General features: G+C 58.2%; 95 protein-coding genes, 1 other RNA gene, 7 pseudogenes and 1 other annotated feature (1 of these 104 only partly in view). Of the genes and pseudogenes, 27 read left to right on the plus strand and 76 right to left on the minus strand.

Annotated elements, in window-relative coordinates; all coding sequences use genetic code 11:
• From tssF to CDA56_RS31215, 5 genes and pseudogenes are all read right to left on the minus strand, one after another.
• Nucleotides 1–640, minus strand: the 5' end (the start) of a protein-coding gene (gene tssF / locus CDA56_RS07695) for a type VI secretion system baseplate subunit TssF (protein WP_102803598.1). It extends 1121 nt beyond the left edge of the window; the window shows 640 of its 1761 coding nt (coding positions 1–640); the start codon lies at nucleotides 638–640; its stop codon lies off the left edge, out of view.
• Nucleotides 641–881: 241 nt separating this feature from the next.
• Nucleotides 882–4250: an ImcF-related family protein gene (locus CDA56_RS07700; protein WP_227633033.1), complete on the minus strand. Its 3369-nt coding sequence runs from the start codon at nucleotides 4248–4250 to the stop codon at nucleotides 882–884.
• Nucleotides 4251–4256: 6 nt separating this feature from the next.
• A complete protein-coding gene (locus tag CDA56_RS07705) occupies nucleotides 4257–5690 on the minus strand; it encodes a hypothetical protein (RefSeq protein ID WP_102803599.1) in 1434 nt (477 codons plus the stop codon).
• The gene (locus tag CDA56_RS07710) at nucleotides 5690–5950 is read right to left on the minus strand and encodes a PAAR domain-containing protein (protein WP_014229081.1); all 261 of its coding nucleotides are present in this window, start codon (nucleotides 5948–5950) and stop codon (nucleotides 5690–5692) included. Before CDA56_RS07710 ends, CDA56_RS07705 begins: the two co-directional genes overlap by 1 nt.
• Nucleotide 5951: 1 nt before the next feature.
• Nucleotides 5952–7223: pseudogene (locus CDA56_RS31215) on the minus strand (T6SS effector phospholipase Tle3 domain-containing protein); the annotation flags it as partial.
• Between the two features lie 59 nt (nucleotides 7224–7282).
• On the opposite strand from CDA56_RS31215, the gene CDA56_RS07730 reads away from it, so the two are divergent.
• Nucleotides 7283–8263, plus strand: coding sequence for an IS5-like element ISKpn26 family transposase (locus tag CDA56_RS07730; protein WP_000019441.1), 981 nt, complete (start codon nucleotides 7283–7285; stop codon nucleotides 8261–8263).
• Nucleotides 8264–8301: 38 nt separating this feature from the next.
• Here CDA56_RS07730 and CDA56_RS07735 read toward each other — a convergent pair whose 3' ends face one another.
• From CDA56_RS07735 to tssB, 8 genes and pseudogenes are all read right to left on the minus strand, one after another.
• Nucleotides 8302–10668 (minus strand): type VI secretion system Vgr family protein, encoded by a 2367-nt coding sequence (locus CDA56_RS07735; RefSeq protein WP_227633079.1) that lies wholly within the window; start codon nucleotides 10666–10668, stop codon nucleotides 8302–8304.
• On the minus strand, nucleotides 10665–13307 hold the full coding sequence (tssH, locus tag CDA56_RS07740; RefSeq protein WP_102803601.1) for a type VI secretion system ATPase TssH: 2643 nt from the start codon (nucleotides 13305–13307) through the stop codon (nucleotides 10665–10667). Before tssH ends, CDA56_RS07735 begins: the two co-directional genes overlap by 4 nt.
• A 246-nt stretch (nucleotides 13308–13553) precedes the next feature.
• Complete coding sequence (hcp, locus tag CDA56_RS07745; protein ID WP_014229074.1) at nucleotides 13554–14045, minus strand: type VI secretion system effector Hcp; 492 nt, start codon at nucleotides 14043–14045, stop codon at nucleotides 13554–13556.
• A gap of 144 nt (nucleotides 14046–14189) precedes the next feature.
• Nucleotides 14190–15878: an OmpA family protein gene (locus CDA56_RS07750; protein ID WP_102803602.1), complete on the minus strand. Its 1689-nt coding sequence runs from the start codon at nucleotides 15876–15878 to the stop codon at nucleotides 14190–14192.
• On the minus strand, nucleotides 15875–16540 hold the full coding sequence (gene tssL / locus CDA56_RS07755; protein WP_014229072.1) for a type VI secretion system protein TssL, short form: 666 nt from the start codon (nucleotides 16538–16540) through the stop codon (nucleotides 15875–15877). Before tssL ends, CDA56_RS07750 begins: the two co-directional genes overlap by 4 nt.
• Nucleotides 16537–17879: pseudogene (gene tssK, locus CDA56_RS07760) on the minus strand (type VI secretion system baseplate subunit TssK). The gene tssL and the pseudogene tssK overlap by 4 nt, the downstream one beginning before the upstream one ends.
• A 13-nt stretch (nucleotides 17880–17892) precedes the next feature.
• Nucleotides 17893–19427, minus strand: a pseudogene (gene tssC / locus CDA56_RS07765) (type VI secretion system contractile sheath large subunit).
• Between the two features lie 40 nt (nucleotides 19428–19467).
• Nucleotides 19468–19959, minus strand: a complete 492-nt coding sequence (gene tssB, locus CDA56_RS07770; RefSeq protein WP_014229069.1) for a type VI secretion system contractile sheath small subunit — start codon at nucleotides 19957–19959, stop codon at nucleotides 19468–19470.
• Between the two features lie 860 nt (nucleotides 19960–20819).
• Between tssB and CDA56_RS07775 the strand changes: the two genes are divergently transcribed.
• Entirely contained in the window at nucleotides 20820–21902 is a 1083-nt protein-coding gene (locus CDA56_RS07775) for a malate/lactate/ureidoglycolate dehydrogenase (protein WP_042945327.1), read from the plus strand.
• Between the two features lie 236 nt (nucleotides 21903–22138).
• Complete coding sequence (gene fdhF, locus CDA56_RS07780; protein ID WP_047723678.1) at nucleotides 22139–24289, plus strand: formate dehydrogenase subunit alpha; 2151 nt, start codon at nucleotides 22139–22141, stop codon at nucleotides 24287–24289.
• 270 nt (nucleotides 24290–24559) lie between these two features.
• On the opposite strand, the gene CDA56_RS07785 is transcribed toward fdhF, so the two are convergent.
• On the minus strand, nucleotides 24560–25711 hold the full coding sequence (locus CDA56_RS07785) for a M20 aminoacylase family protein (protein ID WP_025108182.1): 1152 nt from the start codon (nucleotides 25709–25711) through the stop codon (nucleotides 24560–24562).
• A 282-nt stretch (nucleotides 25712–25993) separates the two neighbouring features.
• On the opposite strand from CDA56_RS07785, the gene CDA56_RS07790 reads away from it, so the two are divergent.
• Complete coding sequence (locus CDA56_RS07790; protein ID WP_064375820.1) at nucleotides 25994–27199, plus strand: MFS transporter; 1206 nt, start codon at nucleotides 25994–25996, stop codon at nucleotides 27197–27199.
• 100 nt (nucleotides 27200–27299) lie between these two features.
• Here CDA56_RS07790 and CDA56_RS07795 read toward each other — a convergent pair whose 3' ends face one another.
• From CDA56_RS07795 to CDA56_RS07830, 8 genes and pseudogenes are all read right to left on the minus strand, one after another.
• Entirely contained in the window at nucleotides 27300–28022 is a 723-nt protein-coding gene (locus tag CDA56_RS07795; RefSeq protein WP_046878622.1) for an amino acid ABC transporter ATP-binding protein, read from the minus strand.
• Nucleotides 28006–28773: an amino acid ABC transporter permease gene (locus CDA56_RS07800; RefSeq protein WP_004102832.1), complete on the minus strand. Its 768-nt coding sequence runs from the start codon at nucleotides 28771–28773 to the stop codon at nucleotides 28006–28008. The genes CDA56_RS07795 and CDA56_RS07800 overlap by 17 nt, the downstream gene beginning before the upstream one ends.
• Before the next feature lie 65 nt (nucleotides 28774–28838).
• Nucleotides 28839–29606: a basic amino acid ABC transporter substrate-binding protein gene (locus CDA56_RS07805; protein WP_004851663.1), complete on the minus strand. Its 768-nt coding sequence runs from the start codon at nucleotides 29604–29606 to the stop codon at nucleotides 28839–28841.
• Nucleotides 29607–29701: 95 nt separating this feature from the next.
• Nucleotides 29702–30601, minus strand: a complete 900-nt coding sequence (locus tag CDA56_RS07810; RefSeq protein WP_102804043.1) for a MurR/RpiR family transcriptional regulator — start codon at nucleotides 30599–30601, stop codon at nucleotides 29702–29704.
• Nucleotides 30598–31571: pseudogene (locus tag CDA56_RS07815) on the minus strand (iron-siderophore ABC transporter substrate-binding protein); the annotation flags it as partial. The pseudogene CDA56_RS07815 and the gene CDA56_RS07810, both read right to left, overlap by 4 nt.
• Nucleotides 31562–32614: a FecCD family ABC transporter permease gene (locus tag CDA56_RS07820; RefSeq protein ID WP_057174156.1), complete on the minus strand. Its 1053-nt coding sequence runs from the start codon at nucleotides 32612–32614 to the stop codon at nucleotides 31562–31564. The gene CDA56_RS07820 and the pseudogene CDA56_RS07815, both read right to left, overlap by 10 nt.
• Nucleotides 32611–33636, minus strand: a complete 1026-nt coding sequence (locus tag CDA56_RS07825; protein WP_102804044.1) for a FecCD family ABC transporter permease — start codon at nucleotides 33634–33636, stop codon at nucleotides 32611–32613. The genes CDA56_RS07820 and CDA56_RS07825 overlap by 4 nt, the downstream gene beginning before the upstream one ends.
• Nucleotides 33633–34454 (minus strand): ABC transporter ATP-binding protein, encoded by an 822-nt coding sequence (locus tag CDA56_RS07830; RefSeq protein ID WP_014229681.1) that lies wholly within the window; start codon nucleotides 34452–34454, stop codon nucleotides 33633–33635. The genes CDA56_RS07825 and CDA56_RS07830 overlap by 4 nt, the downstream gene beginning before the upstream one ends.
• A gap of 506 nt (nucleotides 34455–34960) precedes the next feature.
• Here CDA56_RS07830 and CDA56_RS07835 point away from each other — a divergent pair.
• Nucleotides 34961–37033: a TonB-dependent siderophore receptor gene (locus tag CDA56_RS07835; protein ID WP_102804048.1), complete on the plus strand. Its 2073-nt coding sequence runs from the start codon at nucleotides 34961–34963 to the stop codon at nucleotides 37031–37033.
• Nucleotides 37034–37177: 144 nt separating this feature from the next.
• On the opposite strand, the gene CDA56_RS07840 is transcribed toward CDA56_RS07835, so the two are convergent.
• From CDA56_RS07840 to CDA56_RS07870, 7 genes and pseudogenes are all read right to left on the minus strand, one after another.
• Nucleotides 37178–37966 (minus strand): ABC transporter ATP-binding protein, encoded by a 789-nt coding sequence (locus CDA56_RS07840; RefSeq protein WP_014838728.1) that lies wholly within the window; start codon nucleotides 37964–37966, stop codon nucleotides 37178–37180.
• Nucleotides 37960–38955, minus strand: a complete 996-nt coding sequence (locus CDA56_RS07845) for an ABC transporter permease (protein ID WP_014229684.1) — start codon at nucleotides 38953–38955, stop codon at nucleotides 37960–37962. The genes CDA56_RS07840 and CDA56_RS07845 overlap by 7 nt, the downstream gene beginning before the upstream one ends.
• A complete protein-coding gene (locus tag CDA56_RS07850; RefSeq protein ID WP_086544272.1) occupies nucleotides 38936–39964 on the minus strand; it encodes an ABC transporter substrate-binding protein in 1029 nt (342 codons plus the stop codon). Before CDA56_RS07850 ends, CDA56_RS07845 begins: the two co-directional genes overlap by 20 nt.
• The gene (locus CDA56_RS07855) at nucleotides 39961–40935 is read right to left on the minus strand and encodes an ABC transporter substrate-binding protein (RefSeq protein WP_103815474.1); all 975 of its coding nucleotides are present in this window, start codon (nucleotides 40933–40935) and stop codon (nucleotides 39961–39963) included. Before CDA56_RS07855 ends, CDA56_RS07850 begins: the two co-directional genes overlap by 4 nt.
• Before the next feature lie 11 nt (nucleotides 40936–40946).
• Nucleotides 40947–42035 carry an acyl-CoA dehydrogenase family protein gene (locus tag CDA56_RS07860; protein ID WP_102804046.1) on the minus strand — a complete coding sequence of 363 codons (1089 nt, stop codon included), beginning with the start codon at nucleotides 42033–42035 and terminating at the stop codon, nucleotides 40947–40949.
• Nucleotides 42036–42069: 34 nt separating this feature from the next.
• Nucleotides 42070–43174, minus strand: a pseudogene (locus tag CDA56_RS07865) (LLM class flavin-dependent oxidoreductase).
• Nucleotides 43175–43319: 145 nt separating this feature from the next.
• Nucleotides 43320–44213 (minus strand): LysR family transcriptional regulator, encoded by an 894-nt coding sequence (locus tag CDA56_RS07870; RefSeq protein ID WP_064392712.1) that lies wholly within the window; start codon nucleotides 44211–44213, stop codon nucleotides 43320–43322.
• A 313-nt stretch (nucleotides 44214–44526) separates the two neighbouring features.
• Here CDA56_RS07870 and CDA56_RS07880 point away from each other — a divergent pair, with 313 nt between their 5' ends.
• Both CDA56_RS07880 and CDA56_RS07885 read left to right on the plus strand, forming a co-directional pair.
• The gene (locus CDA56_RS07880; RefSeq protein WP_102804047.1) at nucleotides 44527–45123 is read left to right on the plus strand and encodes a cysteine dioxygenase family protein; all 597 of its coding nucleotides are present in this window, start codon (nucleotides 44527–44529) and stop codon (nucleotides 45121–45123) included.
• A gap of 1 nt (nucleotide 45124) precedes the next feature.
• A complete protein-coding gene (locus tag CDA56_RS07885) occupies nucleotides 45125–46705 on the plus strand; it encodes a rhodanese homology domain-containing protein (RefSeq protein ID WP_064378106.1) in 1581 nt (526 codons plus the stop codon).
• Between the two features lie 1083 nt (nucleotides 46706–47788).
• Here the strand turns inward: CDA56_RS07885 and CDA56_RS07890 are convergent.
• The 10 genes from CDA56_RS07890 to CDA56_RS07935 form a co-directional block, all read right to left on the minus strand.
• Nucleotides 47789–48769 carry an IS110 family RNA-guided transposase gene (locus tag CDA56_RS07890; RefSeq protein ID WP_032747738.1) on the minus strand — a complete coding sequence of 327 codons (981 nt, stop codon included), beginning with the start codon at nucleotides 48767–48769 and terminating at the stop codon, nucleotides 47789–47791.
• A gap of 331 nt (nucleotides 48770–49100) precedes the next feature.
• Nucleotides 49101–50504, minus strand: a complete 1404-nt coding sequence (locus tag CDA56_RS07895; protein WP_102803437.1) for a DUF1996 domain-containing protein — start codon at nucleotides 50502–50504, stop codon at nucleotides 49101–49103.
• An 80-nt stretch (nucleotides 50505–50584) separates the two neighbouring features.
• A complete protein-coding gene (locus CDA56_RS07900; RefSeq protein WP_102803438.1) occupies nucleotides 50585–51322 on the minus strand; it encodes a purine nucleoside phosphorylase YfiH/LACC1 family protein in 738 nt (245 codons plus the stop codon).
• A gap of 120 nt (nucleotides 51323–51442) precedes the next feature.
• Nucleotides 51443–52639, minus strand: a complete 1197-nt coding sequence (gene mhpT, locus CDA56_RS07905; protein WP_104011303.1) for a 3-(3-hydroxy-phenyl)propionate transporter MhpT — start codon at nucleotides 52637–52639, stop codon at nucleotides 51443–51445.
• Between the two features lie 74 nt (nucleotides 52640–52713).
• Nucleotides 52714–53730: a 4-hydroxy-2-oxovalerate aldolase gene (mhpE, locus tag CDA56_RS07910; protein WP_004851699.1), complete on the minus strand. Its 1017-nt coding sequence runs from the start codon at nucleotides 53728–53730 to the stop codon at nucleotides 52714–52716.
• Nucleotides 53727–54677: an acetaldehyde dehydrogenase gene (gene mhpF, locus CDA56_RS07915; RefSeq protein WP_102803440.1), complete on the minus strand. Its 951-nt coding sequence runs from the start codon at nucleotides 54675–54677 to the stop codon at nucleotides 53727–53729. The genes mhpE and mhpF overlap by 4 nt, the downstream gene beginning before the upstream one ends.
• The gene (gene mhpD, locus CDA56_RS07920; RefSeq protein ID WP_004851704.1) at nucleotides 54670–55476 is read right to left on the minus strand and encodes a 2-keto-4-pentenoate hydratase; all 807 of its coding nucleotides are present in this window, start codon (nucleotides 55474–55476) and stop codon (nucleotides 54670–54672) included. Before mhpD ends, mhpF begins: the two co-directional genes overlap by 8 nt.
• Before the next feature lie 9 nt (nucleotides 55477–55485).
• Complete coding sequence (mhpC, locus tag CDA56_RS07925; RefSeq protein WP_102803441.1) at nucleotides 55486–56352, minus strand: 2-hydroxy-6-oxonona-2,4-dienedioate hydrolase; 867 nt, start codon at nucleotides 56350–56352, stop codon at nucleotides 55486–55488.
• Between the two features lie 17 nt (nucleotides 56353–56369).
• Entirely contained in the window at nucleotides 56370–57314 is a 945-nt protein-coding gene (gene mhpB / locus CDA56_RS07930) for a 2,3-dihydroxyphenylpropionate/2,3-dihydroxicinnamic acid 1,2-dioxygenase (RefSeq protein WP_102803442.1), read from the minus strand.
• Between the two features lies 1 nt (nucleotide 57315).
• Entirely contained in the window at nucleotides 57316–58980 is a 1665-nt protein-coding gene (locus CDA56_RS07935; protein WP_102803443.1) for a bifunctional 3-(3-hydroxy-phenyl)propionate/3-hydroxycinnamic acid hydroxylase, read from the minus strand.
• A 190-nt stretch (nucleotides 58981–59170) separates the two neighbouring features.
• Here CDA56_RS07935 and CDA56_RS07940 point away from each other — a divergent pair, with 190 nt between their 5' ends.
• The 4 genes from CDA56_RS07940 (at nucleotide 59171) to CDA56_RS07955 (ending at nucleotide 62879) form a co-directional block, all read left to right on the plus strand.
• The gene (locus tag CDA56_RS07940; RefSeq protein ID WP_102803444.1) at nucleotides 59171–59977 is read left to right on the plus strand and encodes a DNA-binding transcriptional regulator; all 807 of its coding nucleotides are present in this window, start codon (nucleotides 59171–59173) and stop codon (nucleotides 59975–59977) included.
• Nucleotides 59978–60074: 97 nt separating this feature from the next.
• Nucleotides 60075–61133 carry an ABC transporter substrate-binding protein gene (locus CDA56_RS07945; RefSeq protein WP_032720596.1) on the plus strand — a complete coding sequence of 353 codons (1059 nt, stop codon included), beginning with the start codon at nucleotides 60075–60077 and terminating at the stop codon, nucleotides 61131–61133.
• Complete coding sequence (locus CDA56_RS07950; protein WP_014229702.1) at nucleotides 61126–62130, plus strand: FecCD family ABC transporter permease; 1005 nt, start codon at nucleotides 61126–61128, stop codon at nucleotides 62128–62130. The genes CDA56_RS07945 and CDA56_RS07950 overlap by 8 nt, the downstream gene beginning before the upstream one ends.
• Nucleotides 62130–62879, plus strand: coding sequence for an ABC transporter ATP-binding protein (locus CDA56_RS07955; RefSeq protein ID WP_025108205.1), 750 nt, complete (start codon nucleotides 62130–62132; stop codon nucleotides 62877–62879). The genes CDA56_RS07950 and CDA56_RS07955 overlap by 1 nt, the downstream gene beginning before the upstream one ends.
• On the opposite strand, the gene CDA56_RS07960 is transcribed toward CDA56_RS07955, so the two are convergent.
• The 4 genes from CDA56_RS07960 to CDA56_RS07975 all read right to left on the minus strand — a co-directional run bounded on the left by CDA56_RS07960 (nucleotide 62863) and on the right by CDA56_RS07975 (nucleotide 67783).
• On the minus strand, nucleotides 62863–63603 hold the full coding sequence (locus CDA56_RS07960; protein WP_102803445.1) for a substrate-binding domain-containing protein: 741 nt from the start codon (nucleotides 63601–63603) through the stop codon (nucleotides 62863–62865). The two genes, CDA56_RS07955 and CDA56_RS07960, sit on opposite strands and share 17 nt — an antisense overlap.
• Before the next feature lie 59 nt (nucleotides 63604–63662).
• On the minus strand, nucleotides 63663–64499 hold the full coding sequence (locus CDA56_RS07965; protein ID WP_077254493.1) for a shikimate dehydrogenase family protein: 837 nt from the start codon (nucleotides 64497–64499) through the stop codon (nucleotides 63663–63665).
• Nucleotides 64500–64530: 31 nt separating this feature from the next.
• Nucleotides 64531–65850 (minus strand): MFS transporter, encoded by a 1320-nt coding sequence (locus tag CDA56_RS07970; protein WP_004851724.1) that lies wholly within the window; start codon nucleotides 65848–65850, stop codon nucleotides 64531–64533.
• Nucleotides 65851–65929: 79 nt separating this feature from the next.
• Nucleotides 65930–67783: a bifunctional sugar phosphate isomerase/epimerase/4-hydroxyphenylpyruvate dioxygenase family protein gene (locus CDA56_RS07975; protein WP_038424636.1), complete on the minus strand. Its 1854-nt coding sequence runs from the start codon at nucleotides 67781–67783 to the stop codon at nucleotides 65930–65932.
• Nucleotides 67784–67909: 126 nt separating this feature from the next.
• Between CDA56_RS07975 and CDA56_RS07980 the strand changes: the two genes are divergently transcribed.
• Complete coding sequence (locus CDA56_RS07980; protein WP_014229708.1) at nucleotides 67910–68548, plus strand: TetR/AcrR family transcriptional regulator; 639 nt, start codon at nucleotides 67910–67912, stop codon at nucleotides 68546–68548.
• 23 nt (nucleotides 68549–68571) lie between these two features.
• On the opposite strand, the gene fumD is transcribed toward CDA56_RS07980, so the two are convergent.
• Nucleotides 68572–68784 carry a fumarate hydratase FumD gene (gene fumD, locus CDA56_RS07985; protein WP_004851729.1) on the minus strand — a complete coding sequence of 71 codons (213 nt, stop codon included), beginning with the start codon at nucleotides 68782–68784 and terminating at the stop codon, nucleotides 68572–68574.
• A 312-nt stretch (nucleotides 68785–69096) separates the two neighbouring features.
• On the opposite strand from fumD, the gene ynhH reads away from it, so the two are divergent.
• The 3 genes from ynhH to lpp all read left to right on the plus strand — a co-directional run bounded on the left by ynhH (nucleotide 69097) and on the right by lpp (nucleotide 71255).
• Nucleotides 69097–69297 (plus strand): protein YnhH, encoded by a 201-nt coding sequence (gene ynhH, locus CDA56_RS31660; protein ID WP_418772212.1) that lies wholly within the window; start codon nucleotides 69097–69099, stop codon nucleotides 69295–69297.
• Nucleotides 69294–70706, plus strand: a complete 1413-nt coding sequence (gene pykF / locus CDA56_RS07990; protein ID WP_004119183.1) for a pyruvate kinase PykF — start codon at nucleotides 69294–69296, stop codon at nucleotides 70704–70706. Before ynhH ends, pykF begins: the two co-directional genes overlap by 4 nt.
• Before the next feature lie 312 nt (nucleotides 70707–71018).
• Nucleotides 71019–71255 (plus strand): murein lipoprotein Lpp, encoded by a 237-nt coding sequence (gene lpp, locus CDA56_RS07995; protein ID WP_003029373.1) that lies wholly within the window; start codon nucleotides 71019–71021, stop codon nucleotides 71253–71255.
• Between the two features lie 64 nt (nucleotides 71256–71319).
• Here lpp and ldtE read toward each other — a convergent pair.
• The 12 genes and pseudogenes from ldtE to CDA56_RS08055 form a co-directional block, all read right to left on the minus strand.
• Nucleotides 71320–72305 (minus strand): annotated as a pseudogene (gene ldtE / locus CDA56_RS08000) (L,D-transpeptidase LdtE).
• Between the two features lie 101 nt (nucleotides 72306–72406).
• The gene (gene sufE, locus CDA56_RS08005; RefSeq protein ID WP_049082322.1) at nucleotides 72407–72823 is read right to left on the minus strand and encodes a cysteine desulfuration protein SufE; all 417 of its coding nucleotides are present in this window, start codon (nucleotides 72821–72823) and stop codon (nucleotides 72407–72409) included.
• An 11-nt stretch (nucleotides 72824–72834) separates the two neighbouring features.
• Entirely contained in the window at nucleotides 72835–74055 is a 1221-nt protein-coding gene (sufS, locus tag CDA56_RS08010; protein ID WP_102803446.1) for a cysteine desulfurase SufS, read from the minus strand.
• On the minus strand, nucleotides 74052–75326 hold the full coding sequence (sufD, locus tag CDA56_RS08015; protein WP_064378112.1) for a Fe-S cluster assembly protein SufD: 1275 nt from the start codon (nucleotides 75324–75326) through the stop codon (nucleotides 74052–74054). The genes sufS and sufD overlap by 4 nt, the downstream gene beginning before the upstream one ends.
• Nucleotides 75301–76047 (minus strand): Fe-S cluster assembly ATPase SufC, encoded by a 747-nt coding sequence (gene sufC / locus CDA56_RS08020; protein ID WP_064375355.1) that lies wholly within the window; start codon nucleotides 76045–76047, stop codon nucleotides 75301–75303. The genes sufD and sufC overlap by 26 nt, the downstream gene beginning before the upstream one ends.
• Nucleotides 76048–76063: 16 nt before the next feature.
• Nucleotides 76064–77551: a Fe-S cluster assembly protein SufB gene (gene sufB / locus CDA56_RS08025; protein WP_014229711.1), complete on the minus strand. Its 1488-nt coding sequence runs from the start codon at nucleotides 77549–77551 to the stop codon at nucleotides 76064–76066.
• A gap of 2 nt (nucleotides 77552–77553) precedes the next feature.
• Nucleotides 77554–77931 (minus strand): Fe-S cluster assembly scaffold SufA, encoded by a 378-nt coding sequence (gene sufA, locus CDA56_RS08030; RefSeq protein ID WP_004119171.1) that lies wholly within the window; start codon nucleotides 77929–77931, stop codon nucleotides 77554–77556.
• A 444-nt stretch (nucleotides 77932–78375) separates the two neighbouring features.
• Nucleotides 78376–78888: a fimbrial protein gene (locus CDA56_RS08035; RefSeq protein WP_025108212.1), complete on the minus strand. Its 513-nt coding sequence runs from the start codon at nucleotides 78886–78888 to the stop codon at nucleotides 78376–78378.
• Nucleotides 78889–78899: 11 nt separating this feature from the next.
• Nucleotides 78900–79847, minus strand: a complete 948-nt coding sequence (locus tag CDA56_RS08040) for a fimbrial protein (protein WP_025108213.1) — start codon at nucleotides 79845–79847, stop codon at nucleotides 78900–78902.
• Between the two features lie 2 nt (nucleotides 79848–79849).
• Nucleotides 79850–82387 (minus strand): fimbria/pilus outer membrane usher protein, encoded by a 2538-nt coding sequence (locus CDA56_RS08045; RefSeq protein WP_104011304.1) that lies wholly within the window; start codon nucleotides 82385–82387, stop codon nucleotides 79850–79852.
• A gap of 43 nt (nucleotides 82388–82430) precedes the next feature.
• Nucleotides 82431–83108, minus strand: a complete 678-nt coding sequence (locus tag CDA56_RS08050; protein WP_025108215.1) for a fimbrial biogenesis chaperone — start codon at nucleotides 83106–83108, stop codon at nucleotides 82431–82433.
• Nucleotides 83109–83165: 57 nt separating this feature from the next.
• A complete protein-coding gene (locus CDA56_RS08055) occupies nucleotides 83166–83696 on the minus strand; it encodes a fimbrial protein (RefSeq protein ID WP_025108216.1) in 531 nt (176 codons plus the stop codon).
• A gap of 433 nt (nucleotides 83697–84129) precedes the next feature.
• On the opposite strand from CDA56_RS08055, the gene CDA56_RS08060 reads away from it, so the two are divergent.
• Nucleotides 84130–84789, plus strand: coding sequence for a winged helix-turn-helix transcriptional regulator (locus CDA56_RS08060; protein ID WP_025108217.1), 660 nt, complete (start codon nucleotides 84130–84132; stop codon nucleotides 84787–84789).
• Nucleotides 84790–84867: 78 nt separating this feature from the next.
• Nucleotides 84868–85497, plus strand: coding sequence for a helix-turn-helix domain-containing protein (locus tag CDA56_RS08065; RefSeq protein WP_025108218.1), 630 nt, complete (start codon nucleotides 84868–84870; stop codon nucleotides 85495–85497).
• Nucleotides 85498–86033: 536 nt separating this feature from the next.
• Here CDA56_RS08065 and CDA56_RS08070 read toward each other — a convergent pair.
• The 3 genes and pseudogenes from CDA56_RS08070 to ydiJ all read right to left on the minus strand — a co-directional run bounded on the left by CDA56_RS08070 (nucleotide 86034) and on the right by ydiJ (nucleotide 90033).
• On the minus strand, nucleotides 86034–86282 hold the full coding sequence (locus CDA56_RS08070) for a GlsB/YeaQ/YmgE family stress response membrane protein (RefSeq protein WP_004851762.1): 249 nt from the start codon (nucleotides 86280–86282) through the stop codon (nucleotides 86034–86036).
• A gap of 288 nt (nucleotides 86283–86570) precedes the next feature.
• Nucleotides 86571–86981, minus strand: coding sequence for a 1,4-dihydroxy-2-naphthoyl-CoA hydrolase (gene menI, locus CDA56_RS08075; RefSeq protein ID WP_038424640.1), 411 nt, complete (start codon nucleotides 86979–86981; stop codon nucleotides 86571–86573).
• A pseudogene (ydiJ, locus tag CDA56_RS08080) lies at nucleotides 86978–90033 on the minus strand (D-2-hydroxyglutarate dehydrogenase YdiJ). The gene menI and the pseudogene ydiJ overlap by 4 nt, the downstream one beginning before the upstream one ends.
• Before the next feature lie 210 nt (nucleotides 90034–90243).
• On the opposite strand from ydiJ, the gene ydiK reads away from it, so the two are divergent.
• Both ydiK and rprA read left to right on the plus strand, forming a co-directional pair.
• The gene (gene ydiK, locus CDA56_RS08085; RefSeq protein WP_032749896.1) at nucleotides 90244–91365 is read left to right on the plus strand and encodes an AI-2E family transporter YdiK; all 1122 of its coding nucleotides are present in this window, start codon (nucleotides 90244–90246) and stop codon (nucleotides 91363–91365) included.
• A gap of 212 nt (nucleotides 91366–91577) precedes the next feature.
• An RNA gene (gene rprA / locus CDA56_RS08090) (antisense sRNA RprA) lies at nucleotides 91578–91685 on the plus strand.
• A gap of 83 nt (nucleotides 91686–91768) precedes the next feature.
• On the opposite strand, the gene ppsA is transcribed toward rprA, so the two are convergent.
• Entirely contained in the window at nucleotides 91769–94147 is a 2379-nt protein-coding gene (gene ppsA / locus CDA56_RS08095) for a phosphoenolpyruvate synthase (RefSeq protein WP_014229722.1), read from the minus strand.
• Between the two features lie 342 nt (nucleotides 94148–94489).
• Between ppsA and ppsR the strand changes: the two genes are divergently transcribed.
• The 3 genes from ppsR (at nucleotide 94490) to hemP (ending at nucleotide 96868) form a co-directional block, all read left to right on the plus strand.
• Complete coding sequence (ppsR, locus tag CDA56_RS08100) at nucleotides 94490–95323, plus strand: posphoenolpyruvate synthetase regulatory kinase/phosphorylase PpsR (RefSeq protein WP_004851771.1); 834 nt, start codon at nucleotides 94490–94492, stop codon at nucleotides 95321–95323.
• A gap of 153 nt (nucleotides 95324–95476) precedes the next feature.
• The gene (aroH, locus tag CDA56_RS08105) at nucleotides 95477–96523 is read left to right on the plus strand and encodes a 3-deoxy-7-phosphoheptulonate synthase AroH (protein ID WP_025108222.1); all 1047 of its coding nucleotides are present in this window, start codon (nucleotides 95477–95479) and stop codon (nucleotides 96521–96523) included.
• A gap of 165 nt (nucleotides 96524–96688) precedes the next feature.
• Complete coding sequence (hemP, locus tag CDA56_RS08110; protein ID WP_160741222.1) at nucleotides 96689–96868, plus strand: hemin uptake protein HemP; 180 nt, start codon at nucleotides 96689–96691, stop codon at nucleotides 96866–96868.
• A 34-nt stretch (nucleotides 96869–96902) separates the two neighbouring features.
• On the opposite strand, the gene selO is transcribed toward hemP, so the two are convergent.
• The 4 genes from selO to CDA56_RS08130 all read right to left on the minus strand — a co-directional run bounded on the left by selO (nucleotide 96903) and on the right by CDA56_RS08130 (nucleotide 100353).
• Nucleotides 96903–98345, minus strand: a complete 1443-nt coding sequence (selO, locus tag CDA56_RS08115; protein ID WP_103814094.1) for a protein adenylyltransferase SelO — start codon at nucleotides 98343–98345, stop codon at nucleotides 96903–96905.
• 161 nt (nucleotides 98346–98506) lie between these two features.
• Complete coding sequence (locus CDA56_RS08120; protein WP_004134084.1) at nucleotides 98507–98971, minus strand: NlpC/P60 family protein; 465 nt, start codon at nucleotides 98969–98971, stop codon at nucleotides 98507–98509.
• Nucleotides 98972–99052: 81 nt separating this feature from the next.
• Nucleotides 99053–99802, minus strand: coding sequence for a vitamin B12 ABC transporter ATP-binding protein BtuD (btuD, locus tag CDA56_RS08125; RefSeq protein WP_014229727.1), 750 nt, complete (start codon nucleotides 99800–99802; stop codon nucleotides 99053–99055).
• Nucleotides 99802–100353 carry a glutathione peroxidase gene (locus CDA56_RS08130; protein ID WP_025108225.1) on the minus strand — a complete coding sequence of 184 codons (552 nt, stop codon included), beginning with the start codon at nucleotides 100351–100353 and terminating at the stop codon, nucleotides 99802–99804. Before CDA56_RS08130 ends, btuD begins: the two co-directional genes overlap by 1 nt.
• 224 nt (nucleotides 100354–100577) lie before the next feature.
• On the opposite strand from CDA56_RS08130, the gene CDA56_RS08135 reads away from it, so the two are divergent.
• Nucleotides 100578–101378 (plus strand): MetQ/NlpA family ABC transporter substrate-binding protein, encoded by an 801-nt coding sequence (locus CDA56_RS08135; protein WP_014229729.1) that lies wholly within the window; start codon nucleotides 100578–100580, stop codon nucleotides 101376–101378.
• Between the two features lie 26 nt (nucleotides 101379–101404).
• Here the strand turns inward: CDA56_RS08135 and btuC are convergent, their stop codons facing one another.
• The 11 genes from btuC to CDA56_RS08190 form a co-directional block, all read right to left on the minus strand.
• Nucleotides 101405–102391, minus strand: a complete 987-nt coding sequence (gene btuC, locus CDA56_RS08140) for a vitamin B12 ABC transporter permease BtuC (RefSeq protein ID WP_009653750.1) — start codon at nucleotides 102389–102391, stop codon at nucleotides 101405–101407.
• A 100-nt stretch (nucleotides 102392–102491) separates the two neighbouring features.
• Nucleotides 102492–102791: an integration host factor subunit alpha gene (ihfA, locus tag CDA56_RS08145; RefSeq protein ID WP_004851790.1), complete on the minus strand. Its 300-nt coding sequence runs from the start codon at nucleotides 102789–102791 to the stop codon at nucleotides 102492–102494.
• A gap of 4 nt (nucleotides 102792–102795) precedes the next feature.
• Entirely contained in the window at nucleotides 102796–105183 is a 2388-nt protein-coding gene (gene pheT / locus CDA56_RS08150) for a phenylalanine--tRNA ligase subunit beta (protein WP_048262487.1), read from the minus strand.
• Nucleotides 105184–105198: 15 nt separating this feature from the next.
• Nucleotides 105199–106182, minus strand: coding sequence for a phenylalanine--tRNA ligase subunit alpha (pheS, locus tag CDA56_RS08155; RefSeq protein ID WP_004851795.1), 984 nt, complete (start codon nucleotides 106180–106182; stop codon nucleotides 105199–105201).
• 153 nt (nucleotides 106183–106335) lie between these two features.
• Nucleotides 106336–106461 (minus strand) — a sequence feature (Phe leader region).
• Complete coding sequence (gene pheM / locus CDA56_RS30865) at nucleotides 106412–106456, minus strand: pheST operon leader peptide PheM (RefSeq protein ID WP_001386830.1); 45 nt, start codon at nucleotides 106454–106456, stop codon at nucleotides 106412–106414. Its footprint overlaps the feature before it by 45 nt.
• A 118-nt stretch (nucleotides 106462–106579) precedes the next feature.
• Entirely contained in the window at nucleotides 106580–106936 is a 357-nt protein-coding gene (gene rplT / locus CDA56_RS08160; RefSeq protein WP_004102963.1) for a 50S ribosomal protein L20, read from the minus strand.
• Between the two features lie 50 nt (nucleotides 106937–106986).
• A complete protein-coding gene (gene rpmI, locus CDA56_RS08165) occupies nucleotides 106987–107184 on the minus strand; it encodes a 50S ribosomal protein L35 (protein WP_001124225.1) in 198 nt (65 codons plus the stop codon).
• A 96-nt stretch (nucleotides 107185–107280) separates the two neighbouring features.
• On the minus strand, nucleotides 107281–107823 hold the full coding sequence (gene infC, locus CDA56_RS08170) for a translation initiation factor IF-3 (protein ID WP_052746887.1): 543 nt from the start codon (nucleotides 107821–107823) through the stop codon (nucleotides 107281–107283).
• 3 nt (nucleotides 107824–107826) lie between these two features.
• On the minus strand, nucleotides 107827–109755 hold the full coding sequence (thrS, locus tag CDA56_RS08175; protein ID WP_004102966.1) for a threonine--tRNA ligase: 1929 nt from the start codon (nucleotides 109753–109755) through the stop codon (nucleotides 107827–107829).
• A gap of 448 nt (nucleotides 109756–110203) precedes the next feature.
• Nucleotides 110204–110437: a hypothetical protein gene (locus CDA56_RS08185; RefSeq protein WP_004851800.1), complete on the minus strand. Its 234-nt coding sequence runs from the start codon at nucleotides 110435–110437 to the stop codon at nucleotides 110204–110206.
• A gap of 270 nt (nucleotides 110438–110707) precedes the next feature.
• Entirely contained in the window at nucleotides 110708–111466 is a 759-nt protein-coding gene (locus tag CDA56_RS08190; RefSeq protein ID WP_004851801.1) for a DUF481 domain-containing protein, read from the minus strand.
• Between the two features lie 289 nt (nucleotides 111467–111755).
• Here CDA56_RS08190 and pfkB point away from each other — a divergent pair, with 289 nt between their 5' ends.
• The 3 genes from pfkB (at nucleotide 111756) to CDA56_RS08205 (ending at nucleotide 114043) form a co-directional block, all read left to right on the plus strand.
• A complete protein-coding gene (pfkB, locus tag CDA56_RS08195) occupies nucleotides 111756–112685 on the plus strand; it encodes a 6-phosphofructokinase II (protein WP_014229733.1) in 930 nt (309 codons plus the stop codon).
• A 94-nt stretch (nucleotides 112686–112779) separates the two neighbouring features.
• The gene (gene ghoS, locus CDA56_RS08200; RefSeq protein WP_009653733.1) at nucleotides 112780–113064 is read left to right on the plus strand and encodes a type V toxin-antitoxin system endoribonuclease antitoxin GhoS; all 285 of its coding nucleotides are present in this window, start codon (nucleotides 112780–112782) and stop codon (nucleotides 113062–113064) included.
• 106 nt (nucleotides 113065–113170) lie between these two features.
• The gene (locus tag CDA56_RS08205; RefSeq protein WP_004851808.1) at nucleotides 113171–114043 is read left to right on the plus strand and encodes a fructosamine kinase family protein; all 873 of its coding nucleotides are present in this window, start codon (nucleotides 113171–113173) and stop codon (nucleotides 114041–114043) included.
• 19 nt (nucleotides 114044–114062) lie between these two features.
• On the opposite strand, the gene tonB is transcribed toward CDA56_RS08205, so the two are convergent.
• Entirely contained in the window at nucleotides 114063–114800 is a 738-nt protein-coding gene (tonB, locus tag CDA56_RS08210; RefSeq protein ID WP_102803453.1) for a TonB system transport protein TonB, read from the minus strand.
• Between the two features lie 211 nt (nucleotides 114801–115011).
• Between tonB and CDA56_RS08215 the strand changes: the two genes are divergently transcribed.
• Complete coding sequence (locus tag CDA56_RS08215) at nucleotides 115012–115308, plus strand: YciI family protein (protein ID WP_004103089.1); 297 nt, start codon at nucleotides 115012–115014, stop codon at nucleotides 115306–115308.
• Nucleotides 115309–115343 lie beyond the last annotated feature (35 nt).

Genomic DNA, 115343 nt, shown 5'->3' on the forward strand with positions numbered 1-115343 from the left:
GCGGTCTGCGGTCAGCATCGCCGGGAAAGCGGATACCCGTTTTCGCCACCCGGAGCGTCAGCGCCTCATGCAAGGCGCAGGCCAGCGGCGCATCGCCATTCAGGTACAGCGGGATGCGGCTTAAGTCGATGCGGCTCCAGTCTGCCAGCGGGCTGCACTCAAAGCGCAGGCGGAGAAGCGAGCGCCCATCCGGTTCCGTCGAGATCCCCGCCCGGGCGAGCGACAGGGGCTGCAGGGTCAGCGGCTGCGTCGTGGTGTAATGGCAGCGGGTGCGCTTTTCACCAATGGGCTGAGAAAGAATTCCAAAGCCTTTTTCAACGCGGACAGGTTCTTTCAGCTCACGCCAGTCCGCGGTGAACTCAACAATGGAGAGCGACGGAATGGTACGCAGGTAGTGTGGCCAGATCATGCTCACCAGCCCGCCGGTCAGCTCCGGCAGATCGTCGTCGAGCTTTTCGCGCAGGCGGCCCATCAGAAAGGCGAAGCCTTCAAACAGGCGCTCGACATAGGGGTCGCGCGCGCCCGATTTGTCGAGATTTAAGGCCGCCGCCCGGTCAGGATGGGCGCGGGCGAATTCTTCGCCCGCTTCACGCAGGTAACGCATTTCGGCGTCAAAATAACGCAGGGTTAAGTCGTCCATAGAAATATGCTTTTAGCCTTAGAGCTACAGGAGGTGCGTTTAAAAAATGGGGAGAAGATCGCGATAGGTGTTTTCTGCAACCTCAGATCGCATCAGTGTCATTGAACATTGAACATTGAACATTGAACATTGAACATTGAAGCAATAAGTTGCGCGCCCTTACCTCATCACGCATCTTCTTGAAATCATCGTTGCCGGGGGGATCTCCGGCGGTTGGCGAGCAGAATATCAACAGAGGCCATTATTCACTCCCTTCCACAACGTCAGATTCATATTCATCCGTGCGGCCTGGCGCCGGGACACCGACGCTGAATATCTGCGACGGCAGACTGAAGTTTCGCAGCTTCAGCAGCGCCAGCGGTCCGTCGCCCAGTTCCGTACGCAGCAGCCACTGAAGCTGTCGCCTGTCCGGCGCGGTGACGCTCAGCCGGTACAGCCCGTCCCCCGCTTTCTGCCGCTGCATCTGTTCCAGCATCCGGATAACGCCCCACGGACCACTGTGGTTTGTATACAGACGGGTTCCCGCCGCCGTCGACGTCCAGGTCAGCATCGCCCCCGGTTTATAGATTACCCCCGGCCAGCGGAAGCTCTGCCAGTCGGCAACCTGGTTAAAATAGTGGAGTTTCTGCCCGTCAAGCGTCAGCTGTGTTTCCACCACTTCCGGCATCGCCACCCCCTGCAGTTCAAAGCTGATACCCTGGCTGCCGTCGGTAAACAGGATGTCGGACAGCTGGCTGAGCTGGTTCACCGCGTTCAGGAAGGCCGGGCTGAACGTCAGCCCCTGGCTGCGGGTTCTGTCCGCCACCCAGGTGCTGCCCTCCCGGTGCAGAACGCCGCCCAGCTGCGCGCTGAGGAAACGGTCAATACGCCCGGTATCGCGGCGGATGAACGCCGCCAGCATCGGCAGCGAGGCGTCGCTCTTCGCGGCAGCAAAGGGATAACGCCCCTTAAACGCTGAATTCCAGTTCGCGACAACTGAGCGCTGCCACGCTTCGTTCAGGCTGGCCGCCGACGGCTGAAGCACCGTCTCCCAGGCCTGGGTCAGCGGCTGAACAAACATCGTCTGCCCGAAACCGCTCCACTCTTCACCGAGGCTTGCCGCCACCAGACTGCCGTACTCCTGCGTGTCGGTCAGGTCAACGCTCTTGCCCTGGAAAACCGTCTGCGCCAGCTGCTGCATCATCGCCTGCGGATCGGCGGCGTTTGCCACCTGCTGGAGCCTGAGGCGCACGCGGGTCAGGCGCGTCAGGTAAGTCTGTAAACTGAGCGAACTGTCCGCCGCCATCACGCTCTGCGCGCTGTTTTTACCCATAAGCTGCAGCAGCGGCCCGAAGGTGCTGTCCAGCGGCCCCGCCGGTCCGGCGGCCTGCTGGTCAATCACCGGCCGGTCATCACCGCCCAGCAGGTTTTTCGCCGATTTCACCAGCGATGCGGAAATGGCCTCTTTCTGCTGCCCGGTCTGCCCCTGGTAAGCCAGGGTGTTCATCAGGGCAATCAGCGGCGACTGGCGCACGTCCCCGGCCAGCGTTAACTGGTCGGTGACGTCGGCAATATTGTGCGCCGGGTTCAGCCGGATACTGTTGAGGAAGTTCAGCCAGGCACCGGCAAAATCGGTGAAGTAGCGCGCCGTCAGGCGCTGCTTCAGCGCCTCCGGGGAGACGTCGCCGGACAGCGTTTTACGGCTATCGCTCAGCACCCAGTCGATTTCATCGCGCCGCGACGCCACGGCGTTATCAATGGCTTCCTGAACCCCGCCCTCCCACGCCTGGCGGGTGAACATCCCCGGCACCGACTCCGGCGTGCTGAACAGGCGACCGGCGTCGGTCTGCGGCGTCATGTCCTCCAGCGTCATGTCCGCGTAGCTGCGGCGCACCCGGGTGAGCATGTTTTCATACAGCGTACTTTCCGCGTTGCGCCGGCCAATCTGCTCCAGCAGCACCTGACGTACCCGGGTGACCAGCTGCCTGTCCGGCGTGATTTTCCAGGCAGGCTGCGACGGCAGGCTCTGCATGTAAAAGGCGTGAAGGTCCGGGGCGATACTCTGCCACAGCGCCGGGGAGAGTCCCGGCCGGGATGGCGCGGTGGTTGTCATCACCTGCGCGTACAGGGCAGCGTCGGCTTTGTCCGGGCGCGCCATCATCAGGTATGCTTTCAGCTGGTCGTAGCCCGCCTTAGCTGACGTGGCGCGCTGCGGGCTGCGCGGCGGCAGGTTCGCCAGGACGGTCAGTTTCTGCGTCAGCGCCTGCATGGCCGCATCGCGTATCAGACGGTTACTGGCCTGGCCGTACCAGGGCATCAGGGCGGCTGAAAGCGGCGCATTGTGGTCCAGCCCGAAGCGCTGGTACCAGGGAGCGCCATTCGCCTGTTGCGTCTGCAGGCGCCCGATATCGTTACGCAGGGCCTGCAGCGCCATCAGCTGCGGGTCGTTAACCGCGGGATGATTCACCAGCTGCTGCGCCCGCGCCGCCGCGCTGACGATATGGTGGCGGTTAACGGCAAAGGAGACCACGCTGCCCGCCCCCCACAGGGCAATCAGCGTCAGCAGGGTGACGCCCGGCGTTCGCTGCCACGGCATCCCTGCCCGCACGCCCCGCGCCTGAACGCAGTCCGCCGTCACGCCCTGCCAGACCGCCGGAGCGGACCAGCGGTGTTCATGGCCCGCGGCACTATCCTCAGGGGCCAGCGACGGGCTGAACATCAGGCCGCGCAGCGGAACACGCTTCAGGTGCTCCGTCAGCCACGGCGTCAGCAGCGTTTTCCAGTGGGCTATTCCCTGTTTCTCCAGCTGCCGGCCGAAACGTAACAGGAAATCGTGCGACGGCCCGGCGCACAGCTGCTGTATTCCCCTTTCGCGCAGGGATGGCAGGATAGCGCGGAGCTGGCGCTCCACCCCCGCCGGCGTGGCGCGGGCCGGGAAAAGCGCCCCTACCGTCTGGGTGACGCGCGCATCCTGCGACCAGTCGCTGTCAGTCACCTGCCACAGGTACACCGGCGGCTGCCAGCGCAGCGCCTCCCCGACCTGCTCCAGGGTGCGAAGATGGTTGTCCAGCGTACCGGCGGTGGTCTGTCTCTCATCCAGCGCCAGCACGATGCCGTCCAGCGGACGGCTGCGGCGCAGCTTACGCAGGGAGGTCAGGCGCCCGGTGTCCGGCGCCGATGACAGACTGCCGCCATAAATCAGCACCGTGCGGCGGCCTTCGAGCCACTGTTTTTCGGCAAGGCCGGGGGCGATGGCGGCGATATGTTCGGGTTCGCCACAGACCAGCAGCAGGCGGACCTGACTGCGCCAGAAAAGGTTGTAGCGACGGCGGAGGTGCTTTTTTAGCGAAGAAAGGGAGATATCTCGTTCCTGTGTACCAGCCCCCTCGCCTGCCGGGCGACTGCACTGCGGAGTCACCGGGGTGTCGTTTTTTTGGAAAGGGATAAGAAAAAAAATCAGCACGCTCAACAGACTGGTCAGAAAAACCGCACCCAACAGAGAAATCCAGAATACGCGTTCACCCGTCCATTCAAAAAAAAGATGAGTTGTCTGGGCCAGAATAAACAACAGCGCCAACAAAACAACCAGGACACAGAGACCCGCTCCCAGGCTGTATAAAAACCTTTTCATATTGGATTATTCCTTGCGGGCAAGTCCGGCAGCCTGAATAAAGTGGGGGCGTTGCAGAGCAGTGAGGGCGCGGCGCAGCAGGAAAACAGCACCGGGTAGAGTGACTGCCAGCGACAGTAACATACTGAGCACGCCGTACCAGGAGAACAGCCAGTCCGGAAAAAAACGGGCAACGCCCCCAAAAGCCGCCACGTTGAGCAATACGGCAAGGCAGAGTGAACCCGCCGGATAAGGCAACGGGAGTATGTTCACATCTTCATCACAGATAACCGGCAGATTATTGCCGACGACCATTGCGCCGGCCCGTTTGTCATCCGCCTGTAGCAGCCAGTGGCTTCCCGGACCGTAATTGACCATCTCTGCTGCTGCAGCTACCATCAGCCATCCCGCCAGATGCCCGTAGTCTGCGCTGATTTTCGCAAAATCGATAATGCCACCGGCTGCGATATCAGTATGCAGGTGCAGAGGTAAATCATTAACCACCCGCCCCAGCGCCTGTGCGGACGACGTAGATAACCCGCTGTGCCAGACCAGATGTTTTACACCAGAAGGCTGCTGCGCCATATCGCGCAATTCAGCCAGCTCGCGGGGCAATGCACCAGTATTCAGCGGCATGGCGCGAAATACTCGCACTGCATCGCGCTGTTCTGACGATTTAAGCATCGCTTCAGGCAACAGCAACAACGCACAGGCAAATTCCGCTAAGGCTTCCTCCGGCTGGCGGTAATGCAGTGCCAGTACAAGCAATGGATAACGAGCAGTAGACAGGAATTTATTCCAATTATTAAAAACTGACGAATTGGATAAGGCATGAATATCTGGCATCCATGGCAATTTTTCATCTTCCCAGAGAAGGGAAAAATACTGAATTTCCTGTTTTTTATCAGGAGCAGATGTCTGTATTATCACCGTTAACGGACCTGAAGGATAGGCCTGAGAAAGTATTGTTTTAATCTGGTTTATTAATAAACGACAAAGTTGTTCAAAGCGTGAAATACCAGGAATAAAAGCTTCTTCGGGAAGCAATGTTAATAAAGATGTTTCGTCGCTGCTTTCAGACGCAACACCCGCTAGTCGAGAAAGCAATTGTGGGTCTGCGGTTAATACCACATGCCTGGTCACGCATAAATGCAGGTGTGCTTGACGCTGCCAGGCCAGGTGCATATTTCGTCGCCAGTTATTCCAGTTACGGACGCGGAAAGTCTGTATTTCCCACCATAACAAATAAAAGGTTACGGTAATTGTAACACCCACCAAAGTATATCCGGTCAGTGGTAGCCAGTAGCCGCTTGCGAGCGTTGGTAAACTACCGGAGGGTGAATGCAGTACCACCCGAACTAACGCGATAAATACACCGGCGAAAGTAATTGATAGGCATACCCAGGGCGACCAGGGTTGCGTATCTGGCCTCGCGGGAACCTCCGGTAATGACCAGCCCATCAACCTATCTCCACATCCGGCAAACTAGCGAAGATCACGGAACCACAGGCGCTCTTACAACCATGCGCCACAATTCCCCTACCGTTTTCCTCATAACTCATATCGCATTCCACTATCGGATTAGAACCGTGTTCCGGACAGGACACCGAATCATTCAGCAGTGCAACATTTTTACCTTCAATTTCAAAAGTAGATGATACAGAGACTACTTTACCTCCATGCGAGGTAGCATCGCCAAGAACAACTATTTTCTTTCCCATATCAATATCCGTATTCTTTGGTCTTCACACGAATCATTTCTTCCAATGCTGTTTCTTTGCTGATTATTTCTGGTTCAGTAACATTGTTTGGAATTCCGGTTTTTAAATATGTATCCAGTCCCTGAGTCCAGTCTGCTCGACGGCGTAGATCAGTGATAAAAGCCCTATCCCAACCCGATTCACAGTAACCAATGGGTAAATCATAAGCAACGACTCGTGCCATAAAATTTAAATTACTGGGTAAGGTACTGTGATCTGTAGGTTGTGCGACATATGAACGTATCCTGCGATCTTTTTCGTCAAACGTCTCCTTACGGGTTACTGGGGTTACGCTACCGTAAGTACCATATTCCGATTGTTTTTTGACACCAATAACGATATCCTGATCGGGATACAAATTAATGAAATTATCGTAAGTATCGTCATTCTTATAACCAGTTTTAGGATCACGCTCCCCCCAACCGTTTTTTTCCTGTGGGCCATGCTCAGCACCAACTCTTGTTTTATCGAAATCACTTAGTTCATTTTCCTTAATTGGCTCAGGGACTTCCTCGGCATTAATAAATACAGTTTGCCAGTGAGGTGGATCTGGGTACACAAAACCACTGCTCTGGTATTCATCTCCTTCATCATCCCAAAAGGGTTTACCATCTGGCAATCGACCAAATGGAGTTTTTGACTCGGGAGCTATACCACAAGGTGTATTTCTGGCAAGCATTCGCTGGAATAAATACCCCTTATGCTGGGTGATAAGTGGATGAGGATTGCCTTTTTCATCATTTGGGAAACCTTGCCACCCTATCGAACGCAGAGGGAGGGAACCCATAACTCTGTCATGTGGATTGAAATAAACATAAGTCCTCCCGTGATTATCTCTTTCCTGGATATTTCTCGTTTCATTTTTGTCAGAAGCTACAAGAGTTATATCTGGCTTCCAGTTTTTATTATCCTGTGATTGACCTACACACAACCCCTCATAGCCTAACGAAGATAAATGTGTTGATTGAAGTGCAACTTTATCAATTATTGCTGACAGAGTACTTTCTCGACCAGATGGAGAAATACATTCTTCAGGAGGCATTGAAAAGGCATTCAATTGACTATTATGAAGGGCATAAGGTGAATTCATTATAAATAGAGCATCAGGTGCTTTATTTGCGAGTGCAGTAGCAGCCATTGAAACCATAGTTCCTTGACTATGTGAAATTATGGTAACTGTATCCTTAGGATATTTCTCTCGAATAAGATCCAATAAATCAGCTAAGGAAGGTGCGAACAAGTTCCTGATATGAGATCATCATATTCATCCGGAGCGCATCCCAGAGGGACATCATGAGCCATCAACTCACCTTCGCCGATAGTGAATTCAGCACTAAGCGCCGTCAGACCCGAAAAGAGATTTTCCTCTCCCGCATGGAGCAGATTCTGCCATGGCAGAATATGACCGCTGTCATCGAGCCGTTTTATCCCAAGGCGGGCAATGGCCGACGGCCCTATCCGCTGGAGACCATGCTGCGTATTCACTGCATGCAGCATTGGTACAACCTGAGCGACGGTGCCATGGAAGATGCCCTGTACGAAATCGCCTCCATGCGCCTGTTTGCCCGATTATCCCTGGATAGCGCCCTGCCGGATCGCACCACCATCATGAATTTCCGCCACCTGCTCGAGCAGCATCAACTGGCCCGTCAATTGTTCAAGACCATCAATCGCTGGCTGGCCGAAGCAGGCGTCATGATGACCCAAGGCACTTTGGTGGATGCCACCATCATTGAGGCACCCAGCTCTACCAAGAACAAAGAGCAGCAACGCGATCCGGAGATGCATCAGACCAAGAAAGGCAATCAGTGGCACTTTGGCATGAAGGCCCACATTGGTGTCGATGCCAAGAGTGGCCTGACCCACAGCCTAGTCACCACCGCGGCCAACGAGCATGACCTCAATCAGCTGGGTAATCTGCTTCATGGAGAGGAGCAATTTGTCTCAGCCGATGCCGGCTACCAAGGAGCGCCACAGCGCGAGGAGCTGGCCGAGGTGGATGTGGACTGGCTGATCGCCGAGCGTCCCGGCAAGGTAAAAACCTTGAAGCAGCATCCGCGCAAGAACAAAACGGCCATCAACATCGAATACATGAAAGCCAGCATCCGTGCCAAGGTGGAGCACCCGTTTCGCATCATCAAGCGGCAGTTCGGCTTCGTGAAAGCCAGATACAAGGGGCTGCTGAAAAACGATAACCAACTGGCGATGTTATTCACCCTGGCCAACCTGTTTCGGGTGGACCAAATGATACGTCAGTGGGAGAGATCTCAGTAAAAACCGGAAATAACGCCAGAAATGGTGGAAAAAATAGCCTAAATAGGCTGATTCGATGTGTTTGCGGGAAAAAAATCGGCCCAGATCCGCGAAATTTTAATCAGCGAGTCAGCTTGGGAAGAAATGACCTGCTTATTCGCACCTTCCTTAATACCGGTGTTTTTTATCAGCAACTTTCCAGGACCGCCAATTTCAACATTCCCACCTTTGATTTTGATATATCCGCCCCCGCATATCAGCGTCAGTTCATCCTGTGCTGTTATTACCAGCTTCTTGCCACTCGAAATATGCGTGTCCTGCGTTGACCAAGTGGTGATATGTCCGCCCTGCGCCTGAATATCAATATCTCCCCGCGACGCAAACCACTTCGCCCCATTCTGACTCCAGAGACTGAGTTGTTTACCCGCCGCCAGTGTGAAGTCCTTCTGCGCCCCCATATCCAGCTGCTGACCTGCAATCAGCGTCAGATTCTCCTGCGCCGACAGCAGCATATCGTCACCGCTTGCCAGCGCCACACCCTGCGGGGCCGTTCCCAGCAGTACTTCCTTCTGAAGCTGGTCTATCTTCTGTTGCAGCAACGTCTGCTGACGTCCAACATCCGCAGCCAGCGCCTGTGCCTGCTGTGCGCTGGCAGCCAGTGACTGCATTTCCACTAGTGCCGCTGAAAGCCGCGACAGCGCCGGTTCCATCGCCAGTTGCTGCCCCTGCGCCTTCGATTGTGCATCAGCAGTAATGAATATTCCCTTTCCGGCCCGTATCGCTCCGTAGCTGTCCGTCCGCAGCTCAAACCCCTCGCCACGTGGCTGTTTTTCGCTGTCCACCAGATGCCCCAGGTTCAGCTGACTCTTGCCGCCGTACTCCGTGCTGACCTTGATGTGCTCTTTGCCACGCGCGTCGTCGAGGCGGATTTTGTTGTTCGCCGGGGTCCGCAGGACGTTGCGCTTATAGTTCCGGATGGTGACAGGGTCCGGGTGCGTTGAGTCGTGCAGGACACCGGCAATATACGGACGGTCCGGGTCTCCCTGCTCAAAAGCGATGGCCACTTCCGTCCCCGCCAGCAGCGGCAGGTGCAGGCCGTATGTGTCCCCGGCATAGGGGCGCGCCTGACGTACCCACAGACTCTCTTCCCCCGGCTGCCAGTGGTCGCGGTCAAACAGCAGGTTGACCTTATAACGGCCGTCGCGGTCGATATGGCCGTAGATATCGTTGGTTTTCGTGCTGGTCACCCGCGCCGGCAGCGTGCCGGCCATGACCGGCCTGTCGCCCGGTTGCGGACGGAAGCCGTAATTTTCCGAGAACGGGATGGCCGTAAACGCCACCTCATAGCTGCGGTCGCGACGGGCGCGGCTGTGGATGCCGGTAATCACCACGCCCTGGCGGAAAACCTCCGTCACCTCAGCGCCTCCGGTGACCTTCAGCTCCCGGCCCGGCGCCAGCGCCGCGCTGCTGGTCCTGCCGCTCAGCCGGGTCTGGTCGTTCAGGTAGCGCTCGTGGCGCAGACGGGCATAAAACGCCCCGCTCTCCGGCTCCGGGTTGCGCTGGCCGTCACTGCCCGGCGCCAGGTAGTTATCCGCCCAGTGATACGCCTCGCCGTAGGTGGTGACGTCGCCGGACGTCACGTCCGCGCTCTGGCTCATCTCCTCCGGCGCGTTGCGGTAGTTGTAGTCCCGGGTGAACACCGACTGCTGCACCACGTTATGCTGGCTTTTCAGCGCCCACACCGACTCGGTACCGCCGTCGTGCTGGCCGGAGGGCGGCACCGACGGCAGAACCAGCCCCTGCTCGTAGTGCCGCTGGTCATCGTAAAACTCCACCACGTCAATATTCAGCCGGGTGTCGGCGGTGAAGCGGAACCAGATACCGACCTCTCCCAGCAGGCGGGTGATAAAGCGCAGGTCGTCCTCGCCGTACTGCATCACCTGCTCGCGACGCGGATACGCCTGTGCCAGGGTGAAGACAAAGTCCTCCCCGCGCATGGCGTGGCGGGTACGCAGGATATGCTCCACGATATCCGGCACCGACATATCCTGGTAAATCCGGTTCTGGTGGCTCCGGGAGAGCAGCGCCAGACGAGGCTGCAGGGTCAGGGAATAGTGCGTTTCGTCGCGGGATGCGGAAAGGCGCTCAAACGCCGTCACCACGCCCTGAATCGTGCGCACCGGCTGCTGAATGTTAATCCCGAAACCCTGGTCCGCCGGCGCCTGCAGGGTGAAGGTCGCGTCCTGCATCAGCATCTGCTGCGGCGTGATGGTTTTGTCGGCGCTGGTGAACTCAATCACGTATCTGAACGGTTCGCTCAGGGCCTCCTCACCTTCAAAGCTCAGCACGTCCAGAAGGGCGCTGCAGCCGCGCACCGTTAACAGATGGTGGCTGTGGCTGAACAGCAGGGATTTTATCTCGCTCATACGCCCGCCCCTGCGCCAAACTCCATCACAATCCCCCCCTCTTCATCACGACCCAGCATCAGGTGCTGCGCCTTCTGCCCCGCCGCCTGATGGCTTAATAGCTGCAGGCTCAGCGCCGGCAGTATCTGCTGGTTGAGCAGGCTGTCCACGTTGCGCGCCCCGGTATCCGGCAGCAGGCAGGCATCCGTCAGAGCGTCGTACAGGCTGTCGCTGATGGTAGTGGTCATGCCGTAGTGGCGACTGAGGCGTTTGCTCACCTGGCTGAGCTTCATTCCGACAATCGTGCGCATCGCGTCCCGCGTGAGCGGGCGGTAGATCACCGTCTGGAAGCGCGCCAGCAGCGCGGGCTGGAAGTGGTCGCGCAGCAGCGGACGCAGCAGTTCATGCAGGTCGGATTCCGTGCCCTCCGGCCGTTCGTCCAGCATCTGCATGATGTGGTCGCTGCCGAGGTTGGAAGTCATCAGAATAACCGTGTTGCGAAAGTCGATCTCCCGCCCCTCGCCGTCGCGCATAAAACCCCGGTCAAATACCTGGTAGAACAGGTTCATCACGTCCCGGTGGGCCTTCTCCACTTCGTCCAGCAGCACCACGCTGTACGGACGCTTTCTGACCGCTTCGGTGAGGATACCGCCCTGGCCGTAGCCGACGTACCCCGGCGGGGAGCCCTTGAGCTGGCTGACGGTGTGCGGCTCCTGGTATTCGGAGAGGTTGATAGTGATTAAGGATTTCTCACCGCCGAACAGCGCGTCAGCAAGGGCAAGCGCGGTTTCAGTCTTGCCGGTGCCGCTCGGCCCGGTCAGCAGGAACACGCCCTGCGGGCCGTTCTCCGACGTCAGCCCGGTTTTGCTGGCACGGAGACGCTGCGCGATGGCGTTCAGCGCCGCGTCCTGGCCCACCACGCGTCTACCGAGCTGCTGTTCCAGGCTCAGCAGCTCCGTCTGCTCATCCTTCATCAGAGACGAGAGCGGCACGCCTGTCCAGTCGGCGATGACCGTGGCAACGGTGCGCGCGTCCACGTCCAGCCCCAGCAGCGGGTTCCCCTGCTGCACGGCACTAAGCTGGTTTTGCAGGTCCGCGATTTCCGCGTGGCGGGAGAGATCGGCGCGGCAGGCGAGCAGGTTTTCCGTGAGCTTCAGCTCCTGGCCATACTGCGTTTCCAGCTCGTCGAGCTGCAGGATAATACGGACTTCGTCCTGTTCGATGGCCGCCAGGCGTTCGCCGTGGGTGTGGTTGCCCGCCGCGATATCTTCCAGCAGCGCCTGCTTTTCCATCGCCAGGCCGGTGAGCTGCGCCTTCAGTCGAGTCAGCGGCGCCGGCACCGTATCCAGGCTCATGCGGATGCGGGCGGAGGCGGTGTCGAGTAAATCCACCGCCTTGTCCGGCAGCTGGCGTCCGGTCAGATAGCGTCTGGAGAGGGTGACGGCGGCGCGCACCGCCTCATCGGTGATGTGCACCCCGTGATGCTCCGCGTAGCGGGACTTCAGGCCCCTGAGCATCAGGCAGGCGGTGTCGTCGTCCGGCTCATCGACTTTGATCATCTGGAAGCGCCGCTCCAGCGCCGCATCGCGCTCAAAATACTGTTTGTACTCGCTCCAGGTTGTGGCGGCGATAGTTCTGAGTTCGCCCCGGGCAAGGGCCGGTTTCAGCAGGTTAGCCGCATCGGCGCCGCCCGCCTGGTTACCCGCGCCGATAAGGGTGTGGGCCTCATCAATAAACAGAAGCACAGGCAGCGGCGACTGCTGCACCGCGTCGATAATGTTTTTCAGCCGCTGCTCGAATTCTCCCTTCACCCCCGCTCCGGCCTGCAGCAGGCCGAGGTCAAGGGTGCGCACGCTTACCGGTTTCAGCGCGTCCGGGACGTTGCCCTCGGCGATTCTGATCGCCAGACCTTCCACCAGCGCGGTCTTGCCGACGCCCGGCTCGCCCACCAGTATCGGGTTGTTCTTGCGGCGTCGGGAAAGAATGTCCACCATCTGGCGGATTTCATTATCACGGCCGAACACCGGGTCGATTTTGCCGTCCCGGGCGCGGGCGGTCACGTCGAGGGTGAACTTATCCAGCGCATTCTGCAGAGCCGGATTCAGATCCCCTTCTTTTACGCCCGCATTAACCGGACGGCCGACAAACGCCACCTCGTCGCCCTGCGCCAGCTCTGCTTCCTGCTGCACCTCCGGGCGCTCTTCGGACTGCGCGTCCAGCAGCGGACGCAGGCGCGCCAGCTGGCTCTGCACCAGGGTCAGCAGCGGCCACAGGCCGTCGCAGCGCACCAGACTCTGTTTATCCACCAGCGCCATCAGCAGGTGGATACTACGGATATGCTCCTCCCCGGCCAGCGAAGCGCTCAGCCATGCCTCCTGCATCAGAGTCTGAATAGCGTCTGAAAGCTGCGGGCGGCCGCGCACCGAACGGGGGAGCTTATCCATAAAGGTCAGCAAATCCTGCCATATCGCGTCCATATCCCATTCGTAGCGCCGCGCCAGTACCGTCAGGTCGCCCTCGCCCTGCTCCAGCAGTTTCAGCAGCCAGTGCTCGGGCAGGATTTCCGCGTGCGCCCGGGTCTGGCACAGGGTGGCAGCGCCTTCCATCGCACGGGCGCAGTAAGGGTTAAGTCGGCGTAACAAAATGGCGGGATTTTCCATGAGCTTTTCTCTTTATCAGTTCCGGACACGCTACCGCCCGTCGCTGTTCCCTGTTATTCAGGAACCCAAAGCGCATCAGGTCAGGCAGGCAGATTGTTTTTTTGCTGAGCGCCCGTCAGTTCAGGCGCTCAGCAAAAACGGGCAGCGGAAACTGCCCATCAGGGGATGACTCTAAATAGTTCGCGCTGTAGCAAGACGGCAAGCGAACGCAGCCAACGGCGCTACAGCGTGAAATATGGCGAGTCATCAGGCGGTGGCGCGTTCGTTCCAGCTGTCGGAATGAATGATGTTGCCGTCCTTGTAGGTCCAGGTGATTTTTTCGTAACGCAGCTCAATCTGCTCGAGGTGGTTATGCTTCTCGTAGGACGGGTCCTTGACGTCGTGCATCAGCGGGTTGACCTTCACCACCTTCACGTTCTCAAGCTTCGTGTTGAAGTACTCCACTTCCTGACCGGCGTCGTTGATTTTGTACCAGCGGAATTCAGCCGACTTCAGCGTCTGGCCGGTGGTCACCGCCTTGTACAGGTACGGGCTGGAGGCGTCGATTTCCTTGGTGAACAGGAACGGCGTGTGGATTCGCGTGCCGGTCAGCTTCCCGGTGTTGTTATCGGTCGGGATGTACAGGTTATGCTCCTGCGCCACCACCTCGATGCTGCCCTCGCGGTCCTTCACGTCCACGGAACCTTTGATGTCCGCGCCGCCGTCGTCCTTCAGCCACAGATAGACTGGTATTGCCATATTACTTCTCCATTTATACACGTCGTCCTTCAGGCTGCCTCTTTGTTGGCTGCCTTCATTTGCCCCGGTCACATAGTGAACTATGCTTCCGGGGACCCATTCAGTTGCCGCTGCGAGGCAGCCCGAATGACTGTGTGTATCATTTTAAAAAGCGCCATCATCCTGCGATGGCGCGGGGGTCATGCCCGGTGGCTGGCAGGCATTCGCCTGCGGCACCAGACTGATTTCGACACGGCGGTTCAGCGCCCGGCCTTCGGCCGTGTCGTTGGGGGCAACGGGTCGGCTCTCGCCGTAGCCCTGCACCGCAAAACAGCTCTCCGGCACGTCGCCGGTGTCGCGCATCCAGTCGCGCACCGATTCGGCACGCTTAAGCGAAAGTATCTGGTTGGATTTATCGTCGCCGGTGCTGTCGGTATGGCCCGCCACCACAATCAGCCAGCCGGGCTTCGCTTTAATGCCGACCAGCGAGTTCACCAGCAGCTTTGTCGAGCCGGGCTTCAGCGCCCACCTGCCGGTGTCGAACAGCGACATGCTGTCGAGGCGGATGATTTTCGGCGCGGTTTTCTCGGCAGGCTTCAGTGGCGGAGGCGCCGGGACATAGGAACGAATGGCGTCCAGCACCGGCATGCGCAAATGCTCCCCGTGATACAGGCCGAGCCCCATTTCCAGCGGTTCACCGTGGCGCGCCCACCGATCCAGCTGCAGCGCATCCCCGCGCAGGATCTGCACGGCGCGGGCTTTCGGGGCGTAGTCATCCATCGCAATCTGCGCGTAATGCTGAATATCGAACCCCACCCGCTGCAGCAGCTGGCGGTTGTTCCACGCGCTGGCGCACAGTGCGATGATGGCGGCAAGGGTGAACAGGCAGAATGCCCGCCGTAAAGTTCTGCTGAGCGGCGCCACGCCGGCGCCCAGTGGCAACAGCGGCAGAATAAAATTCGGCAGCGTGACATCCGCTGATGAGGGATTGGGCTGCCAGCCGGGCAGCGAATTCAGGGCGGTATGTTGAGACAACCAGCGCTGCCACAGGCTATCAGCCAGAACCGGCGCCCCCGAAGGCGTCATGTGATATACCACCATCGCCGGGTCCGCCGGAGGCATATCGTCCGACGCCGCCGTCAGCGCGGCCATCATTGTTTGTTCAGTCAGGCGAACCAGCGTATTCATCCTCACCTGCGCAGCCAGGCGGTCCGTCCCGTCCTTTTGCGCCAGCCATGTCCCGGTGCTGCACGGCACATCGTCCGCCAGCCATACCTGCATGGCCTCCCCGGCCTGCGCTGTCTGCCACAGCGGTTGTGGAACAGACGCCCCCGCCACCTTACTGTTCAACAGTAAAGGCACCGCCCGGCGGCAATCGCTCCGCACCTGGCTCAGCTGCCAGCGCAGCTCATAAAGCCCGGCCGCCAGCGCCGCCTCATCACGATGCAGCTGCGGACAGACGCTGACCATCACCGCCAGCTGCGATACGAGGTCCGGGCGTTTCCACAGAAGAATACGTACCGTCTGCTGCAGTTCAGCCGTCGGGACGTTTAACCAGCAGCCCCGTGCCGTGCGGTAAACTGGCCCGCTCTCCGGCCACCCAGCAATATCGCCGCAGACCAGCACCACCGGCAGGCGATACGGCGCGTCCGGTATCTCATCCAGCCAGGCGTTATCTACCAGCGGATCTTCCCGCCTGCGCCCGGCGAAAATCAGCCCGGCGATAACGGCGGCCAGTATCAGCGCAGCGGCCAGAATCCGCCCGCCGGAGGCCAGCGGCAGAAACAGCAGGCAGAGCAGCAGCGCCAGGATCCCGCCCCAGAGCCATAACAGGCGCAAATAGCGCACGTTCATTTCCCGGCCCCCGGCAGCAGGGTTGCAATCAGGGAATCAAGCCAGTGGTTCAGACCCCACCACAGCGCGGCGATCGCTACCAGCGACAGCCCGATGCAAACCGGCCAGCGACGTAACCCGTCCGCCAGGCCGCTGCGCCCGGAGATACCCGCCAGTACGGGACGGCTCTGGTCCGTTTCAAACGGCGGCACGCGCTCGGTCAGTACCCGAACAAGCTGGTCACGAGCCGGTTCATTCAGGGCATAACACCCTTTAAAGCCGAGCATCAGCACCCGGTGGAAACAGGTCAGCACCGCCATATCCGGCGCGGGCTCGCGCAGAACCTGACGCATCCGTTCATACAACGCGTCTCCGGCGTCCAGAGCACCAAAGTATTTCGCCTGCAGCGGACGGTCATACCAGACGATGCAGGCATCATCCTCGCCTTCGCGTCCTTTGGCGGTCTCATCCAGCAGCGCACACCAGGCGTAAAGAATATGCCGACGGCTCGCCTCGCTGACGTCCGCAGCCTCAAGCTTCGCCATCACCTGTTCAATATGATCTACACAATGTCGCCACAGGCGGTCGCCCTCCCCGTCGGCCAGTCTTGCGCCGAACCGCAGTTCCGTCACCGTCAGCCACGCGTCCGCCATCAGGGCGTCGATATTTATGTCCTGTTTCATGAGCGCAGCACCGCAAACAGTTCAAGTTCCGGATCGCCCAGCAGACCGGGGACGTAAAAGACACAACTGCCTTCCAGCAGCATCGCCCGCGCCGCCGGATGGGCCATATCAAGGGTGAAATACTGGTTTTCCAGGCGCAGCGGGATAGCCGCAGGGACGTGGCTCATCGCGCGCAAAGGAATGCCGGGCTGCGAACCGTTGACCACCCTGTCGACTTCATCCGGGCTACCCGCTTTGCACTGAAGCGGAAACTGCTCCAGCAGTTGCGCTACCGGCAGCGGCGAGCGTACCGAGAGATAAAAATCCGCCTCTTCACGCAGTCTCGGATCGTGGAGACGGGCGTGCCAGCGCTTGCGCCGTTCATCGCGGACCATGTCAATCGCCACAACCCGGGATGGCAGGCTGGCTTCCAGCAGCACACCCAGCAGGTCAAACAACGGCGGGAAGACCGCCGTTAGCTGCTCATGACGATAGGCCGGAATATCGGCGGTGGTGTGATCAAGAGAAAACGTCAGCAGGCTGCCTGCAAGACCGGCCAGCGCCTGATAAAGCCGCTCCGGGTGCACCTGCGGATAGCGCACAAAATAGCTGAGCACCGGCTCCGCGCTGTTGAGCGCATTCAGCAGCCAGAACAGCGACACGTCCGCCACCGCGAAGTCGGCCATTCGTTCGTTGCTCTCCCGACGCATAGACATCAGGCGCTGCAGGCGCGCGCGTAGCTGACCCGTCAGATATTCGGTCTGCTCCGTTAGCCAGCGGCTGGCCTGCACGTTCAGCAGCGGCGGGATAAACGACGCGTCCTGCGACCAGTCTCCCTGGCTGTCGCGCTTAAGACGGGCCACGGCGACGGTCTGGTAATTGCCGTTGTCGTTATCCTCTGTACGCAGCGTCAGTTCCGGCTGCATTACCGCAATCTGGCGGCTGTCATCCCCATAGCGGTTACGCACCTCCCGCCAGGCCAGACGCCAGCGCACAGGACGCTCCGCTTTCTGCTCCGGTTGCAGGCAGTTGCCGCCGTTTTCATACTCATGGGGCAACGCCAAAACCACCGTCAGTTCGTGGCTTTCTGTTTCCGGTAAGGTCATCACGGGCGGCAACGCATCGGCGTTATCGCTATCAGTGAGCGTTCCGTCGGCGAAACGCACACACAGGTGGTCGGCCTTCAGTTTCCCCTGCTTCAGCAGCGCGGCGTCAAAAGCCGTCCGCGCAACCCCCCAGGGATGTATTGCTCCCAGTCGGGCGACACACTCGTGTGCCAGGCCGCTTGCGCGGCCTCCTGCTGAAAATGTTGAGGGGAAACCATCTGGCCCCGCCCCCACAGCGGTCGTACTGTTTTCATCCCTGCCCCCGCCTTACGCTTTCGCTTTCGGCATCTGGCTGACCAGCGACAGGTTCACGTCCATCCCTTCCACCTGGAAATGCGGCACCGCGTACAGCTTCACGCGGAAGAAGCCCGGATTGTCCTCGATATCTTCCACCACCACCTTCGCGTCGCGCAGCGGGTGTGAGGCCTGCAGCTCGTCGCCCGGGTCGGTCATTTCCGTCACCAGACCGCGCACCCAGGTGTTGAGCTCCAGCTCCAGCAGGCGGCGATCCTTGGTGGTACCGATGTTTTCACGCTGAACGAGCTTCAGGTAGTGCGCAATACGCGACAGCAGGAAGATATACGGCAGGCGCGCGTTGATGCGGCTGTTGGCGGTGGCGTCGGCGGTGTCGTACAGCGCCGGCTTCTGGGCCGAGTTGGCCGAGAAGAAGCAGGCGTAGTCGCGGTTTTTGTAGTACGACAGCGGGATAAAGCCGAGGCTGGCGAACTCAAACTCGCGGGTTTCCGGGATCATCACCTCCGACGGGATCTTCACCTGGTTGCCGGTGCCCAGATCGTAGAGGTGGATCGGCAGATCTTTCACCGCTCCGCCCGCCTGCGGGCCACGGATCTGCACGCACCAGCCGTTATTAATAAAGCTTTTCACCATGTTGGACGCGAAGGAGAACGAGGCGCTGGTCCACAGGTATTTCTCGTGGTCCGGGCCTTTCACCTGCTCGACGTAGTTGAAGCTGCGCACCGGCACGGTGTCCGGTCCATACGGCAGGCGGCCCAGCACGCGCGGCATCACCAGGCCGATATAGCGCGCGTCGTCGGTGTCGCGGAAGGATTTCCATTTGATGTACTCGGCGCGGTCGAAGTAGTTGCCGATATCCTTGATGGCGGCAACCTCTTCCATGGACTCTTTCAGAAAGAAGGCCGGACCCACGGCGCCGATAAACGGCATATGGCCGCGGCGGAGACGCCGGAGATGCTGCGCAGCAGCGCCACGTCCTGCGGGCTGGCGTCGAACTCATACGCGGAGATCACCGAGCCAATCGGCTCGCCGCCCGGGGTGTCGTACTCGGCGGTGTAGGTGTGCCAGTAGAGGCCGCTCTGAATCAGCTCCGGCGCGTCTTCGAAGTCCTGGCGCAGATCGTCTTTGGAGACGTCCAGAATTTCGGTTTTGACGTTCTGGCGGTAGTCAGTGCTGTCCACCAGCTGCTTCAGGCCGCGCCACAGGGATTCCACCTTCTGGAACTCAGGATGGTGCATCACCGCGTCCAGCTGGCGGCTGATTTGATAGTCCAGCTCCGCGATGTGGTGGTCAATCAGGGTCTTGTCGAGCTTCTCCACGGTCTTTCCGGACTGACGGATGCAGTCCATAAATACCTGCATCGCCGCCGTCAGTCGTTCGCCCGCCGGGGCGTCGGACAGCGCGGCATCATCCAGAAAGTCGTTAATATCGCCCAGGCGGGACGCCGGGGTCAGGTTGATTTTGTCAAACAGGGAGGCGTAAACGCTCTCTTTTTCCAGTACAGCGGTCTGCCCCTGCGCGGGGGCGGTTTCAGTATTTACAGACATCAGCATATTCCCGGTTAATCCATTAAATAACGCACGCCGTTTATTTCGGGGCCAGCGCGCTCATTTCGTCGCGTAATTCCTGCGTCAGCGCCGGATCTTTCAGGATTTTCTCGAGCTCTTTTCTGAAAGTGGCGTTATCAAGCAGGTTGGATTTGAGGTCGCGTAATAAATTCCGCATCGCCAGCATGGCGCGGAGCTGGGGGATCTGGCGGGCCACCTGCTCCGGTTCGAAATCTTTCATATCGGCGAAGCGGAGCTGAATATTTTCTTCGGCGCTATCGCCGGCCAGCGTGTTCTGTACCGTGAGGCTGATTTCCGGGCTGAATTCCGAAAGTACGCTGTTGAAGTTATTTTTATTGACGTTGATTTTTGCTCTTTCCGATAATGGCCGGTCTTCTTTGCCATTACTGAAATCACCGATGGTGAGGAGTTTCAGCGGCAGCTCGACTTTCTTCTGCGCGCCTCCTGTGTGCAGAGCCAGCTTTAAATTAATGCGTGCCTTGGGCACCTCATTCTGGAACGTATCAGCCATAGCGGTCCCTTCCCGTGAGGAATAATGTATTAAAGATAACGGTGTGTGATGACCCGGATATAGTAGAGCAAAGCGCCAAAAAATATCAACCAGCCTGTTGCAAAGTCCATTATAAGACTTTCCTCAGGCATCTTAAGGCAAATGTAAGAATGAAACGCATGAGACAAACAATGCCGGTATGTAATAACAACCATTTGCTTACAATAAAGGCAGGATGTATACCTGACAGAGAAATGTGAATTAAATTCATATCTGAATAGGCAGCATTGATTGATGCAAATCAATATGTAACGCAAATACTGGTCGTTCCGGATACTGAAAAGCGCGCGAGCAGGGGAGTAAGAAATAAATTATTTTTTATCGTTTACCGGCCATAAAAAAGCCCAGCGCCGGGCATGGATATGGTTATAATTAATGGCTGGCAGGATTAATATAAAACTCACAAATAATATTTTTCAGATATCCGGTATCGATGGTTAAACCGGACAACGTATAGAGTCGCGCTGAGCGAAAAAGAAATAGCGGCATTTCATTCAGCGGATATATTAAAACACAACTTACAATAATGCCTCTCACTCATATCATGTCCTATAACCTTCCTTGCGCCCTCCCCGTGGACAGAGAGAGACAGCGTCTTTCTACTGTGAGCCATCCCAGACAAGTCGCCAGAGAGAACATTCAGCGTTAATGATCCCTCATATCATAACCAGACTGCCCGGCCTCAACGCTGCACTTTCCCCCTCAGCCCTTCTCTTTACCGCCACAGATTCAAAACCTTGATCTTCTCCGTGGCTCAGCGCAGCATGGAAATGCAAACACACTAAAACAAGAATTCGCAACCCAATCACAGGAGAGAATCAGTGCAAACAGGACATCGCTTCCAGGCTACGGATCTGCATCAATTTGTTAAAACCCTTTTCACCCATATGGGAAGCTCCCTCACCGAAGCATCGCTTATCGCCGACCATCTGATTGCCGCTAACCTGGCCGGGCACGATTCCCACGGCGTCGGCATGATCCCAAGCTACGTACGCTCCCACGCGCAGGGTTATCTCCAGCTCAATCGCCACGCCAGCGTGATGAAAGACGCGGGCGCGGTGGTCACGCTGGACGGCAACGGCGGCTTCGGCCAGGTCGTGGCCCATGAAGCCATGCAGATCGGCATTAAGAAAGCCAGAGAGCACGGTATGGCCGCCGTGGCGCTGCGTAATGCGCACCATATTGGCCGCATCGGCTACTGGGCAGAACAGTGCGCGGCCGCCGGAATGATCTCTATCCATTTCGTTAACGTCGTTGGCAACGTGATGGTCGCCCCGTTCCGTGGGAAAGACAGCCGCTTCGGTACTAACCCGCTGTGCGTGGTGTTCCCGCGCGCCGGCCATCCGCCGCTGCTGCTGGATTACGCCACCAGCGCCATCGCCTTCGGTAAAACCCGCGTCGCCTGGCATAAAGGCGTCCCGGTACCGGCGGGGTCGCTGATCGACGCTCACGGCGTCCCCACTACCGACCCGGCGGTGATGCAGACGTCGCCGCTGGGGGCGCTGCTGACCTTTGCCGAACATAAAGGCTACGCGCTGGCGACGCTGTGCGAAATTATCGGCGGCGCGGTATCCGGCGGTAAAACCTCGCATCAGGAGACGCTGCAGGGCAGCGTGGACGCTATCTTCAACTGCATGACCACCATTATTCTCAGCCCGGAAGCGTTCGATGCGCCGGATATGCAGCGCGAGACCGAAGCGTTTATCGACTGGTGTAAACGGTCGCCGCACGACCCGGACGCGCCGATTCTGGCCCCGGGCGAGTGGGAAGAGGCTAACCGCCAGCAGCGTCTGGCGCAGGGGATACCGCTGGACGCCGGCAGCTGGCAGGCGATTTGCGCCGCCGCCGAAGAAGTCGGTTTACCCGCCGACACCCTCGCGCAGCTGCGCCAGAAGCTGGCCTGATTTTTCCTCGATGACGCCCGAACGGGCGTCATGTCATCGTCATTAGTGTCGACATCACCGCCGCCCCGCCCCGCCTGATCAACTATTCTATACAAATTCAATAAGTTAAGTTTTGGCACAGCGTATGCATAACGCTCCCGTCATTTGCCGGTGCGCTGGCTCATGACGCCCTGACAAAGGCGGGCCGGGCCCGGTCTGTCGTTGTTGTTTATTCTCTGTTAACAGGTCTGTTACTGATGAAAAAAATCACGAGCGTTTGCCCTTATTGCGGGGCCGGTTGCAAACTTAAGCTGGTCGTCGAAAACAATAAAATTCTCCGTGCCGAAGCCGCCGATGGCGTCACCAACCAAAATCAGCTGTGCCTGAAAGGCTATTACGGCTGGGATTTCCTCAACGACACCCAGCTACTGACGCCGCGTCTGCAGCAACCGATGATTCGCTATCAGAAAGGCGGTAAGTTCACCCCGGTCAGCTGGGAGGAAGCTATCCGCTATACGGCGAATAAACTGCGTGAAATAAAGGAGAAGCACGGCCCGCGCGCCATTATGACGACCGGTTCATCGCGCGGTACCGGGAATGAAACCAACTATGTGATGCAGAAATTCGCCCGCGGCGTGCTCCACACCAACAACGTCGACTGCTGCGCCCGCGTCTGCCACGGCCCGTCGGTAGCCGGGCTTCAGCTGGCGCTCGGTAACGGCGCGATGAGCAACTCGATTAGCGATATCGAAAACTCGAAATGCCTGCTGGTCTTTGGCTATAACTGCGCTGACTCCCACCCTATCGTCGCCCGCCGGGTGATTAAAGCTCGCGAAAACGGGGCGAAAATCATCGTCTGCGACCCGCGCCGTATCGAAACCGCCCGCATCGCCGATCGCCATCTGCAGCTCAATAACGGCAGCAATATGGCGCTGGTCAACGCCTTCGCCCACGTGCTGCTGGAAGAGGATCTGTATAACCACGACTACGTCGACCGCTTTACCGAGGGGCTGGACGCCTATCGCGAAACGGTGAAAGACTATTCCCCTGAAGCCGTCGAAGGGATCGTCGGCGTGCCGGCCGCTGAAATTCGCCAGGCGATGCGCATGTTTGCCGCCGCGCCTTCCGCCACCATTATGTGGGGCATGGGCGTCACCCAGTTCGGCCAGGCGGTGGACGTCGTCAGAGGGCTGGCGAGCCTGGCGCTGTTAACCGGTAACCTCGGACGCGCCAACGTCGGCGTGGGGCCGGTACGCGGACAAAACAACGTCCAGGGCGCCTGCGATATGGGCGTCCTGCCGAATATGTTCCCCGGCTACCAGGACGTCACCGACGCCAGCGTTCGCGATAAGTTTGCCAAAGCATGGGGCGTTAACCCGGCTGTCATGGACGACCAGGTCGGTACCCGGATCACCGAAGTGCCGCACAAAGCGCTGGCTGGCGAAATCAAAGCCTACTACATCATGGGTGAAGATCCCCTGCAAACCGAAGCCGATTTAGGCCTGGTGCGTAAGGGGATTGAAGCGCTCGATTTTGTGGTGGTGCAGGATATCTTTATGACCAAAACCGCCGAAATCGCCGATGTACTGCTGCCCGCCACCTCCTGGGGGGAACACGGCGGCGTCTTTACCTGCGCCGACCGCGGCTTCCAGCGCTTTGAGCAGGCGATTATCGCTACCGGTAACGTTAAGCGCGACTGGGAAATCATCAGCCTGCTGGCCAGCGAAATGGGCTATCCGATGCATTACGATAATAACCAGCAGATCTGGGACGAAATGCGCGAGCTTTGTCCGCTGTTCTACGGCGTCACCTACGAGAAAATGGGCGATATGAACCACGTCCAGTGGCCGTGCCCGACGCTGGATCACCCCGGTACGCCGTGGCTGTATAAAGATAACCTCTTCGATACGCCAACCGGCAAAGGCCAGCTGTTCGCCGCCCCGTGGCGCGCGCCTGCCGAGACGCCGGATGAAGCGTATCCGCTGGTGCTCTGTACCGTGCGCGAAGTCGGCCACTACTCGTGTCGTTCGATGACCGGCAACTGCGCGGCCCTGCAATCGCTTGCCGATGAGCCGGGCCGGGTGCAAATCAACCGCGCCGACGCGCAGCGCCTCGGAATCGCCGACCAGCAGCTGGTATGGGTCAGCTCGCGGCGCGGTAAGGTGATTACCCGCGCCGACATCAGCGATCGCATTAACGAAGGCGCGGTGTATATGACCTATCAATGGTGGGTCGGCGCCTGTAATGAGCTGACGCAGGATAATCTCGACCCGATCTCGAAAACGCCGGAAACCAAATACTGCGCGGTGAAGGTGGAGGCTATCGCGGATCAGCGCTGGGCCGAGCAGTATGCCTGGACAAGCTATAGTGAGATGAAAGCCCGCCTGAAAGCGGCGGTGAACGTGTAAAACACCGCGGGGAGATGCGCGCATCTCCCCCCATATCCACTTTTGCTCCCGGGGGATGCGCTCAACATGCGTTGCCCGGGCTACAGGTTCAGTGCCGTCTGCGGGCCGGTAGACTGGACAGATGCGCAGCATCGCCTCCGGGAAATTATGCCGCACTGCGCTCTGCTCCCGGGGCGGCGCTCAACGCGCCTTGCCCGGGCTACAGGTTCAGTGCCGTCTGCGGGCCGGTAGCCCGGACAGATGCGCAGCATCGCCTCCGGGATCGGTCTCTTACGCCAACAGTTTCTCCACCAGCGCCGTCCACAGCGCCACGCCGTGCGGGATCAGCGCATCGTTAAAATCATATCCGGCGTTATGTAGCGGCTTTGATGCCGTCTCGCCATCGGTGCCAATCCAGAAATAGGCGCCCGGGCAGGCCTCCAGCATGCAGGCAAAATCTTCCGAGGCCATAGAGGGATTGCCGTTCCAGCTCACCGCCGATTCCCCCAGCAGCGCGGTCGCCACCTCGCGAACCTTTTGCGCTTCAGCCGGGTGGTTGGTGGTGACGGGATAACCGGGATACCAGGCGATTTTGCCTTCCACGTCTGATACCTGCGGCTGGGCGGCGACATAGCTTTCAATCAGCCCCCTGACCCGCTCACGCACCTGGTTATTCAGACAGCGGAAGGTTCCGCGCAGCACCACTTTATCCGGCAGCACGTTGATCGCCTCCCCGCCGGAAATCTGGGTAATGCTTACCACCGTGGATTCCTGCGGCGACAGGCGGCGCGACGGAATGGTTTGCAGCGCCATAATCAGCTGCGCCGCGGCGACAATCGGGTCCGCCCCGCGCTCCGGCATCGCCGCATGGCAGCTCTTGCCGGTCAGGGTAATTTCAAACGCATCGAGAGAGGCCATCATCGCCCCGCTGCCGATCGCCACCTGGCCCAGCGGCATACCCGGCCAGTTGTGCAGCGCGTAAATGGCATCCATCGGGAAGCGCGCAAACAGCCCCTCTTCCACCATCTTACGCGCGCCGCCCAGGTTCTCCTCAGCGGGCTGGAAAACAAAGTGAACGGTGCCGCGAAAGCGGCGGGTTTGCGCCAGATGCGCCGCTGCCGCCAGCAGCATTGCGCTATGGCCGTCGTGGCCGCAGGCGTGCATCACGCCCGGATTACGCGATTTATAGTCGACGTCGCTCTGCTCGGTGATCGGTAGCGCATCCATATCGGCCCGCAGGCCAATTACCGGACCCGGGCCGTTCTCCAGCGTCGCGACCACGCCGGTGCCCGCCAGACCGCTATGCACCTGAAGGCCAAATGAAGCGAGCAGTTCAGCGACCCGGCGAGAGGTTTCCTGTTCCTGATACCCCAGCTCAGGGCAAGCATGAAAATCACGTCGCCAGCGAATGGCCTCGGCGATCAGTGAAGGGGATACAGCCATGTCTTACTCCTTTCCTGCACAGCTTCAGCGCTGAACGAGTGTTTTATGCAATACGTTAGGGCTACAGGTAACCCGCTAGCCTATTGGTTATATCCTTTCGCCCGCTCGCTGACAACTGCCGCCAAACCCTGCGCCAACGCGCCTTTGCGCGGCATCCCGCCTGCACTGCGTTTTTTTGTAGTCATATCAACGGTGACATAAGGCGTGCGATTAATTATTATGCAGCTATACTGGCGTTTTGCCGAATAATTCACTCTACAGACCTCCTTAACCGGAAATAAAATGTTCAACCCAGAGCAGAATCGTCTTGCCCCCACGCTGGCGATGATCATGGCGGCTTCATTAGTGGGATTTATCACCGGATACACGGTGCCCTTAATCAGTCTGGAGCTGGCGCAGCAGCAGATTGATACCGTTTACGTCGGCCTGCTGGCCGCGCTACCGCCAGCGGGGATGATGATCTCCTCCTTCCTCTCGCCCGCGCTGTGCCGGCGCTTCGAGATGGGGCTTCTGCTCTCCGTCAGCCTGGTGGCGCTGGCGGCGGCAACCATCGCCTCCTGCCTGTCGTTTGATATGGTTCATCTCCTGCTGCCGCGGCTGGTGACCGGCCTGGCGTCAGGGGTGATTATCGTCATTGGCGAAAGCTGGATCACCGGCGGCGCGGCGGGTAAAAACCGGGCAACCCTGACCGGCATTTATGCCTCCGCCTTTACCGGCTGTCAGCTGGCGGGGCCGCTGCTGATCTCCGCCGGAGAAGCGTATCAATCATGGACTCTGCTGCTCGTCGGACTGGTGACCCTCGCCTGCCTGCTGATGCTCCGCCATTTGCCCTCCGGCAGCCGCGAACGGCTGGCGGAACGCGCCAGCTGGCGCAGCCTCGGCGCCTTTTTGCCGGTACTGGCTTCCGGCGTATTCTGCTTCGCCTTTTTTGATGCCAGCATACTGGCGCTGCTGCCGCTTTACGGTATGGATAAAGGGCTGAGTGAAGTGACGGCGGTACTGCTGGTCACCGTGGTATTAACCGGCGATGCCGTATTCCAGGCGCCGCTGGGCTGGATTGCCGACCGCTTCGGTATCCGCCGCGTGCATCTGACCTGCGCGGTGGTCTTCTGCCTCGCCCTGCTGGCCTTACCGTTCCTGTTGGCGTCGCATATCCAGCTGATTGTCGGCTGCCTGCTTCTCGGCGCCGCGGCGGGGGCGCTCTATACCCTGTCGCTGGTCCGCGCCGGGAAGACCTTCTCCGGGCAGAAGCTGATTATGATCAACGCCCTGCTGGGATTCTTTTGGTCCGCGGGGAGCGTCGCAGGCCCGGTGGTCAGCGGATTGCTGATCAGCGTCGCGGGGTATGATGGTCTGCTGATGACGCTGTTTGTCAGCGGCGCGCTGTTCCTGCTGATTCAGTGCCTGGGTAAAAGCGAAAAAGCCCTGCTGGCGGACGAACGCGAGCGCGAAGAAGAGATGGATGATATTAGCGAGGCGGCGCGGTAACGCTTAAGGGCAGGCACGGTTCGGCAGAACGAAAGCGCCCTCATCGCCCGCGCAGCGTCTTCTCCCCGGCAGCGCAGTCGCGCGCCGGGGCCGGGAGCCGTTACAGCACTTTACTCAAAAACGCGGCGGTGCGCGGGTTAGTCGGCGCGCCAAAGATCTGCGCCGGTTTCCCCTCTTCCTGAATAATGCCCTGGTCGATAAAGATAACCCGATCGGCCACTTCGCGGGCAAAGCCCATTTCGTGGGTCACGATTACCATGGTCATCCCTTCGCTGGCGAGGTTTTTCATCACCTCCAGCACGTCGCCCACCAGCTCAGGATCGAGCGCCGAAGTGGGCTCATCAAACAGCATAATCGACGGCTTCATCGCCAGCGCGCGCGCGATGGCCACCCGCTGCTGCTGCCCGCCGGAGAGGCTGGAGGGCCAGGCGTCGCGCTTGTCGCTCAGCCCGACCTTCGCCAGCAGCTCTTCCGCCAGACGCACCGCCTCCGCGCGCGCCGTGCCGCGCAGGCTCATCGGGGCCATAATCAGATTTTCCAGCACCGTTTTGTGCGGGAACAGATTGAAGCGCTGAAAGACCATGCCGACACTTTCCCGCATCTTATTCAGATCGGTGGCGCGATCGTGGGCAGCGAAGCCGTTCACCTCAACCTCGCCTTCGCTGACGGTTTCCAGCGCGTTCATGCAGCGCAGAAAGGTGCTTTTCCCGGAACCGGACGGGCCGATAATGCACACGACTTCCTGCGGCTTAATGTCGCAGCTGATGCCGCGCAGAACGTGGCTGTCGCCGAAGCGCTTGTGTAAATTACGAATGTGAATCACTTTTGCCAAACCTCTTTTCCAGACGGTTAACCAGCTGCGCCAGCAGGAAAGTAATAACCCAGTAAACCAGGGAGATGGTCAGGTAGGGTTCCCAGTAGGTGGCGTAGGCGCCGGAAACGGTGCGCGCGGCGTAGGCCAGATCCGCCAGACCGATGGCCGACGCCAGCGAGGAGTCCTTAACGATGGCGATAGCGTTGTTGCCCAGCGGCGGCAGAATGCGGCGAAACGCCTGCGGCAGAATCACCTGACGCATGGTTTTCCACCACGGCATTCCCAGCGCGCGGGAAGCTTCCATCTGCCCCTTATCGATCGACTGGATCCCGGCACGGAAGATCTCCGACACGTAGGCCCCGGCATTCAGCGTAATCGCCACGATACAGGAGAGAAACGCGCCGTAGTTTGAGCGCAGCTCGCGAGCGAAATCAGCGCTCATCATGCCGCTGGTCACCAGCAGTCCGTCGCGCGGGTTGATAAACAGCGGCACCAGCGCGAAGTGCACCACCATAATTTGCACGAACAGCGGCGTACCGCGAAACGCGCTGACGTAAAAGCGCACCGGAAACTGCACCAGGTAACGCAGAACGTATTTCCATACCCCGTGCTCGGCTTTCGCCATCCGCCCCAGCCCGAGGGTCAGCCCCCACAGGGTGCCGAGGATCACGCAGATAATGGTACATTTAATGGTCATCAGGGCACCGTCCATAAACAGCGGACCGTACTCCTCAATGATCTCCCAACGGAATCCCGTCATAGCCCTTCCCTAAAAAATACGGCTATCGCCAGAGTCGATAGCCGTGATGAAAATAAAAATGCGAATTATTGCGCTGGCAGCGTCGGGACGTTCTCGTCGAACCAGGTTTTATAGATTTTGGCGTAGGTGCCGTCAGCGATGATTTTCTGTAAACCGGCGTTGATCTTCGCCTGCAGCTCGCTGTTGCCTTTCGCCACCGCGATGCCGAAATACTGGCGCTCAAATTTGGCATCCGGCACCAGCTTGAACTGCTTCTCCGGGTGCTGCTTGATGTAGTATTTCACCACGCCGACGTCGCCGACCGCCGCGCTCACGCCGTCTTCAAACAGCTCCTGCAGCATCAGCGGAGTATTATCAAAACGCTTGATCGCGGTACTGTTCTTGCCCAGCACGTCGGAAACCACGATATCGCCGGTGCTGGAGTTCACCACGCCGACTTTCTCGTTTTTCAGCGCCTCAAGGGAGGAGACCTTTGAATCCGCCGGCACGACGATGGACTGCTCGGCCGGGAAATAAGGGGCGGAGAAATCCACCATCTGCTTACGCTTATCGGTGATGGTGATCCCGGAGATAATAATGTCGCGGTCGCCGGTGTTGAGGGTGGCGAAGATCCCTTCCCACGGCGTATTGACCAGTTTGATATCAAAGCCTTCCGCTTTGGCGATCGCTTTGATGATATCAATATCAAAACCTTCCAGCTGTTTCTGGCTGTTCTCGAACTCAAACGGGCGATAGGTTCCGCCGGATCCCACCACGTAAGTTTGCTGAGCCGCGTGGGCGGTGCCGATCATCGCCGCCACCAGGCAGCATGCTTTCATCCACTTCTTAACCATGACAACTCCGTTTTATGCATTAATTTTGCATAAAAATACACACTGTCAGCATGGCATGCAACCGGAAACCTTCCCGACGGTAAATTATCTGCCGTTTAGCTTCGTTTACCGCCGGATTTCCCGATGGCCCGATGCAATTCATTGATCCGCTTCATCGATTTCACCGTTTTTTGCGGCGCGGTGGAGGCGACCGACAGCACGATCATCTCCAGGCAAACCAGCACCGTCCCATGCAGCGGCACCCGCCCATTATCGCCGCCGCGCGGCACCTCAATGACCACCTGCGCCTCCTGGCTAAAGCGGGAGTCCAGCGCCTGGGTGAGTAAAATCGTCGGGATCCCCAGACGGCGGGCCTCGCGCAGGGTCGTCATCCCCTCCCGGTGCGGCGACTTCTGCCCCATCATAATCAGCACGTCGCCGCGCTGCAGGCCGATCAGCTGCTCGGCGAGGCTAAACCCGGTGCGGTTCATTACGTACGAAGGCAGGCCGATGCGGCTCAGCAGCCTGGCGGTATACTCCGCCAGAATGCCCGAGGCGCCGATCCCAAAAATCCCCACCTGGCGCGCGTCGGTCAGCAGCGCCACCGCCTGGGCCACCGCGGCGCGGTTGTCGGGGCGCGCAAGCACTTCGCAGGCCCGCTGATGCCCTTCCAGCACGAAATCGATGCTCGAATTGACGTCGCTGGATAAGGCGCTCACCGTGGAGATCATTTTTTCCGACGAGGTCGCCGACGGGCCGAACCAGCGCTCCATGGTCTGCTTCAGCTCCCGCAGTCCGGCGAAGCCGAGCGCCTGGATGGCGCGCACCACCGTGGCGTCCGAGGTATTGGTCGCGGCGGCGAGTTCCATGGCCGTGCGCTCCAGCACCGCTTCCCGGTTTTCGTTGATATAGCTCACCACCGCCAGCAGACGCGGCGACAGCTGATGCGCACGGGCGCGAAAACGTTCGCCGAACAGGTCAACCCGCCCCTTCTCTCTTTTTACCACCGTTTTCATTTCAGCCCCTCGGGCAAAGGACGACCGGCAATGTGCGACTGTACCTGGGCGACCATCAGCGACAGCGCGGCGTAGGAGTTAGAGATAACCTCCTCGCGCGGCAGCAGAATGTAGCGCCCGGTGCGGCAGGCGCGCATAAAGTCGCACCAGCCGGGCATCACGCCCTCCATCGCCTGCAGCTCATCCTGCGGCCTGCCGCCGGTATCGGAACGCCAGGTGGCAAATACGAAATCGGCATCCAGCGCCGGCAGCTGCTCGGCGCTGACGTCAATACGCTGGCCATCGGGGATGTTGTCAATCAGCGGCGGGAAGCGGAATCCGGCATCGCGCAGCACGCGTCCCAGCGCATGATAGGCGTGATGCACGGTAACCTTGCCGTTGTTGGCCTGAATCACCGAGACTACGATGTTTTGCGTATCCACCATCGCCTTTAGCTGGGCTATCTGCGCCTGATAGCGGCGTTCGAGGATTAAGAGCCGCGGCTGGGTACCGGTGAGCTGCGCCAGCTTGCGGTAGATGCGCGGCGCGCTGCCCTGCAGGTGGTCGATGCTGACCGTTGGCGCAATCTTCTCCAGCTGCTCCACCGAAACGTGACGGCTGGGCTCGGTAATAATCAGGTCCGGTTTCGCGGCGGCCACCGCTTCGAGATCGATATCCGCCGTGCCGATAAACCGAATCGCGCTGTTATCGAAATCAACGCCGGTCAGCTGTGCGCTGGCGCGTAAAAAGTGGCTGCCGTCCGGACGCGTCCTCCCGTGGCTGGCCACCGGCGGGACGCCAAGCTCGATCAGCGGGATGGTGATATCCAGATCGTGCAGCGACACAATGCGCTGCGGGTGCAGCGGAACGGTCACCGTACGACCCAAATCATCGGTAAAGGTTTGCGTATCGGCGGCCGAGGCGACGCCCGCCAACAGCACCAGCAGAGAAACGAACCAACGCATAGCGATCCTTTTTGATTTACAGGGCGTCACGGCGACGCCAGAGCAGAACGATAAAAAACGGACAGCCGACCAGCGCAATCACGATCCCTGCAGGGATCTGCAGCGGCGCGAAAGCCAGTCGGCCAATTGTATCGGTGGCTAACACCAGCAGCGCGCCAACCAACGCGCTGCCGCAGAGCAGCGCCACCTGGCCGCCGCGCAGCAGAAACCGCGCCATATGCGGCGCCATCAGGCCAACGAAGCCGAGGCTTCCGACGCAGGAAACGCTGGCGGAGGTCAGCAGCACCGGCGCGAAAAAGCGCAGCAGGGTTAGCTGCTGCAGGCGTACGCCGAGACCAATGGCAGTGCGGTCGCCGAGCAGCGCCGCATCGGCGGCCCTGGCGGTCAAAAAAAGGATCAGCGCCCCGGGCAGCGCCCAGCAGAAGGCGACGGCCAACAGCGGCCAGGTCGCCGCGTGCAGGCTGCCCGCCAGCCAGATCATCGCCGTTTGAACATCGCGCACGTCGGCGGTGGTCATAAAAATGCCCACCGCCGCCGCCAGCGTCCACGACACGCCGATGCCGATGAGAATAAAGCGCGGGCGCGAACAGTCGCGGGCCAGCGCCAGAACCAGCAGCGCCACCAGCACGCCGCCGAGCATTCCCGCCAGCGGCCGCCAGACCAGGCCCACCGCCGGGAAGAACAGCACCAGCGCCAGAACGACAATACTGGCCCCCTCCTTCACCCCGATAAGCCCGGGATCCGCCAGACCGTTGCGGGTAATGCTCTGCATCGCCGCGCCGGCCAGACCGAGCATCGCCCCGCACAGCAGCGCCATAAACAGCCGCGGCAGGCGGATATCAAAGAGGATAAATCGCTGCTGTTCGTCCACGATGTCCGCCCCCAGCAGCGCACGGAACAGGGTACCGGAGGGCATCGGGAAGCTGCCGCGGGTCAGGCCAAACAGCGCCAGCAGCAGGATGACGAGCAGCGCGACAGCGGCGATTTTTACCGCCGCAGGGCGCAGCAGAATGTGCCAGCGGCCGCAGGTCAGCGGCCGAAAGCCGGCGCGACGGACGGCGCTTTTCATTTAAAAAACCTCGCGGCGATAAAAATAAATACCGGCGCCCCCACCAGCGCGGTCATCGCGCCGGTTGCCAGCTCCTGGGGCGCAACCAGGGTACGAGCGGCGATATCCGCCAGCAGTAGCACCAGAGCGCCAACCGGAGCGGCCAGCGGCAGCGCCAGGCGAATATCTTCGCTAATCAGCCGGCGCACCGCGTGGGGGACCACCAGCCCGACAAAGCCGATCGGCCCGGCCACCGCCACCGCCGAGCCGCACAATAGCGCAATGGCGGTCAGCCCCAGCAGGCGGGTCTGAACAATCTTTACCCCCAGCCCCAGCGCGACCTTATCGCCCAGCGCCAGCACGTTAAGACGCGGCGCGATGACCAGCGCGATCGTCACTCCCGTCAGCGCCGGGAGCAGCGCAGCGCGCAGCGTTTGCCAGTTCAGCCCGGCAAGATCGCCCGCCAGCCAGGTGCGCATCGCCAGCAACGTTTGTTCATCGAGGATCAGAATCGCCGCGGTGACAGCCGAGGCAAAGGCCGACAGCGCCACCCCGCACAGGGTAATGCGCAGCGGCGTAACGCCGCCCCGCCCGGACGACGACAGCAGCATCACGCCGCCAAACAGCAGCGCCGCGCCGCAGGCGGCGGTGAGCGGTCTGGCTAACGCCACGCCGCCGAGGCTGATTCCCAGCGCCGATGTCGCCACTACCGCCAGCGAAGCGCCGGCGTTAAGGCCGAGAATATGCGGCTCGCCCAGCGGGTTGCGGATCACGGTTTGCAGCAGCAGCCCCGCCACGCCGAGCGCCGCGCCGGTGAGCAGCGCCGCCGCGAGACGTACCAGGCGTAAATCGACAATAATTCGGTGGTCAAAATTGCGCGGATCGTAATGGAGCAGCGCCTGCAGCACCGTTTGCGGCGCAATCCAGCGCGCGCCAAGTCCGAGATGCACCAGCGAGCCGCCCAGCAGCAGCAGGCTCAGCAGTACCAGCGCCAGCCGGGGGCGGGATTGTCGGCGCGGCAGCAGCAGCGCGGAGGCGCTCATAACGCTTTCTCCTCACGGGCGCGGAACGGCATAAAAAAGGGCTTACCGGTCTGCGGGTTGAGCGACATCTGCACGTCCACGTCAAAAACGGTTTTGATCAGCTCCGGCGTGCAGATTTCCTGTTCATTAATCACCCCGGCGATCGCGCCTTTTTTAAGAAACACCAGCAGGTCGGCGTAGTTCACCGCGAAGTTCAGGTCGTGCAGGACGGTGACCACCGTGCGGCCGTGATCGCGGGTTAAGGTTTGCAGCAGTTCAAGGATGTCGACCTGATAGCGCAGATCGAGCCAGGTGGTGGGCTCATCCAGCAGAATCGTCGCCGTTTGCTGGGCGAGAGCCATCGCGATCCAGCAGCGCTGGCGCTGGCCGCCGGAGAGGCTATCAACCGCCAGGTGGGCAAACTCTGCGGTACCGGTGAGCCGCAGCGCCTCTTCTACCGCCCGTTCATCGGCCTCGGACCATTGTCGCATCAGCCCCTGCCAGGGGTAACGCCCGCGCGAAACCAGTTCAAAAACCGTCAGCCCTTCCGGGGTCAGCGGCGATTGCGGCAGAATGCCCAGCCGACGGGAAACCTCCCGGGTCGGCATCTGGTGAATCACCTCGCCGTCCAGGCGTACGCAGCCCCCCAGCGGCTTGAGCATCCGGGCGATAGTCGACAGCAGCGTCGATTTCCCCGAGCCGTTGGCGCCGGCCAGTACCGTCATTTTCCCGTGGGGGATGGTCAGATGAATATTGTCGACAATTAGCGTCTGGCCATATCCGGCCGACAGGGAATCAAGGACGATCCCCTGCTCTGCAGGCAACACCCGCTGTGGCATAACTCGCTCCCGCGCCGCAACGGCGTGGCGCCAGGCCCGCTCGTTCCGCACTCAAACAAAAATAAATCTCATTCTCTTTTGATCATGCGGTGGATGAATGTAGTAGTCAATACCCTATGACGGCGCCAGCCGCGCGGGTTTACTACCAAAACCCTCACAACATAAAAAGACTTTAATCATCAATTAAAACAATAAGATATTACTTTTTCGCCCAGCCCCTCCCTCGCTAATTGATTGATTATTTGTTTCGTCAGTTTTTTATCTTACATAACGTTTACTACTACATGCCTTCATGATTGAATGATTCTCAATTACATATCTGGCGCGCGTTGCGGCGTAAAAAACAGCCAGGTTTATTTTTCAGGGCAATGATTTTATTGGCTTTACCTCTCCGCAAAGGCGAGGTTCGTTCACGAGACACAAAAATGATTCCACTCAATGTCCCTTATTCGGCATTAAAAGGGCGTGCGCTTTTTTCACTGATTTTTTTCACCTCACCGGGATTATTGGCAGCGGTTAATAGCGCCGATAAAACAAAGAAAACCGCTGACGAGACCATAACTGTCGTGGCCGACGGCACTCGGCAACGCGCCACCCAGGGATATCAGCCGGTCAATACCTCGACCGCCACGCTGACTACTATGCCGATGCTGGATATTCCGCAGGTGGTCAATACCGTCAGCGAGCAGGTGCTCGAGGATCAGCATGCGACGAACCTCGACGAAGCGCTGTATAACGTCGCCAACGTGGTACAAACCAATACCCTCGGCGGGACCCAGGATGCCTTCACCCGCCGCGGCTTCGGCGCTAACCGCGATGGTTCAATCATGACCAACGGCCTGCGCACCGTGCTGCCGCGCAGCTTCACCGCCGCCACCGAACGCGTCGAAGTGCTCAAAGGCCCGGCCTCAACGCTGTACGGTATTCTCGACCCCGGCGGATTAATCAACGTGGTGACCAAACGCCCGGAGCGCAGCTTCGGCGGCTCCGTCTCCGCCACCTCCACCAGCTTTGGCGGCGGTACCGGCCAGTTTGACGTCACCGGCCCCATCGACGGGACGCCGCTGGCGTATCGGGTAATTGGCGAATATCAGCATGAAGATTACTGGCGTAATTTCGGCAAAGAGAAGAGCAGCTTTATTAACCCCTCCCTGACCTGGTTCGGCGAGCGGGCGACGGTGAACGTCTCATATTCGCACCGTGACTACAGTGCCCCATTCGATCGCGGCACCATCTTCGATCTGAATACCGGCCATGCGGTGAACGTCGATCGCAAAACGCGTTTTGATGAACCGTTTAATATTACCGACGGTTATTCCGATCTCGCGCAGCTGAATGCCGAATACCGTCTCAGCGACGCCTGGACCGCCCGCTTCGACTACAGCTACAGCCAGGATCATTACAACGACGATCAGGCCCGGGTAATGGCCTACGACTCGGCGACCGGCAACCTGACCCGCCGCGTCGATGCCACCCACGGTTCCACCCAGAAAATGCACACTACGCGGGCGGATTTACAGGGCAACGTGGTCATTGGCGGTTTCTACAACGAGATCCTCACCGGCCTGGCCTATGAGAATTACGATCTGCTGCGCACCGATATGATCCGCTGTAAGAACGTCAAGGGTTTCAATATCTATAATCCGGTCTACGGCACTGTTGGCAAATGCTCCAGCGTTTCGGCATCCGACAGCGACCAGCGTATTCAGCAGGAGAGCTACGCGGGCTACCTCCAGGACGCGCTCTATCTTACCGATAAGTGGATTGCCGTCGCCGGGGTGCGCTATCAGTATTACACCCAGTACGCCGGCAAGGGCCGCCCGTTTAACGTCAATACCGACAGCAGCGACCAGAAATGGACGCCGAAAGCGGGCCTGGTGTATAAGCTGACGCCGTCCGTCTCGCTGTTCGGTAACGTGGCGCAGTCGTTTATGCCGCAGTCCTCTATCGCCAGCTATATTGGCAATCTGCCGCCGGAAGAGTCGACGTCTTACGAGCTGGGCGCGAAGTTCGATCTGTTCAACGGCGTCACCGCCAATATCGCGCTGTTTGATATTGATAAGCGCAACGTCCTCTACACGGAATCCGTGGGCGATGAGACGGTGGCAAAAACCGCCGGTAAAGTGCGCTCCCGCGGCGTCGAAGTGGACGTGGCCGGGTCGCTGACCGATAACCTGAGCGTTATCGCCAGCTACGGCTATACCGATGCGAAGGTCACCGACGATCCGGATTACAAAGGCAAACCGCTGCCGAACGTGCCGAAACACACCGGTTCGCTGTTCCTGAGCTACGACATTCACAATGTCTACGACAGCAATACGCTGACGGTGGGGGGCGGCGGTCGCGCGGTGAGCAAACGTTCCGGCACCAACGGCGCGGATTATTATCTGCAGGGCTATGCGGTGGCGGATGTATTTGCGGCCTATAAGATGAAGCTGCAATATCCGGTGACCCTGCAGGTTAACGTGAAGAACCTGTTCGATAAGACCTATTACACCTCCTCCATCGGCACCAATAACCTCGGCAACCAGATCGGCGATCCGCGGGAAGTACAGTTTACGGTGAAGATGGATTTTTAAGCCTCATCCCTGTCCCGGATCGCGGCGCGCGGCGCCTTATCCGGGCTAGCACACTGTAGCCCGGGCAAGGAGCGGCCCTACCGCCCCGCCCCGGGAATCCCCGCCGAACGGTCAGAATCAGCACGCCCCGGATAACGCCTTGCCTTACCAGTCCTCCCCCTGGCCAAGAATGCGCAAAATATCCTGCCGATGCTGCAGCAGCAGCGGATTGTCGCGATGGCGGGGATACGTCAGCGGAAGCGCAAACTCGGCGATAATCCGCCCCGGTCGCGGCGACATGATTAACACCCGATCGCACAGCAGCAGCGCCTCTTCGATATCGTGGGTAACCAGCAGGCTGGTATAGCCCTGCTGCTGCCACAGGGCGATCAGCTCCCGCTGCATGCTGATGCGGGTAAGGGAATCCAGCTTGCCCAGCGGCTCGTCGAGCAGCAGCAGACGCGGCTCATTCAGCAGCGCCCGGGCCAGCGCCGCACGCTGCGCCATCCCGCCGGAAAGCTGGCGCGGCCACGCTTCGCTAAACGCCTGCAGCCCCATTCGCGAAATCAGCGCATCGGCCTTTGGCTCAAGCCCCTTTTTCCCCTGCGCCTGCGGTCCCAGCAGCACGTTTTGCCGCACCGTCAGCCACGGATAAAGGGTCGGATCCTGAAACACCAGTATCCTTTCGGGCCCCGGTCCGCCCATCGCCGCCTCATCAATCTGAATTTGCCCGGCCTGCTGCGGCTCCAGTCCCGCCAGCAGCCGCAGCAAAGTGGATTTACCGCAGCCCGAAGGACCGAGCAGCGCGACGCTCTCTCCGGGCCGCAGCTGCAGGCTGATATTCTCCAGCACCGGCACCGTCTGTTTGCCAAGGCTAAAAGCGTGATGCAGATGACTTATCGACACCGCCGCGCCGGTCGATGCCGCCTGAGAAGTGGCGTTCGCAGTTACCATTGCATCCCTCCCCGCTGCCAGCTCAGCAGCCGGTCGCGGACCATAAACAGCCCGCTAATCAGGCCGGAGCAGAGCAGCGCCATCACCAGCAGCGCCGCGTACATATTGGGATAGGCCGCCCAGCCCTGCGCCCACTGGAGATAAAAACCGATACCGGATTTCACGCCGACCATTTCGGCGACGATCAGCACCGAAAACGATGCGCCAAGCCCCATAAACAGGCCGACAAAAACGTTCGGCAACGCGGCGGGGATCGCCACGCGCAGGATCAGGAAACGCTGGCTGGCGCCCAGGGTTCGCGCCACGTCATACCACGCCTTATCGATGCCGATAACCCCGGACCAGGTCAGCACGGTCACCGGGAACCAGGTGCTGAGCGCGATCAGAAACACGCTGGCGCCGAAGCTGGAGGGGAAGATAAACAGGCACAGCGGCAGCAGCGCGGTGGACGGCACCGGCCCCAGCAGACGCAACACCGGATGCACCCAGTAGCCGATCCGCTGGGACCAGCCGATCGCCAGCCCGCTGATAAAACCGCAGCTGGTTCCCAGCAGCACCCCGAGCCCGAGCAGCCCCAGCGAATGCAGAAGGCTATCAAGCAGGCGCGGCCAGTCATCGTGCAGCACCTCAATCAGCGCCTGCGGCGGCGCGAAAAACGGCACCGGCAAAAACGCCGTCTTGGCCGTCAGTCCCTCCCACAGCGCAAAAAGCAGCGGCAGCAGCGCCAGCCACTTTCCGGCATGCTGCAGGCGAGTCCCCCGCTGCCGCCAGTAGCGGTAGCTCAGCGCCAGCAGCAACAGTCCGCCGCCAAGGGTGAACTGCGCCAGCGCCCACCCTTCGCTAAACGGCCAGCGCCGCCCGGCATCGGGCCAGGCCAGGGTAAACAGGCCGCCCAGCAGCCATAGCGCGGCGGCAAGCCAGCCTTCCTTCCACAGCGGCCTACCGCTTGCCGGGCGCGTCAGCACCCGTTCAGGCGAAAACGTTGACATAAATGCTCTCCGCAAACTGATGGGGATCGGTTCCCGGTTTAATGACCTGCACCCGCTGAAGATCCACGGCGTACTGGGTCAGCTCTTTGACAAACGCCTCGCCCACCGCATGATGGCCGTGCCCCTGGCCGTGGAGAATTCCGCTGACCTCCGCCTCATTGGTATTCAGCGCATGGGCGAGGAAGGATTGCGCCACGCTCTCCGGATGCGCGGCGGCATAGCTGTGCGCCTCAAGAATCGCCTGGGTGAGCGCGGCGGCGGCCGGTTTATGATCGCGCGCCAGGCTACCGCTGACCCCCAGTACGCAGCAGCTCAGGTTAGCGTAATCGCCGGTCATATTGCTGGCGATAAGCTGATATTTACCGGTGTCCAGCAGACGATAGCTGAAGGGTTCGCTGCCGCTGATGGCGGCAATTTCGCGTTTATCCAGCGCCACGCTGAGTAAATCTGCCGGATAGACTTTCCACTGCACATCGCTTATCGGATCGATGCCGTGGCGCTTAAGCAAGATGGCGAAGAAGTTTTTATCCGGCCCGGCCATATCGGTGACGCCGATGGTTTGCCCCTTCAGGCTCTCCAGGCCGCCGAACGGCGAGTTTTTCGCCGTCAGCAGGTTCAGGCAGCCGCCGTGGGTTCCGGCGGTGAGCTTCACGTCGAAGCCCTGCTCCAGCGCCTTCAGCCAGCGCAGCGCCATCCCGACGCCGGCGTCGGCCTTGCCGGTGGCAATCGCCTCCAGCAGCACGTCCGTCGAATTGCCGAAGTTAACGAACTCCACGTCGAGATTGTATTTACTGAAGATCTTCTGCTGCTCCGCGACGGCAACCGGCGCCAGGCACACCGCGCTTTTGTTAATCGCCAGCTTGATTTTGTACGGCTGCGCCAGGCGCAGGGCCGGGTGTTCCTCACCGCTCGCCATGGCCGCCATATCGTGAGCCCAAAGCGGCAGAGAGGCCCCGGCCAGCGCAAGGCTGCCGGTCAAGCGTAAGAAACGACGGCGAGATGTCATCATGGCGACACCTCCGCATGGGCCTGCACGGCAGGCACGCTAAAGCCGTTATCAAACGTCGGCGTCACGTCCAGCTTTGCGCGGATCAGCCCGTTGGTGAGGTAAAAGTCCGCCGTCGACTGCTGCTGAGCGACCGTCTTCGCGTCCAGACGCAGCCACTGCGACTGGCGATTGGCAAACTGCGCGCGGGCGATATCCCCCGGGAAACGAATAATTTCCCCCAGCGTTTTACCGTAGCTATCGAGATTGGCGTAGGCCCAGCGCTCGGCGCCGGCCAGGCGATTTAGGTAATCCTGCAGCGCCGCGCGCTTCTGCGGATCCTTAAGGGCATCATCGGTTGCCGCCAGGAAAGTGTTACCCGGCAGCAGCCCTTTGCCGCTGACCAGAATCTGCCCCTCGGCGGTCTTCACCAGCTGCGTGGTATAGGGCTCCCAGGTCGCCCAGGCGTCCACCGAACCGTTGAGCAGCGCCACTTTGGCGTCCACCGGCCCGAGAAACACCCACTGCACCTCTTTCGGCGAAATTCCCGCCTGCTCCAGCGCTTTCAGCGCCACAAAGTGGCCAATCGACCCTTTACCGGTAGCGATGCGTTTGCCTTTTAAATCCGCGGCGCTTTTCAACGCGCTGCCGGGCGAGACCAGCACCGCGGTGCCGGCCGGGTTGCTTTTATCGACGGCGATGGCTTTAACCGGCGCGCCGTTAGCCAGCGCGAACAGCAGCGGCGCATCGCCGATAATTCCCGCATCCACCGCCCCGGCGTTAAGCGCTTCCGCCAGCGGCGCGGCGGCCGGAAACTCGGCCCATTTAATCTCGTAAGGGAGATCCTGCAGGGCGTTGGCTGCCTCCAGCTGCGAACGCATGCCGCCTTTTTGATCGGCGATTCGCAGGGTGATTCGCTCCTGAGCCGCCGCATAGCCGCTCAGGGCCAGCAGCATAACCACCCCGGCTAAACCGGTAACATTAAGTCTGCGCATATGAATTATCCTTATTTTTGAAAAGCGTGTTTGCCGGCCGCCAGCCACGCGCTGTCGCTCTGCGGGGTATGTACCCGCCCGCACAGCACGTTGCGATAGTGGCGTTCCAGAGGATTTTGCCGACTCAGGCCATGGTTGCCGGTCAGCTCCAGCGCCAGGTTCACCGCCTGAATGGCGTTGTCGGTAATCGTGACTTTCGCGAGATTCGCCTCAATGGCGGAAAAGCCCAGCTGCGCGGCCTTTTCCAACAGACCGCGATTGACCAGTAGCCAGCCGTCAATCTGGCCGACTTTTTCCTGCACCCGCGGCAGGCTGGAAAGGGGTTGCCCAAGGCTGCCCGGAATACGCGTACCCAGCCACGTTACCAGCCAGTCGCGGGCCGCCCGCGCGATGCTGTCGTAAATCGCCGCCAGCAGCGCCGTATGGCGGTTGGCAAACAGACGAAACTGCTCCGCATCCGGCGCGGGAGGCGCATCGGCGGGCCACACGTCCACCGCGTGCTCTGCGGCCACCCGGACGTTGTTCAGCACCACTTCGTGGCTACCGGTTGCCCGCATTCCGGCGTGATCCCAGCTGTTCACCACGGTAATGCCCTCACTGTCGCGGGGCACCAGCCAGGTGCCGACCAGCGGCGGAGCGTCGTCGCTGCGGCCCCAGATGGCCAGCCAGCTCAGCCCCTCAATACCGGTGGTATAGATTTTATGGCCGTTAATCTGCCACCCTTCCGCGCGGCGGGTCGCCACGGTTTGCGGCAGGCCGCCGCGCGCCGGGGAGCCCAGTTCCGGCTCCACGCGCAGGCTGTTGATCAAGCCTCCCCGCTCGACGGCATCGTGAAAAACCCGCTGGCGCAGCGGCTCGGACCAGTTCTCGTTTTCCGCCAGCCGCAGATGGTGCAGGTACTGCATGCAGACGATCAGCGCCGTCGCCGGTTCGCCCCAGGCGATGGCCGCAATGGCCTGCTGAAGCTCGGCTAAGCCAGCACCTGCCCCGCCGTACTGCTGCGGCACGGCGAGGCTTAAAAAACCGCGCTGGCGCAGACGGTCGATATTGTCGCGGGGAAAGTTGCCGCTGGCGTCGAGACTGGCCGCCTGCTCCGCCATCAGTTGGCGAACCTCCCTCAACCGCCGCGCCCAGTCATCGCTTGTCTGACCGATCACGAGGCGCGCTCCGCCACGGCGCGCAGGGCGGCTTTTTCGCGGGCGATCGGCAGCAGCGCTTTACCGTACTCCTGAGCATCGTTGAGCGGATCGAACCCGCGGATCAGGAAGTTGCGCACGCCGAGGTCGTAGTAATCGAGCAGCGCGTCGGCGACCTGTTCCGGGGTGCCCACCAGCGCGGTGGAGTTGTGGCCGCCGCCTACCAGCTGCGCGATCCCGGTCCACAGGCGTTTATCCACCACCTTGCCCTGCGCCGCCGTCGCCCGCAGACGCTGCGCCCCGACGCTGTCGGGCTTGGCTTTGAAACCGCCTCCGCTCTGCGCCGCCCGCTCGGTGGCGACGTGCAGGATATGCTCGGCTTTCTCCCAGGCCTCGGCTTCGGTCGCGGCGATAATCGGCCGGAACGAGACGCTGAAGTCGATTTCGCGCTGATGTTTCGCCGCCTCGGCCCGCACGCGCTGGATGGTTTCCGCGGTTTGCGCCAGCGACTCTCCCCACAGGGCGAAGACGTTGGCGTGCTTGCCGGCCACGGCGATGGCCGCTTCCGACGAACCGCCGAAATAGAGAGGGATATGCGGTTTTTGCAGCGGGCGAATGGCCGACCACGCCTGTTCCGCCTGATAAAAGTCATTGGCGATATCCACCGGCTGTTCGGCGGTCCACACCTTGCGGACGGTCTCAAGGAAGGCATCGGTACGCGCATAGCGCTGGTCGTGATCGAGGTAATCACCGTCGCGGCGCTGCTCGGCGTCATTGCCGCCGCTGATGATATGCACCGCCAGACGGCCGCCCAGCAGGTGTTCAAGGGTAGCGAACTTACGCGCGGCGAGGGTCGGCGAGACAAAACCGGGACGATGAGCCAACAGGAAGCCGATCTTTTGCGTCGACAGGCCCGCCAGCGCGGTCACCAGGAATCCGTCGGGTTGATCGGACCAGTGGCCCACCAGCAGGCGGTCAAACCCGGCGGCCTCGTGGGTTTGCGCGAAACGCACGATGTAATCGCGGTCAAAAATCGGGCCGACCGGGGCGATGGTTTCCGACGACAGGCGGTGGCCGATCATGCCGAGAAATTGAATGCTCATGCAGAACTCCTTGTAGCAGGATAATGAGTGGGCCGCCGCGGCGGCGCGTTTTCATTACCCTATACACGGGGTCTTAATGAACAAAATGCATTTTTATCATATCTTAATATGCGAGATAAGCATTTATAAAAATTATATATACGTTTCAGCCAGATACGTTTAGCTGCTGAACGACTTTGCCGGCGAAAAAAGTCAGCGGCTGGCTCAGATTAGCCAGATTCTGCGCGTGAACCAGCCACAGATGCACCTCGGGCTGGAAATCCGCCAGCGTCAATACCGTCACCTCATCGCGCCACGGGCTGGCGGCCAGCGCGGCGCGCGGCACCAGGCCAAGCCCCAGCCCCTGCGCCACGAGGCTGATTTGCAGCTGGGCGCCCGCGGTCTCGACATTCAGCGCCAGACGCAGCCCCTGGGACTGCAGCTCGCGGATCAGCCCGGCCCGCAGGCCGCAGCCGTCGGGATTGAGCACCCAGCCTTTTTCCGCGCAGTCGCGCAGCGCCCCGGCGTGAAGACGCCCGCTTTTAGCCGCAATCACCACAATATCCAGCGGGCACAGCAGGCGCCCGCCGTAGCCCTCAGCAAAGCGTTGCTGTTCCGGCCCCATCGCCAGCACGCCGTCCAGCTCGACGCTTTCAAGGCGCTTTTGCAGCAGCCCGCTCCAGCCGCAGGTCACCTGCGGTCGCAGGGCGGGAAACTGCTGGCGCAGCGCGGTCAGCGCCGGCTGCAGGGCAATTTCCGCCACGCTCTGCGGGACCCCGAGACGCAGGATACCGTGCGGCTCGGCCTCGGGGTCGAGCAGGCCGTACAGCTTTTTGGTCTCCCGCTTGATGCTCAGGCACTGCTCGTAAACCCGGTGCCCGGCGGCGGTCAGGGTGAGCGGCCGGGTCTGACGCTCCAGCAGCGTTACGTTGAGGGTTTGCTCAAGACGCTGCAGACGACGGGTAATCGCCGATTGGGTAATACCGAGATATTCCGCGGCCTGGTTAAGCGAGGAGAACTGCACGGTGGCCAGCAGTGCGTCAATGTCGTCGATGCGCATAGCGTCCTTAAAGCCTGGCCCATCAGAGCTATTTTGCTTGCCATTTTGAACCTGGGCAGTGCTCAGACAAAACTCATAGAGTTTTGAACGCCTTCAGGGCGGCCCGAAGGGGGAGCGTAGCGAATAATCCTCACGTACTACGTGTACGCTCCGGTTCTTCCGCGCTGGCCGTGTTCAAACTGTCTACGCCAATGACGCTTGATGGGTAGGCTATCAATGTTATTTTTGCATATTAATATATGCGGAAATTGCATTTTAATTATATTAACGCCTTTGCTAGCGTAAAGACCAGTCCCGACAACAGGAAGCGACCATGACCGCACCGCGAGTGGAAAAATTACGCCAGTTTATTCAAGACCTTGATGCCCTGCATCGCGAATTTGCCGATGAACAGCTCCTGCTCGACGCCGTGGCCCTGCGCCTGGCCGCGCTGGTGAAAAAAGATGACTGGCTGCCGGAGGAGTACACCCTGCCGCATCCCCACCACTATCAGCAGTATCTGCTGCATGCCGATTCCGGGCAGCGTTTTTCCATTGTCAGCTTCGTCTGGGGGCCGGGGCAATCGACGCCGATTCACGATCATCGGGTGTGGGGCGCCATCGGCATGCTGCGGGGCGCGGAGGAGAATCAGCGCTACCGCCTGGACGAGCGCGGCCAGCCTGTGGTCAGCGGCCTTGCTGAACGCCTTTCCCCAGGCGAAGTGGAAAAAGTCTCTTCCCGCGACGGCGATATTCACCGGGTGAGCAATGCCCTCGCGGATAGCGTCTCGATCAGTATTCACGTTTACGGCGGCAATATCGGCGGCGTCAGGCGAGCGGTTTATACTCCGGAAGGCCTCGTCAAACCTTTTGTCTCCGGCTACTCCAACCGCCACTTACCCAATATCTGGGATCTCTCAAAGGATAATTAATATGCCCACCTGTTCTTATCGCCCGGCCGCCCAGTTGCGCCAGGCGCTGCTGGACGGCGCCGAGCTGGCGCTGATCGACGTTCGCGAAGAGGCCGACTTTGCCCGCAGCCATCCGCTGTTTGCCGCTAATCTGCCGCTCAGCAAGCTGGAGCTGGATATTTTTCGGCGCGTGCCGCGCCTGACGACGCCGATTACCGTCTATGACGGCGGCGAAGGTCTGGCGGAGCGGGCCGTCGAGCGCCTGCAGAGCTGGGGCTACGAAGATGTCGCCCTGCTGGAAGGCGGCCTGCCGGGGTGGCAGCGCAGCGGCGGAGAGCTGTTCCAGGATGTGAATTCGCCGAGCAAAGCGTTCGGCGAGCTGGTGGAGAGCGAGCGGCATACCCCCTCGCTGAGCGCCGGGGAAGTGCAGGCTCTGCTCGATGGTCAACAGGAGGTGGTTGTCGTCGACGCGCGCCGTTTCGATGAGTATCACACCATGAATATTCCCGGCAGCATCAGCGTGCCCGGCGGGGAGCTGGCGCTGCGCATTGAGGGCCTGATTCCGTCATCGCAGGCGACGGTGATCGTCAACTGCGCGGGGCGCACGCGCAGTATTATCGGCACGCAGTCGCTGCGCAATGCCGGTTTGCCCAATCCGGTCTACGCGCTGCGCAACGGCACCATCGGCTGGACCTTAGCCGGGTTTGACCTTGAGCGCGGCCAGCAGCGGCGTTATGACGCCGATTTTCGCGCCCCAGCCGAACGCGCGGCGGCGGTGAGGCAGCTGGCGGAGCGCGCCGGCGTCGCCTTTATAGACAGCCCAACCCTTCAGCGCTGGCTGCGGCAGCCCGCCCGCACCACTTACCTGTTCGACGTCCGCAGCCCGGAGGAGTACGCCGCAGGTCATCTGCCGCTGAGCGTTAGCGCGCCCGGCGGGCAGCTGGTGCAGGAAACCGACCATTTCGCCAGCGTGCGCGGGGCGCGCATTGTGCTGATTGCCGATGACGAGATACGCGCGCCGATAACGGCGTCCTGGCTGGCGCAGATGGGGTGGGAAGTGGCGGTATTACGCGATGCGCGCGCGGAAGATTTTAGCGAGCGCGGTACCCCCGCAGGCCGCGTACCGCCGGGTCCGCAGGCGGAGGAGATTGCCCCGCAGCAGCTGGCGGCACAGCTGAGGGAGCCGGGAACCGTGGTGCTGGACTTTACCACCAGCGCCAACTACGTCGCCCGGCATATTCCCGGCGCTTACTGGCTGGTACGTTCACAGCTGCGCCAGGCGCTGGAGGTGCAGCCTTCCGCCGAGCGTTACGTTGTCACCTGCGGCAGCAGCCTGCTGGCCCGCTACGCGGTGCCTGAGGTTGCGGCGTTAACCGGTAAACCGGTGCAGCTGCTGAGCGGCGGCACGCTGGCGTGGATTGACGCCGGGCTGGAGCTGGAGCATGGCGAGACGCATCTGGCGACACCGCGCAGCGATCGCTATCAGCGCCCGTATGAAGGTACCGATAACTCACCCGCGGCAATGCAGGCCTACCTCGATTGGGAGTTCGGCCTGGTTGAACAGCTGAAGCGCGATGGCACGCACGGGTTTAAAGTATTGTGATGTCCCCCGCTCGCGCTGCGCTTAGCGGGGCTACGGGCTCACTGCCGTCTGCCATACCGTAGCCCGGACTGATGCGCAGCATCACCTCCGGGAAATTATGCCGCACTGCGCTCTGCTCCCGGGGGCGGCGCAAGCGCCTGCCCGGGCTACAGGTCCACCGCCGTCTGCCATACCGTCGCCCGGACAAATGCGCAGCATCGCCTCCGGGAAATTATGCCGCACTGCATTCTGCTCCCGGGGGCGGCGCAAAGCGCCTGCCCGGGCTACAGGTCCTGGGAGTTCGGCCTGGTTGAACAGCTGAAGCGGGATGGCACGCACGGGTTTAAAGTATTGTGATGTCCCCCCGCTCGCGCTGCGCTTAGCGGGGCTACGGGCTCACTGCCGTCTGCCATACCGTAGCCCGGACTGATGCGCAGCATCACCTCCGGGAAATTATGCCGCACTGCGCTCTGCTCCCGGGGGCGGCGCAAGCGCCTGCCCGGGCTACAGGTCCACCGCCGTCTGCCATACCGTCGCCCGGACAGATGCGCAGCATCGCCTCCGGGGAATTATGACGCACTGCGCTCTGCTCCCGGGGGCGGCGCAAGCGCCTGCCCGGGCTACAGGTCCTGGGAGTTCGGCCTGGTTGAACAGCTGAAGCGGGATGGCACGCACGGGTTTAAAGTATTGTGATGTCCCCCCGCTCGCGCTGCGCTTAGCGGGGCTACGGGCTCACCGCCGTCTGCGGTCCGGTAGCCCGGACAGATGCGCAGCATCGCCTCCGGGAAATTATGCCGCACTGCGCTTTGCTCCCGGGGGCGGCGCAAGCGCCTGCCCGGGCTACAGGTCCACCATCGTCTGCCATCCAGTAGCCCTGACAGATGCGCAGCATCACCTCCGGGAAATTATGCCGCACTGCGCTCTGCTCCCGGGGGCGGCGCAAAGCGCCTGCCCGGGCTACGGGCTCACTGCCGTCTGCCATACCGTAGATACTGTGAACGCCTGCAACCATTTTTAGTTGCCGATACTTTCTCCGGCTCCCGGATGACAGGCACACCAACGACAGCACTCTCTGGTGCTGTCGTTTTTTCTCAGGGAACGTTGTTACGCTATCAACAGCTCATGCTGTGACGCATCGAACGCCTTTCCTGACTTCAGTACTCCATAAGCCACCTGCGCCAGCTTTCGCATCATCGCCCCTATGATGACTTTTGCCCGCTTTCCGCTCTCTTCCAGCCTTTTCCTGAACGCTTTTCCCCACGCCGTATGGTACAGCGCCGATAACGCTGGCATGTATAACGCCTTGCGCAGTTGAACCGGCCCCGCTTTGCTCATCCGGCTCGCCCGCATCACGCTGCTGCCCGACTCATGCTGCACCGGCGTCAGTCCTGCATACGCCGCGAACTGCCGCGCTGTACCGAACTTCAGCCTCAGGCCCGTATACGCCAGCAGAACAGCCGCTGTTTTCTCCCCGATGCCCGGAATACTGTTCAGCAGCTTCCGCCGTCGTTTCATATCCGGGTCGTTATCCGTCAGGTCTTTTATCTGTTTTTCGATACGCGCCAGCTCCGCGCTCAGACATCCCAGCAGGATATCAATGCTGGCCAGCTGAACCTCCGGCGCGGTTTCTCGCCGGTTTTTCTCCTGCGTCTGCATCTCTGTCAGCGCCTGATGCCTTAACACCAGGGCTTTCAGTGCCCGCTCTGTCGGATGAGGGGCCTCCCAGGCTGACGGGCGTTTTTCCCGGCAGAAGTGAGCCAGCATACGGGCGTCCACTTTGTCAGTTTTACTGCGCAACCCCTCACTCTGTGCGAAAGCTTTACTGAGGGCGGGGTTGATGATGGACACGGTATACCCGGCATCACTCAGATGCGCGGCCGCGTCTTCCATGTAGGTGCTGGTGGACTCCATGCAGACATGGGCACGGTTCACGTCATGGCCGCGAAGCCAGCGGACCAGCGCTTCGTGTCCGGAGAGGGTATTGTCAAATTTTTTACAGCGATGCCGGCCATCAGGGCGAAGAATATCGACATCCAGTTTAGCTTTGGCGACATCAATACCGATGAAGTGGAGTTCATTTTCCATAGTGAAACCAACCTTGCAAATACGGGTTACCGGTGAAAGCCGGTCCATGATACTGTCCGGTTTATCACATGAGAAAGAACGGCGGTCCGGTGCAAAGGATCTACGGAACAGGCGCGAAAGCCTAAGCCCGGACACGGCATCCGGACCGCCATCAGAGAGAACTGGCCGGTTCTTTCTGACGGAGTAATCATACAAGCCCGGACAGATGCGCAGCATCGCCTCCGGGAAATTATGCCGCACTGCGCTTTGCTCCCGGGGGCGGCGCAAGCGCCTTGCCCGGGCTACGGGTTCACCACCGTCTGCGAACCCGTCGCCCGGGGAAGGGCCGCAATCAGATCTCCGGGGTATTTTTAAAGCCCATCAGCATCAGCATCGGCTCCTGCTGCGCCCCCGCCGGGTCGAAATGGTAGCGATTGCCCTGACGGTCGCCGCCGATATACCACGAGATCTCGGTTTTGCCTTCCGCCAGCGCCTTGCGCACCGCTTTATCGACATCCACCATCCGGTATTCGCGTTTGGAATTGAGGTACAGCGACGCCTCCGAGCTGTAGTTACAGGGCGGGCGATGATTCCAGGTCACGCTGTTCGCGCTCCAGTCGTTGCTCGCCGGATAGAAAAAGATCTGATCCGCGCCGTTGGTTTCCACTTTTCCGCCGTAGATCCGCAGCTGATATTTAAACAGCGAGGCGTCCTGATCCTGCGGCAGCGGCGGGATAGGGAATTTCACCAGCGTCATGGTTTCCGGATTGTGCGTGCGCCCGCCGTTTTGCCAGTTATCGCTGACCACCAGGTTTTCCGGCGCGGGATGGGCGACCGTCGGCGCGGTGCTGTCCACCAGCGCATTCTCCTTCACCGTCGTGAAGCGATACGGCACCGCGCTGCCGCAGTCGATCCCTTTGTTCATGCAGCGCTCGGTCATATAGTGCGCCCCTTCCACCGTCCAGCCGTTCATAAAATCCGCGTGCGCCGTATAGATACTGCCCCAGCGCTCTTCGCGCTTCTCACCGTCCATGATCGGATCCAGGGAGAGCTGAATCTTCGCGGTATCCAGGGATGTAATCTGCGGCAGAACGTAGGCCACATTCATATTCACCGTCGGGATTTTCACCGGATAGTCGCTCGGACAGGCGCCGTTGACGTCGTATGCCGCGTTACTATGTCCGTGAGCCGGTTTGAGGTTGACCCCATCCCAGCAGTTGGGGAACTGAATACCGATATTAAACTGTACCGCATCGCCACCTTTACGCAGCCCACAGACTTCCCCGGCCTGGTTGCTGTAGCCTTTGCCGTTAGCGCACAAAAAGGTGATGCGCGAGCTGGGCGCCGAACCGTGGTGATCGCCCGCCAGCAGTTCGAGACCCGCCGGGAACGGGTGCAGCGGATACTGTTCCACTTTGGTGGTCTGATAGTAGGTTTTTTGATACGCCGGCGTCACCACCTGACCATCCGGCAGCTTCATCGACGGCACCCAGTAGGCGGAACCGTCGGCCTTGTTATCGCAGGTGGTTTCCGGCTGGTCGCGCAGCGTCTGATAGGTGGAAACTGCATCGGTATGGGTATTGCCAAAAAAATCATGCCACATGGCCTGATTCGGTTTGCCGAACATCATGATGGCGTCATCGCCCAACGTATGGTGATAAGCGCAGACCACGTGGGCCTGCGGGCCGGCATGAGCGGAAAACGCGCCGGCAACCAGCAGCGGCGCGAGAGTTAAAGTGAACGCGTTCAATTTCATTTTGCAATCCTCCTTGTTTGAAGGAGTGCAGAGATAGCAAACGCCCGCCGATGTTACACATCATCAAACATCATTTCGTCTCATCGGCCCGCCCCATCAGGCTCGCGCATGATCCATGAGTACTGAAATGACTTCGGCGCCGGGAAATGCGTGCGCCGACGAAACGACCCCAGCCGCTGCGGCGTGCAGTAGGTGCAGCTCCCCAGCCACTCCATGTTTTCCTCCGGCACGCCCGCGCTGCGCAGCAGGAGGTGGGCAAAGGCCCGCAGATCGAACCACGCATTGTCGCCCGCGGTCGCTTTCGCCTGCTCCCCCTCCGACGCCGCCTGATGGGACAGGAAGAGCTGCTCCCGATGGCGTTTTGCCAGCTCGCCGGCGGGCATCGCCAGCAGCGCCTGGTAGAAGTCGCCGGTGACTTCATAGCAGCAGGGGTGAATATGCGGCCCGCTCACCACCACCAGATCTTGCGGGTCGACGTGATAACGCTGAAACAGCGCAAGGCTATTTTCGATAATCCCGCTGGCCGCGCCGCGCCAGCCTGCGTGCACGCTGCAAACATAGCGCCCATCGCGCGACGCCATCAGCAGCGGCAGACAGTCGGCGGTCACCACGCCCATCTTTTGCCCGCTGACGGCGGTAAACATCGCATCGGCGTGGGGGCGCTCCGCCTGCGGCGCCCGATACTCATGTACGATATTGCTGTGAACCAGTTTAACCGGCGCCATTTCGCTATAGGGAAAGGCGGCGGTTTCATGAACGTCGAGAAAGGTGTAGCGGATACCGGGGATATCGCTCAGTAAGCGGGATGTAAAAGACATGATGCTCGGAAGAATCAATGGATGATGATTTAACCTATGCCAAAGTAGAGAGATGCGCAAGGCGGATTCCCGGGCAAGGCGCGGCTTTACCGCGCCGCCCCCGGGAATCAGCGAAAATGCTCAGGCCAGCGCCGTGCGCTTTTGTCGGCTCATCAGCCAGAACACCGCCGCGCCCGCCAGCAGAATGCCGGGAGCGGACGCGGCCATCACCCCGACGGTGCCGGTGCCCAGCGCCAGCATTTTGCCCGCCAGCAGCGGACCGCTCATCGCGCCGAGACGGCCAATCGCCACCGCCGTCCCTACGCCGGTGGCGCGGATTTCGGTGCGATAGAACAGCGGAGCCAGCGCGTAAAGCACGCTCTGGCCGCCGGTGGCAAACAGTCCGGCGACAAAGCCGGAGAAGAGCATTGCGGTCAGCGAGGACGCGGTCCCCAGCGCCAGCAGCGACGCCAGCATGCCGGTATAGATCAGCAGCGACATCCACAGCGGGCTGAGCTTATCCATCAGCGCCCCCAGCAGCAGCGTGCCGCAGGCGGCGCCGAACTGCAGGACAAACATCACCCCCGCCGCCTCGCTGGGGCTGAACCCCTGGCCGACTAACAGCATCGGCAGCCAGTTGATCAGCATATAGACCACCAGCAGCGTGAAAAAATAGCACAGCCACAGCAGCAGCGTGGCGGTAGCGTTGCCCGGCGCGAGGAGCGTGCGCAGCGGCACGCCCCGCGCGCTGCGCTGAAACACCGGCGATTCCGGCAGCCAGCGCAGCAGCAGCGGCACCAGCAGCAGCGGAACGATACCGCCGATCCAGAACACCGTTTGCCAGGCCGCGGCAAGGCCGAAAAAGCCCAGCGCCGCCGCCAGCGCCGCGCCGATGGGGACGCCGCAGTACATCAGGCTGACCGCCCTTCCGCGAAAGCTGGGGCCGGCGGCCTCGGAGGTTAAGGCAATCAGATTCGGCAGCGCCGCGCCCAGGCCGACGCCGGTCAGCAGCCGGGCCAGCAGCAGCGTGGGATAATTCCACGCCAGCGCGGTAGCGATTGAGAACAGGCCAAAGAGCAGCACCGAGCCCAGCAGAATTCGCTTGCGGCCATAGCGATCCGCCAGCATGCCGCCCACCAGCGCGCCGGGCAGCAGGCCGAGGATCCCGGCGCTGAAAATCCAGCCCATCTGCATTTTATCCAGCGCGAACGCCTGCGCCATGCCTACGGCGGCGATGCCTGCCGCCTGCAGATCCAGCCCTTCCATCAGGGCCACCATAAAACAGAGCCCGACGGTTAACATCAGGCGCGAATTGCTTGCAGTCGTTGTTTGGGTCATAGGGTACCTTTGCGATATCCGGACAAGCGGAGCAGGTGAATGGCGGCTGATACGTTGCCAGCCGCGCGTTGCTTTTATTTGCTGCGGTTAAGCAGATCCAGCGCGACGTCGACGATCATATCCTCCTGACCGCCCACCATCCGCCGCTTGCCGAGCTCGACGAGGATATCCACCGCGCTCAGGCCGTAGCGCCCGGCGGCCGCTTCGCTGTGGCGCAGAAAGCTGGAGTAAACCCCGGCATAGCCCAGCGCCAGCGTTTCGCGGTCAACCCGCACCGGGCGATCCTGCAGCGGGCGCACCAGCTCATCGGCGGCGTTCATCAGAGCATACAGATCGGTACCGTGATTCCAGCCGAGCTTATCGGCGGCGGCGATAAACACCTCCAGCGGCGCGTTGCCCGCCCCAGCCCCCATCCCCGCCAGGCTGGCATCGATACGGTCGCAGCCCTCTTCCACCGCGGCGATGGAGTTGGCCACGCCGAGACTGAGGTTATGGTGCGCGTGCATCCCGGTGGCGGTTTCCGGCTTCAGCACCGCCTTGAGGGCGCGGAAGCGATCGCGAATATCGTTCATGTTCATCGCCCCGCCGGAATCCACCACGTAAATACAGGTGGCGCCGTAGGATTCCATCTTCAGCGCCTGCTGCGCCAGCTGTTCCGGGGAGGTCATATGGCTCATCATCAGGAAGCCGACGGTGTCCATGCCCAGCTCGCGGGCGAAGGCGATATGCTGCGCGGAAACATCCGCCTCGGTGCAGTGGGTCGCCACGCGCACCACCCGCGCCCCGGCCTGATACGCGTTTTTCAGGTCGTGCAGAGTGCCAATGCCGGGTAGCAATAAAGTGGCGATCTTCGCCTGGCTGACCGACTCCGCCGCCGCCTCAATCCACTGCAGGTCGCTGTACGCGCCGAAGCCGTAGTTAAAGCTGGAACCCTGCAGACCGTCGCCGTGGGCCACCTCTATCGAATCGACGCCCGCGCAATCCAGCGCCCGGGCAATCTGGCGCACATTGTCGAGCGAGTATTGATGACGAATCGCGTGCATCCCGTCGCGCAGGGTCACGTCTGAGATATAGAGTTTTTTGCCGTTCATGCTGCTTCTCCCGCCGCGTCGTTCATCGCCTGGACCATTTTTTCCGCCGTCTCCAGCGCCGCCGACGTCATAATATCGAGGTTACCCGCGTAGGCTGGCAGATAGTGCGCCGCCCCTTCGACCTCGAGATAAACCGCCGTTTTCAGGCCCGAGAAGCGGCCGACGCCCGGCAGGTTTACCGGTTTATCTTCCGGGATGACCTCAAACTGCACCTGCTGCTTCAGGCGATATCCCGGCACGTAGGCCTGCACCGCCGCCGCCATCTCGGCGATCGACGCGGCAATCGCCTGCTGCGATGCCGCTTCGCTCAGGACATAAACGGTGTCGCGCATCATCAGCGGCGGCTCCGCCGGATTCAGCACGATAATCGCTTTGCCTTTCGCCGCGCCGCCCACTTTCTCAATGGCCTGCGAGGTGGTTTCGGTAAATTCATCAATGTTGGCGCGCGTCCCCGGCCCGGCGGATTTGCTGGCAATTGAGGCGACGATCTCCGCATAGTGCACTTTTGCCACCCGAGAGACCGCCGCCACCATCGGGATGGTGGCCTGGCCGCCGCAGGTCACCATATTGACGTTGCCTTCGGCCAGATTGGCCTCAAGATTGACCACCGGCACGCAGTACGGGCCGATGGCCGCCGGGGTCAGGTCGATCACCCGGATCCCCGGCCTGGCTTCCCGCAGCGCGGCGTCGTTTTTCACGTGCGCTCCGGCGCTGGTGGCGTCAAAAACCACATCGATATCGGCGAATTCCGCCATCTGCATCAGGCCGCCAACGCCCTCGTGCGTGGTGGCGACGCCCATGCGCCGGGCGCGGGCCAGGCCGTCGGACTCAGGGTCGATGCCGACCATTACCGCCATCTCCAGGTGCTGCCCGTGGCGCAGAATTTTGATCATTAAATCGGTGCCGATATTGCCGGAGCCGATAATGGCGACTTTACGTTTACTCATCACTCTCTTCCTCTTTGGCGACAAAGGTCGCCGCCACTGAACCTAAACCGTCGATATGGGCGGCAAAACGATCGCCGGCGGTAATCGCCACCATCGGGCCTAACGCCCCGGTCAGCACGATATCCCCCGCCCGCAGCGGCTCGCCGAGGCTGGCCATTTTGCGCGCCAGCCACACCGCCGCGTTCAGCGGATGGCCAAGACATTCGCTGCCGCGCCCGCTGGAGACCTCTTCCTCGTTACGGGTCATGCGCATCGCGCAGTTTTTCAGATCCAGCCCATCCGGGCGCCGCGCCGGGCTACCCAGCACGTAAACGCCGCAGGAGGCGTTATCGGCGACCGTATCGACAAAGCCAATCGACCAGTCGCGAATACGGCTGCCGACCACCTCCAGCGCGGGAAGCACCCAGTCGATGGCGGCGTACAGTTCATCAAAGGTGGTATCGGCATGCGGCAGATCGCGTTTCAGCACCAGGGCGATTTCGGCCTCCACTTTCGGCTGCAGCACCCGGGAGAACGGCACATCGGCGTTATCGCCGTAGCACATGTCGGCAAACAAGGTGCCGAAGTCCGGCTGGTCAACGCCCAGCTGCTGCTGCACTTTAGGATGGGTCAGCCCCACCTTGCGTCCCGCCACCCGGCGGCCGTTCGCCACGTGGTGCTGCACGTTCATCCGCTGGATGGCGTAGGCCGCTTCCGCGTTGTCAACGCCGAGCGCATCGCGCAGCGGTTCAATCGCCTGGCCGCGGCTTTCCGCCTCACGCAGACGCTGCGCTAGTTGTTCAAGAGATAAGGTTGTCATCAGCACTCCTCAGGTACGCGCCAGAAAATCGAGCACCAGCTGGTTAAAGCTCTCCGCGTGCTCCCACTGCGCCCAGTGACCGCAGTCGCGATAGATATGCAGTTCGGAACCGTTAATGCCCGCCAGCAGGCGCAGCCCGGCGTCCATCGGTACAAAGCGATCGTTACGCCCCCAGACGATCAGGGTCTGCGCGCGGATTTCGCCGAGACGCGGGCTAAAATCCGGGAACTGCTTCGGGTTCGCTTCCAGGCTTTGGACGAAATTATCCAGATGCTCCCGGCGCGACAGCATATTATTGAGGCGCGCTTCAAACAGCGCGTCGGTCAAATCGCGGGTATCGAAGACAAAGATGTTCATCATCTTTTTCAGGTTTTCGATGGTCGGCTCACGGTACAGGCCGTTCAGCAGCTTGATGCCTTCCGTCGGCATCGGCGTAAACAGGCTCATACCGCCGGTTCCGCCGCCCATCAGCACCAGTTTGCCGACGCGCTCCGGCCAGCTGAGGGTAAAGGCCACCGCGCTGTGTCCGCCCATCGAATTGCCCAGCAGATGCACTTTGCTGATATCCAGCTGGTCAATCACGCTTTTCAGCACCCTGGCGTTCAGGTCGGAACGGGAGCCGCGGTTGACGATAGAATCGCTTTTTCCCCAGCCGGGGCAGTCCAGCAGAATGACCCGGTAGCCCGCCTCGACCAGCGGGTCGATATTGCGGTTAAAGTTGGCCCAGCCGGTAGCCCCGGGGCCGGAGCCGTGCAGCAGGACCACGGTTTCGTCGCCCTCGCCGCAGTCATTAAAATGGATGCGTAATGTTTCTCCGCCCTCTTCCACGTTGAGGAAACGGCTGGTGGCGGCTTCGGTTTGCGGTTGGTAGCTCATCATATTCTCCCGTTAATTCAGTTCTGCGCGGCGGCGCTCAGCGAGCCAAATCCGGCAATCCACTCGGGGATTGGTCGGTAATAGCGGCCTTCGCAGCGCCAGCGGCCAAATGCGGATAGCGCGGCAAAGGCGGCCACCCAGGCTTTAATTTCGTGCGTCGATTTCCCGGCCATTGCCGACAGCTCTTCGTTACTGACGGCATCCAGCTCCGCCAGCCGCCCCTGCTCCAGCAGGCTCATAAAGCGGGTATCCCAGACGGGGTTGAGCGGATAGAGCGAGTTCTGGTCCTCGATAAACTGCTTCGCCGCGCTAATGACCCGCTGCTGGCGCAGTTCACGCTCGTCCGGCGGCAGCTGCCTGCCGCTGCCCAGCAGCCGGTCGCGCATATGGGCATCGGCCTTCGCCAGCTCCGGTACCGGCGGCTGATGCGACAGGCCGCCGGAGCCAAGGATTAATACCCGTTTATTGAGGGTGGTCAGGAAGCGGCCAATGGCTTCGCCCAGCATGCGGGTGCGCTGAAAGCCCGGCAGCGGCGACGCCACGCCGTTGATAAACACCGGCAGAACCGGCAGGGTATCCAGCCCGCCGAGCAGGAACTCCAGCGGTTGCGCAAAGCCGTGATCCACCTGCATGCAGTAGGAGACCGCCAGATCGATGCCCTCTTTCATCACCGCGTGGGCGCAGGCCTCCGCCAGCGCCGTCGGCACCGGCAGAACGCCGCTGGCGCTGCTGAAGTCGCCGATAGCGGTCGCCCCGATGCCTAAACAGAACGGCGGCATCACATCGTAGAAAAAGCCGTTGTAGTGATCGGGAGCAAACAGCACCACCAGCTCCGGGTCGAAGGCGGCAATGCGCGCCCGCGCGTCGGCGATAGTGCCGTTCACTTCGTCCAGTACCGCCTGTTCCGGGTCAACGTAGCCCACCAGCGGGGTATGGGAGAGGCAATGAAGATACGCGTTCATATCAGGCCACCTGTTCAATCGTTGTTGCCGCCTGCGCGGAAGCCAGCTGCATCTTGCTCGCCAGCGCGTCGAGCTTTTTGCTCAGGGTTTGCGGGATGGCCACGGTGGCGACGAAGCGGTCCGGACGCACCACGGCAATGGCGGTATCGTGCTGCGCGAACCAGCTTTTCAGGCGGTTTTGCGTATCGCCGACGCGGATAACGCCGGGCACGTTGTCCTGATCGCAATGAATCTGCACCTCCGGCACCACCTGGATAAAGCGCACCCCGACCGCGCGCCAGCGGGCAATTTGCTCATCGTTGAGCCCCCACTGCGGATTACAGCCCCAGGCGATAATGGCGAATCTGGCGCCAATCACCTCATCGAGCAGCGTCACCTGCCCGTTTTCCAGCGTCACCTTCGGCTGGATAAACATTTTGCCGACCGGGGACGTTTTGCTTTCGCCTTCCGCCAGCAGCGCGCCGTCGCGATACTGCGGCATCGGCTTGAAACGCATTTCAAGGAAGTAGCGTTTAACCGGCGGCAGATAGTTGAGCAGCCACGAAACGCCGTCGCGCACCGCGCCGTGCCAGCGTTTCGGCGGCGCCAGGACGTTGCCGGCGGTGACCGACAGGTCGATCATCGCTTTGGCGTGATCGCGCCGCTCCTGCTGGTAGCTGTCCAGCAGCGCCTCTCCGGCTTTGCCGTTCACCACCAGCGCCAGCTTCCAGGCCAGGTTAAAGGCGTCGCGCATACCGCTGTTGTAGCCCTGCCCCTGCCACACCGGCATGATGTGCGCCGCGTCGCCCGCCAGCAGTACGCGATCGACGCGAAAGCGTTCGGCGATGCGCGCGTTGTGGGTGTAGACGCGCTGGCGAATCAGCTCGACGTTATCCGGGTCCGGCAGCACCTTGCTCAATAGCTGGCGCATCTTGCGCGGCTCGCTGAGCTGGGCTTCGGTTTCGCCGGGCATGACCATAAATTCGAAACGCCGTACCCCGTGCGGCAGCGCGGCGGAGACGTACGGGCGCACCGGGTCGCAGCACAGGTAGACGTGCGGCGTCGCCAGCGGATCGTTGGCGATATCAATAACAATCCATTGATTCGGCGCGGTTTTGCCTTCGAAGGGAATATTCAGCGCGCGACGAATGAAGCTGGCTCCGCCGTCGCAGGCCACCAGCCAGTCGGCGCGCACGGTTTCCCGCTCGCCGTCGCTGCCTTTGACGTTCAGGGTGACACCGTCACTATTCTGGCTAAAGGCCTCTACTTCGCGGGAAAACAGGCAGCGCACGTGGGGGAAACGGCTGAGGCCGTCGTACAGCACCGCGTCCACCTGCGGCTGAATAAACGCATTGCGGCGCGACCAGCCAAACTCGTCGGTCATTGGCTGAATATCGGCAAAGCAGCGCCCTTTCGGGGTGAGAAAGCGCATCGCGTGCCACGGCGTAGTATGCGGCAGCACGTTGTCGACCAGCCCCACCGCCTGCATCGCCCGCAGCGCCTCATCGTCGATACCGATGGCGCGGGGATAATCGATCAGCGACTCGAGCTTCTCAATCAGCACGACGCTGACGCCCATCTGCCCGAGGTAGTTGGCGATGGTCAGGCCAACCGGACCGGCGCCGGCAATAGCGACCTGCGCGCTGTGCTGTACCGCGGGTTGGATATCAGGATTGGATGTTGTCATTTTCAAAACCTCACGCTTCGGACAAATTGCCGTCACCGCACAACCTTCAGCAGGGCAATTTGTTAACTAAATGTGAATTTATTTTTATTGTGAGGTCAGTATAGGGTCGGTGATTTGCGCTACAATCAAAACATTACCGGATGAGCACCAGGTGCACATGATTGTTTATAATGATTTTTATTGAGGACGCATGAACGAAAACGCTTCGGCAGATTACAAAACGGTGCGCGGATTGAGCCGCGGATTATTGTTATTAAATTTGTTAAATAAATTCGACGGAGGCGCGACGGTCGGCACCCTGGCCGAGTTTAGCGGCCTGCATCGCACGACCGTCAGGCGGCTGCTGGAAACGCTGCAGGACGAGGGTTACGTGCGCCGCAGCCGCTCCGATGACAGCTTTCGCCTGACGATTAAAGTGCGTCAGTTAAGTGAGGGATTTCGTGACGAACATTGGATTTCTGCCCTCGCCACGCCGCTGCTTGGCGAGCTGCTGCGCGAGGTTTTATGGCCGACAGACATCACCACCCTGGACGTCGATGCGATGGTGGTGCGCGAAACCACCCACCGCTTCAGCCGCCTCTCCTTCCACCGGGCGATGGTCGGCCGCCGCCTGCCGCTGCTGCTGACCGCTTCGGGATTAACCTGGCTGGCCTTCGCGCCGGAACATGAACGAAGCCCGATTGTTGAGATGCTGGCCGCCCGCCCGGAAGCGGAGTATCAGCTGGCGCGCGAGCCGGAAAAACTGGCCGCCATCCTCGCACGCACCCGGCAAAACGGCTACGGCGAAAACTTTCGCGGCTGGCAGCAGGAGGAGAAAATCGCTTCCATTGCCGTCCCCATTCGCCGCCAGCAGCGGGTTATCGGCTGCCTGAACCTGGTCTATATGGCCAAAGCCATGACCATTGACCAGGCGGCGCAAAAGTACCTCACCTCGCTGCAGAAGGTCGCTGCCCGCATAGAAGAACGGATGTCCGATGAAGAGGTGTTTTATCAATAACCTTGTCCATAGGGGGTAAATCGCCCGTCAGCCATTGCGCCCGGACTCGTTATATATTTTAATATACAACGATTTTTCCTTTGCCGCTGAGCCCATCATGTCCAGACATCCGCGCGTTTTCTTTGCTATGGCGCTGTTAAGCGCCAGCCTGTTTGCCGGTCAGGCCTTTGCCGACCGCACCCTCACCGACCAGCTGGGTCGTGAAGTCACCCTCCCCGACCACGTCACCCGCGCCGTGGTGCTCCAGCATCAGACCTTAAACCTGCTGGTGCAGCTTAACGCCGCTGACGACGTCGTCGGCGTCATGAGCAGCTGGAAAAAGCAGCTTGGCCCGCAGTTTGCGCGCTTTATGCCGGCTATTGAGACACTACCTATGCCGGGCGATCTGACGCAGGTCAATATCGAGAGCCTGCTGGCGCTGCATCCCCAGGTGGTGTTCGTTGCCAACTACGCGCCGCAGGCGATGATCCAGCAGATCCAGGACGCCGGGATCCCGGTGGTGGCAGTCTCTCTGCGCCAGGATGCCGCGGGTGAGAAAAACAAAATGAACCCGACGATGGCCGATGAAGAGCTGGCCTATAACGAGGGGCTGAAACAGGGGATCCGCCTGATTGGCGAAGTGGTCGGCCGTCAGGCTCAGGCCGAAGCGCTGATTCAATACACCTTCAGCGCGCGCAGGCTGGCTAACGCGCCGGTTGCCGATATCCCGGAAAACGAGCGGGTGCGGGTATATATGGCCAATCCGGACCTCAACACCTACGGCTCGGGCAAATATACCGGCCTGATGATGAAGCACGCCGGGGCGCTGAACGTTGCCGCCGCCAGCGTAAAGGGCGCGCGCCAGGTCTCGCTGGAGCAGGTGCTGCAGTGGGATCCGCAGGTGATTTTCGTACAGGACCGCTACCCGGAGGTGGTCAAACAGATACAAAACGACCCGCAGTGGCAGAGCATTGACGCGGTCAAAAATCACCGCGTGTGGCTGATGCCGGAATACGCCAAGGCCTGGGGCTACCCGATGCCGGAGGCGCTGGCGATCGGCGAGCTGTGGATGGCGAAAAAACTCTACCCCTCACGCTATAACAGCGTCGATGTCGAGGCGAAGGCGCGGGAGTACTATCAGCGTTTCTACCGCGTGAAGTGGACGCCGGATGCGTAGTCATCGTCATCCGGCCCTGCTGCAATGTACCCTCGCGCTGGTGACGATCGTGATTGCAATCGCTTCACTCTGCCTCGGGCAGTATCCGTTAAGCCTGGCGGAAGTTTTTCGCCAGCTGGCGCATCTTTCTCCCCTCGACGGCGTCGCCGGCCAGGTCGTGTGGTCGGTGCGGCTGCCGAGGATCGTGATGGCGCTGCTGGCCGGCGGCGCGCTGGGGCTATGCGGGGCCACCTTACAGGGCGTATTCCAGAATCCGCTGGTGGACCCGCATATCATCGGCGTCACCTCCGGTTCCGCCTTCGGCGGGACGCTGGCGATTCTGCTGGGGCTGAACGCCGCGCTGATGATGGCCTCGACCTTTCTCTTCGGCCTTGCCGCGCTGATGCTGGTCTATCTGATAGCCGCGCTGCAGGGGCGCGAAAGCACCCTGGTGCTGATCCTCTCAGGCATTATCCTCAGCGGCTTTTTTGCCGCCCTGGTGAGCCTGATGCAGTACCTGGCCGATAGCGAAGAGACGCTGCCGAATATTGTTTTCTGGCTGCTCGGCAGCTTCGCCACCGCCAGCTGGCACAAAGTCCTGCTGATGGCGCTACCGGTAGCCTGCGCCGCGATGGTGCTGTTTAAGCTCCGCTGGCGGATTAACCTGCTGGCGCTGGAGGAGAAAGATGCCCGCGGTCTGGGGGTTGCGGTGACCGGGCTGCGTCGCGGGGTGCTGGTGTGCTGCGCGGTGCTGGTCGCCGCTCAGGTGGCGGTCAGCGGCAGCATCGCGTGGGTCGGGCTGGTGATCCCGCATCTGGCGCGGCTGCTGGCCGGCGCCGACCACCGGCGTCTTCTCCCTACCGCCTTCTGGCTCGGCGGCGGTTTTATGATCGTCGTCGATGACCTCGCCCGCACGCTGATCCAGGCCGAAATCCCCATTGGAATCATCACCGCGCTTCTTGGCGCGCCGCTGTTTACCTGGCTGCTGGTGCAGTCGCGACGCACAGGCGCGCGCTGATGACCCTTTCCCTACAGTTAAGCGACCTGCTCTACGGCCACAGCCGACCGCTGTTCGCACCGCTGAACCTGCAGTGCCGTTCCGGCGATATCTGGGCGGTGCTCGGCGCTAACGGCCGCGGCAAAAGCACTCTGCTCGATACCCTGACCGGCGTACTGACGCAGCTCGGCGGTGGGTTTACCTGCGCGGGCGGTCTCGCCATCGTGCCGCAGCATTTTCGCCCGGCTTTTGGCTGGCAGGTGCGCGACGTGGTGCTGATGGGACGGGCGCGCCACGTTAATCTGTTCGCTCAGCCAACAGCGGAAGACGAACGTGAGGTGCAGAAGGCGCTGGCGCAGCTGGGGATCGCGGCGCTGGCCGACAAGGCGTTTTGCGCGCTGTCCGGCGGCCAGCAGCAGCTGGTGCTTATCGCCAGGGCGCTGGTGGGCGCCAGCCAGAATATCCTGCTGGATGAACCCTGCTCGGCGCTGGATCTGGCCAATCAGCAGCTGGTGCTGCAGCTCATCAGCGACCTGGCCCATCGCCAGAAGCGGACGGTGCTGTTTACCACGCACGATCCGACCCACGCCCTGCAGGTGGCGAACCAGACCTTGCTGCTGCTGCCCGACGGTGAATGGCTGGCGGGAGAATCAGCCGCCGTACTGACGGAAGCGAATCTTCAGCGCGCGTATGGTTTAGCGGTACGCAAAGTCCATCCCCCCGGGTCGGCGCTGCCGCTGCTGGCTCCGCAGTTTACGATTCGTCGCTGATAGGCAAAAAACCGGCGTCTTTCAGTAAGCGCTGCCCCTCCGCGCCGAGGATAAAGCGGCACAGCCGCTGCGCCCCGGCGCTCTGTTCAATCTGCGCCAGCAGATAGTCGCAGCGAACATTCCACGCCGGCGGAATAAGCTGCGTGCGCAGATCGCTGCACGCCGCCATCTGCGCGGCGTAGTGCGCATAGCCGATAAACAGGTCGGTTAAGTTTTCACGGATCAGCCACGCCCCGGCGATTTCTCCCGCCGGCACCGGCAGCGAGTCGCGGCCGCCTACCAGCGGACGCGCGCGCGCCATCATGGCGGCGCCGACGCCGGGACAGCGCTCTTCAATGTGGGAGAAAAGCTGCCAGGTGTAGTCGCCTGAAGGGTCGCAGCCCGGCGTTGAGGTTGCCAGGCGTAGGTCCGGGTCGCTGAGCAGCGCCAGCCACTCCCGCGTCTCGGTTGTTGCGCCGCGGCGGGCGGTCAGCATCAGCTGATTCCGGGCGAACAGATAGCACGCCCCGGCCAGCCCGGCCTGACGCAGCGCCTGCGGATGTTGGCTATTGGCCGAGGCGAACACCGAGCACGGCTCTCCGCCCTCAATGCGCTCGCGCAGCAGCCCTGCCGGACCAAAATGGACCTCGACCGGGATGCCGGTCTGTTGCTGAAAGCGCGCCAGCAGCGGAATGAAAGCGCTTTTCAGGCTTCCCGCCGCCAGCAGCGTTAGGGAGGGAGTCATAAGAACCATCGCTATATAGTCATAAATACAGCGCTATAATAACGCAGGTTCAGGTCATTTCAGTAGCGAATTTCCGCCAGTTCGCGCAGCTGTTCCGGCGTCGCCACCGGCAGGTTAAAGAAGCGCAGATAGGCCGGGATCATTTCAAACAGCATGTCGGTGCCGCGCTGAATGGGGCAGCCCGCCGCCTGCGCCGCCTGCAGTAGCGGAGTGAACTCCTGGGCCATAACCACTTCACCGACAAAGGTGCCCGGCGTCAGGCGCTGCGGGTCCAGCGGCAGCGGATCGCCCTCTTTCATCCCCAGCGGCGTGGCGTTAACCACCAGATCGTGCCCCTGCGGATCGCGCTGCATCAGCGTAATGTCCAGCCGAGGATAGTGCTCAAGCAGACGCCCGGCCAGCGCTTCCGCCGTCTGCGAACAGATATCGTACAGCGTCAGGGCGCTGACGCCCGCCGCCGCCAGCGATGCGGCAATGGCCGAGCCGACGCCGCCGCTGCCCACCACCAGCGCCCGCGCCCCTCGCGTCTGGAAACCTTTACGCGTGATACCGAGGACAAAGCCTTCGCCATCAAACATATCGCCGCTCAGCGTGCCGTCGGCTTCGGGACGGATCGCGTTACAGGCGCCCGCTATCGCCGCCGTTGGGCTAAGATGCTGCACCAGCCCGCAGGTGGCGATTTTGTGCGGCATGGTGACCAGCGCGCCAATAATATTGGTCATCTTAAACAGCATCGGCACAAAGGCGGCGTAATCCTCAGGCTTGACGCCCATCGGCACCACTTTGGCGTCAACCTGCTGATGAACCAACCACGGGTTGTAAATCATCGGCGCTTTAAACTTCGCGGTCGGATAGCCAAGATGCGCTATCAGCCGCGTATTTCCACTAATCACCATTCCCTGCTCCTTTAACAACGACTGCATCACGTTACTGCGAAAGTTCGATACGCTTGACATCGCCCAGGATAAAGACATAAGCCGCCACGCCCAGCAGCGCTGCGCCGCCGATATAAATCAGCGCGTAAAAGAAGTTGCCGGAGGCGGCAACAATGAAACCGATAATCAGCGGCGTCAGGATCCCGGCGAGGTTAGCGCAGAAGTTAAACAGGCCGCCGGTCAGACCGCCAAGGCCTTTCGGCGCGATGTCGGAGATCAACGTCCAGCCCAGCCCGACCATCCCCTGACCAAAAAAGGCGAACGACATCACCAGAATTACCGCCAGATCGCTGGTCAGCCAGTTGGCGGAGATAATGGTGCTCGCCATCAGCAGACCGGCAATGATCGGCAGCTTACGCCCGAGGTTCGCCGAGCCGGTGGCCTTCAGCAGCTTATCGGAGACCCAGCCGCCGAACATCACGCCGCCCGCCGCCGCCAGAAACGGCATGATGGCGAAGAAGCCGACCTTAATCCACGGCATATGGCGCTCGGTGGCCAGATAGGTTGGAAACCAGGTCAGGAAGAAGACCAGCACCGTATTACCGGCAAACTGCCCGATGCTGGCGCCGAGAATCTGCCGTTTCGCCAGCAGCTGGCGGATCAGCGGCCAGCTAAAGGCGGTATGCTGCTCTGCGCCGGTGGACATTCCGCCGCCGTTGACGATGTGCTCGCGCTCCAGCTGATTGAGGTGTTTATCCTCATGCGGCTCGCGATAGCAGCGCCACCACACCAGCGCGAACATCACGCCGGCGGCGCCGACGCTAATAAACAGCGCGCGCCAGCCAAAGCTGCCCATTATCCAGAACAGCAGCGGCGCAAAACAGGCCAGCCCGAGATATTCGCCGACGGTATAGACCGCCGTCGCCTTAGCGCGCTCCTGCTGCGGGAACCAGGCGCTCACCACCCGGCTGTTCACCGGGAAACAGGGGGCTTCGCTGACGCCGAGGCCAAAACGGCACAGCAGCAGGGTTTTCAGGCCGACCGCCAGGCCGTGGAACATGGTGAATAGCGACCACAGGGTCAGCGCCAGAAAATAGGTGACTTTATTACCGAAGCGGTCAAGGAAGATGCCGCCGGGGATCTGCGCCAGCGCGTAGGTCCAGGCAAAGGCGGAGAATACGATGCCCATCATCGCGGCATCAATACCCAGCTCTGCGGTCAGCTGCGGCGCGGCAATCCCCAGCACCGTGCGGTCGAGATAGTTGATCATGGTGCCGACCGCCAGCAGCGCAAGGATACCGATACGCCGCCGGGAAGGCCGCGCGCCGGACGCGGCGGCGGCCGTCGTGTGATTATGGCTATAAGAGTTCATAGTCGTTTCCTGTCATAGGGTACAGCCGGATGTTGTTATTGTGTTTGCGACGTTGGGTTGTGAACCATTTGCTACATTACTAGGTGTACTGCATTGCTGACAAGCGTACAGCTGCATTTACAGCACCATAAAGTGCGTAACCGTTGCGCCGCTCGGTCAGTTCAAAGAAAAAGCGTCCGGCAGAAAACGGGCGGGTATATAGGTGCAGGAATTCACCGCCGCTTCCGTCACGATCGTAAAGAATTTGATGATTCTTCAGCAGGTTGACCTGAACATCCTCGCCAAAACGGGCCAACAGATCTTCATAGTAGTTCGCCGGGATCGGCAGCGCGTTGACCGCAACCGGAGCCAGGCTGGCGAGCGTGGAGGGTAAATCGTGGCAGGCAAACGCCGCGTGCTGTAAACCTGCTCCCTGATAACAGGCTACCGAACGGGCAATTTGCGTGGCGCGGCTTTGCGAAATATTGAGCGCGAGACGAATGTCGCCCTGCGGACTGCGCACCGCCAGGCTGCGCACCAGCCCGTAAGGATCGGGCAGGGTCTGCTCATGTTCGAGCGTAAAGCCGAATACGGTGCGGAAAAAGATAATCCAGTTATCGCGGCTGTCCGCTTCCATGCCGAGTGCCAGGTGATCGATACCCCGATAATCGTCGCGCGGCGTGACGTTCGCGCGCAGATGAAAATCGCGGGTGTAGATATCGTCCCCCATCTCAATCAGATAAATAAGGCTGCCGTCCGGGGCGCAAACCGCCGGGATGGGGCTTTCGTTCGGCCCGGCATCGCCCTGCCAGGTGGCGTAGCCTAAGGCGCGGGCGCGTTCCACGATCGCCGCGCTCTGGCTGACGCGCAGCGCCATGGCGCAGAGGGAAACCCCGTGGCGCTGGTGAAAATGATCGGCCCAGCTATGCGGCTGGGCGTTAACCACCACCCTCGCCCCGCCGTTGCGCCAGAGGGCGACGCGTTTTGAGCGATGCGTCCCCTCTTCGGCAAAGCCGAGCTGCGTCAGCCTGTGTCCGAGTTCGCCCGCCTGCGCCGGCGTGGCGGCAAACTCGATAAACTCCAGCCCGGCGTAGAGGGGCAGTTCAGCGGAGGAAAACAGCGGCGCCCGGCTTTCCGGCAGCCGCTGACGGACCTGCTCTTCCAGCCACAGCAGCGAGCGATAGCCATCTTTCGCCGTCGCGCCGTTGGGCGATGCGCGGAAGCTGTCGTTAAAGATCTCCAGCGACCAGGGGCCGCAGTAGCCGCGGCGGGTAAGATCGCAGGCAAACTCCACCAGCGGCAGCTGCCCCTGGCCGGGAAAACAGCGGAAGTGGCGGCTCCATTCGAGAATATCCATTTTCATCAGCGGCGCGTCGGCCATCTGTACAAAGGTGATTTTTTCCAGCGGCACATCCGCCAGCTGCGCCAGCGTATCGCCGCGCGCCAGCACGTGGAAACTGTCGAGCACGATGCCCAGCGCCGGGCTATCGACGCTTTTGACCCGCGCCCACGCCTGATGCCAGCGGTTGACGTGGGTGCCCCAGGCCAGCGCCTCGTAGCCAATCGTGATGCGTTCCTGCTCCGCCAGCGCAGCAAGGGCGCGTAAGTCGGCGACCTGCAGCTCGACATCGGCGGAACAGTCCGGCTGAACGTTGCTGCACAGCAGCAGGGTGTCGCAGCCCAGCTCGTGCATAAGCGCAAATTTGCGCCTGGCGCGTTCCATGTTGGCGGCAAACTGGGCGCGGCTGGCGCCTTCAAAATCACGAAATGGTTGAAAAAGCGTGATTTTTAGTCCTAAATCTGCCGCCAGGTGGCGGATATCGGCCGGCGTACCGGTATAATAGAGCAGATCGTTTTCGAAGATTTCGACGCCCTGATAGCCCGCCGCTGCGATGGCATGGAGCTTTTCGGGTAAGGTACCGGAGATCGAGACGGTGGCGATGGAACGCAACATAGAGTCCTCGGGTCATTAGCTGACTTAATGACCTGAATATGTATCATTTGGTTCAAATGCGCCATGATTGGTTGCAAAATTGTGATCAATATGTGTATTTTTTGCATCTCAAGAAAAGGAGCCGTTATGTCCGTCGTTGCTCATGATGAAGCGCAGTCTCTGAAAGAGCGGATCTTCGCCGCCGCCATTACCGTTTTCGCCGAGCATGGACTGTCGGGCGCGCGGATGGAGCAAATCGCCACCGAAGCGCAGACTACCAAACGCATGGTGGTCTACTACTTCAAGACCAAAGAGCTGCTTTATCAGGCCGTGCTGCAGCACGTCTACGCGAGGATCCGCGAAACCGAGCAGCAGCTCGGGCTGGAAAACGTACCGCCGGTAGAGGCGCTGGTGCAGCTGGTGAAGTGGAGCGTGCGCTATCACGCCACGCACGCTGACTATATGCGGGTGATCTGTATGGAAAACATGCAGCGCGGGAAATGGCTGAAAAGTTCAGGTCAACTGAAACCGCTGAACCGCACCGCCCTGTCGATCCTGGAAGATATTCTTCAGCGCGGGCAGCAGCAAGGGGTGTTTCAGGCAGGGCTGGAAGCGCGCGATGTACATCGATTGATCAGCAGCTTTAGCTTCTACCAGGTATCAAACTTTTATACGTTCAGCAGCCTCTACCTGGACGATCCGATGCCGGCTATTGATGATGAAGCGATGGTCGCCCACCACTGCGATATTGCCGTCAAGGCGGTTATTCGCTTTGTCATTTCCTGAAGCGCGCGGGAAGCGTCCGGCGGCTAGTTTCCGGAAAGCGCATGGACCACCTTCTCCATCGCTTCCTGCGTCAGCGCGGAACGTTTGATTTTCGGGTTCGCCAGGGCGGTACGCACCACGCCGGCGATAACGATATGCTTTGGCTCCTGACCCAGGTCGCGCATCTCCAGCACGACTTTGCCCACTACGCGGCACATTTCCTGATACAGCGCCTCATCTTTGGCTGTGTTTCCCATTCTATTTCACTCTCAATTTTTCATTATCAATCAAATCATTATTGATATATTTCCTGAGTAAATCAAACCAGCTCCGCGTTTGCGCCTCAGAGACTGCTTTTCCCTGGCAAACTTGTGAATAAACCCGCGTTTCCGCCCTCTTTATCTTGTCAGGTGATGAAAAAATGTGTTGCGCATAAGCGTAGGATTAGTTTGCATTTTGTTAAGTATATAACTATAGAAATGAAACATGGTTTTCATTTTCTTTTTTGGATTTGGCAACGTATAATGCCCAACAAATTCTTATTGAATGGTTTCAGCGCATTGGATTGCATGACTAAACGCATAACACGTTGCCTCTTTTCATGGGCTGAACCGCCAGCACACATTCTTCTGCACGCTCTTTTGTTGTCACCTATCCTTAGAGCGTGGCATAGCAACTTTCGTAATACAGGTTTAACTCTGCGGCAGTGCGCCCACGGAGTCAGATTCCCCATCCCTATCCTTCACAACTTAAAGATTAAACTGTCATGAAAAAGACCAAAATTGTTTGCACCATCGGTCCGAAAACCGAATCCGAAGAGATGTTGACCAAAATGCTGGACGCTGGCATGAACGTTATGCGTCTGAACTTCTCTCACGGTGATTACGCGGAACACGGTCAGCGCATCCAGAACCTGCGCAATGTGATGAGTAAAACCGGTAAGAAAGCGGCAATCCTTCTGGATACCAAAGGTCCGGAAATCCGTACCATTAAGCTGGAAGGCGGCAACGACGTTTCTCTGAAAGCGGGCCAGACCTTTACCTTCACCACCGACAAATCCGTTGTCGGTAATAACGAAATCGTTGCGGTGACCTATGAAGGTTTCACCAGCGACCTGAGCGTCGGCAACACCGTACTGGTTGACGATGGTCTGATCGGTATGGAAGTCACCGCTATCGAAGGCAACAAAGTTGTTTGTAAAGTACTGAACAACGGCGACCTTGGCGAGAACAAAGGCGTTAACCTGCCGGGCGTGTCTATCGCTCTGCCAGCGCTGGCCGAAAAAGACAAGCAGGACCTGATCTTCGGTTGCGAACAGGGCGTTGACTTTGTTGCGGCCTCCTTTATCCGTAAGCGTTCTGACGTTGTTGAAATCCGTGAACACCTGAAAGCCCACGGCGGCGAGAAGATCCAGATCATCTCCAAAATTGAAAACCAGGAAGGCCTGAACAACTTCGACGAGATCCTCGAAGCCTCTGACGGCATCATGGTTGCGCGTGGCGACCTGGGCGTTGAAATCCCGGTTGAAGAAGTGATCTTCGCGCAGAAGATGATGATCGAAAAATGTATCCGCGCGCGTAAAGTCGTTATCACCGCGACCCAGATGCTGGATTCTATGATCAAAAACCCGCGTCCGACCCGTGCGGAAGCAGGCGACGTGGCTAACGCCATCCTCGACGGCACCGACGCAGTTATGCTGTCCGGCGAATCCGCAAAAGGTAAATACCCGCTGGAAGCGGTCACCATCATGGCGACCATCTGCGAGCGTACCGACCGCGTGATGACCAGCCGTCTTGAATACAACAACGACAACCGTAAGCTGCGCATCACCGAAGCGGTTTGCCGCGGTGCGGTTGAAACGGCTGAAAAACTGGAAGCGCCGCTGATCGTTGTGGCAACCCAGGGCGGTAAATCCGCGCGCGCCGTACGTAAATACTTCCCGGATGCCACCATCCTGGCGCTGACCACCAATGAAACGACCGCGCGTCAGCTGGTGCTGAGCAAAGGCGTTGTGGCGCAGCTGGTTGAAGATATCTCTTCTACCGATGCCTTCTATATCCAGGGTAAAGAGCTGGCGCTGCAGAGCGGCCTGGCGCGTAAAGGCGACGTGGTTGTTATGGTCTCCGGCGCGTTGGTCCCGAGCGGAACCACCAATACCGCTTCCGTGCACGTGCTGTAATAATTTACAGGTTAATTAGTATTTCCTTTAAAAGCGCCTCTTCGGGGCGCTTTTTTTTATTCTGGCACTAGCCGCTATTAATAAAAATGCAAATCGGAATTTACTATTTAATGCGAGATTATCTAAGATGAATCCGATGGAAGCGCGCTGTTTTCACTCGCCTTTTTAAAGTTACGTGATGATTTCGATGCTTCTTTGAGCGAACGATCAAAAATAAGTGCATTCAGGTAAAAAAATATTCTCATCACAAAAAAGTTTGTGTAATACTTGTAACGCTACATGGAGATTAACTCAATCTAGAGGGTATTAATAATGAATCGTACTAAACTGGTACTGGGCGCGGTAATCCTGGGTTCTACTCTGCTGGCTGGTTGCTCCAGCAATGCTAAAATCGATCAGCTGTCTTCTGACGTTCAGACTCTGAACGCTAAAGTTGACCAGCTGAGCAACGACGTGAACGCAATGCGTTCCGACGTTCAGGCTGCTAAAGATGACGCAGCTCGCGCTAACCAGCGTCTGGACAACGCAGCTACTAAATACCGCAAGTAATAGTATCTGTGTAATAAAAATGGCGCACATTGTGCGCCATTTTTTTTGCCTTACCTTTTCCCGCCTACTGCACCCTTTTCGCTTCATCTACCGGCGTATTATTCTGTACCGACAGGCTCGACGCGGTGCTTCCGCTAGCCGATACCACCACCGGATATCCTGCCCGCCGGGTCAGCGCGCGTTTAAGCTGCGCCTCATCAACCGCTTTATCCCCGAGAATTGATGAAACTCCGCCGGAAGCGTATAGGCCATGGTCTGCGCATTGCTGGCCTCATCCGGCGTCAACGGGCGATGAACTTCAACATAGCGCTTACCGTCCGGCTCCACGGCGAACTTGACCGGCTGGTTGATAATCCGTACCGGCGTCCCGCTTTTCACCTGATTGAATAAAGACTGGATATCCGCCGCGTTCATGCGCATACAGCCGGAGCTGACGCGCAGACCCACGCTGTCCGGCGCGCTGGTGCCATGAATCAGATATTCACCGTTACCGTATGCCAGGCGGAGCGCATAGCGGCCTAGCGGGTTATTCGGCCCTGCGGGCACGACCGGCGGCAGTTTAATCCCTTTCTCCAGCGAACGGGCGCGGATGCCCGCCGTCGGCGTCCAGGTGGGGTTCGGGATTTTCTGCCCTATGCGGGTCGTCATTTCCGGCGTCTCCAGCCCCTGCTGACCAATCCCCAGGGGATAGACCTGCACCTGATTGACGCCCGGCGGGAAGTAGTACAGACGCAGCTCGGCCAGGTTGACGACGATGCCCTCGCGCGGCACGTCCGGCAGCAGCATCTGCGAAGGTATCAGCACCTGAGTACCCGGTTTAGGCTGCACCGGCGCAATGGTATCGTTCGCTTCAAGGATCAGCATCGCCGCCGTATCAAAACGACGGGCAATCGCCTGCAGGTTGCGGTCACCCTCCTGTACCGTCCAGAACTGGTTCTCACCAATCAGACGACTGTTGGCAGGAGGAAGGGGATAATCAACGGCCCAGGCGGCGTGGGACGCGCTGAGGGCGCTCAGAAGGGCAATGGTGATAAGAGAAGCGCGTTTCATACTGAGATTCCTTCTTTCGCTGATAAAACGCCAGGCCTGTTATGCACGACGGGAGGCGAGCCTCCCGTCGTGCATAACAGAATGAAATCTACTGTTTTATTCTAGCTAAGATTTGCTGCTTTCGCGCGAATTGCGCGGATCATGGCTTCCAGTCCTTGCGACCGCGAGGGGGTAAGGTGCTGCGTCAGGGCCATTTTTTCAAACCACGGACGCACGTCAAACGCGGTGATATCTTTGGCCGTCATCTGGTCATAGAGGATAAACACCACCGCGATAAGGCCTTTGACGATGGCCGCATCGCTGTCGCCGCGAAGCGCAATCGCGCCGCTCTGCTCCTGCGCCATCACGATCCACACCTGGCTCTGGCAGCCCTGAATGATGTTCTGCGCGGTGTGTTCCTCCGGGCTCAGCGGCGCCAGGCGCTGACCCAGTTCAATAATATAGAGATACTTCTCTTCCCAGTTTGCACAACGGCTAAAGTTGCGCAGCAGTTTGTCTCTGTCCGGTAACGCCGCCATAGTTGCTTCCTTTAGCTTAATAATTTGTGGATCCGCTGTAGCCCCGCTACCAGTCGGTCCACCTCCTCCGTCGTATTGTACATCGCCAGCGATGCCCGACACATGGCCGGCACGCCGTAGAACGCCATCAGCGGCATGGCGCAGTGGTGCCCGGTCCGCACCGCAATACCGTAGTTATCGAGGAAGCTGCCGACATCATAAGCATGATGTTTGCCGAGATTAAAGGCGATCGCTCCCAGGCGATCTTGCGGGCCGTAAAGGGTTAAATCCGCCACGCTCTCCAGCGCCTGCAGCGCGTAGCGCATCAGGGTCTGTTCATATTCCGCGATGTGCGTCAGTCCCAGCGCGCTGACGTAATCCAGCGCCGCGCCCAGCCCGACGATGCCGCCGGTATTCGGCGTTCCCGCCTCGAAGCGCCACGGCGCTTTTGCCCAGGTCGTGCCTTCCGTCAGGCTGACCGTGGCGATCATCGACCCGCCCCCTTCCCACGGCGCCATCTCCTGCAAAATGTCCTGCTTGACGTAGAGCACGCCGATGCCGGTGGGACCGTACAGCTTGTGGGCGGAGAAGGCGTAAAAGTCGCACTCCAGCGCCTGCACGTCCACCGGATGGTGCATCACCGCCTGCGCGCCGTCCACCAGCATTTTGGCGCCGTGCTGATGGGCCAACGCCGTCAGAGCGGCGATGGGATTTTCAGTTCCCAGCACGTTCGATACCTGGGTAATGGCCAGCAGGCGGGTACGCTCGTCAAACAGGCCGGGGATCGCATCCAGCTGCAGCGTACCGTCCTGGTTCAGCGGGATCACCCGCAGCTGCGCCCCGACTCTGGCGCACAGCATCTGCCACGGCACGATATTGGCGTGATGCTCCATCGCGCTGACGATGATGTTGTCGCCCGCGCCGACGTTGGCGTTTCCCCAGCTGTTCGCCACGAGGTTAATGCCTTCCGTGGTGCCGCGAACAAACACCAGTTCCTCCGCCGAGCGGGCGTTGAGGAACGTCGCCGCCCGCTGGCGCACCTGCTCCATGCTCGCCGTAGCTTCCGCGCTGAGGGTATGAATGCCGCGATGCACCGCCGCATAGCCGTGGCGGTAAAATTCCGCCTCGGCGTTAATCACCGCTTCCGGCTTCTGCGCGCTGGCGGCGCTGTCGAGGTAGGCCAGCGGCTGGCCATTAACCTCGCGATTGAGAAGCGGGAAATCCGCGCGCACGCGTTCCACAGAAAATGTCATGCCTTACCTCCCGGCAAACGCTGGCCAATACGCGCCAGTATCTGCTGCCTGAGCGCCTCATCGTCGATCGCTTCCGTGAGCTCGGCGGCAAAGGCGTAAAGAATCATCTGCTGCGCCGCCTGCTGCGTAATGCCGCGCGATCGCAGATAAAACAGCTGTTCGTCATCAACACGCCCGATGGTCGCGCCGTGGCTGCACTTCACGTCGTCAGCGTAAATCTCCAGCTGCGGTTTGGTATCCACTTCGGATAAGCGGCCCAGCAGCAGGTTGTTGTTGGTCATCTGGCCGTCGGTTTTGATCGCATGCTGCGCGACGTTAATCAGGCCATTAAACACCGCCCGCCCTTTATCGTTGACGATGGTTTTATGCAGCTGGCGGCTGTTACAGTACCCGACCTGATGATCGAGCCAGGTGCGACTGTCGCAGACTTCGCCGTTGACCGGCATCGCCAGCGAGTTAATCCGCAGGGTGCTGTTTTCCCCCTTCAACTGCGTGCTGGTGTGGTGGCGAAGCACCGAACTACCGAGCAGAAAACTGCTGCTGAAAGCGGAGGCGTCGCGCCCGAGCGCCAGGTCGTTATGGGCAAAGTGGTAGCTTTGCGCGTTCTCAAACGCCAGCTTGATATGCTGCAGGTGGGCGTTATCCGCCACGGTCATCGTCAGCCTTGCGCCGGTAAAGTGGCGCTCATCGTTAAGGCTCAGATAGTGTTCGATGATGGTCGCCTGCGCGCCGCTCTCCAGCGCCAGATGGTGGCGATAGTGGGCGGTGTTCATTTCATCGCTCGCCAGCCCGCGCGTCAGGTGCATAATCAGCAGCGGTTTATCCGGGCGCTGGTTGCGCCTGACCCGGATATGGGTAACGGTGGTCGCCAGGCTTTCGGTCAAATGCAGAAACACTTCGGGCTGAACGGCGTCAGGCAGCTGCTGACGCTCGTTATCCACCTGCACTTCATAGCCGCTGGCGGCCAGATCGTCGCTCAGGCTCGCGCTAAACTGACCATCAACAAACACCAGCCGCCATGCCTCTACCGTTAGCGCCAGTTCGTCGCGCCGGGCCGCCGTCAGCGTCTGCGGCTGAGCGGCGACAAAGGTCTGATTCAGTAGCGCGTCCAGCGGGGTATATTTCCAGTTTTCGTGTTTACGCGTTGGCAACCCCAGGCGCAGCAGCTGTTGCAGGTGCTGATGCGCCTGCGGGCTGCGCTGCCCGCTTTGGGACTCAAACAGATGGTGCCACTGCTGCAGCGCGTTACTGCTGTTCGGTAAGCCAGCCATAGCCCTGCTCCTCCAGTTGTTTGACCAGAGTAAAATCGCCGGATTTGACGATTCGCCCCTGGTACAGCACGTGGACGTAATCCGGCTTGATATAATCGAGAATGCGCTGATAGTGGGTGACGATAATAAACGAGCGCTTGCCGTCGCGCAGGGAGTTGACGCCGTCAGAGACAATCTTCAGCGCGTCGATATCCAGCCCGGAATCGGACTCGTCCAGGATGCACAGCTCCGGTTCCAGCACCGCCATCTGCAGGATATCGTTGCGCTTTTTCTCGCCGCCGGAGAAGCCGACGTTAACCGAGCGGGTCAGCAGATCCTCCGGCATCTTCAGCAGCTTTATTTTGTCTTCCATCAGGTCCTGGAAGTCAAAACGGTCAAGCTGCTCCTGGCCACGATAGCTGCGCACGGCGTTGAGCGCGGTTTGCAGGAAAAACTGATTGCTGACGCCGGGAATTTCCACCGGATACTGGAAGGCCATGAAGATGCCTTCACCGGCGCGATCTTCAGGGGAGAGTTCCAGTAAATCTTTGCCTTTAAACGCCACGCTGCCGCCGATCACTTCATAGTCTTCACGCCCGGCCAGCGTAGCGGAGAGCGTACTTTTCCCGGAGCCGTTCGGGCCCATAATGGCGTGCACTTCGCCGGGGCGAACCTCCAGATCCAGCCCGCGCAGGATCGCTTTGTCTTCAACGGCGACCTGCAAATTTTTTATACTTAACATCTTATTTCCTTTGTTATCAGCCGACGCTGTGTTCAAGGCTAATTGCCAGTAATTTTTGCGCTTCTACGGCAAACTCCAGCGGCAGCTCTGAGAAGACGTCTTTACAGAAACCGTTGACGATCATCGAAATCGCATCGTCTTCGCTGATTCCGCGCTGCAGGCAGTAGAACAGCTGATCTTCGCCGATACGAGAGGTGGTCGCTTCGTGCTCCAGCTGCGCGCTGTTGTTGCGGCATTCCACGTACGGGAAGGTATGCGCCCCGCTGTCCGGGCCAATCAGCATGGAGTCACACTGGGTGAAGTTGCGCGCGTTGGTCGCCGTCGGCATGATTTTGACCAGGCCGCGATAGCTGTTCTGGCTGTGGCCGGCGGAAATGCCCTTCGAGATAATCGTCGAACGGGTGTTTTTGCCGATATGGATCATCTTGGTGCCGGTGTCCGCCTGCTGATGGCCGCTGGTCAGCGCCACCGAGAAGAACTCGCCGATGGAGTTATCCCCGCGCAGAATGCAGCTCGGATACTTCCAGGTGATCGCCGAGCCGGTTTCCGACTGGGTCCACGACATTTTGCTGTTCTCGCCTTCGCACAGGGCGCGCTTGGTGACGAAGTTGAGGATCCCGCCGGTATTGTTGTCGCCGGGGAACCAGTTTTGCACCGTGGAGTACTTCACCTCGGCGTCTTTATGAATAATCACCTCGACCACCGCCGCGTGCAGCTGGTAGCTATCGCGTACCGGCGCCGAACAGCCTTCGATATAGCTCACGTAGCTGCCTTCGTCGGCCACCAGAATGGTGCGTTCGAACTGGCCGGTTTTTTCCGCGTTGATGCGGAAATAGGTCGACAGCTCCATCGGGCAGCGTACGCCTTTGGGCACATAGATAAAGGTGCCGTCGGACGCCACCGCCGCGTTGAGGGCGGCAAAGAAGTTGTCGTTGCCCGGCACCACGGTGCCGAGGTATTTCTTCACCAGTTCCGGGTGATCGTGGATCGCTTCGCCGAAGGAACAGAAAATAATCCCCTGTTCCGCCAGCTTTTCGCGATAGGTGGTCGCCACCGAAACCGAGTCAAAAATGGCGTCGACGGCCACTTCCCGTCCTTCCCGCACCGGCACGCCGAGAAGGTTAAACGCCTCTTCGACTTCGCTGGTCAGAAACGCGCTGGACCCCGTTTGCTGCAGCGCGCCGGGCTCAGAGGCGCAGGCGTCATCGCAGTTGCCGCAGGAGGGCGCTGAATAATAGCTGTAATCCTGATAGTTCAGCTTGTCGTAGTGCGCCTTCAGCCAGTGCGGCTCTTCCATCGCCTGCCAGGCCTTAAACGCGTTCAGACGAAACTCCAGCATCCATTCTGGCTCATTGCGGCGCGCAGAAATCGCCCTGACCACCTCTTCATTTATGCCTTTCGCCAGCTCATCGGTCCGTAGCTGAGTGAAAAAGCCCTCTTTATAGTTGAGTGGCCCGCCGCTCCAGGTTTTGACATCGTCAGTTGCTTCAGTATTACGAGACATAGTTACTCCGCCTGAACGCCAAAACTTTCGCCGCAGCCGCATTCGTGCTGGGCTTTAGGGTTATGAAATTTGAAGATTTGATTTAAGCCTTCGCGAACGTAATCGAGCTCGGTGCCGTCGATAAACGGCATCGCCTGCAGCGGCGCCCACAGCTTCGCGCCATCGCGCTCAAATAACAGATCGTCTTTCGCCGGTTCAGCAATTAGCTCGAGAACGTAGCCAAAACCGGCGCAGCCGCTGGTTTTAACGCCAAGCCGCAGCCCCTGCATATCCGGCTGTTTGCGGACCAGATCGCGAATATGGGCGGCGGCGGCTGGGGTCATGACCAGCCCACGCCAGCTAAAATCTTCGGGATTGAAAGTTCCTGCATGTGAATTCATCGCTCTACCTCATAGGTTGACGCCATCGGGCCATATCGCTATGTTAGTGATAATGATTATCACTTCAACCCATCCAGAGAAGGGGTATTTCCCCATTCAGTGCTTTTTATAAGCATAGACCCTGACAGAAGAGATATCGGAGATGGAATAAATTGTTCAATGCATTGATTAATAATGCATTTCAGTGACAGAAAGGTAGAAATTGCAGGAAAGTTAAAATATGCATCGGAAATACCTATTTTTGAGATAGCGAATTTGCGTTGCACAGAACCCGCCGTGAAGGGCAAAAGAGTCACAATCACGTACTGCGGGTAAAAAGGAGAAATGGCGGACGTTATCTTTCCCGGTCATGAGGCAAAAAGACCGCGATAACCACGGAAATTAAAAGGGCAGCGCCATGACGGCGATCAAGGCGCTACCGCGTATCGCTAAACGGATGCCCGTTTAATTGTACTGCAGCGTCATGACCACAACGGCACTGACGCTTCCGGGCGTCGCACCGCCTGACACCGATTTTACCGAGGCCTGCATAGCCAGGGTTGCGGTTCTGTCAGCCGCGATATTGTGGGTGATGCTGGAACCCGTTCCCTTTAGCGCGCCGCTGCCCGCTTCACTCATCGCTACCGCCACGTTGGTTGCCGTACCGCTATTCAGATAATAGTCAGGACCGGCAAGCGGATCGGGAGTGCCGGTGAAGGAGGCCGTTACGCTGCGCGTTCCCGCCGGACAGTTGGTAAACAGCAAATTAAAGGCCACAGGGTCGGAGGATGACCCGGGCGTGGCCATGTTGGTTGCCTGAATATCGCCCAGATTGACATCGAGGTTGCTGTTTCCCCCATTGAATATACAGGGCGAGGCGACAATATTTCCCGTCACCCCCATCGTTACGCTGTCGGCAGAAAAAACGTTCCAGCACAGCAACGTCAGAATAAGCAATTTTTTATGGCGTATTTTCATTTTTTCACCCGTTACTGGTACGTCAAATTAAGCGTGGCGGTCGCATTTGCCGAGCCGGACTCAACGGAAGTTAAGGTCTGATAATAACGGGCCGTCAGCGGCAGCGTTTCTTGCCCGCCCGATGACCGTTTTAATAACAGCGGGCTATTGATGGACAGCGGCGCGCCATTATATAAAAGCTGCACGCCGACGCCTTTTGCCGTCCCGGCGCTGCCCTGCCCCGTTAATGCCATTACGCTGGGGTTGGCGCTATCGGGATTTTGTACGCCGCTCAGCGAAACGGTGATATTGGTGCCGGCGCTGCAGCTTAACCCCAGATTTTGCGTATTCTGCGCGCCAGCGGGCGTGGTGCCTACCGTCGAGCCGAACGTTGAAGCGGGAATATCGCCAATGATGAAGTTCAACTGAGGCGTAGTGATACTGCAGGCCAGGGCGTTGATTGTCCCATCGGTCAGCGTTGCGGTCAGGCCATCACGGTAGACGCCGTCGCTGCCCTGGAGCGTCACCACCCCGATCGTTCCCGGCGTTAATGCGCCTGATGATACCTGCCCGGTCACCACCAGCTGTATGTTACCGCCGTACCAGTCGACATAAGAGGTCTGTGCGTTATAGGAGAATGTATTACTCGGATTTTCAAAATAAGCGTTTGATGAAAAACGAATACCAATACCGCTAATATTAGTGTTGTAAACGTGATTACCGTAGCTGCTCAGCGTCGCATTATTATATCGCATGCTGAAACCCAGCATGAGTGGGTTAGTACAGCCGGAAAGGTAAGAGCCCGTATATGTCCCGCCCCCCGAAAAAATAACGGTCCCGACCGGCGCATCACGCGGTACGGTAATCGTTCCCACGGATAGAGTGGAGATCTGCGGGGTAATGGTGGTGCAGGTTCCGGCACGCGCGCTATTCCATCCGGCTATCAAGCCGAGCAAAATAACAGAGTAAATCAATCTCATGTTTAACGTTCCTGGTGGCAACTGGCGCTAACTTCTGTTATTCCAGCGTAGGTTGATTGTTTCGGCAGGCTGAAATCAGCACGGCACTGTTGGCTGGACTGGCGGCCCCACGTGACGAAGATCGCCCCCTGCTCGCGCATTCCGCTTAAAAAAACCTGGCCGCGATCGCCAACGATAAAGCTGCTCTTATTATCATCCGCAAGCGTCACCACCGCCCCGAACGGCACGAAGCGGTTATTGTCGGTTAAGGTCATCAGGACCCTGCGCCCCACTTTGGAAAGATAATCGGCGCGCACCACCGCGCCTCGCGTCGGGGTAACCGTGTCGGTGTTTATCTCCAGCTCTACATCCTCAGGCATATTTTGCGGATCGAGCGTCAGGTCGTTTTTTCGATAAACGGAAATATTGCTGACTACCGTATATCCCCGGTAGTCCGTGCGCGCACCGGGTTGGTTGCGAATATTCACGCCGTGTGCGCCGGGGGCTTTTATCAGGGCATTGGTTTCACCGAGCGGTTGGGAAAGCGTGATGCCATCGGCGTGGGCGATAACGCCCCCCTGCAGACCATAATTAAGCCGCTCGCTGTTTTTGTCGTAGCTATACCCCGCCGTCACTTCGCCGTACGTCCCTTTATAGTCACCGTTCATATTGCCGGTGTAACCCACGCCATCCGTACCGTAACCCTGCTGGACGTTCCAGTTCAGCGAGTTGTTCTCCAGCGCGACCCCGTTCATGCCGATATTATGCGTCGTTCCACCATTCTTGCTGGCGTTCATGCCATAGCTGGCCCACGTTTGCGGGAGGAATTTATCCAACGGTACGCTGACGTTAAACGCCAGCAGCTGGTCGTGGGCGCTGTTATTCGCGCTGTCGTTTGACGTCGCGCTGCCATTTTTGCTGTATGTCCAGGTCAGGCCGTAGCTGATATTGCGCCAGTAGTTGTTGTATCCGACGCTCCACGAAGCCATCGACCTGGCGGAGTTCCAGTAATCTTCCCTCGCCGCGCTGAGGGTTAGCGATCCCAGTTCGCGGCTCAGCGTCTGGCTCATCGCCAGCTCCGCGCGGTTACGCCTGCGGTCCTGCAGCGCGCTGCTGTCTCCATATGAGTCCAGAACTTCCTGCATCCCGTAATAGCCGCTGGTGGAATAGCGGTATCCCGCAATGGAAAAGTTGGTCCCGGTATCGATGAAGTTTTTGCTGTATCGCGCTCGCCAGGATTGGCCGCGCGATTTTTCCGTTTTATCCGGCGTTGACCAGGCCTGCGTGACATCCGTGGAGATAGCGCCTAACGCCCCCATATTTTTACCCACGCCGAATGCCAGCGACTGATATTTGCTTGACTCCTGCAGGCCGCCATAGAGGGTAAAGCCATGCTGCAGGCCATAAATTGCCGTTGCCTGCCCGAAAGGGGTTTTATCCACGCTGCTGTTATATGAACGATACTGCCCGCCGGTGATGGCGTATTTGAACCGGCCTTCCCGCTGCAGTACCGGCAGCGAGGCGTAGGGCAGCGTGAAGTGCTGTTCGCTGCCATCGGCTTCCTTAATCGTCACGTCGAGATCGCCTGCCCCGCCGGTAGGATACATATCCGTGATTTCAAAGGCGCCCGGCGCAACGTAGCTTTGGTAGATCTGGTAGCCGTTCTGGCGCACCACGACCTGCGCATTGGTTCGGGCAATGCCGCGTACTACGGGCGCATAGCCCTTAAGAGAATCCGGCAGCATGTCGTCATCGGATGCCAGCTGGCCGCCGCGAAACGGCATACTGTCGAACACGTCGGCAGGCGCAGAGCTGTCACCAACGGTAAGCTGGGCTTTCAGAGGAATAATGGCCCGCTGCGCGTAGGTATAAACGGTATCCCATTTATCCTGGCCGGAGGACTCCCGTGACCAGGTGGTATAGTTGCGAAAACGCCACGGCCCTATATTGATCCCCGGACGCAGGTTCGCATACTGGCTGTCGCTTCTGCCGCCCTGGCCCGTTTTCGCCCGAGTGTTCGCTCCGCTCAGGCTGTAATTGAGCAATGCCGCAGTAATTCCCTCATCCCACATTTCCGGCGGTACATAGCCCCTTGCCGGCAGGTCGATCGCCGCCTGGGGAATGCTGATAACCAGCCGCTGGGCGCCAAATTGAAAATCAGCGCTGGCTTGCGGAATAGCCTGGAGATTGGCGCAATCACTATTTTCTACCGACAGCTGGGGAAAAAGTTCGGTTTTCACTCCCCACTGTTTTAATTGTTCCACGCTCAGACAGGGCTGCAATACCTCATTACCGCCCCCGGTCTTTGCCATCGAAAAAGGAATATCCCGGGTGTCCATTAACTGGTCATCAAGAATAATATCCACATGGTATGTTCCCGGCGCCTGAGAGCCCGATTCAAAAGCCGATAAATCCGCTTTGCCCACGCCGGGATTATCCAGCTCTACCAGAGCCGTATTAAACGAATCACTGGCATACAGTTCCGGAGAGAAACCGCTCAACACTATGGCGATAAGCGTAGCCAGACGAGCAGGTCGCAACTTATTATTTTTTATTGTCATCGCTATTACCTATTTAACGCTGGGCTTGCCATTTGTTCAGGGATTACAAACTGGCTTGATGTGACGGACCGGGGCTGCCGTAGTCATTAATAACTTTAAATGTCAGGGCATTGCCGGAGGCCCCGTCCGGCAAGCGGAACCGGGTGGTCGAACCCGGCATGACGTAGGTCACCTGGGCAAGCATTTTTCCGCCCACGGTAATTTCATTGAAATTAATGACGTAAGGCGTTGGGTTATTAACCTGAAGTTCATTGCCGCTTCTTTGCCAGGTGAGTTTATTTGCCTGTTCCTCCGGCGTTGAGGCGCGAAGCGTAACGGGACGATAAATCAGCTTGATGCGCGTTTTTACGGCAATTTGCAGGGAGTTCATCTGCTTTGATGCCGAGGGAATCGCTTTAATATTTATCCAGAATAAACTTTCTTTGGCCTGAGGCAGTGAACCTGTCGCGACAATTCGCTCAATATTTTTTTGTCCGCTGTCGAGGCGATACATCGGCGGCGTAATAATAAAAGGCGCTTTACCAGAACCACCTTCCTGCTCATCTATCCATGACTGAATTAAATAAGGCGTCGCATCAGGATTATTAACGCTGATTGACGCTTCTTTTTTTGCACCATCGAAAATGATCCGCGTGCCGCCAATAATTACCCCGGCAGTGGCGGTTGCCTGCACCAGCGTTAACATTGTTATCGCCAGGCCAATTGTTCTGATAAAACGCATTTAATACCTCTTAAAACAAAGGGGCCGGGCCGGCCCCCTACTGATTACTGCAGAAACTTAGTTGTAAACCACTGAGAAGTTCGCGACCGAGTTAGCTGGGCCGGCAACCACCGTCGCAGTGGTCGACACATACTGAGCATAGAAATTCAGCGTATTATCAGCGGTGCTGGTGAGCGGGTAGGAGTAACCGTTGCTGCCGTGCAGAGGCAGATCGGCTTTATCCGCCGTCATCAGATTAATCGCGACACCGGAGGCTGCGCCAGCGACCGACGAGTCAATAGCCAGCAGGCTGGAGTTACTTAAATCAGGCGTGCCATCAAAGCGGACTTTGGCATTGTTAACCGTCACCGGACAGTTCTTCAAAATAATATCGAATTTCGTCGCGGCGGTTCTCGAACCGGCTACCGGAAATTCAGTTTTATAATAATCGCCCAAAACAACCACCTGGTCCTTTGACGCGACATCGATGTCGCAGGCGGCATCCAAAATATTGCCATTAAAATTAACGGTACCCGCTGCTGCGAAAGCCTGAGTCATTGATAATGCAGAACCTGCTGCAAGTATCGCAATAACAATTTTCTTTTTCATAACGACACATCCTGTTTTACTTTATTTACATTCAGGCAAAATATTTAATAAACGCATTTTGCCATTGCTTTAATATATTGCCGGGAAACAGTGGTATATATCACACCACTATTTCATTTTATTAAAACCGGATTACCCCTGCCGACGTGACAAAATTTATACAACATTTTTTCAGCGCACAATCTATTTCGCGGTCTAAATGTAGACTCGAAATTAACAAAAATAAAACATTCAAATTAAGAAATTACTTAATCACACTGACCCCGGTCTACTTTTGGACTGGCGAGACAAAATCAATAAAATCAATTAATTATAACCATAATCCACCCGAGTCTATTATTAGACCCGGCGCCAATATTCCCTGAGATGCTGTTTTTTAAGATAATTCCCAACATCGATCAAAAAACGATCGCATAAGTTAGTGAGGTATCTTATGAACACGAGAATTATTCCTGAATTCGGCAACGAGCCAGCGGAAGTACTTGAGATAAAACCCTTTAAGCACATTGAGAAATTAATTGATAATGTCCTGCCGTACGCCGAGAGACGAATAGTCTCGAAAGGGGAGATCGTCCATTATTACGATAATAACGTTCGTCAGTGTTTTTTACTTATCCAGGGCAGCGTCGCGCTGCATCGTCGCGGAGATGGGATTGTTTTAAATTCTGAGTCATCGCCATTTCTTCTCGGCGTGTGTAGCCAGTTTTCCTCTGAACGACTTTACGTCAGGGTACTGGAAACATCGGAAATTGCGGCCGTTTCGCTGGAAACGTTTAATCGCGTAGTGGCGCAACAGAACTTATGGGAGCATTTTTCAAAGCTGCTGATCTATACCGCATCGCGGGTTTATGAGCACTGCGCGCAAATATCGCAAATGTCAGCCTATGACATCATTCGTTTTCAACTTGTTGAATTAATGCAAGAGCCCGAAGCTATCCGGCAAAGTATCACCGCGGCGGCCTATATCAAAAGTCGAACCTATCTTTCCCGCAGCGGCGTTATGCGCATCCTCGCAGAGCTACGAACGGGTAAATACATTACCATGGAGCGCGGAGTGCTGATTGACATCCACCACCTGCCGCGAAAGTATTGATTGTTCATGTATCTTCGGAGTGGCAAGAGATACGCGCGAGGTTATAATAAGTCCGATCTCCTTCAGGATTTTCTGACTATGCCATCTGCAAATCAACCCTTCCGCGGCTCCCCTTACGCACAGGAATTTATTTCTCATTTGCAGCCCTACTGCACGACGTACCGAACGGGCCGCGGCGAGCAGTTTGATCTTCAGGTTAACGGTCAGGGGATGTGTTATCTCCTTCTGGAGGGGACGATAGCGATATACCGAAGAAGTGACAATATGATGCTTTCCACGGCGCTCAGTCCCGCCCTTTTCGGCCTCGCTAACCTGACGGACATTTACTTTGATGACTATTTTAAAACCGTCACGCCGTGCCAGATTGGCGTACTCACAACCCGTCGCGTCGAGGAAATCATTAGAGAGAAGGCGCTATGGGGACTGCTCTCTAAACAGCTGATGTTTGTCTATAACCGCCTCTATCATAACGTTATGCCCCAGGGCACGCCAACGGCGTACGAGATGATTCGCCAGCAGCTGATCAAGCTCATGGAGGAAGAGGAGGGTTATCGCTACAGCGTGACGGCTGAAAGATATATCAGAGAGAAAACCCGGCTTTCCCGCAGCGGCGTAATGCGCATTCTGGCGGCGCTGAAAACCGGTGGTTTTATCGAAATGGAAGAGGGGAAACTCATAAAAATCAACAAACTTCCTGCTAAGTACTGATTATGCGGATTGGGCTTTCTGCCCTCTCGCGATCCGGCCTGCGCGCCGAAATGCATTCATGCAACAAATTCTATTCGTTTTCATTATAAGTATTGTCATTTCACAGAAATAAAGATTTATTCACTGCTGACTGGCTCATGTAGAATGCGCTGCTAAATTTCCTTCATCTTTTACGCAATGTCGCCCTGGCGACCGTTCGGGAACCTGTGTAGTACTGAATTATGGATATAGAAACAGATGTCATGTCGATGTGTATGGTCGTGTTGTTAATTATTAGCGTGTTGCTCGATTAACCTCTTCCCCCCCCGTAAAATCAGTACGACTCGCCGTCGCCGGACAGGCCAGTCTATTCGCTACGAACCCGATCCAAATCGAAATCGTACCGTTCCCCCGCGCGGCCTGACCTGCCAGCGTATTCCGGGATAAGCGTTCAGAGAGGGGATATTGCCCTGTCGGGCATGGTGCAAATATTAAAAAGGCTGCCAACGATGGTGGCAGCCTCTTCACTTTATGGCGTTACTGATACGAAGAGCGAATTAGCTCTTGATCTTCCTGTAGATAAACAGGACAACCAGCGCACCAATCACCGCCACGACAAAGCTGCCGAAATTAAAACCATCTACACGGCCAAAGCCGAAGAAAGTACTAATCCAACCCCCGACAACTGCACCGATGACACCCAGAATTACGGTAACGATAAATCCGCCGCCGTCTTTCCCCGGCATAATCCACTTGGCTAAAATACCGGCAATAAGCCCAAAAATGATCCATGAAATGATACCCATAGCTAACTCCGTCCTCTTGTTACCTTGTAAATATCTGGTATAGAAAGATTAGCATAAATATTAATGATGTTTCATAAAATTATATTTAGCATACATAGACTTGTCAGCACGGGGATAATGGTCTACGCCCTGAACGCGTACCGGACAAATAATCAGCAAGCGGAAGTATCGCATCGTGAATAATTAAAACCTCGGGAGAGGCAGCGATAAGCCAGGATTTTTCTTATTAAAAGTGAAACTGGAAGCGGAATACAAAAGCAGCAAGGGGGACATTTCCCCCTTGCTAATTTAGATGACTGCGGTTGTCAGCCGCGACGAACAGCAAAGGCGCCCCTGTTCATCAGTAATGTCGATTTGCCACACCTGGTGACGGGAGCCGACGTGCAGCGCGCGGCACACGCCGCGAACCCTCCCGCTGCGCACCGAACGGATATGGTTGGCATTGACCTCCAGCCCCACCACCTTCTGCTCGCCTTCGCTGCACAGATAGCCGGCCACCGAGCCTAAAGTTTCCGCTAATACCACCGACGCGCCGCCGTGCAGCAGCCCAAACGGCTGATGGGTGCGACTATCTACCGGCATGGTGGCCTCGATGGCGTCATCGGTAAGGGCCTCGAAGCGAATATCCAGCAGGCCGACCATATTCCCGTCGCCCATGGCGTTCAGCTGTTCCAGGGTGCTCTGACGTTTCCAAATCATCCCATAATCTCCAGTAGCGCCTGCAGCGGATGGCGTACGCCGCTGCCTTCAATACGCTTCACCTGGCTACGACAGGAGTAGCCGGTGACCAGACAACGATTACGCGGCAGGCGCTGCATCGCCTGCTGCCAGGAGAGCGCGTAGATAGCCAGCGAATTGGCGTGGTTCTTCACTTCATGACCGTAGGTACCGGCCATGCCGCAGCAGCCCACGTTAACGTTTTCCAGCTTCGCGCCAAAACGCGCGAAGATATCCGCCCACTGTTTAGTGGAAGCGGGAAGCGCCGTGACCTCGGTACAGTGGCCAAACAGATACCACGACTCGCCGCCCTGCTCCTGCGCAGCGGTTGCCGACAGCGCCTGCGGCAGCCACTCATGCACCAGCATCACGCGGAAATCGCCGCGCTTGTCGCCGAGCACCTGGTTGTATTCATCGCGATAGCAGAGCACCAGCGCCGGATCGACCCCCACCATCGGCATGCCGAGCTGGGCCACCCGGTTCAGGAAATCGGCGGTTTTCTGCGCGGTGCGCGCGAATCGCGTCAGGAAGCCCTTAATATGCTGGGCTTTACCGTTTGGCGAAAACGGCAGCAGCACCGGCTGGTAGCCTAGCTTTTCGACCAGTTGAACAAAATCGGCAACCACCTGCGCATCGTAATAGCTGGTAAACGGATCCTGAACCACCAGCACCCTTTTCGCTTTCTGCTCTGCGCTCAGCGCTTCCAGCTGCTCCAGCGTGGTATTTGCCGAACGATGGCCGACCATCTGCTGCTTCAGCGACGGGACGGAGAGCAGCGGGAGATCGACCATACCGATATGCTTTTCCGATAGCTTGCGCATCCACGGCTGATTAATAAAGAAGTTGAACGTCTTCGGCGCATGCGCCATCAGCGGCGCGTAGGATTCAACCGCCGCCACCAGATGATCGCGGACCGGCCGCAGGTAGCGGCTGTGGTAAAGCTGGAGGAAACGCGACCGGAACTCCGGAACGTCGATCTTAATCGGGCACTGGGTCGAGCAGGCTTTACAGGCCAGACAGCCGGACATCGCCTCCTTAACCTCATGCGAGAAATCGTACTCTCCCTTACGCGCGTGCCAGCTATTGCGGGTGCGCTCCACCAGGGTACGCAGGCTGGCGCGTTTTTCCGGCAGATCTTTTTCCAGCTGATTGGGGTCGACGCCGCGATCCGCCAGCAGGCGCAGCCATTCTCGCACCAGCGTGGCCCGCCCCTTCGGCGAGTGAATACGGTGGTTGCTGACCTTCATCGACGGACACATCGGGCTTTTGGCATCAAAGTTGAAGCACAGACCGTTGCCATTACACTCCATCGCGCCGCGCCACGAGCTGCGCACGGCAATGGGGATCTGCCGATCGAAGGTCCCGCGCTTAACCGCATCCACCTTCATCATCGGCGCATCCACGCCTTCCGGCGGGCATATTTTACCGGGGTTCAGACGGTTATCCGGGTCAAACGCGGCTTTAATCTTGCGCAGCTCGCCAAACAGTTCTGCCCCAAAGAACGCCGGGCTATATTCGGCGCGGAAGCCTTTCCCGTGTTCCCCCCACAGAAGGCCGCCATACTTGGCGGTTAAGGCTACGACGTCATCGGAGATGCGCTTCATCAGCATCTCTTGCTGCGGATCGCACATATCCAGCGCCGGCCGCACGTGCAGCACGCCGGCATCCACATGGCCAAACATGCCGTAGCTCAGGCCATGACCGTCAAGCAGCGCGCGAAATTCCACAATATAGTCGGCCAGATGCTCCGGCGGCACGCAGGTATCTTCGGCGAAGGGTATCGGTTTAGCGGCTCCTTTGGCATTCCCCAGCAGGCCGACGGCTTTTTTCCGCATCGCGTAGATGCGCTCAACGCCGTCCAAATCGTGGCAAACCTGCCAGCCGATAACGCCCGCTTCGCCGCGCGCCATCAGCTCATCCAGGCGCTGGCACAGGGTTGTCACCTGGCCGTCGATCAGTTCGGCGTCATCACCGGCGAACTCAACGATATTCAGCCCCAGCATCTCTTTATCCGCAACGTCGGTAATGAGCTCGCTGACCGAATGCCAGACAATATCTTCCCGCGCCAGATTCAGCACTTTTGAGTCGACGGTCTCGACCGACAGCGCCTTCGCTTCAACCATAAACGGCGCGTTGCGCAGCGCGGAGTTAAAGGAATCGTACTTAACGTTAACCAGGCGGCGTACTTTCGGTAAGCGGGTAATATCCAGCCGCGCTTCGGTAATAAACGCCAGCGTCCCTTCTGAACCGGTCAGTATGCGGGTCAGATCGAATTCGCTCATCTCGTCATTAAAGACGTGGCGTAAATCGTAGCCCGTCAGGAAGCGGTTAAGTTGGGGGAATTTATCGATAACCAGCTGCCGCTGCGCTTTGCAGCGCTGATAGACCGTGCGGTAAATACGCCCGATCGCCGACTGTTCTGCGCCCAGCGTTTCCGCCAGCGCCGCCGGAATCGGCTGCGTATCCAGAATGTCGCCGCCGATCAGCACCGAGCGCACGCCGAGCACGTGATCGGAGGTTTTCCCGTAGACCAGCGAGCCCTGCCCGGAAGCATCGGTGTTGATCATCCCGCCAAGCGTGGCGCGGTTGCTGGTCGACAGTTCCGGCGCAAAAAAGTAGCCGTACGGTTTAAGGAACTGATTGAGCTGATCTTTAATGACCCCGGCTTCCACCCGCACCCACCCTTCTTCGGGGTTGATTTCAATAATGCGGTTCATATAGCGGGACATATCGACGATGATCCCGGCGTTGAGCGCCTGACCGTTGGTGCCGGTACCGCCCCGCGCGGGGTAAAGATCAGTGATTTAAAACGTTCTTCCGCCGCCAGTCTTGCCAGCAGAGCGACGTCTGCCGTGGAGCGGGGGAATAAAATCGCATCCGGCAACAGTTGATATACACTGTTATCAGTCGCCATCGTTAGCCTGTCGGCGTAGCTGGTGGCGGTATCGCCGGTAAAACCTTGTTGCTCCAGTACCTGCAAAAAATTCAGCACCAGCTGAACGACACCTGGCGCTTGAGAAATCTGTGGGATCATGACGCTCGACCCTGCCTGACTATGTTGTGTTGTAAGTGATTAAACGTTTGCGGTTTGCGTAGTGCACACAACTTTTTATCACATTTTTTTCATATGCGCCCGCCAGAATTAAGGGCAAAATCAGGCGCGCGAAGATATTGATATTATTATCAGTACATGGAATTACGCTGCGTCAGCCTTGTGACGCGACTGCAAAGGTAAAACTTTATCATGATTAACCCCAATCAGCCCCGGGACATACCGCAAGTTCTGCTGTCGGTGCTGTTTTTGTCCCTGATTATTATTTCCTGCCTGTGGGTCGTTCAGCCATTTATCCTGTCATTTGCCTGGGCCGGTACCGTGGTTATCGCCACCTGGCCGGTGCTTTTGCGCCTGCAGCGCCTGCTGTTCGGCAAGCGCGCGCTGGCGGTGCTGGTGATGACGCTGCTGCTCTTTTTACTGTTCGTTATCCCTATTGCGCTGCTGGTCAACAGCCTGGTGGATAACAGCACGCCATTAATAAAAGTGATTACCAGCGGTAACTTTACGCCGCCGGATCTGGCGTGGCTAAATAGCGTTCCGCTGATTGGCGATAAGCTGTATACCGGCTGGCACAATTTACTGGAGATGGGGGGAACGGCGATTATGGTCAAAATTCGCCCCTATCTCGGCACCACCACCACATGGTTTGTTGGCCAGGCGGCGCACATCGGCAAGCTGCTGGTCTACTGCGGACTCATGCTGCTGTTTAGCGCCCTGCTGTACTGGCGAGGCGAACAGGTTGCGTATGGGTTCCGCCACTTTGCCACCCGTCTGGCGGCCAAACGCGGCGATGCGGCGGTGATCCTCGCCGGCCAGGCGATTCGCGCCGTGGCGCTGGGGGTGGTCGTCACCGCCCTGGCCCAGGCGGTGCTTGGCGGTATTGGCCTTGCGGTCAGCGGCGTGCCTTACGCCGCGCTGCTCACCGTGGTGATGATCTTTACCTGCCTTGTGCAGCTGGGGCCTTTGCTGGTTCTGGTACCGTCAATTATCTGGCTGTACTGGAGCGGTGATACCACATGGGGCACCGTACTGCTGGTCTGGAGCTGCGTTGTCGGCACCATGGATAACTTTATCCGTCCGCTGTTGATTCGTATGGGCGCCGACCTGCCGATGATTCTGATCCTTTCCGGCGTTATCGGCGGCCTGGTGGCGTTCGGCATGATTGGGCTGTTTATCGGTCCGGTGCTGCTGGCGGTCTCCTGGCGACTGTACGATGCGTGGGTTAACGAAGCGCCGCCGCCGCCGAAGGACCCCGACCTGGTGCTTGAGGAGCTGAGCGAGCTCAATACCCGAGCCGCTCAGGATAAGTAAGTGAAAAGGCGGGGAAACCCGCCTTTTGCCCCTCTGTCCCTATCAATGTCGGGCACGACAGCCTTAAAGCTTAAGAAATCCTAATCTATCTTTCACGTCATTCCACCACCCGCTGCCTGCTAACCGCATTTGCTTCGCAGATTCTTTACCTTAATTTAACTATTGAGAGGAATCCGATCGACGCAAAAAGCCTCAGTGCCTAGTATTAGCTCACGGTTATAAATCAACGCATTGATTTATAAGCATGGAAATCCCCTGAGTGAAACAACGAATTGCTGTGTGTAGTCTTTGCCCATCTCCCACGATGGGCTTTTTTTTGTCCGTTTTCAGTTCCCCAAAAACAAAAAATCCCCGCCACTGCTGAGCTGACGGGGAGTATCCAGTTGCCTGTTTTAGCGAGAACTTACTTATTCAGCTCCGCCAGGCCGAGCCAGGTTTGCACGACCGTGTCCGGGTTCAGGGAAAGGCTATCGATCCCCTCTTCCATCAGCCAGGCGGCAAAATCTTCATGGTCAGACGGACCCTGTCCGCAGATACCGACGTACTTGCCCTGCTTCTTCGCCGCGCGGATGGCCATCGACAGCAGCGCTTTCACCGCGTCGTTACGCTCATCGAACAGCTCGGAGACCACGCCGGAGTCGCGATCCAGCCCCAGCGCCAGCTGCGTCATGTCGTTAGAACCAATAGAGAAGCCGTCGAAGTATTCGAGGAACTGTTCAGCCAGCAGCGCATTCGATGGGATCTCACACATCATAATCAGCTTCAGGCCGTTTTCGCCGCGCTTGAGGCCCTGGCGTTCCAGCTCTTCAACCACCGCTTTTGCCTGCGCGACGGTCCGGACAAACGGCACCATGATTTCGACGTTGGTCAGGCCCATGTCGTTACGCACCCGCTTAACCGCTTCACACTCCAGCGCGAAGCAGTCGCGGAAGCTTTCTGACACATAGCGGCCGGCCCCGCGGAAGCCCAGCATCGGGTTCTCTTCTTCTGGCTCGTAACGTTCGCCGCCGACCAGGTTGGCGTATTCGTTAGACTTAAAGTCGGAAAGACGCACAATCACCCGTTTCGGGAAAAATGCCGCGCCAAGGGTGGAGATCCCTTCGGTCAGGCGACCGACGTAGAACTCTTTCGGCGAGTCGTAGCCTTTCATCAGCTCGCGGATTTCATTCTGCAGCCCCGGCTCCTGATCGTCGAACTCCAGCAGCGCGCGCGGGTGGACGCCAATCATACGGTTGATAATGAACTCCAGACGCGCCAGGCCCACGCCTTCGTTCGGCAGGCAGGCAAAGTCGAAGGCGCGGTCCGGGTTACCGACGTTCATCATGATCTTCAGCGGCAGATCCGGCATATCGCCAACGGTGGAGCTCTTGACGCTGAAGTCGAGGATTTCGGCATACACGTAGCCGGTATCGCCCTCGGCGCAGGAGACGGTCACATTCTGGTTTTCCTGGATGCGATCGGTGGCGTTACCGCAGCCCACTACCGCCGGGATCCCCAGCTCACGCGCGATAATCGCCGCATGACAGGTACGCCCGCCGCGGTTGGTGACGATCGCCGCCGCCTTTTTCATGATCGGCTCCCAGTCCGGGTCGGTCATGTCGGTCACCAGCACGTCGCCGGGCTCGATGCGGTTCATTTCGCTGATATCGTGAATGACCTTCACCGGACCCGCGCCGATACGATGGCCGATCGCGCGCCCTTCCGAAATAATCTGTCCTTGCGCATGGAGGGTATAGCGCTCCATCACCTGGCCGCGGGAACGGACGGTTTCCGGACGCGCCTGCACGATAAACAGCTTACCGGTATGGCCGTCTTTCGCCCATTCGATATCCATCGGACGGTTGTAGTGCTTCTCGATTTGAACCGCTTGCTGCGCCAGCTCCTGCACTTCCGCATCGGTTAACGAGAAGACGTCGCGCTGCGCCTGCGGCACGTCTTCGATACGCACCTGCTTGCCGTGCTCCTGGGTAGGGGCGTAAACCATGCGGATCTTTTTCGACCCCATAGTGCGGCGTACGATTGCCGGCCGGCCCGCTTCCAGCGTGGGTTTATGGACGTAGAACTCATCGGGGTTCACCGCCCCCTGCACCACCATCTCGCCGAGCCCCCAGGCGGAGGTGATAAACACCACTTGATCAAAACCGGATTCGGTATCGATGGAGAACATCACGCCGGACGAGGCCAGATCGGAGCGCACCATCCTCTGCACCCCGGCGGAGAGCGCCACCCCGCGGTGATCGTATCCCTGATGCACGCGGTAGGAAATGGCGCGATCGTTAAACAGCGAAGCAAACACGTGCTTCACCGCGACGAGCACGGCGTCAAAGCCCTGCACGTTAAGGAATGTCTCCTGCTGACCGGCGAAGGAGGCGTCCGGCATATCTTCCGCCGTCGCGGAGGAGCGCACGGCAAAGGAGGCCTCAGCGTCATCGGCGGACAGCTGGGTATAGGCATCGCGAATCGCATTTTCCAGTTCGCTCTGGAACGGCGTATCAATGATCCACTGACGGATCTGTGCGCCCGCTTTCGCTAATGCGGAAACGTCGTCAATGTCGGTTTCATCCAGCAGTTCATAAATGCGCTGGTTAACACCGCTTTGGTCCAAAAACTGATTAAAGGCATCAGCGGTGGTGGCAAACCCGTTCGGTACGGACACGCCCATACCCGACAGATTTGTAATCATTTCACCAAGGGAGGCATTTTTGCCCCCAACCCTGTCTACATCATTCATGCCGAGTTGGTTATACCAAAGCACCAGCGGTGACGAGCCATTGTTGGACATCGAGACAATCCTTTTGTGATTTAATACCAGTGATAAATAATTCACGATCGACTACGAGATTTATCCTGACATATTTATCCAGCTGAAAGAAACGGTGAATCGTTCAAGCAAATTATTTTTTCGTTTTTAGGATTCTTTGCCAGATATAGCTAAGCTAATGATTCTTCAGAAATCTGATGAAATTTGATACAAAAGATACGCAGTTGCGAAAAATGAACTCACCTTTTCATTAAAAATAAAAATAGCGTTTCATTTTTTAAATATGAGACAAAGCCTGGAGCGTTATGCTTAAATTTAATATCAGCTTTCAGACAATTAAACTCATTATACCGGATGGTCAAAATGGAAAGTGCTGTAGATCGCCACGTATTTTATATTTCCGACGGTACCGCTATTACGGCGGAAGTTCTGGGTCATGCGGTCATGTCGCAATTCCCGGTCGCCACCAGCAGCGTAACCCTGCCGTTTGTCGAAAATATTAGCCGCGCGCGCGCCGTGAAGGAGCAAATCGACGCGATTTTCCAGCAGACCGGCATTAGACCGCTGGTGTTCTATTCCATCGTGCTGCCGGAAATCCGCGACATCATCCTACAAAGCGAAGGCTTTTGTCAGGATATCGTCCAGGCGCTGGTGGCCCCCCTGCAGCAGGAGCTGCGCCTCGATCCGACGCCAATCGCTCACCGCACCCACGGCCTGACGCCCGGTAACCTGAACAAATACGACGCGCGTATCGCCGCTATCGACTACACCCTTGCCCACGATGACGGAATTTCTCTGCGTAATCTCGATCAGGCCCAGGTGATCCTCCTCGGCGTTTCGCGCTGCGGGAAAACCCCCACCAGCCTGTATCTGGCGATGCAGTACGGTATCCGCGCCGCCAACTACCCGTTTATCGCCGATGATATGGACAACCTGATTCTTCCGGCTTCGCTTAAGCCGCTACAGCACAAACTCTTCGGCTTAACGATCAATCCGGAGCGCCTGGCGGCCATCCGCGAAGAGCGGCGGGAAAACAGCCGCTATGCTTCCATGCGCCAGTGCCGGATGGAAGTGACCGAAGTCGAGGCGCTTTACCGCAAAAACAAGATACCTTGCCTGAACAGTACCAACTATTCCGTGGAAGAGATCGCCACCAAAATCATGGATATTATGGGGTTAAGCCGCAGAATGTACTAACACACTAGTACATTATTAAAAATTTGTTTATGCTATCACCTGAGCCCTATACAGGATCATGCCCTGCTCTTGCAATAAGCGGGGATTGGTTTATCGTGATGCGCATCACTTCCCGGCATTTTCGCCGCGGAAGAAACAGATTTTGAGACCCCAATGAATAAAACAGACGAATTGCGTACCGCGCGCATTGAAAGCCTGGTAACGCCTGCGGAACTGGCTCAGCGGCATCCAGTGTCTGCCGACGTTGCCGCACACGTTTCCGCCTCACGCCGCCGAATCGAGAAAATTCTCAACGGTGAAGATCGCCGCCTGCTGGTGGTGATCGGTCCCTGTTCCATTCACGATATTGATGCGGCGATGGAGTATGCGCGCCGCCTGCAGGGTATGCGCGAACGTTACCAGCCGCAGCTGGAAATCGTGATGCGTACCTATTTTGAGAAGCCGCGCACGGTGGTTGGCTGGAAGGGGCTGATCTCCGACCCCGACCTGAACGGCAGCTATCGGGTGAATCACGGCCTTGAGCTGGCGCGTAGCCTGCTGCTGCAGGTCAATGAACTGGGTGTCCCGACCGCCACCGAGTTTCTCGATATGGTGACCGGGCAGTTTATTGCCGACCTGATAAGCTGGGGCGCTATCGGCGCGCGTACGACCGAGAGCCAGATCCACCGCGAAATGGCCTCGGCGCTCTCGTGCCCGGTAGGCTTTAAGAACGGTACCGATGGCAATACCCGTATCGCCGTTGATGCGATCCGCGCTTCCCGCGCCAGCCATATGTTCCTGTCGCCGGATAAGCAGGGACAGATGACCATCTACCAGACCAGCGGCAATCCGTACGGCCATATCATTATGCGCGGCGGTAAAAAGCCGAATTACCACGCCGCCGATATCGCCGCCGCCGGGGAAGCGCTGGCGGAGTTCGACCTGCCGGAACAGCTGGTGGTGGATTTTAGCCACGGCAATTGCCAGAAACAGCACCGCCGTCAGCTGGACGTTTGCGCCGACATCTGCCAGCAGATCCGCGCCGGCTCGACCGCCATCGCCGGGATCATGGCCGAGAGTTTCCTTCAGGAAGGCACGCAGAAGGTCGTCGCGGGCCAGCCGCTGACCTGGGGACAATCGATTACCGATCCCTGCCTGAGCTGGGACGATAGCGAACGGCTGCTGGATGAATTAGCCGCCGCCACCGCCACCCGCCTGTAGTTCCCCTCCCCACCGTACGCGCGGTGGGGAGCGATTTTCCGCCATCGACCGGCCCGACACCTGCTAAATCTGGTATTCCGCTAAATAAAGCTTGCGTGAAAAACAACATTATTGATAATGATTATCATTGTTGCCTTGATTTTTATTTTTAGTGCTATGACGCGTATGGATAACACTGCCACAGCAGAAAAAACAACAGACAATGCCCCGTATCCGGTTCCGACGGACAAAGAGATAAGCAGCCGGACATTATTAGGCAGCGAGGGACGGGTGGTGATTGAACATCGCGGTCAGCGCTACCTGCTGCGTCAGACCCATTCGGGTAAGCTGATCCTGACCAAATAATTATCCCCGCCGATAAAGGCAGGGATAACGATCGCTAGCTGGAACAGCTTACTTCAAGACGCCTTCCCCAGTCCGGTGGACGCTGAATATACTCATTCGTCCGATCGGCAAAGGGGTGAGAGAGTGCGCTATGCAGGCGCTCCAGCTCGCTCATATCCCCCTGCTCCGCCTGTTCAATGGCCCGCTGAGCCAGCCAGTTACGCAGCACGATCGCCGGGTTGACGCTGCGCATCCGCGCCTGCCGTTGCGCATCGTCAACCTGTTCATCACGCAGGCGCGCGCGATAAGCGGTAAACCAGGTATCGAACGTCTCGCGGTCGATAAACTCATCGCGTAGCGGCGAGGCGGCGCTCTCCTGCTCGCTGGCGCTGAGCATCCGGAAGGTCCGCGTATAGTCGCTGCCCTCGCGTTCCATCAGCGTAAACAGGCCGTCCAGCAGTTCGTTATCCCCTTTTTGCTGGGTAAACAATCCGAGCTTGTCGCGCATGCGGCGGCCATACGCCGTCAGCAGGGCTTGCTGGTAACTATCCAGCGCGCCGTTCAGCGCCTCAGCGCTGATAAACGGCGAGAGCGTCTGCGCCAGACGTTGCAGGTTCCATAGCCCTACCGCCGGCTGATTATCAAAGCTGTAGCGCCCTTGATAATCGGAGTGGTTACAGATAAAGCCAGGCTGGAAATCATCAAGGAAACCGTACGGACCGTAGTCCATCGTCAGGCCGAGAATTGACATATTGTCGGTATTCATCACCCCGTGGGCAAAGCCCACCGTTTGCCAGCAGGCAATCATCTCCGCGGTTCGAGTGACAACGTCACTGAACCACAGAAGGTACTTATCCGCTTCATTTTGCAGATGCGGCCAGTGGTGACGAATCACGTAATCCGCCAGCTGCTGCACTTTCAGAGGCTCGCGACGGTAGTAAAAATGCTCAAAATGGCCGAAACGAACGTGGCTTTCCGCCAGCCGCATCAGCATTGCCCCGCGCTCGACGGTTTCGCGGTATACCGGCGTATCGCTGGCCACTATCGCCAGCGCGCGGGTGGTGGGAATGCCCAACGCATGCATCGCTTCCGAGGCCAGCGCCTCGCGGATCGTCGAGCGCAGCACCGCCCGCCCGTCGCCCATTCGCGAATAGGGAGTGAGCCCGGCGCCTTTAAGGTGCCAGTCAAAGCGACGACCATCAGCGAGCTGCTGTTCGCCGAGCAGAATACCGCGCCCGTCGCCGAGCTGCCCGGCCCAGGCGCCGAACTGGTGGCCGCTGTAAACCTGCGCCAGCGGCGACATTCCCGGCAGCAGCGTTTCGCCGCCCCATACGCCAGCGCCTTTCTGCGGGCTGAATAACGACGCGTCAACGCCCAGCGTTCGCGCCAGCGGAGCGTTGTGCCAGACAAGCCGCGCATTCTCCAGCGGCGTAGGGGTTAAAGAGGTGTAAAAATCCGGCAGTTCATCACGCCAGTGGGTAGTAAAAGACAGGGTCATGGTTCCTCCTGCCTTCAGTGTAGTGCTTTCAACAAATTATTAACACGGAGGAATGGATGGGTTATTGCGATAAAAGACAAGATGAGCGTTGTGGCGCTGCCCGGTAAGGCGTTACCGCCGCCGGGCAAGAAAACGCCACGCTACGCTTTGACGTATCGAGGCTAGATCCTTCGCGCCTGCCAGAATTTTTTATGCCAGTAGACATTATCCAGCGACGAGCGCGTCACGCCCTGGCTGGTGGAGGCGTGGATAAACTGGTTATCCGTGTCGTAAATACCGACGTGCAGACCGCTCTCTCCGGAACCGGTCTTGAAGAAGACCAGATCGCCGGGCAGCAGTTCGCTCTTATCGATTTTCGTGCCGATCTCCGCCTGCTCACGCGTTTCGCGCGGCAGCTGCAACGCGAACTTATCGCGGAAGGTCATCAGCACAAACCCGGAGCAATCAACGCCGCGCGGCGACATGCCGCCGTAGCGATACGGCGCTCCCCGCCAGTTCCTTAGCTGCTCATTCAGGTTAGCAACAACGGTAATCGAATCAGCAAGCCGTGGATTGGGCGGCGGCGCCCGATGGCTGCTACAACCCGCCAGAAATAACGCAACACACAAAACGAGCCAAAAACGCATCTCAGACGAATCCTCTGTTCCCTATCCTGATAGCAGGATAATTTACCTTGTTTATCAATTCGCTGGCAAGCTGACTGCGTGCTACTGTGACGCAACGAGCATAAGATGGCCCGCAACCTCGACCCGCTGGAAGTCCATGGCATAGGCGGCGGTTAAATTCTCTTCGCTTAATACCTCGGCGGTGCTGCCGCAGGCGATCGTCTCCCCCCGGCAGATAAGCCAGGAGCGATGGGCGTGTCGGAGGGTATGATTCAGGTCGTGGCTGCTCATCACGACGGCAATCCCCGAGGCGCAGAGTTCGCTTAACAGTCGGTCCAGCGCGGCCTGCTGCGCCACGTCCAGGCTGTTCATCGGTTCATCCAGCAATAGCAACTGTCCGGACGCGTTAGCCTGACGATGAATCTGCAGTATTACCGCCGCCAGGCGCACGCGCTGCCACTCCCCGCCGGAGATGTGATTCACCTGGCGCCCAAGCTTGTCGCCTAAGCCCAGCTTCTCCGCGATGGTCGTCAGTAGCCCGTTGTGCGCGTCGTCCTGGAGATGCAGCGACAGATAATGCCAGACCGGCATGGCGAAAGGCGGCATCTGGTGCTGGCTTAAATAGGCCCGATGACGCGCCAGCTCCTGCGCCAGCCAGTCATTCAGCGGGCGTCCATTCAGTTTTACCTGGCCCGGGCCGGTAGAGAGCCCCGCCATACGCGCCAGCAAGGTGCTTTTCCCCGCCCCGTTTGGCCCCACCAGATGAACGATCTCTCCCGGCCGGATATCGGCTGAAAACGGCGCCAGCCGCCCCGCCTCTTCTACATCCTGTAGCTGCATCAAAAACGGCATTATTTGGCTAAAGCTCCTTTAATAGCGGCCACCAGCTGCGGATCATCCGGCGTCATATCCGGTGAGAAACGGCCGATGACCTGACCATCGCGGCCGATGAGGAATTTTTCAAAATTCCACAGAATATCATCCACGTACAGCGGCGCTCTGCCTTTGCTGGCCATGCGCTCATAAAAACCGCTGCCTTCCGGGGCGATAGCCTGCGGGGCGGCCTCAACCAGCTTCTGGTACAGAGGCGCGCGATGTTCGCCGTTGACGTCAATTTTGCTGAACATCGGGAAAGTCACGCCGTAAGTCGTGCTACAGAACGTTTTAATCTCTTCTTCGCTACCCGGCTCCTGACCCAGAAACTGGTTGCACGGAAAGCCCAGTACGCTAAAACCTTCGCTTTCTAAATCTTTTTGCAGCGCTTCCAGCTGCTCATACTGCGGCGTCAGGCCGCATTTTGACGCGACGTTGACAATCAACAGGACTTTGCCTGCCCACGGGGTGAGCGTTGTTTTCTCACCATCGATGGTGGTGACTTCAGTATTGAGAATATCGTGTTGCATAGCCTTCCCTCAGTGAATATACCGGTAACTGCTTCAGGTGATCCCTATCTACTGTAGCGGATTCAGACTGGGTCATTCTACTTTGAATCCCCCGGGAGTGTCTCTTGATGTAACAGGCAGCACAACATGAATTCATCTCAACACCGGGAGCGCGCAATTCAGTGTACAGTGGTGGATGGATGTAATAGCATTTCGTTAATTGTTAATTTAAGAGAGTTTTATTGATGAAGAAGATGTTTAGCGCGGTGTTAATCGCGGCCTCCGTTACGCTGCTTTCGGCCTGCTCGCCGGATGAAGATAATAAGATTAAAGTCGCCATTAATACCGGGCCGGATGAGGCTATCTGGAAAGTCGTAGAACAGGTGGCCAAAGAGAAATACAACCTCGACGTCGAGGTAATCTCATTTAATGATTACGTTCTGCCGAACGAAGCCCTGAACAATAAAGACGTCGATGCTAACGCCTTCCAGACGCTGCCTTACCTTGAGGCACAATCAAAAGAGCGCGGCTATAAGTTTGCCATTGTTGGTAAAACCTTCGTCTTCCCCATCGCCGCCTACTCGAAGAAAATCAAAAATATCAGCGAACTGCCTGACGGCGCGACGATTTCCATCTCTAACGAAACCACAACCCTGGGCCGCAGCCTGCTGCTGCTGCAGGCGCAAGGTTTAATCAAGCTGAAAGAGGGTACAGGCTACCTGCCGACGACGCTGGACATTATCGATAATCCTAAGCAGCTGAAAATCGTGGAAGTCGACACGCCGCAGCTGACCCGCACGCTTGATGACCCGAACGTCGCCCTGTCGATCATCAACACCAACTTCTCCGCTCAGGCCGGTCTCTCGGCTGCCCGCGATGGGCTATTTATGGAAGGCCCGGACTCGCCGTACGTCAACGCCATTGTTGCGCGCGAAGATAATAAAGACAGCAAAAAAGTCCAGGAGCTGAAAGAGGCCTTCCAGACTCAGCAGGTTGCCGACAAGGCAGCGGAAGTCTACAAAGGCGATGCGATTAAGGGCTGGTAATACTATCAACCGCTTACGGCCGCCCCTCACTGCGGGCGGCCTGATTTCAGCAATAACCAGATAAACACCGGCGCGCCCAGAGTGGCGGTGACCACGCCAATCGGCAATTCCGCCGCCGAAAGCGCCAGACGCGCGATAATATCCGCGCCCAGCAGCGCGCTGGCCCCCGCTAACAAACAGGCCGGAAGCAGCGCGCGGTGATCGCTTAAACCACATAAGCGCAGAATATGCGGGATAACCAGACCAATAAAGCCGATCGCGCCGGCCAGCGCCACGCTGACGCCCACCAGCCAGCCGGTCGCCACCACCAGCACTTTACGCCATAGCCACAGCGGCAGCCCCAGCTGGCGTGCGGAAACCTCCCCCAGCGCTAACAGATTAAGAGGCTGCGATTGCAGGCACACCCAGGCCAGCACCGGCAGCAGGGCCAGCATCAGCCACAGCTGCTGCCAGTCCACGCCGCCAAAGCCGCCCATCATCCAGTACATCAGCTGGCGGAGATCGAAAGAGGTTGAGAAGTAGACCGCCCAGGTCATCAGCGCGCTGCATATGATACCGAGCGCCACGCCCGCCAGCAGCAGGCGGCTGGTCGAGAGATGCCGCCTGGCAAAACGCAGTAAAATAAAGGTAATGACCAGCGCGCCAGCGATGGCGCACAGCCCCAGCGCCCAGCCCGGAAGCAGCCCTTTTCCCAGCAACACGGCGGCTATCAGGCCAACCCCAGCGCCGTTTGATACCCCCAGCAGCCCGGGCTCCGCCAGCGGGTTTTCAAACAGCGCCTGCATAATCGCGCCGGACAGCGCCAGCGCCGCGCCCACCAGCAGGACGGCCAGGGTGCGCGGCAAACGAATCTGCCAGATAAACAGCTCGCCTTTGGCGCTAAACCATTCACCGGGGCCAATCCACTGGTCGCCCGCGCACAGGCTGATGGTCGACGTAACCAGCAGCAGCAACGTTAATACCGCAAGCCAGCGCCGGTTGCGGCGCCGTTGAGTTTGAGCAAAGGTCAGCATAGATTTCTGAGTTGAGAAAAAGGATGTGATTGATTTTACGGTATTCGGCCAGGAAAAGAAAAAAGGCCGCATAGCGGCCTTTTTGATTAGTCAGTCCAGATCATTTCTCTCTGGGTGAAGCGTTTTCGACACGGCTTTTTAACTTCTGTCCGGGTCTGAAGGTCACCACACGCCGGGCTGTAATAGGAATATCCTCTCCCGTTTTCGGGTTACGGCCCGGGCGTTGGTTCTTATCTCGCAAATCGAAGTTGCCGAACCCGGAGAGTTTTACCTGCTCTCCGTTTTCCAGAGCGCGACGGACTTCTTCGAAAAACAACTCTACCAGCTCTTTGGCATCCCGCTTGCTAAGCCCAAGCTTATCAAACAGATATTCTGACATTTCAGCTTTTGTAAGCGCCATAGGTTCAATCCCTCAATGATGCCTGGAATCGCTCTTTCAATGCCTCTACACATTTGGCGACGGTAGCGGCAATCTCCTCTTCTTCGAGTGTACGGCTGGTATCCTGGAGGATAAGGCTGATAGCGAGGCTTTTGAAACCTTCCGCTACGCCCTTGCCGCGGTACACGTCAAATAAGTTTACGCCAACTACCTGATTTACGCCAACTTTCTTACACTCGGCTAAAACATCGGCTGCGGGAACGTTTTCTGCCACAACGACGGCGATGTCGCGACGGTTCGCCGGGAAGCGAGAAACTTCACGCGCCTGAGGCACCACGCGGTCTGCAAGCTTGTTCCACTCCAGCTCGAACACCAACGTGCGGCCGTTCAGATCCAGTTTACGTTCCAGCTCGGGATGAACAACCCCAATAAAACCAATACGTTCACCTTTCAGATAAATCGCCGCCGACTGGCCCGGATGAAGCGCATTATTGGCTTCGATGCGGAATTCGATGTCGGACAGTTTACCCGTGAGGTCGAGAACGGACTCCAGATCGCCTTTTAAATCATAGAAATCGACGGTTTCTTTTGCCAGGTTCCAGTGTTCTTCATAGCGGTTACCGCAGATGACGCCAGCCAGCATCACGTCCTGGCGAATACCCAGAGGGGCCTGCGTATCGGGAACAAAGCGTAAGCCGCTCTCAAAGATGCGGACGCGACTCTGCTGGCGATTTTGGTTGTAGACCACAGTCCCGAGCAGACCAGTCCACAATGACAGACGCATCGCCGACATTTCGCTGGAGATCGGGCTCGGCAGAATCAGCGCTTCTTCACCGGCGTGGATCCACTGCTGTACTTTCGGGTCAACAAAGCTGTAGGTAATCACTTCCTGATAGCCTTTGTCGTTGAGCAGCGTTTTCACGCGCTTAAGCGACAGATCCGCTTCGCGGTGGCTGCCCATGATCAGGCCCGCTTGCACCGGTTCGTCAGGAATATTGTTATAGCCATAGACGCGGGCAACCTCTTCGACCAGGTCTTCTTCGATCTCCATGTCGAAACGCCAGCTCGGCGCCACGGCATGCCACTCATCCTGGCCTTCGGTAACTTCACAGCCCAGACGACGCAGAATGTCGCTAACCTGCTCATCTTCAATGTGATGGCCAATCAGACGATCCAGTTTGCTGCGGCGAAGGCGGATGGTCGCAGGCTTCGGCAGAGTCGCTTCATTGGTCACGTCAATAATCGGGCCCGCTTCACCGCCGCAAATATCCATCAGCAGGCGGGTTGCGCGCTCCATTGCCTGATACTGCAGCGCGGAGTCCACGCCGCGCTCGTAGCGGTGGGAAGCATCGGTATGCAGACCATGACGGCGGGCGCGGCCGGTGATGGACAGCGGGCTGAAGAACGCGCATTCCAGCAGAACGTTTTGCGTTTCATCGTTTACGCCGGAGTGCTCGCCGCCGAAAATTCCGCCCATAGCCAGGGCTTTCTGGTGGTCAGCAATAACCAGAGTATCGGTATCCAGCTTAGCCTCGGAGCCGTCGAGCAGGACCAGGGTTTCGCCTTCATGCGCCATACGCACGATAATTCCGCCTTCAATGCGGTCTTTATCGAAGGCGTGCATCGGCTGACCGAGCTCGAGCAGAACATAGTTGGTCACGTCAACCACGGCATCGATGGAGCGAATGCCGCAGCGGCGCAGCTTCTCTTTCATCCATAACGGCGTCGGCGCTTTGACATTAATGCCTTTTACCACACGGCCCAGGTAGCGCGGGCATGCTTCCGGCGCATCGACCTGAATTGGCAGAACGTCGTCGATGGTTGCGGCCACCGGAGTCATTTCCGGGACATGTAGTGGCGCCTTGTTGAGCACGGCGACATCGCGGGCAATGCCGATAATACCCAGGCAGTCGGCACGGTTCGGCGTGACGCTGATTTCGATAGTGTTATCGTCGAGCTTCAGGTATTCGCGGATATCGGTACCCAGCGGCGCGTCGGCGGGCAGTTCAATAATACCGCTGTGATCGTCGGAGATCCCCAGCTCGGAGAAGGAGCACAGCATGCCTTCCGACGGCTCGCCGCGCAGCTTTGCCGCTTTAATTTTAAAATCGCCCGGCAGTACGGCACCGATGGTTGCAACGGCAACCTTCAGGCCCTGACGGCAGTTTGGCGCGCCGCAGACGATGTCCAGCAGGCGTTCGCCGCCGACGTTAATTTTTGTGACGCGCAGTTTGTCAGCATTAGGGTGCTGAGCGCACTCAACCACTTCCCCAACGACAACGCCGTTGAAGCTTCCCGCAACCGGTTCAACGCCGTCAACCTCAAGGCCGGCCATCGTTATCTGGTCCGACAGCGCTTCGCTATCGATAGCTGGGTTAACCCACTCGCGTAACCACAGTTCACTGAATTTCATTGTTCTGTCCTGCCCTTATTTAAACTGTTTGAGGAAACGCAGATCGTTTTCGAAGAACGCGCGTAAGTCGGTCACGCCGTAGCGCAGCATGGTCAGACGCTCCATACCCATGCCGAAGGCAAAGCCGGAATAGATTTCCGGATCGATACCCACGTTGCGCAGTACGTTTGGATGCACCATCCCACAGCCGAGCACTTCCAGCCATTTCCCGTTTTTCCCCATAACGTCGACTTCGGCCGACGGCTCGGTGAACGGGAAATAGGACGGACGAAAACGAATCTGCAGATCTTCTTCAAAGAAGTTACGCAGGAAATCGTGCAGCGTTCCCTTCAGGTTGGTAAAGCTGATGTTGGTATCAACGATCAGGCCTTCCATCTGATGGAACATTGGGGTGTGGGTCTGATCGTAGTCGTTACGATAGACGCGGCCTGGCGCAATAATGCGGATCGGCGGCTGCTGGTTAGCCATGGTGCGGATCTGCACGCCTGAGGTTTGCGTACGCAGCAGGCGCGTGGCATCAAACCAGAAAGTGTCGTGGTCAGCGCGTGCCGGATGGTGGCCAGGAATATTCAGCGCATCGAAGTTGTGGTAGTCATCTTCGATTTCCGGGCCAGTCGCGACGGTAAAGCCGAGCTCACCGAAGAAACTTTCAATACGATCGATGGTACGGGTCACCGGATGCAGGCCACCGTTCTCAATACGACGCCCCGGCAGAGAGACATCGATGGTCTCCGAGGCCAGGCGCGCGTTAAGAGCGGCGCTTTCAAGATCTGACTTACGCGCGTTAAGCGCCTGCTGGACCTGCTCTTTCGCTTCGTTGATAACCGCGCCGGCTGCCGGGCGCTCTTCAGCAGGCAGCTCACGCAGGGTCGTCATCTGAAGGGTCAGGAGCCCTTTTTTACCCAGGTATTCCACGCGGACGTTGTCCAGCGCAGCAACATCTGATGCCTCGTTAATGGCTGCCTTCGCACTGGCAACCAGCTCTGCGAGATGTGACATGGTTTTCCTCATTATGTCGGTGCAGACACCGGTTATGGTTATTATTTTGCTTTCACTATTTCGAGCCGCAGACGGCGGGTCATTCGCCATTTGCCCGAATGACCCGGTCAATCCACACGTCTGGAGCTTGAAATAGAACAAGCCAGTTCAGATACAAAAAAAGCCTCCACAGTGGGAGGCTTTTTGGCGCTGTTTTCCGTTTCTTCTTTCACGCGCTAGCCTCCTGAGTTCAGGTGCTAAAGTAAAAAAAGAAGCGGAAAATAGCAGCATTCATGCTTGCATTACCTTGTCTGGTAAAAAACGTAAGATCGATATTGAAAAGCTTACGCGGATAAAAGTCAATGTATTGATAGTCTTGAAACGAAAAGAGGGAGACAAGCTCCCTCTTTCAACTGGCTTATGCCAGAGCTGCTTTCGCTTTTTCGACCAGCGCGGTGAACGCTAATTTGTCGAATACGGCGATGTCAGCCAGGATCTTACGGTCGATTTCAACAGAGGCTTTTTTCAGGCCGTTGATGAATTTGCTGTAAGAAATACCGTTCTGACGTGCTGCTGCGTTGATACGCGCAATCCACAGTTGACGGAACTGACGCTTTTTCTGACGACGGTCACGATAAGCGTACTGACCAGCTTTGATAACAGCCTGGAAGGCAACGCGGTATACGCGAGAACGCGCACCGTAGTAGCCTTTAGCTTGTTTCAAAATTTTCTTGTGACGTGCACGGGCAACTACACCACGTTTTACGCGAGCCATATGTGCTCTCCTGTATCTATTCTAATTAAAAAGTTAAAAGGGTTAACGACTTATGCGTACGGCAGGCACGCGATGACCAGGCCCAGATCGCCTTTAGAAACCATGGCTTTCGGACGCAGGTGACGTTTACGCTTGGTAGCTTTTTTGGTCAGAATGTGACGCAGGTTAGCGTGCTTGTGCTTAAAACCACCTTTACCGGTTTTTTTGAAGCGCTTAGCAGCACCGCGTACGGTCTTAATTTTTGGCATTTTAATAACTTCCACTTCGCATTGTTAATAAACGAAACATAGGCGAACAACGGCTGCGGAACCCGCAGGCTCCACAGACATTGCTACTTGAAGGCCTTACTGTTTCTTCTTAGGAGCGAGCACCATGATCATCTGGCGGCCTTCGATCTTCGTTGGGAAGGATTCGACTACTGCCAGTTCACTCAGATCGTCACGGACGCGGGTAAGCACTTCCATACCGATCTGTTGGTGGGCCATCTCACGGCCGCGAAAACGCAGCGTGATCTTGGCCTTATCGCCATCTTCCAGAAAGCGAATCAGGCTGCGGAGTTTTACCTGATAATCGCCATCGTCGGTGCCAGGACGGAACTTAATTTCCTTAACCTGGATAACTTTTTGCTTTTTCTTCTGTTCCTTAGAAGACTTGCTCTTTTCATAAAGGAACTTGCCGTAGTCCATGATACGACAAACTGGCGGTTCGGCGTTAGGGCTGATTTCAACTAAATCTACTCCAGCTTCTTCAGCTTTTTCGATCGCTTCTCTCAGACTCACAATACCCAAAGCTTCGCCTTCCAGACCAGTTAAGCGAACTTCCAGGGCGCGAATCTCGCCATTAATACGATTCGGACGTGCCGTTTGAACTCGTTTTCCGCCTTTAATACCTTATTCCTCCAGTTGTTTTAGACTGCGGCTGCGAATCTCTTGTTGCAGCTTCTCGATAACTTCATTTACGTCCAGGCTGCCCAAGTCTTTGCCACGACGGGTACGCACGGCAACTTTGCCGGCTTCTACCTCTTTGTCGCCACAGACCAACATGTAAGGGACACGACGTAAAGTGTGCTCGCGGATTTTAAAGCCTATCTTCTCATTTCTCAAGTCTGCTTTTACGCGAATGCCCGCATTTTGTAGTTTACGCGTCAATTCGTTAACGTATTCAGCCTGAGAATCAGTAATATTCATGACCACAACCTGCACCGGCGCCAGCCAGCTCGGGAAGAAGCCCGCAAACTCTTCGGTCAGGATGCCAATAAAGCGCTCCAGCGAACCAAGAATCGCGCGGTGAATCATTACCGGTACCTGTCGTTCGTTATTTTCACCCACATAAGAGGCGCTTAAACGCTGCGGCAGGGAGAAGTCCAGCTGTACAGTACCGCACTGCCATGCACGATCGAGGCAGTCATACAGGGTAAATTCAATTTTCGGACCGTAGAACGCGCCTTCACCCAGTTGATACTCAAACGGGATGTTGTTCTCTTCCAGCGCCACGGCCAGATCCGCTTCAGCACGATCCCATGTCTCATCGCTACCGATGCGTTTTTCCGGGCGAGTCGACAGCTTGACGACGATTTTCTCGAAGCCAAAGGTGCTGTACATATCGTAGACCATGCGAATACAGGCGTTCACTTCATCGCGAACCTGATCTTCAGTACAGAAGATATGGGCGTCGTCCTGAGTAAAGCCACGTACGCGCATCAGGCCATGCAGCGCGCCTGACGGCTCATTACGATGGCAGCTACCGAATTCAGCCATACGCAGCGGCAGATCGCGGTAGGATTTCAGCCCCTGGTTGAAGATCTGCACGTGGCCCGGGCAGTTCATCGGCTTGATGCAGTATTCACGGTTCTCGGAAGAGGTGGTGAACATCGCATCTTTATAGTTGTCCCAGTGGCCGGTTTTTTCCCACAGCACGCGGTCCATCATAAACGGGCCTTTAACTTCCTGATACTGGTACTCTTTCAGCTTAGAACGCACAAAAGTTTCCAGTTCGCGGAAGATAGTCCAGCCGTCGTTATGCCAGAACACCATGCCCGGCGCCTCTTCCTGCATATGATACAGGTCGAGCTGCTTACCGATTTTACGGTGATCGCGCTTAGCGGCTTCTTCCAGACGCTGCAGATAGGCATTTAAGGCTTTTTTATCTGCCCATGCGGTTCCGTAGATGCGCTGCAGCATTTTATTGTTGCTATCGCCGCGCCAGTAGGCGCCAGCGGTCTTCATCAGTTTGAAATGATGACAGAAACGCATATTCGGCACGTGCGGCCCACGGCACATGTCGACATACTCTTCATGATGATACAAACCGGGTTTGTCATCATGCGCAATGTTTTCATCAAGAATGGAGACTTTATAGCTCTCGCCGCGCTTCACGAAGGTTTCACGCGCTTCGTGCCAGCTGACTTTCTTCTTAATGACGTCGTAGTTTTTCTCGGCGAGCTCGTGCATACGTTTTTCGAGCGCGTCGATATCTTCCTGGGTCAGGGTATGGTCCAGATCGACATCATAGTAGAAACCGTTGTCGACAACCGGGCCGATCGCCATCTTGGTATTTGGCCACAGCTGTTTAATCGCGTGCCCCAAAAGGTGCGCACAGGAGTGACGAATAATCTCAAGTCCATCTTCATCTTTCGCGGTGATGATAGAGAGCGTCGCGTCGTTTTCAATTAAGTCGCAGGCGTCAACCAGCTCGCCGTTGACGCGGCCGGCGATGGTGGCTTTCGCCAGACCGGGGCCAATATCCAGAGCGACGTCCATCGGGCTCACAGCGTGATCAAAATGGCGTTGGCTGCCATCAGGAAGCGTAATTACAGGCATTTCATGTCCTTATTTGCAGTGGTGCCCCGCACGAAAGAGCACATACAAAACAATATAATCATAATTATCAACACGTTCAGGCCCAGTTCCCGCTTCACTCTGCGAAAATATGTGCACGCTCGTTCACCGACGCGTACCCACCTGCAGCCGCCTGTTGATAACACCGACGGTTAGTTTACACATCATTAGTGCGTGATAAAAGTCACATGAGACTAAATGGTTATTGCTGATGGAAAAAAAAGTCGCGGCGCAACAAACCCAGCGTAATTGCTGCGGAACCGTACGGCAAAAGAGCGCGGCAGGACGATATGACGCATAAAGAATATTTATGCTTTCACATCAATTATGCATGTTTAACACAAAGTGCGGAAAGCAAAACCGGTACGGCATTACCCGGTTTGCTGCTTCACGAAATAATTAAAGGATGATATTCAAGAACAATGAAATATCAGGACCATTCGCCGGCGACAAGTTTATGAACATCAAAAGCATCGTTCATTGACTGCCCGGTAGACTGTGAGCCCGGCGCTATGTTGGAGCCTGCTTCGACATCGGTAGCTTTGGCGATACCAACTTGGGTATGCTCGTTATTACCCGGCTGCGGTGCGGGAGCGGCGGCAAATGCGCCAAAAGACAGCGTGCACAGCATCACGGCCGCGAGTGCGATTTTGCTATTTCTCATGATAGTCATTCTCTTATTTGTTTCAGATAAATAGAACGGCGTCGTTATCGCCGCCTGTGTGCAACAGTATAGATCCAGATCACATTTTTGTCCGACCCAATATTTATCTTTTCGTGTCAAATTAACTGCATATTTGTCAGCAAAATAGCAATTGTGGGGAAATTATGAAGACGATTTCTTTTTATAAAAAACAAAACGAGAGACCAAAAATAATAATGTCACTTATTGCCAAATTTAAAACAATCAGGCCAGAATATCTGGCCTGAAATATTACATTTTATAACCGAGCGATAGCGTGGTACGGCGATCGGTGTGTTCCGGCGCCGATGACGGCGGCTCAGAGTTCCACGTCAGGTTATAGGCGACCTTGAGGGCAAAGTGAGCATTAATGGCAACGTTCAGCGCGCTTTCGGAGTTCAGCGTCGTATCTTCAGCGCCGAATACCGAAACACCTTGCGTAAATTTGGCGTTATCGGTCATCTGCCAGGCGTAAGTGCCGGAAGCATAGCCCAACGGCTGAGTATCAGTATCACCGTCGGTATATTCGTCGTAGCGTACGCCAGGACCAAATTCAAAACGCAGACTGTGCACCGGTCCGTTCATAATCTGTCGACCATAACCTGCGGTAAACACATCCCGCTGCTGATAACCATTGTAACGATCCGTCAGCCAGCTGGCCTGGCCAAATATATAGTTCTGGTCAGTCAGGTTGTAACGACTACGTCCCCCCACCGCGTACCTTTCCGAAGAGCGCTGATCGTTTGACGACGTATTGCTGGCATTCCCCCACAGCGACCATGCGGTGGTATTGCCATACCAGGTCAACGTGGAGTCGGCGGTCATTGAGGAACTTTTCGTATTGCCGGACTGCGCCAGATAACCGGCGTTAACAGTACCTTCGAAAGGTTTTTTAGCAGAAGATGGGTCATCCATGACAGTAAAAACGGAATCATCGGCCATTGCGCACGCAGACGCAAAAAGCCCTCCCGCGAGCAACGCCGCTGCGGGTACTGTCTTCAAAAGCTTCATTTAATTTTAAGTCCGTACAACCTATAAGGAGACCTGGAGGGTCCCGGGAGCTTTCGCGAGGATCGCGGATAGCCGGTCCTAAGAAAGGGAGTAAATTATAAAAAAGCACGATTAACTTAGCAATCAATTACTCTTTCATTTTTTGTATAAGACGCTTCTCAAAACAATTTTTATTTCATAAAGATAAAAAGAGGTTGCGTTGTATAAGTGGCCCGTCGCTTCCCCTTCCCTCCTTTAAGTGCCATGCTTAAAACCAGAGCAGCTAAATTCGTATTATGGAGGAAACTGGATGACCAAAATCTATACGCTCACGTTAGCCCCCTCGCTCGATAGCGCAACCCAGACCCCGCAAATTTACCCGGAAGGCAAACTGCGCTGTAGCGCTCCCGTGTTTGAACCCGGCGGCGGCGGAATTAACGTTGCGCGAGCCATCACTTTTCTTGGCGGCAGCGCCACAGCCATCTTTCCCGTCGGCGGGGCGACAGGCGAACACCTGACGGCGCTGCTGACGGATGAACATGTTCCCGTCGATACGGTAGAGACCCATGACTGGACGCGGCAGAATCTTCACGTGCATGTGAACGCCAGCGGCGAGCAATATCGTTTCGTGATGCCGGGCGCAGCGTTAACTAAGGAGGAGCTCCGGCTCCTTGAGGAAAAGGTCCTCGCCATCGCCCCGGGTTCCCTGCTGGTGATTAGCGGAAGTCTCCCGCCCGGCATCAGCGTCGATAACCTGACGCAGCTGGTCAAAAACGCTCAGCAGCATGGATTGCGCTGTATTGTTGATAGTTCCGGTGACGCGCTCGCCGCAGCGCTTGATGTCGGCAATATCGAGCTGGTTAAGCCGAACCAGAAAGAGCTTAGCGCGCTGGTACAGCGCGATCTGAGCCAGCCGGATGATGTGCGTCTTGCGGCGCAGGAACTCATTCGGTCGGGCAAAGTCCAGCGCGTCGTCGTCTCCCTCGGTGCCCAGGGTGCGCTCGGCGTTGATGCCCAGGGTAGCGTTCAGGTGGTACCGCCGCCGATGAAAAGCCAGAGCACCGTCGGCGCCGGTGACAGTATGGTCGGCGCAATGACCTTAAGGCTGGCGGAAAACGCCTCGCTTGAAGATATGGTTCGCTTTGGCGTTGCGGCGGGTAGTGCGGCAACCATCAATCAGGGCACCCGCCTTTGCTCGCTGGATAATACGCAAAAAATCTACAACTATCTGCGCGGTTGATAACGCCTTCGCTCCCTCTGGGAAGACAGAGGGAGTCGCCAAATCAGCATGATGGTCTATGCTAAAAATGCCATGGATAACAACGGGGTGAAAAATGAGTAGCGAAATTATTGCCTGGGTCGTCACGGTTCGTTTTCACGAAGAGACGTTAACGGAAATTAACGAACTCAGTAATCACCTCACCCGCGCCGGATTTACCCTCGTCTTAAACGATGATGAAGGGAACGTCCACGAGCTCGGCACCAACACCTTCGGCCTGCTTTCTATGCAGAATGCCGAGGAAGTCAACGCCTTAAGCGCAGGTTTAGCCGAAACCGCGCTGGGAAGACCCGTCGACGTCACCGTGGTCACATTCAGCGAGTGGTTAAAAGCTCAATAAGTGCGATTGACGCAACGGAAAACGTCCAGTTGTGCGTCAGTTCGAGTTTTACGCCGGGTTTATGCGCTAACCTTATGAAATGTTGGAAAACATGGGGAGAGACGGCATGTGGCAAGCTATCAGCAATTTGTTACGCGATTTGCATACCGAAGCAGCTGAAATCGAACTGCGAAACGAACTACCCGGTGGAGAGATACACGCTGCCTGGCATTTACGCTATGGCGGGCGAGATTACTTCGTAAAATGCGACGAACGCGAGCTTTTACCCATCTTCACGGCCGAGGCAGACCAGCTTGAACTACTGTCGCGCAGTAAAACGGTGAACGTACCGCAGGTTTTTGCCGTGGGCAGCGATCGAGATTACAGCTTTCTGGTGATGGAATACCTCCCTCCTCGCCCGCTGGATGCGCACAACGCTTTCCTGTTAGGCCAGCAAATTGCCCATTTACATCAGTGGAGCGACCAACCTCAGTTTGGTCTGGATTTTGACAACGACCTCTCCACCACCCCCCAGCCGAACGCCTGGCAGCGTCGCTGGTCCACGTTCTTTGCCGAACAGCGCATCGGCTGGCAGCTGGAACTCGCCGCCGAGAAAGGCCTGCATTTTGGTGATATCGATCATCTTGTTGATATTGTTCAGCAACGGCTGAGCAGTCATCAGCCGCAGCCGTCGCTGCTTCACGGTGACTTATGGTCCGGTAACTGCGCGCTCGGGCCAAACGGGCCCTATATTTTCGACCCTGCCTGCTACTGGGGCGATCGCGAATGCGATTTGGCGATGCTCCCGCTGCATCCGGAACAGCCGCCGCAAATCTATGACGGCTATCAGTCCGTATCGCCGCTGCCGTCCGGCTTTCTCGAGCGGCAGCCCATCTACCAGCTCTATACGCTGCTGAATCGGGCGATTCTGTTTGGCGGACAGCATCTGGTGACGGCACAGAAAGCGCTTGATGAGGTGTTCATGGATAAGGCCCCTTAAGGGGCCTTGTTTTTGAGGGTTAGCTAATTTGTACGCCTTTCAGACGGAACTGAATGGTCATGGTAATGCCGGTTCCCGGTTTGCCCGGTTCATAGCGCCATTTACGTAAAGCGTTTTTCACTTCACGCTCAAACATATTGGCAGGCTGGGCGGAGAGGATCTGTACGTTGTCCACGCGCCCGTCCGGCGTGACGTCAAACTTAACCCGCACGGTTCCTTCAAGGCGCAGCGCCTGGGCACGATTCGGATAGATCGGCTCTCCGCGGCTTAGCGCCCGCGGCCCGGAAGGCGCCGTCACGGTGGGTTTAGCGGTCGCGGTTGAGGAGCTCGGCGCGGTGCGCGCCGGCGCCGTATTTGTATTTTCAAACGGCGAGGCCGGGCGCGTTTCCGCCGGTTTTACATCACGCTTCGGTTGTTCGACCTTTTTTTCCGGCTTCGGTTTCGGCTTTGGCTTCGGTTTTGGCTTTGGTTTATGGATAACAACCGGCGCCTCTTTTGGCGGTTCAGGCATCACTTCCGGTTCCGGTTCTGGCTCCGGTTCAACAACGGGCTCAACGACCGGCTGAGCCGCCTGAGGCGGTTCCAGATCTGCCGGGGCCACCATAGTGATTTCAATGGGCTGTGAGGGTGCCGGCCGTTCAATAACCTGATGTACCGAAGTATAGAGCAACCCCGCGATAACACTGCCGTGGATAACCACAGACAGTAGCGTAGGCCACGGAAAGCGGCGAGGTAAATCAAAGGTCATTGCGCTCATAGTCGTTTCTGTTGAAAAATGATGCCCCGATTTTAAATGCAAATAGCAATCATATTCAACTAGGGTTGTTGGCTTGTATCAAAATTTGCCCTGTTTTCTGACAAAAAGCCCCCGGGACGTGGCATTCTGGGGATCGTGATCATCTTTGCATTGCAGTCAACGACGGTTTCACTTAACGTGATTCGCCAATTTATTGATAAGGAGCCATGCCGTGCTTTACGTTATCTACGCTGAAGATATCGCCGACTCTCTGGAAAAACGGACATCGGTACGTCCCGCCCATCTGGCGCGTTTGCAATTATTACATGATGAAGGTCGTTTACTGACCGCCGGCCCAATGCCTGCCGTAGACAGTAATGAACCCGGCGCGGCGGGCTTCACCGGCTCAACGGTCATTGCGGAATTTGAATCGCTGGAAGCGGCGCAATCATGGGCTAATGACGATCCCTATATCGCCGCAGGGGTTTATCAGAAAGTCTCGGTGAAACCGTATAAAAAGGTGTTTTAGCCTATAAAATGCTTAAGCAATAAGAACGCGGTTAA

Source organism: Klebsiella michiganensis, from assembly GCF_002925905.1.
In the GTDB taxonomy this organism is placed as follows: Bacteria; Pseudomonadota; Gammaproteobacteria; order Enterobacterales; family Enterobacteriaceae; genus Klebsiella; species Klebsiella michiganensis.

Excerpts from the sequence above, each read along its gene's own strand:
- sufE (WP_049082322.1), bottom strand. The coding sequence starts at position 72,823 with ATGGCGGCGTTACCGGACAGAGACAAACTGCTGCGCAACTTTAGCCGT.
- ppsR (WP_004851771.1), top strand. The coding sequence starts at position 94,490 with ATGGAAAGTGCTGTAGATCGCCACGTATTTTATATTTCCGACGGTACC.
- CDA56_RS08135 (WP_014229729.1), top strand. The coding sequence starts at position 100,578 with ATGAAGAAGATGTTTAGCGCGGTGTTAATCGCGGCCTCCGTTACGCTG.
- CDA56_RS07960 (WP_102803445.1), bottom strand. The coding sequence starts at position 63,603 with ATGACTCCCTCCCTAACGCTGCTGGCGGCGGGAAGCCTGAAAAGCGCT.
- CDA56_RS07830 (WP_014229681.1), bottom strand. The coding sequence starts at position 34,454 with ATGCCACAGCGGGTGTTGCCTGCAGAGCAGGGGATCGTCCTTGATTCC.
- ihfA (WP_004851790.1), bottom strand. The coding sequence starts at position 102,791 with ATGGCGCTTACAAAAGCTGAAATGTCAGAATATCTGTTTGATAAGCTT.
- CDA56_RS07940 (WP_102803444.1), top strand. The coding sequence starts at position 59,171 with ATGAACGAAAACGCTTCGGCAGATTACAAAACGGTGCGCGGATTGAGC.
- pykF (WP_004119183.1), top strand. The coding sequence starts at position 69,294 with ATGAAAAAGACCAAAATTGTTTGCACCATCGGTCCGAAAACCGAATCC.
- sufC (WP_064375355.1), bottom strand. The coding sequence starts at position 76,047 with ATGTTAAGTATAAAAAATTTGCAGGTCGCCGTTGAAGACAAAGCGATC.
- menI (WP_038424640.1), bottom strand. The coding sequence starts at position 86,981 with ATGATTTGGAAACGTCAGAGCACCCTGGAACAGCTGAACGCCATGGGC.
- CDA56_RS07900 (WP_102803438.1), bottom strand. The coding sequence starts at position 51,322 with ATGTCTTTTACATCCCGCTTACTGAGCGATATCCCCGGTATCCGCTAC.
- CDA56_RS07730 (WP_000019441.1), top strand. The coding sequence starts at position 7,283 with ATGAGCCATCAACTCACCTTCGCCGATAGTGAATTCAGCACTAAGCGC.
- CDA56_RS07800 (WP_004102832.1), bottom strand. The coding sequence starts at position 28,773 with ATGACGGGATTCCGTTGGGAGATCATTGAGGAGTACGGTCCGCTGTTT.
- CDA56_RS08205 (WP_004851808.1), top strand. The coding sequence starts at position 113,171 with ATGTGGCAAGCTATCAGCAATTTGTTACGCGATTTGCATACCGAAGCA.
- ydiK (WP_032749896.1), top strand. The coding sequence starts at position 90,244 with ATGATTAACCCCAATCAGCCCCGGGACATACCGCAAGTTCTGCTGTCG.
- CDA56_RS08185 (WP_004851800.1), bottom strand. The coding sequence starts at position 110,437 with ATGAGAAATAGCAAAATCGCACTCGCGGCCGTGATGCTGTGCACGCTG.
- CDA56_RS07980 (WP_014229708.1), top strand. The coding sequence starts at position 67,910 with ATGTCCGTCGTTGCTCATGATGAAGCGCAGTCTCTGAAAGAGCGGATC.
- fdhF (WP_047723678.1), top strand. The coding sequence starts at position 22,139 with ATGAAAAAAATCACGAGCGTTTGCCCTTATTGCGGGGCCGGTTGCAAA.
- mhpF (WP_102803440.1), bottom strand. The coding sequence starts at position 54,677 with ATGAGTAAACGTAAAGTCGCCATTATCGGCTCCGGCAATATCGGCACC.
- mhpB (WP_102803442.1), bottom strand. The coding sequence starts at position 57,314 with ATGAACGCGTATCTTCATTGCCTCTCCCATACCCCGCTGGTGGGCTAC.
- CDA56_RS07880 (WP_102804047.1), top strand. The coding sequence starts at position 44,527 with ATGACCGCACCGCGAGTGGAAAAATTACGCCAGTTTATTCAAGACCTT.
- ppsA (WP_014229722.1), bottom strand. The coding sequence starts at position 94,147 with ATGTCCAACAATGGCTCGTCACCGCTGGTGCTTTGGTATAACCAACTC.
- pheS (WP_004851795.1), bottom strand. The coding sequence starts at position 106,182 with ATGTCACATCTCGCAGAGCTGGTTGCCAGTGCGAAGGCAGCCATTAAC.
- CDA56_RS08070 (WP_004851762.1), bottom strand. The coding sequence starts at position 86,282 with ATGGGTATCATTTCATGGATCATTTTTGGGCTTATTGCCGGTATTTTA.
- CDA56_RS07805 (WP_004851663.1), bottom strand. The coding sequence starts at position 29,606 with ATGGTTAAGAAGTGGATGAAAGCATGCTGCCTGGTGGCGGCGATGATC.
- btuC (WP_009653750.1), bottom strand. The coding sequence starts at position 102,391 with ATGCTGACCTTTGCTCAAACTCAACGGCGCCGCAACCGGCGCTGGCTT.
- lpp (WP_003029373.1), top strand. The coding sequence starts at position 71,019 with ATGAATCGTACTAAACTGGTACTGGGCGCGGTAATCCTGGGTTCTACT.
- CDA56_RS07890 (WP_032747738.1), bottom strand. The coding sequence starts at position 48,769 with ATGGAAAATGAACTCCACTTCATCGGTATTGATGTCGCCAAAGCTAAA.
- aroH (WP_025108222.1), top strand. The coding sequence starts at position 95,477 with ATGAATAAAACAGACGAATTGCGTACCGCGCGCATTGAAAGCCTGGTA.
- mhpE (WP_004851699.1), bottom strand. The coding sequence starts at position 53,730 with ATGAACGGCAAAAAACTCTATATCTCAGACGTGACCCTGCGCGACGGG.
- pheT (WP_048262487.1), bottom strand. The coding sequence starts at position 105,183 with ATGAAATTCAGTGAACTGTGGTTACGCGAGTGGGTTAACCCAGCTATC.
- sufD (WP_064378112.1), bottom strand. The coding sequence starts at position 75,326 with ATGGCTGGCTTACCGAACAGCAGTAACGCGCTGCAGCAGTGGCACCAT.
- sufA (WP_004119171.1), bottom strand. The coding sequence starts at position 77,931 with ATGAATTCACATGCAGGAACTTTCAATCCCGAAGATTTTAGCTGGCGT.
- CDA56_RS07790 (WP_064375820.1), top strand. The coding sequence starts at position 25,994 with ATGTTCAACCCAGAGCAGAATCGTCTTGCCCCCACGCTGGCGATGATC.
- CDA56_RS07935 (WP_102803443.1), bottom strand. The coding sequence starts at position 58,980 with ATGACAACATCCAATCCTGATATCCAACCCGCGGTACAGCACAGCGCG.
- mhpC (WP_102803441.1), bottom strand. The coding sequence starts at position 56,352 with ATGAGCTACCAACCGCAAACCGAAGCCGCCACCAGCCGTTTCCTCAAC.
- CDA56_RS07705 (WP_102803599.1), bottom strand. The coding sequence starts at position 5,690 with ATGGGCTGGTCATTACCGGAGGTTCCCGCGAGGCCAGATACGCAACCC.
- CDA56_RS07825 (WP_102804044.1), bottom strand. The coding sequence starts at position 33,636 with ATGAGCGCCTCCGCGCTGCTGCTGCCGCGCCGACAATCCCGCCCCCGG.
- CDA56_RS07965 (WP_077254493.1), bottom strand. The coding sequence starts at position 64,499 with ATGGTGATTAGTGGAAATACGCGGCTGATAGCGCATCTTGGCTATCCG.
- hcp (WP_014229074.1), bottom strand. The coding sequence starts at position 14,045 with ATGGCAATACCAGTCTATCTGTGGCTGAAGGACGACGGCGGCGCGGAC.
- CDA56_RS08045 (WP_104011304.1), bottom strand. The coding sequence starts at position 82,387 with ATGACAATAAAAAATAATAAGTTGCGACCTGCTCGTCTGGCTACGCTT.
- hemP (WP_160741222.1), top strand. The coding sequence starts at position 96,689 with ATGGATAACACTGCCACAGCAGAAAAAACAACAGACAATGCCCCGTAT.
- CDA56_RS08040 (WP_025108213.1), bottom strand. The coding sequence starts at position 79,847 with ATGAGATTGATTTACTCTGTTATTTTGCTCGGCTTGATAGCCGGATGG.
- CDA56_RS08035 (WP_025108212.1), bottom strand. The coding sequence starts at position 78,888 with ATGAAAATACGCCATAAAAAATTGCTTATTCTGACGTTGCTGTGCTGG.
- CDA56_RS07860 (WP_102804046.1), bottom strand. The coding sequence starts at position 42,035 with ATGGCGGAGCAGGCGGCCAGTCTCGACGCCAGCGGCAACTTTCCCCGC.
- tssH (WP_102803601.1), bottom strand. The coding sequence starts at position 13,307 with ATGGAAAATCCCGCCATTTTGTTACGCCGACTTAACCCTTACTGCGCC.
- CDA56_RS07895 (WP_102803437.1), bottom strand. The coding sequence starts at position 50,504 with ATGAAATTGAACGCGTTCACTTTAACTCTCGCGCCGCTGCTGGTTGCC.
- CDA56_RS08050 (WP_025108215.1), bottom strand. The coding sequence starts at position 83,108 with ATGCGTTTTATCAGAACAATTGGCCTGGCGATAACAATGTTAACGCTG.
- CDA56_RS07885 (WP_064378106.1), top strand. The coding sequence starts at position 45,125 with ATGCCCACCTGTTCTTATCGCCCGGCCGCCCAGTTGCGCCAGGCGCTG.
- CDA56_RS07735 (WP_227633079.1), bottom strand. The coding sequence starts at position 10,668 with ATGAGCGAGATAAAATCCCTGCTGTTCAGCCACAGCCACCATCTGTTA.
- CDA56_RS07955 (WP_025108205.1), top strand. The coding sequence starts at position 62,130 with ATGACCCTTTCCCTACAGTTAAGCGACCTGCTCTACGGCCACAGCCGA.
- selO (WP_103814094.1), bottom strand. The coding sequence starts at position 98,345 with ATGACCCTGTCTTTTACTACCCACTGGCGTGATGAACTGCCGGATTTT.
- CDA56_RS07840 (WP_014838728.1), bottom strand. The coding sequence starts at position 37,966 with ATGGTAACTGCGAACGCCACTTCTCAGGCGGCATCGACCGGCGCGGCG.
- CDA56_RS08120 (WP_004134084.1), bottom strand. The coding sequence starts at position 98,971 with ATGCGTTTTTGGCTCGTTTTGTGTGTTGCGTTATTTCTGGCGGGTTGT.
- CDA56_RS07870 (WP_064392712.1), bottom strand. The coding sequence starts at position 44,213 with ATGCGCATCGACGACATTGACGCACTGCTGGCCACCGTGCAGTTCTCC.
- CDA56_RS08065 (WP_025108218.1), top strand. The coding sequence starts at position 84,868 with ATGCCATCTGCAAATCAACCCTTCCGCGGCTCCCCTTACGCACAGGAA.
- mhpT (WP_104011303.1), bottom strand. The coding sequence starts at position 52,639 with ATGACCCAAACAACGACTGCAAGCAATTCGCGCCTGATGTTAACCGTC.
- CDA56_RS07750 (WP_102803602.1), bottom strand. The coding sequence starts at position 15,878 with ATGAACGTGCGCTATTTGCGCCTGTTATGGCTCTGGGGCGGGATCCTG.
- CDA56_RS07845 (WP_014229684.1), bottom strand. The coding sequence starts at position 38,955 with ATGTCAACGTTTTCGCCTGAACGGGTGCTGACGCGCCCGGCAAGCGGT.
- pfkB (WP_014229733.1), top strand. The coding sequence starts at position 111,756 with ATGACCAAAATCTATACGCTCACGTTAGCCCCCTCGCTCGATAGCGCA.
- tssB (WP_014229069.1), bottom strand. The coding sequence starts at position 19,959 with ATGGCTGATACGTTCCAGAATGAGGTGCCCAAGGCACGCATTAATTTA.
- CDA56_RS08190 (WP_004851801.1), bottom strand. The coding sequence starts at position 111,466 with ATGAAGCTTTTGAAGACAGTACCCGCAGCGGCGTTGCTCGCGGGAGGG.
- CDA56_RS07785 (WP_025108182.1), bottom strand. The coding sequence starts at position 25,711 with ATGGCTGTATCCCCTTCACTGATCGCCGAGGCCATTCGCTGGCGACGT.
- CDA56_RS08060 (WP_025108217.1), top strand. The coding sequence starts at position 84,130 with ATGAACACGAGAATTATTCCTGAATTCGGCAACGAGCCAGCGGAAGTA.
- rplT (WP_004102963.1), bottom strand. The coding sequence starts at position 106,936 with ATGGCTCGCGTAAAACGTGGTGTAGTTGCCCGTGCACGTCACAAGAAA.
- CDA56_RS07850 (WP_086544272.1), bottom strand. The coding sequence starts at position 39,964 with ATGATGACATCTCGCCGTCGTTTCTTACGCTTGACCGGCAGCCTTGCG.
- sufS (WP_102803446.1), bottom strand. The coding sequence starts at position 74,055 with ATGACATTTTCTGTGGAACGCGTGCGCGCGGATTTCCCGCTTCTCAAT.
- CDA56_RS07820 (WP_057174156.1), bottom strand. The coding sequence starts at position 32,614 with ATGAAAAGCGCCGTCCGTCGCGCCGGCTTTCGGCCGCTGACCTGCGGC.
- sufB (WP_014229711.1), bottom strand. The coding sequence starts at position 77,551 with ATGTCTCGTAATACTGAAGCAACTGACGATGTCAAAACCTGGAGCGGC.
- rpmI (WP_001124225.1), bottom strand. The coding sequence starts at position 107,184 with ATGCCAAAAATTAAGACCGTACGCGGTGCTGCTAAGCGCTTCAAAAAA.
- CDA56_RS07700 (WP_227633033.1), bottom strand. The coding sequence starts at position 4,250 with ATGAAAAGGTTTTTATACAGCCTGGGAGCGGGTCTCTGTGTCCTGGTT.
- CDA56_RS07810 (WP_102804043.1), bottom strand. The coding sequence starts at position 30,601 with ATGAAAACGGTGGTAAAAAGAGAGAAGGGGCGGGTTGACCTGTTCGGC.
- ghoS (WP_009653733.1), top strand. The coding sequence starts at position 112,780 with ATGAGTAGCGAAATTATTGCCTGGGTCGTCACGGTTCGTTTTCACGAA.
- fumD (WP_004851729.1), bottom strand. The coding sequence starts at position 68,784 with ATGGGAAACACAGCCAAAGATGAGGCGCTGTATCAGGAAATGTGCCGC.
- CDA56_RS08055 (WP_025108216.1), bottom strand. The coding sequence starts at position 83,696 with ATGAAAAAGAAAATTGTTATTGCGATACTTGCAGCAGGTTCTGCATTA.
- CDA56_RS07950 (WP_014229702.1), top strand. The coding sequence starts at position 61,126 with ATGCGTAGTCATCGTCATCCGGCCCTGCTGCAATGTACCCTCGCGCTG.
- mhpD (WP_004851704.1), bottom strand. The coding sequence starts at position 55,476 with ATGACAACCTTATCTCTTGAACAACTAGCGCAGCGTCTGCGTGAGGCG.
- CDA56_RS07970 (WP_004851724.1), bottom strand. The coding sequence starts at position 65,850 with ATGAACTCTTATAGCCATAATCACACGACGGCCGCCGCCGCGTCCGGC.
- btuD (WP_014229727.1), bottom strand. The coding sequence starts at position 99,802 with ATGCCGTTTTTGATGCAGCTACAGGATGTAGAAGAGGCGGGGCGGCTG.
- CDA56_RS07710 (WP_014229081.1), bottom strand. The coding sequence starts at position 5,950 with ATGGGAAAGAAAATAGTTGTTCTTGGCGATGCTACCTCGCATGGAGGT.
- CDA56_RS08130 (WP_025108225.1), bottom strand. The coding sequence starts at position 100,353 with ATGCAACACGATATTCTCAATACTGAAGTCACCACCATCGATGGTGAG.
- CDA56_RS07945 (WP_032720596.1), top strand. The coding sequence starts at position 60,075 with ATGTCCAGACATCCGCGCGTTTTCTTTGCTATGGCGCTGTTAAGCGCC.
- ynhH (WP_418772212.1), top strand. The coding sequence starts at position 69,097 with ATGACTAAACGCATAACACGTTGCCTCTTTTCATGGGCTGAACCGCCA.
- tonB (WP_102803453.1), bottom strand. The coding sequence starts at position 114,800 with ATGAGCGCAATGACCTTTGATTTACCTCGCCGCTTTCCGTGGCCTACG.
- CDA56_RS07975 (WP_038424636.1), bottom strand. The coding sequence starts at position 67,783 with ATGTTGCGTTCCATCGCCACCGTCTCGATCTCCGGTACCTTACCCGAA.
- thrS (WP_004102966.1), bottom strand. The coding sequence starts at position 109,755 with ATGCCTGTAATTACGCTTCCTGATGGCAGCCAACGCCATTTTGATCAC.
- tssL (WP_014229072.1), bottom strand. The coding sequence starts at position 16,540 with ATGAAACAGGACATAAATATCGACGCCCTGATGGCGGACGCGTGGCTG.
- CDA56_RS07855 (WP_103815474.1), bottom strand. The coding sequence starts at position 40,935 with ATGCGCAGACTTAATGTTACCGGTTTAGCCGGGGTGGTTATGCTGCTG.